At 70.6% G+C, this 110,436-nt stretch carries 109 protein-coding genes, 1 tRNA gene, 1 rRNA gene and 3 pseudogenes (1 of these 114 only partly in view); 59 read left to right on the plus strand and 55 right to left on the minus strand.

Features of this window, described 5'->3' with window-relative positions; translation table 11 throughout:
- The first annotated feature begins 158 nt into the window (after window positions 1-158).
- Window positions 159-275 (plus strand): 5S ribosomal RNA (gene rrf, locus ACZ7L1_RS24705).
- A 102-nt stretch (window positions 276-377) separates the two neighbouring features.
- Window positions 378-950: a GNAT family N-acetyltransferase gene (locus ACZ7L1_RS24710; protein ID WP_471440197.1), complete on the plus strand. Its 573-nt coding sequence runs from the start codon at window positions 378-380 to the stop codon at window positions 948-950.
- 10 nt (window positions 951-960) lie between these two features.
- Here ACZ7L1_RS24710 and ACZ7L1_RS24715 read toward each other — a convergent pair whose 3' ends face one another.
- The 7 genes from ACZ7L1_RS24715 to ACZ7L1_RS24745 all read right to left on the minus strand — a co-directional run bounded on the left by ACZ7L1_RS24715 (window position 961) and on the right by ACZ7L1_RS24745 (window position 10,277).
- Window positions 961-2,625: a type IV secretory system conjugative DNA transfer family protein gene (locus tag ACZ7L1_RS24715; protein WP_471440198.1), complete on the minus strand. Its 1,665-nt coding sequence runs from the start codon at window positions 2,623-2,625 to the stop codon at window positions 961-963.
- Window positions 2,626-2,658: 33 nt separating this feature from the next.
- A complete protein-coding gene (locus ACZ7L1_RS24720) occupies window positions 2,659-4,083 on the minus strand; it encodes an ATP-binding protein (protein ID WP_471440199.1) in 1,425 nt (474 codons plus the stop codon).
- Between the two features lie 7 nt (window positions 4,084-4,090).
- A complete protein-coding gene (locus ACZ7L1_RS24725; RefSeq protein ID WP_471440200.1) occupies window positions 4,091-5,650 on the minus strand; it encodes an SCO6880 family protein in 1,560 nt (519 codons plus the stop codon).
- A complete protein-coding gene (locus ACZ7L1_RS24730; protein ID WP_471440201.1) occupies window positions 5,647-6,972 on the minus strand; it encodes a hypothetical protein in 1,326 nt (441 codons plus the stop codon). The genes ACZ7L1_RS24725 and ACZ7L1_RS24730 overlap by 4 nt, the downstream gene beginning before the upstream one ends.
- Window positions 6,962-7,801, minus strand: coding sequence for a DUF8175 domain-containg protein (locus tag ACZ7L1_RS24735; RefSeq protein ID WP_471440202.1), 840 nt, complete (start codon window positions 7,799-7,801; stop codon window positions 6,962-6,964). The genes ACZ7L1_RS24730 and ACZ7L1_RS24735 overlap by 11 nt, the downstream gene beginning before the upstream one ends.
- A gap of 218 nt (window positions 7,802-8,019) precedes the next feature.
- Entirely contained in the window at window positions 8,020-8,328 is a 309-nt protein-coding gene (locus ACZ7L1_RS24740; protein ID WP_043441655.1) for a hypothetical protein, read from the minus strand.
- Between the two features lie 593 nt (window positions 8,329-8,921).
- The gene (locus tag ACZ7L1_RS24745; RefSeq protein ID WP_471440203.1) at window positions 8,922-10,277 is read right to left on the minus strand and encodes a S53 family peptidase; all 1,356 of its coding nucleotides are present in this window, start codon (window positions 10,275-10,277) and stop codon (window positions 8,922-8,924) included.
- Window positions 10,278-10,742: 465 nt separating this feature from the next.
- Here ACZ7L1_RS24745 and ACZ7L1_RS24750 point away from each other — a divergent pair, with 465 nt between their 5' ends.
- The 3 genes from ACZ7L1_RS24750 to ACZ7L1_RS24760 all read left to right on the plus strand — a co-directional run bounded on the left by ACZ7L1_RS24750 (window position 10,743) and on the right by ACZ7L1_RS24760 (window position 13,768).
- The gene (locus ACZ7L1_RS24750) at window positions 10,743-11,498 is read left to right on the plus strand and encodes a trypsin-like serine peptidase (protein WP_471440204.1); all 756 of its coding nucleotides are present in this window, start codon (window positions 10,743-10,745) and stop codon (window positions 11,496-11,498) included.
- Between the two features lie 279 nt (window positions 11,499-11,777).
- On the plus strand, window positions 11,778-12,785 hold the full coding sequence (locus tag ACZ7L1_RS24755) for a C40 family peptidase (RefSeq protein WP_471440205.1): 1,008 nt from the start codon (window positions 11,778-11,780) through the stop codon (window positions 12,783-12,785).
- 281 nt (window positions 12,786-13,066) lie between these two features.
- Entirely contained in the window at window positions 13,067-13,768 is a 702-nt protein-coding gene (locus ACZ7L1_RS24760) for a phosphatase PAP2 family protein (protein ID WP_471440206.1), read from the plus strand.
- Window positions 13,769-13,790: 22 nt separating this feature from the next.
- On the opposite strand, the gene ACZ7L1_RS24765 is transcribed toward ACZ7L1_RS24760, so the two are convergent.
- Together ACZ7L1_RS24765 and ACZ7L1_RS24770 are read right to left on the minus strand one after the other, a co-directional pair.
- Entirely contained in the window at window positions 13,791-15,323 is a 1,533-nt protein-coding gene (locus ACZ7L1_RS24765) for an FAD-binding oxidoreductase (RefSeq protein WP_471440207.1), read from the minus strand.
- Between the two features lie 150 nt (window positions 15,324-15,473).
- Window positions 15,474-15,635 carry a hypothetical protein gene (locus ACZ7L1_RS24770; RefSeq protein ID WP_471440208.1) on the minus strand — a complete coding sequence of 54 codons (162 nt, stop codon included), beginning with the start codon at window positions 15,633-15,635 and terminating at the stop codon, window positions 15,474-15,476.
- A gap of 120 nt (window positions 15,636-15,755) precedes the next feature.
- Here ACZ7L1_RS24770 and ACZ7L1_RS24775 point away from each other — a divergent pair, with 120 nt between their 5' ends.
- Entirely contained in the window at window positions 15,756-16,598 is an 843-nt protein-coding gene (locus ACZ7L1_RS24775; protein ID WP_471440209.1) for an SCO4651 family lipoprotein, read from the plus strand.
- A 179-nt stretch (window positions 16,599-16,777) separates the two neighbouring features.
- Window positions 16,778-16,954: a hypothetical protein gene (locus ACZ7L1_RS24780; protein WP_200421060.1), complete on the plus strand. Its 177-nt coding sequence runs from the start codon at window positions 16,778-16,780 to the stop codon at window positions 16,952-16,954.
- A gap of 10 nt (window positions 16,955-16,964) precedes the next feature.
- Here the strand turns inward: ACZ7L1_RS24780 and ACZ7L1_RS24785 are convergent, their stop codons facing one another.
- The gene (locus ACZ7L1_RS24785; protein WP_471440210.1) at window positions 16,965-17,321 is read right to left on the minus strand and encodes a metal-sensitive transcriptional regulator; all 357 of its coding nucleotides are present in this window, start codon (window positions 17,319-17,321) and stop codon (window positions 16,965-16,967) included.
- 223 nt (window positions 17,322-17,544) lie between these two features.
- On the opposite strand from ACZ7L1_RS24785, the gene ACZ7L1_RS24790 reads away from it, so the two are divergent.
- From ACZ7L1_RS24790 to ACZ7L1_RS24800, 3 genes are all read left to right on the plus strand, one after another.
- Complete coding sequence (locus ACZ7L1_RS24790; protein ID WP_055490603.1) at window positions 17,545-18,165, plus strand: DUF47 domain-containing protein; 621 nt, start codon at window positions 17,545-17,547, stop codon at window positions 18,163-18,165.
- 7 nt (window positions 18,166-18,172) lie between these two features.
- A complete protein-coding gene (locus tag ACZ7L1_RS24795; protein ID WP_471440211.1) occupies window positions 18,173-19,171 on the plus strand; it encodes an inorganic phosphate transporter in 999 nt (332 codons plus the stop codon).
- Window positions 19,172-19,256: 85 nt separating this feature from the next.
- Complete coding sequence (locus tag ACZ7L1_RS24800; protein ID WP_446791139.1) at window positions 19,257-19,457, plus strand: DUF5988 family protein; 201 nt, start codon at window positions 19,257-19,259, stop codon at window positions 19,455-19,457.
- A gap of 111 nt (window positions 19,458-19,568) precedes the next feature.
- Here the strand turns inward: ACZ7L1_RS24800 and pstB are convergent, their stop codons facing one another.
- From pstB to mshD, 8 genes are all read right to left on the minus strand, one after another.
- The gene (gene pstB / locus ACZ7L1_RS24805) at window positions 19,569-20,345 is read right to left on the minus strand and encodes a phosphate ABC transporter ATP-binding protein PstB (RefSeq protein WP_471440212.1); all 777 of its coding nucleotides are present in this window, start codon (window positions 20,343-20,345) and stop codon (window positions 19,569-19,571) included.
- Window positions 20,346-20,417: 72 nt separating this feature from the next.
- Window positions 20,418-21,479, minus strand: coding sequence for a phosphate ABC transporter permease PstA (gene pstA / locus ACZ7L1_RS24810; RefSeq protein WP_471440213.1), 1,062 nt, complete (start codon window positions 21,477-21,479; stop codon window positions 20,418-20,420).
- Complete coding sequence (gene pstC / locus ACZ7L1_RS24815) at window positions 21,476-22,483, minus strand: phosphate ABC transporter permease subunit PstC (protein ID WP_471440214.1); 1,008 nt, start codon at window positions 22,481-22,483, stop codon at window positions 21,476-21,478. The genes pstA and pstC overlap by 4 nt, the downstream gene beginning before the upstream one ends.
- A gap of 102 nt (window positions 22,484-22,585) precedes the next feature.
- Complete coding sequence (gene pstS / locus ACZ7L1_RS24820) at window positions 22,586-23,728, minus strand: phosphate ABC transporter substrate-binding protein PstS (protein WP_471440215.1); 1,143 nt, start codon at window positions 23,726-23,728, stop codon at window positions 22,586-22,588.
- Window positions 23,729-24,024: 296 nt separating this feature from the next.
- Window positions 24,025-24,456, minus strand: a complete 432-nt coding sequence (locus ACZ7L1_RS24825) for an NUDIX hydrolase (RefSeq protein WP_471440216.1) — start codon at window positions 24,454-24,456, stop codon at window positions 24,025-24,027.
- 68 nt (window positions 24,457-24,524) lie between these two features.
- Entirely contained in the window at window positions 24,525-25,703 is a 1,179-nt protein-coding gene (locus ACZ7L1_RS24830) for a CHAD domain-containing protein (RefSeq protein ID WP_471440217.1), read from the minus strand.
- Complete coding sequence (locus tag ACZ7L1_RS24835) at window positions 25,684-28,089, minus strand: RNA degradosome polyphosphate kinase (protein WP_471440218.1); 2,406 nt, start codon at window positions 28,087-28,089, stop codon at window positions 25,684-25,686. The genes ACZ7L1_RS24830 and ACZ7L1_RS24835 overlap by 20 nt, the downstream gene beginning before the upstream one ends.
- A 292-nt stretch (window positions 28,090-28,381) precedes the next feature.
- A complete protein-coding gene (gene mshD, locus ACZ7L1_RS24840; protein WP_471440219.1) occupies window positions 28,382-29,308 on the minus strand; it encodes a mycothiol synthase in 927 nt (308 codons plus the stop codon).
- Window positions 29,309-29,456: 148 nt separating this feature from the next.
- Here mshD and ACZ7L1_RS24845 point away from each other — a divergent pair, with 148 nt between their 5' ends.
- A complete protein-coding gene (locus ACZ7L1_RS24845; protein ID WP_471440220.1) occupies window positions 29,457-31,247 on the plus strand; it encodes a bifunctional metallophosphatase/5'-nucleotidase in 1,791 nt (596 codons plus the stop codon).
- Between the two features lie 70 nt (window positions 31,248-31,317).
- Here the strand turns inward: ACZ7L1_RS24845 and ACZ7L1_RS24850 are convergent, their stop codons facing one another.
- The 6 genes from ACZ7L1_RS24850 to ACZ7L1_RS24875 form a co-directional block, all read right to left on the minus strand.
- Window positions 31,318-32,823: a sensor histidine kinase gene (locus ACZ7L1_RS24850; RefSeq protein ID WP_471440221.1), complete on the minus strand. Its 1,506-nt coding sequence runs from the start codon at window positions 32,821-32,823 to the stop codon at window positions 31,318-31,320.
- Entirely contained in the window at window positions 32,820-33,554 is a 735-nt protein-coding gene (locus tag ACZ7L1_RS24855) for a response regulator transcription factor (protein ID WP_471440222.1), read from the minus strand. The genes ACZ7L1_RS24850 and ACZ7L1_RS24855 overlap by 4 nt, the downstream gene beginning before the upstream one ends.
- 164 nt (window positions 33,555-33,718) lie before the next feature.
- On the minus strand, window positions 33,719-33,994 hold the full coding sequence (locus ACZ7L1_RS24860; protein WP_471440223.1) for a hypothetical protein: 276 nt from the start codon (window positions 33,992-33,994) through the stop codon (window positions 33,719-33,721).
- Window positions 33,995-34,030: 36 nt separating this feature from the next.
- Window positions 34,031-35,131, minus strand: a complete 1,101-nt coding sequence (locus tag ACZ7L1_RS24865; RefSeq protein WP_471440224.1) for a S1C family serine protease — start codon at window positions 35,129-35,131, stop codon at window positions 34,031-34,033.
- Window positions 35,132-35,286: 155 nt separating this feature from the next.
- Complete coding sequence (locus tag ACZ7L1_RS24870; RefSeq protein WP_471440225.1) at window positions 35,287-36,309, minus strand: LacI family DNA-binding transcriptional regulator; 1,023 nt, start codon at window positions 36,307-36,309, stop codon at window positions 35,287-35,289.
- A 106-nt stretch (window positions 36,310-36,415) separates the two neighbouring features.
- Window positions 36,416-37,195 (minus strand): response regulator transcription factor, encoded by a 780-nt coding sequence (locus ACZ7L1_RS24875; RefSeq protein WP_471440226.1) that lies wholly within the window; start codon window positions 37,193-37,195, stop codon window positions 36,416-36,418.
- A gap of 172 nt (window positions 37,196-37,367) precedes the next feature.
- On the opposite strand from ACZ7L1_RS24875, the gene ACZ7L1_RS24880 reads away from it, so the two are divergent.
- From ACZ7L1_RS24880 to ACZ7L1_RS24915, 8 genes are all read left to right on the plus strand, one after another.
- Window positions 37,368-38,222: an alpha/beta hydrolase gene (locus ACZ7L1_RS24880; protein WP_471440227.1), complete on the plus strand. Its 855-nt coding sequence runs from the start codon at window positions 37,368-37,370 to the stop codon at window positions 38,220-38,222.
- 38 nt (window positions 38,223-38,260) lie between these two features.
- Window positions 38,261-38,515 carry a MoaD/ThiS family protein gene (locus ACZ7L1_RS24885; protein ID WP_200421040.1) on the plus strand — a complete coding sequence of 85 codons (255 nt, stop codon included), beginning with the start codon at window positions 38,261-38,263 and terminating at the stop codon, window positions 38,513-38,515.
- 3 nt (window positions 38,516-38,518) lie between these two features.
- A complete protein-coding gene (locus tag ACZ7L1_RS24890) occupies window positions 38,519-39,634 on the plus strand; it encodes a hypothetical protein (RefSeq protein WP_471440228.1) in 1,116 nt (371 codons plus the stop codon).
- 144 nt (window positions 39,635-39,778) lie between these two features.
- The gene (locus ACZ7L1_RS24895) at window positions 39,779-40,528 is read left to right on the plus strand and encodes an LmeA family phospholipid-binding protein (RefSeq protein WP_471440229.1); all 750 of its coding nucleotides are present in this window, start codon (window positions 39,779-39,781) and stop codon (window positions 40,526-40,528) included.
- Between the two features lie 261 nt (window positions 40,529-40,789).
- Window positions 40,790-40,870, plus strand: a complete 81-nt coding sequence (locus ACZ7L1_RS24900) for a putative leader peptide (protein ID WP_355139345.1) — start codon at window positions 40,790-40,792, stop codon at window positions 40,868-40,870.
- A 141-nt stretch (window positions 40,871-41,011) separates the two neighbouring features.
- Entirely contained in the window at window positions 41,012-41,857 is an 846-nt protein-coding gene (locus tag ACZ7L1_RS24905) for a sulfurtransferase (protein WP_471440230.1), read from the plus strand.
- 31 nt (window positions 41,858-41,888) lie between these two features.
- Window positions 41,889-42,176, plus strand: a complete 288-nt coding sequence (locus ACZ7L1_RS24910; protein ID WP_103844331.1) for a DUF1416 domain-containing protein — start codon at window positions 41,889-41,891, stop codon at window positions 42,174-42,176.
- A gap of 89 nt (window positions 42,177-42,265) precedes the next feature.
- Window positions 42,266-42,523: a DUF3099 domain-containing protein gene (locus ACZ7L1_RS24915; protein ID WP_103844332.1), complete on the plus strand. Its 258-nt coding sequence runs from the start codon at window positions 42,266-42,268 to the stop codon at window positions 42,521-42,523.
- Window positions 42,524-42,536: 13 nt separating this feature from the next.
- On the opposite strand, the gene ACZ7L1_RS24920 is transcribed toward ACZ7L1_RS24915, so the two are convergent.
- The 3 genes and pseudogenes from ACZ7L1_RS24920 to ACZ7L1_RS24930 all read right to left on the minus strand — a co-directional run.
- Window positions 42,537-44,243 (minus strand): SpoIIE family protein phosphatase, encoded by a 1,707-nt coding sequence (locus ACZ7L1_RS24920; RefSeq protein ID WP_471440231.1) that lies wholly within the window; start codon window positions 44,241-44,243, stop codon window positions 42,537-42,539.
- A 66-nt stretch (window positions 44,244-44,309) separates the two neighbouring features.
- Window positions 44,310-44,672 carry a DsrE family protein gene (locus tag ACZ7L1_RS24925; RefSeq protein WP_471440232.1) on the minus strand — a complete coding sequence of 121 codons (363 nt, stop codon included), beginning with the start codon at window positions 44,670-44,672 and terminating at the stop codon, window positions 44,310-44,312.
- A 42-nt stretch (window positions 44,673-44,714) separates the two neighbouring features.
- Window positions 44,715-44,999 (minus strand): annotated as a pseudogene (locus tag ACZ7L1_RS24930) (hypothetical protein); the annotation flags it as partial.
- On the opposite strand from ACZ7L1_RS24930, the gene ACZ7L1_RS24935 reads away from it, so the two are divergent.
- The 4 genes from ACZ7L1_RS24935 to ygfZ all read left to right on the plus strand — a co-directional run bounded on the left by ACZ7L1_RS24935 (window position 44,995) and on the right by ygfZ (window position 47,395).
- A complete protein-coding gene (locus ACZ7L1_RS24935; RefSeq protein ID WP_471440233.1) occupies window positions 44,995-45,162 on the plus strand; it encodes a DUF397 domain-containing protein in 168 nt (55 codons plus the stop codon). The pseudogene ACZ7L1_RS24930 and the gene ACZ7L1_RS24935 sit on opposite strands and share 5 nt — an antisense overlap.
- A 209-nt stretch (window positions 45,163-45,371) precedes the next feature.
- Window positions 45,372-45,947: a heme-binding beta-barrel domain-containing protein gene (locus ACZ7L1_RS24940; protein WP_471440234.1), complete on the plus strand. Its 576-nt coding sequence runs from the start codon at window positions 45,372-45,374 to the stop codon at window positions 45,945-45,947.
- Between the two features lie 34 nt (window positions 45,948-45,981).
- Window positions 45,982-46,419: a Fur family transcriptional regulator gene (locus tag ACZ7L1_RS24945; protein ID WP_471440235.1), complete on the plus strand. Its 438-nt coding sequence runs from the start codon at window positions 45,982-45,984 to the stop codon at window positions 46,417-46,419.
- 10 nt (window positions 46,420-46,429) lie between these two features.
- Window positions 46,430-47,395, plus strand: coding sequence for a CAF17-like 4Fe-4S cluster assembly/insertion protein YgfZ (gene ygfZ, locus ACZ7L1_RS24950; protein ID WP_471440236.1), 966 nt, complete (start codon window positions 46,430-46,432; stop codon window positions 47,393-47,395).
- A 91-nt stretch (window positions 47,396-47,486) separates the two neighbouring features.
- Here the strand turns inward: ygfZ and dtd are convergent, their stop codons facing one another.
- Window positions 47,487-47,912 carry a D-aminoacyl-tRNA deacylase gene (gene dtd / locus ACZ7L1_RS24955; RefSeq protein WP_471440237.1) on the minus strand — a complete coding sequence of 142 codons (426 nt, stop codon included), beginning with the start codon at window positions 47,910-47,912 and terminating at the stop codon, window positions 47,487-47,489.
- Window positions 47,913-48,104: 192 nt separating this feature from the next.
- On the opposite strand from dtd, the gene ACZ7L1_RS24960 reads away from it, so the two are divergent.
- The 4 genes from ACZ7L1_RS24960 to ACZ7L1_RS24975 all read left to right on the plus strand — a co-directional run bounded on the left by ACZ7L1_RS24960 (window position 48,105) and on the right by ACZ7L1_RS24975 (window position 52,381).
- Window positions 48,105-48,728, plus strand: a complete 624-nt coding sequence (locus tag ACZ7L1_RS24960; RefSeq protein ID WP_471440238.1) for an RsiG family protein — start codon at window positions 48,105-48,107, stop codon at window positions 48,726-48,728.
- 107 nt (window positions 48,729-48,835) lie between these two features.
- Entirely contained in the window at window positions 48,836-49,816 is a 981-nt protein-coding gene (locus tag ACZ7L1_RS24965) for an asparaginase (RefSeq protein ID WP_471440239.1), read from the plus strand.
- A gap of 118 nt (window positions 49,817-49,934) precedes the next feature.
- Window positions 49,935-51,191 carry a GNAT family N-acetyltransferase gene (locus ACZ7L1_RS24970; protein ID WP_471440240.1) on the plus strand — a complete coding sequence of 419 codons (1,257 nt, stop codon included), beginning with the start codon at window positions 49,935-49,937 and terminating at the stop codon, window positions 51,189-51,191.
- 287 nt (window positions 51,192-51,478) lie between these two features.
- Window positions 51,479-52,381 carry a winged helix-turn-helix domain-containing protein gene (locus tag ACZ7L1_RS24975; protein WP_471440241.1) on the plus strand — a complete coding sequence of 301 codons (903 nt, stop codon included), beginning with the start codon at window positions 51,479-51,481 and terminating at the stop codon, window positions 52,379-52,381.
- A gap of 5 nt (window positions 52,382-52,386) precedes the next feature.
- Here the strand turns inward: ACZ7L1_RS24975 and ACZ7L1_RS24980 are convergent, their stop codons facing one another.
- Window positions 52,387-52,575 carry a hypothetical protein gene (locus tag ACZ7L1_RS24980; protein WP_471440242.1) on the minus strand — a complete coding sequence of 63 codons (189 nt, stop codon included), beginning with the start codon at window positions 52,573-52,575 and terminating at the stop codon, window positions 52,387-52,389.
- A gap of 226 nt (window positions 52,576-52,801) precedes the next feature.
- On the opposite strand from ACZ7L1_RS24980, the gene ACZ7L1_RS24985 reads away from it, so the two are divergent.
- Both ACZ7L1_RS24985 and ACZ7L1_RS24990 read left to right on the plus strand, forming a co-directional pair.
- The gene (locus ACZ7L1_RS24985) at window positions 52,802-53,683 is read left to right on the plus strand and encodes a GntR family transcriptional regulator (protein WP_471440243.1); all 882 of its coding nucleotides are present in this window, start codon (window positions 52,802-52,804) and stop codon (window positions 53,681-53,683) included.
- Entirely contained in the window at window positions 53,632-54,420 is a 789-nt protein-coding gene (locus tag ACZ7L1_RS24990; RefSeq protein ID WP_471440244.1) for an HAD family hydrolase, read from the plus strand. Before ACZ7L1_RS24985 ends, ACZ7L1_RS24990 begins: the two co-directional genes overlap by 52 nt.
- On the opposite strand, the gene ACZ7L1_RS24995 is transcribed toward ACZ7L1_RS24990, so the two are convergent.
- Window positions 54,411-54,593, minus strand: coding sequence for a hypothetical protein (locus ACZ7L1_RS24995; RefSeq protein WP_471440245.1), 183 nt, complete (start codon window positions 54,591-54,593; stop codon window positions 54,411-54,413). The two genes, ACZ7L1_RS24990 and ACZ7L1_RS24995, sit on opposite strands and share 10 nt — an antisense overlap.
- A gap of 196 nt (window positions 54,594-54,789) precedes the next feature.
- On the opposite strand from ACZ7L1_RS24995, the gene ACZ7L1_RS25000 reads away from it, so the two are divergent.
- On the plus strand, window positions 54,790-55,683 hold the full coding sequence (locus tag ACZ7L1_RS25000) for a GntR family transcriptional regulator (protein ID WP_471440246.1): 894 nt from the start codon (window positions 54,790-54,792) through the stop codon (window positions 55,681-55,683).
- Between the two features lie 306 nt (window positions 55,684-55,989).
- The gene (locus ACZ7L1_RS25005) at window positions 55,990-58,086 is read left to right on the plus strand and encodes a phosphotransferase family protein (protein WP_471440326.1); all 2,097 of its coding nucleotides are present in this window, start codon (window positions 55,990-55,992) and stop codon (window positions 58,084-58,086) included.
- 164 nt (window positions 58,087-58,250) lie between these two features.
- On the opposite strand, the gene ACZ7L1_RS25010 is transcribed toward ACZ7L1_RS25005, so the two are convergent.
- Window positions 58,251-59,090 carry a nitroreductase/quinone reductase family protein gene (locus tag ACZ7L1_RS25010; RefSeq protein WP_471440247.1) on the minus strand — a complete coding sequence of 280 codons (840 nt, stop codon included), beginning with the start codon at window positions 59,088-59,090 and terminating at the stop codon, window positions 58,251-58,253.
- Window positions 59,091-59,521: 431 nt separating this feature from the next.
- On the opposite strand from ACZ7L1_RS25010, the gene ACZ7L1_RS25015 reads away from it, so the two are divergent.
- The 3 genes from ACZ7L1_RS25015 to ACZ7L1_RS25025 all read left to right on the plus strand — a co-directional run bounded on the left by ACZ7L1_RS25015 (window position 59,522) and on the right by ACZ7L1_RS25025 (window position 61,298).
- Complete coding sequence (locus tag ACZ7L1_RS25015) at window positions 59,522-60,046, plus strand: helix-turn-helix domain-containing protein (protein ID WP_471440248.1); 525 nt, start codon at window positions 59,522-59,524, stop codon at window positions 60,044-60,046.
- A gap of 107 nt (window positions 60,047-60,153) precedes the next feature.
- Window positions 60,154-60,807 carry a hypothetical protein gene (locus tag ACZ7L1_RS25020; RefSeq protein WP_471440249.1) on the plus strand — a complete coding sequence of 218 codons (654 nt, stop codon included), beginning with the start codon at window positions 60,154-60,156 and terminating at the stop codon, window positions 60,805-60,807.
- A gap of 149 nt (window positions 60,808-60,956) precedes the next feature.
- Complete coding sequence (locus ACZ7L1_RS25025) at window positions 60,957-61,298, plus strand: DUF2516 family protein (protein WP_200421102.1); 342 nt, start codon at window positions 60,957-60,959, stop codon at window positions 61,296-61,298.
- 194 nt (window positions 61,299-61,492) lie between these two features.
- Here the strand turns inward: ACZ7L1_RS25025 and ACZ7L1_RS25030 are convergent, their stop codons facing one another.
- The 3 genes from ACZ7L1_RS25030 to ACZ7L1_RS25040 all read right to left on the minus strand — a co-directional run bounded on the left by ACZ7L1_RS25030 (window position 61,493) and on the right by ACZ7L1_RS25040 (window position 65,276).
- Complete coding sequence (locus tag ACZ7L1_RS25030) at window positions 61,493-62,836, minus strand: PP2C family protein-serine/threonine phosphatase (protein ID WP_471440250.1); 1,344 nt, start codon at window positions 62,834-62,836, stop codon at window positions 61,493-61,495.
- Window positions 62,837-63,124: 288 nt separating this feature from the next.
- Window positions 63,125-64,228, minus strand: a complete 1,104-nt coding sequence (locus tag ACZ7L1_RS25035; RefSeq protein ID WP_471440251.1) for a C40 family peptidase — start codon at window positions 64,226-64,228, stop codon at window positions 63,125-63,127.
- A gap of 229 nt (window positions 64,229-64,457) precedes the next feature.
- Complete coding sequence (locus tag ACZ7L1_RS25040; RefSeq protein ID WP_471440252.1) at window positions 64,458-65,276, minus strand: class I SAM-dependent methyltransferase; 819 nt, start codon at window positions 65,274-65,276, stop codon at window positions 64,458-64,460.
- 187 nt (window positions 65,277-65,463) lie between these two features.
- Between ACZ7L1_RS25040 and ACZ7L1_RS25045 the strand changes: the two genes are divergently transcribed.
- A complete protein-coding gene (locus tag ACZ7L1_RS25045) occupies window positions 65,464-66,837 on the plus strand; it encodes a S53 family peptidase (protein WP_471440253.1) in 1,374 nt (457 codons plus the stop codon).
- A gap of 285 nt (window positions 66,838-67,122) precedes the next feature.
- Here ACZ7L1_RS25045 and ACZ7L1_RS25050 read toward each other — a convergent pair whose 3' ends face one another.
- The 3 genes from ACZ7L1_RS25050 to ACZ7L1_RS25060 all read right to left on the minus strand — a co-directional run bounded on the left by ACZ7L1_RS25050 (window position 67,123) and on the right by ACZ7L1_RS25060 (window position 69,384).
- Entirely contained in the window at window positions 67,123-67,878 is a 756-nt protein-coding gene (locus ACZ7L1_RS25050) for an ASCH domain-containing protein (protein WP_471440254.1), read from the minus strand.
- A 216-nt stretch (window positions 67,879-68,094) separates the two neighbouring features.
- Entirely contained in the window at window positions 68,095-68,526 is a 432-nt protein-coding gene (locus tag ACZ7L1_RS25055) for an ArsI/CadI family heavy metal resistance metalloenzyme (RefSeq protein WP_471440327.1), read from the minus strand.
- Window positions 68,527-68,622: 96 nt separating this feature from the next.
- Entirely contained in the window at window positions 68,623-69,384 is a 762-nt protein-coding gene (locus ACZ7L1_RS25060; protein ID WP_471440255.1) for a phosphoglyceromutase, read from the minus strand.
- Between the two features lie 194 nt (window positions 69,385-69,578).
- Between ACZ7L1_RS25060 and ACZ7L1_RS25065 the strand changes: the two genes are divergently transcribed.
- Complete coding sequence (locus ACZ7L1_RS25065; protein WP_471440256.1) at window positions 69,579-70,835, plus strand: MDR family MFS transporter; 1,257 nt, start codon at window positions 69,579-69,581, stop codon at window positions 70,833-70,835.
- A 100-nt stretch (window positions 70,836-70,935) separates the two neighbouring features.
- On the opposite strand, the gene ACZ7L1_RS25070 is transcribed toward ACZ7L1_RS25065, so the two are convergent.
- The 6 genes from ACZ7L1_RS25070 to phoU all read right to left on the minus strand — a co-directional run bounded on the left by ACZ7L1_RS25070 (window position 70,936) and on the right by phoU (window position 76,338).
- Entirely contained in the window at window positions 70,936-72,603 is a 1,668-nt protein-coding gene (locus tag ACZ7L1_RS25070; protein ID WP_471440257.1) for a glycosyl hydrolase family 28-related protein, read from the minus strand.
- 153 nt (window positions 72,604-72,756) lie between these two features.
- Window positions 72,757-73,257, minus strand: a complete 501-nt coding sequence (locus ACZ7L1_RS25075) for a type III secretion system chaperone family protein (RefSeq protein WP_471440258.1) — start codon at window positions 73,255-73,257, stop codon at window positions 72,757-72,759.
- A gap of 105 nt (window positions 73,258-73,362) precedes the next feature.
- Window positions 73,363-74,703 (minus strand): D-inositol-3-phosphate glycosyltransferase, encoded by a 1,341-nt coding sequence (gene mshA, locus ACZ7L1_RS25080; RefSeq protein WP_471440259.1) that lies wholly within the window; start codon window positions 74,701-74,703, stop codon window positions 73,363-73,365.
- A gap of 206 nt (window positions 74,704-74,909) precedes the next feature.
- A complete protein-coding gene (locus ACZ7L1_RS25085) occupies window positions 74,910-75,158 on the minus strand; it encodes an SCO4226 family nickel-binding protein (RefSeq protein ID WP_471440260.1) in 249 nt (82 codons plus the stop codon).
- Window positions 75,159-75,363: 205 nt separating this feature from the next.
- Window positions 75,364-75,516, minus strand: coding sequence for a hypothetical protein (locus ACZ7L1_RS25090; RefSeq protein ID WP_389003620.1), 153 nt, complete (start codon window positions 75,514-75,516; stop codon window positions 75,364-75,366).
- A 132-nt stretch (window positions 75,517-75,648) separates the two neighbouring features.
- Window positions 75,649-76,338: a phosphate signaling complex protein PhoU gene (gene phoU, locus ACZ7L1_RS25095; RefSeq protein WP_471440261.1), complete on the minus strand. Its 690-nt coding sequence runs from the start codon at window positions 76,336-76,338 to the stop codon at window positions 75,649-75,651.
- Window positions 76,339-76,583: 245 nt separating this feature from the next.
- On the opposite strand from phoU, the gene phoR reads away from it, so the two are divergent.
- Both phoR and phoP read left to right on the plus strand, forming a co-directional pair.
- On the plus strand, window positions 76,584-77,903 hold the full coding sequence (phoR, locus tag ACZ7L1_RS25100; RefSeq protein ID WP_471440262.1) for a two-component system sensor histidine kinase PhoR: 1,320 nt from the start codon (window positions 76,584-76,586) through the stop codon (window positions 77,901-77,903).
- 5 nt (window positions 77,904-77,908) lie between these two features.
- Window positions 77,909-78,580: a two-component system response regulator PhoP gene (gene phoP / locus ACZ7L1_RS25105; protein ID WP_004000192.1), complete on the plus strand. Its 672-nt coding sequence runs from the start codon at window positions 77,909-77,911 to the stop codon at window positions 78,578-78,580.
- Between the two features lie 193 nt (window positions 78,581-78,773).
- On the opposite strand, the gene ACZ7L1_RS25110 is transcribed toward phoP, so the two are convergent.
- A complete protein-coding gene (locus ACZ7L1_RS25110) occupies window positions 78,774-79,433 on the minus strand; it encodes a copper chaperone PCu(A)C domain-containing protein (RefSeq protein WP_471440263.1) in 660 nt (219 codons plus the stop codon).
- 695 nt (window positions 79,434-80,128) lie between these two features.
- Here ACZ7L1_RS25110 and ACZ7L1_RS25115 point away from each other — a divergent pair.
- The 7 genes from ACZ7L1_RS25115 (at window position 80,129) to ACZ7L1_RS25145 (ending at window position 87,190) form a co-directional block, all read left to right on the plus strand.
- The gene (locus ACZ7L1_RS25115; RefSeq protein WP_003953493.1) at window positions 80,129-80,611 is read left to right on the plus strand and encodes a CarD family transcriptional regulator; all 483 of its coding nucleotides are present in this window, start codon (window positions 80,129-80,131) and stop codon (window positions 80,609-80,611) included.
- A gap of 359 nt (window positions 80,612-80,970) precedes the next feature.
- A complete protein-coding gene (gene ispD, locus ACZ7L1_RS25120) occupies window positions 80,971-81,732 on the plus strand; it encodes a 2-C-methyl-D-erythritol 4-phosphate cytidylyltransferase (protein WP_471440264.1) in 762 nt (253 codons plus the stop codon).
- Complete coding sequence (ispF, locus tag ACZ7L1_RS25125) at window positions 81,722-82,243, plus strand: 2-C-methyl-D-erythritol 2,4-cyclodiphosphate synthase (RefSeq protein WP_471440265.1); 522 nt, start codon at window positions 81,722-81,724, stop codon at window positions 82,241-82,243. The genes ispD and ispF overlap by 11 nt, the downstream gene beginning before the upstream one ends.
- A 148-nt stretch (window positions 82,244-82,391) precedes the next feature.
- A complete protein-coding gene (locus tag ACZ7L1_RS25130; RefSeq protein WP_471440266.1) occupies window positions 82,392-82,799 on the plus strand; it encodes a PPOX class F420-dependent oxidoreductase in 408 nt (135 codons plus the stop codon).
- Window positions 82,800-82,892: 93 nt separating this feature from the next.
- Window positions 82,893-84,293, plus strand: a complete 1,401-nt coding sequence (gene cysS, locus ACZ7L1_RS25135; RefSeq protein WP_471440267.1) for a cysteine--tRNA ligase — start codon at window positions 82,893-82,895, stop codon at window positions 84,291-84,293.
- A 132-nt stretch (window positions 84,294-84,425) separates the two neighbouring features.
- Window positions 84,426-85,364, plus strand: a complete 939-nt coding sequence (gene rlmB, locus ACZ7L1_RS25140) for a 23S rRNA (guanosine(2251)-2'-O)-methyltransferase RlmB (protein WP_471440268.1) — start codon at window positions 84,426-84,428, stop codon at window positions 85,362-85,364.
- A 140-nt stretch (window positions 85,365-85,504) separates the two neighbouring features.
- Window positions 85,505-87,190: a DoxX family protein gene (locus ACZ7L1_RS25145; RefSeq protein WP_471440269.1), complete on the plus strand. Its 1,686-nt coding sequence runs from the start codon at window positions 85,505-85,507 to the stop codon at window positions 87,188-87,190.
- A gap of 79 nt (window positions 87,191-87,269) precedes the next feature.
- Here ACZ7L1_RS25145 and ACZ7L1_RS25150 read toward each other — a convergent pair whose 3' ends face one another.
- From ACZ7L1_RS25150 to ACZ7L1_RS25160, 3 genes are all read right to left on the minus strand, one after another.
- Window positions 87,270-88,001, minus strand: a complete 732-nt coding sequence (locus tag ACZ7L1_RS25150) for a nucleotidyltransferase family protein (RefSeq protein WP_471440270.1) — start codon at window positions 87,999-88,001, stop codon at window positions 87,270-87,272.
- A 42-nt stretch (window positions 88,002-88,043) separates the two neighbouring features.
- Window positions 88,044-88,487, minus strand: a complete 444-nt coding sequence (locus tag ACZ7L1_RS25155) for a hypothetical protein (protein ID WP_471440271.1) — start codon at window positions 88,485-88,487, stop codon at window positions 88,044-88,046.
- 216 nt (window positions 88,488-88,703) lie between these two features.
- A complete protein-coding gene (locus tag ACZ7L1_RS25160) occupies window positions 88,704-89,792 on the minus strand; it encodes an ABC transporter ATP-binding protein (protein ID WP_471440272.1) in 1,089 nt (362 codons plus the stop codon).
- 235 nt (window positions 89,793-90,027) lie between these two features.
- On the opposite strand from ACZ7L1_RS25160, the gene ACZ7L1_RS25165 reads away from it, so the two are divergent.
- A tRNA-Thr gene (locus ACZ7L1_RS25165) sits at window positions 90,028-90,101 on the plus strand.
- 81 nt (window positions 90,102-90,182) lie between these two features.
- Here ACZ7L1_RS25165 and ACZ7L1_RS25170 read toward each other — a convergent pair.
- The 3 genes and pseudogenes from ACZ7L1_RS25170 to ACZ7L1_RS25180 all read right to left on the minus strand — a co-directional run.
- Window positions 90,183-90,266: pseudogene (locus tag ACZ7L1_RS25170) on the minus strand (integrase); the annotation flags it as partial.
- Between the two features lie 351 nt (window positions 90,267-90,617).
- Complete coding sequence (locus tag ACZ7L1_RS25175) at window positions 90,618-91,319, minus strand: class F sortase (protein ID WP_471440273.1); 702 nt, start codon at window positions 91,317-91,319, stop codon at window positions 90,618-90,620.
- 111 nt (window positions 91,320-91,430) lie between these two features.
- Window positions 91,431-92,384, minus strand: a complete 954-nt coding sequence (locus ACZ7L1_RS25180) for a hypothetical protein (RefSeq protein ID WP_471440274.1) — start codon at window positions 92,382-92,384, stop codon at window positions 91,431-91,433.
- A gap of 669 nt (window positions 92,385-93,053) precedes the next feature.
- Here ACZ7L1_RS25180 and ACZ7L1_RS25185 point away from each other — a divergent pair.
- Window positions 93,054-94,340 (plus strand): phage baseplate protein, encoded by a 1,287-nt coding sequence (locus tag ACZ7L1_RS25185; RefSeq protein WP_471440275.1) that lies wholly within the window; start codon window positions 93,054-93,056, stop codon window positions 94,338-94,340.
- A 53-nt stretch (window positions 94,341-94,393) separates the two neighbouring features.
- Window positions 94,394-94,843: a hypothetical protein gene (locus tag ACZ7L1_RS25190; protein ID WP_471440276.1), complete on the plus strand. Its 450-nt coding sequence runs from the start codon at window positions 94,394-94,396 to the stop codon at window positions 94,841-94,843.
- 87 nt (window positions 94,844-94,930) lie between these two features.
- Here the strand turns inward: ACZ7L1_RS25190 and ACZ7L1_RS25195 are convergent, their stop codons facing one another.
- Window positions 94,931-96,586 (minus strand): FAD-dependent oxidoreductase, encoded by a 1,656-nt coding sequence (locus tag ACZ7L1_RS25195; protein WP_471440277.1) that lies wholly within the window; start codon window positions 96,584-96,586, stop codon window positions 94,931-94,933.
- 212 nt (window positions 96,587-96,798) lie between these two features.
- Between ACZ7L1_RS25195 and ACZ7L1_RS25200 the strand changes: the two genes are divergently transcribed.
- The 7 genes from ACZ7L1_RS25200 to ACZ7L1_RS25230 all read left to right on the plus strand — a co-directional run bounded on the left by ACZ7L1_RS25200 (window position 96,799) and on the right by ACZ7L1_RS25230 (window position 102,165).
- Window positions 96,799-97,956 (plus strand): SchA/CurD-like domain-containing protein, encoded by a 1,158-nt coding sequence (locus ACZ7L1_RS25200; protein WP_471440278.1) that lies wholly within the window; start codon window positions 96,799-96,801, stop codon window positions 97,954-97,956.
- 62 nt (window positions 97,957-98,018) lie between these two features.
- Complete coding sequence (locus ACZ7L1_RS25205) at window positions 98,019-98,480, plus strand: cupin domain-containing protein (RefSeq protein WP_471440279.1); 462 nt, start codon at window positions 98,019-98,021, stop codon at window positions 98,478-98,480.
- Window positions 98,477-99,745, plus strand: coding sequence for a beta-ketoacyl-[acyl-carrier-protein] synthase family protein (locus ACZ7L1_RS25210; protein WP_471440280.1), 1,269 nt, complete (start codon window positions 98,477-98,479; stop codon window positions 99,743-99,745). Before ACZ7L1_RS25205 ends, ACZ7L1_RS25210 begins: the two co-directional genes overlap by 4 nt.
- Window positions 99,742-100,986: a ketosynthase chain-length factor gene (locus ACZ7L1_RS25215; RefSeq protein ID WP_471440281.1), complete on the plus strand. Its 1,245-nt coding sequence runs from the start codon at window positions 99,742-99,744 to the stop codon at window positions 100,984-100,986. Before ACZ7L1_RS25210 ends, ACZ7L1_RS25215 begins: the two co-directional genes overlap by 4 nt.
- An 83-nt stretch (window positions 100,987-101,069) precedes the next feature.
- Window positions 101,070-101,327 (plus strand): acyl carrier protein, encoded by a 258-nt coding sequence (locus ACZ7L1_RS25220; RefSeq protein ID WP_471440282.1) that lies wholly within the window; start codon window positions 101,070-101,072, stop codon window positions 101,325-101,327.
- A gap of 1 nt (window position 101,328) precedes the next feature.
- Complete coding sequence (locus tag ACZ7L1_RS25225) at window positions 101,329-101,829, plus strand: SRPBCC family protein (protein ID WP_471440283.1); 501 nt, start codon at window positions 101,329-101,331, stop codon at window positions 101,827-101,829.
- 3 nt (window positions 101,830-101,832) lie between these two features.
- On the plus strand, window positions 101,833-102,165 hold the full coding sequence (locus ACZ7L1_RS25230) for a TcmI family type II polyketide cyclase (RefSeq protein ID WP_468248427.1): 333 nt from the start codon (window positions 101,833-101,835) through the stop codon (window positions 102,163-102,165).
- A gap of 93 nt (window positions 102,166-102,258) precedes the next feature.
- Here ACZ7L1_RS25230 and ACZ7L1_RS25235 read toward each other — a convergent pair whose 3' ends face one another.
- From ACZ7L1_RS25235 to ACZ7L1_RS25245, 3 genes and pseudogenes are all read right to left on the minus strand, one after another.
- Window positions 102,259-103,287 (minus strand): methyltransferase, encoded by a 1,029-nt coding sequence (locus tag ACZ7L1_RS25235; protein WP_471440284.1) that lies wholly within the window; start codon window positions 103,285-103,287, stop codon window positions 102,259-102,261.
- A gap of 46 nt (window positions 103,288-103,333) precedes the next feature.
- Window positions 103,334-104,398, minus strand: a complete 1,065-nt coding sequence (locus tag ACZ7L1_RS25240) for a right-handed parallel beta-helix repeat-containing protein (protein WP_471440285.1) — start codon at window positions 104,396-104,398, stop codon at window positions 103,334-103,336.
- A gap of 155 nt (window positions 104,399-104,553) precedes the next feature.
- Window positions 104,554-104,658, minus strand: a pseudogene (locus ACZ7L1_RS25245) (hydroxyurea phosphotransferase); the annotation flags it as partial.
- A gap of 103 nt (window positions 104,659-104,761) precedes the next feature.
- Here ACZ7L1_RS25245 and ACZ7L1_RS25250 point away from each other — a divergent pair.
- The 4 genes from ACZ7L1_RS25250 to ACZ7L1_RS25265 all read left to right on the plus strand — a co-directional run bounded on the left by ACZ7L1_RS25250 (window position 104,762) and on the right by ACZ7L1_RS25265 (window position 110,210).
- Window positions 104,762-105,427, plus strand: coding sequence for a rhomboid-like protein (locus ACZ7L1_RS25250; RefSeq protein ID WP_471440286.1), 666 nt, complete (start codon window positions 104,762-104,764; stop codon window positions 105,425-105,427).
- A 10-nt stretch (window positions 105,428-105,437) separates the two neighbouring features.
- A complete protein-coding gene (locus ACZ7L1_RS25255; RefSeq protein ID WP_471440287.1) occupies window positions 105,438-106,844 on the plus strand; it encodes an NAD(P)/FAD-dependent oxidoreductase in 1,407 nt (468 codons plus the stop codon).
- 136 nt (window positions 106,845-106,980) lie between these two features.
- The gene (locus ACZ7L1_RS25260; protein ID WP_471440288.1) at window positions 106,981-109,623 is read left to right on the plus strand and encodes a beta propeller repeat protein; all 2,643 of its coding nucleotides are present in this window, start codon (window positions 106,981-106,983) and stop codon (window positions 109,621-109,623) included.
- 65 nt (window positions 109,624-109,688) lie between these two features.
- Window positions 109,689-110,210, plus strand: a complete 522-nt coding sequence (locus ACZ7L1_RS25265; protein ID WP_471440289.1) for a GNAT family N-acetyltransferase — start codon at window positions 109,689-109,691, stop codon at window positions 110,208-110,210.
- Here ACZ7L1_RS25265 and ACZ7L1_RS25270 read toward each other — a convergent pair.
- Window positions 110,207-110,436 carry the end of a PP2C family protein-serine/threonine phosphatase gene (locus tag ACZ7L1_RS25270; RefSeq protein ID WP_471440290.1) on the minus strand. It continues 526 nt past the right edge of the window, so the window shows 230 of its 756 coding nt (coding positions 527-756); the start codon falls outside the window, past its right edge; its stop codon occupies window positions 110,207-110,209. The genes ACZ7L1_RS25265 and ACZ7L1_RS25270 overlap by 4 nt on opposite strands.

The following is a 110,436-nucleotide window of genomic DNA, read 5'->3' on the forward strand; positions in this document are numbered from 1 at the left end:
GGTTGATAGGCCAGGTCTGGAAGCCCGGTAACGGGTGGAGGTGACTGGTACTAATAGGCCGAGGGCTTGTCCTCAGTTGCTCGCGTCCACTGTGTTGGTTCTGAAACCACGAACAACCCGCTGTTGCCACAGCGGTCGGGTTGTCTGTTTCATAGTGTTTCGGTGGTCATAGCGTGAGGGAAACGCCCGGTTACATTCCGAACCCGGAAGCTAAGCCTTACAGCGCCGATGGTACTGCAGGGGGGACCCTGTGGGAGAGTAGGACACCGCCGAACAATTCTTGAGAAAAAGCCCCAATTCCCGGGTACAACCCGGTGAGTTGGGGCTTTTTCGCGTCCCTCGGCAGGGTCGGTGACGGGTGACGTACGGTTGCCCCTATGAGCAGTCCCGAGATCGCTGAGACATACGTCGTTCGTGGCATACGCGCCGAGGAGTGGCCTGCTGTGAAGGCACTGCGGCTCCTCGCCCTCCAGGACCCCGTGGCGCGCCTCGCCTTCCTGGAGACGTACGACGAGGCCTTGGCCAAGCCCGATTCCTTCTGGCAGGAGCGAGCGGCCGGCGCTGCCGCCGAGGGGGCGTCCGGCGTCCACCAGATCGTCGCGCAGGGCCCGGACGGCGAGTGGGTCGGAACCGTCACCGTGCTGCTGGAGGAGGCCGGCACCAAGGACTGGGCGGGGTTTCCGGTCGACCGGCGGCAGGGACATGTCGTCGGTGTGTACGTACGGCCCGAGCACCGCGGGTGCGGGCTGACCGAGGTGCTGTTCGAGGAGGCCCTGGAGTGGGCCTGGAGCCGTGGCGTTGAGCGTGTGCGGCTGATCGTGCACGAGGACAACGGTCGCGCACAGGCGTTCTATCGGAGGGCGGGGTTCGCGCCGACCGGGGTCACCGTGCCGGTGTCCGCGGTCGGTGGCGAGGAGCAGGAACTGGAGATGGCGATCGAGCGGCCGTAGGCGAGGCCGGCTACACGGGTAGTTCGTACTGGGGCCAGCGGCTGCGGGCCTGTTCTCTGGAGCGGAGGAGGGCCAAGGTCGGCAGGCCCTGGCCCGCTCCCGTCGTCAGGAGATCCGGGAACTGGGGCAGCGGGGCGACCGCTGCCACGTCGTCCAGGACCAGGGTGAGTGGTGGGTCGAGGCGACCGGAGGATGACCGTTCGGCCATGCGGCGGCCGCGCTCGACCACGCTGGAGGCGAGGGCCGTCAGCAGCGGCATGGCACCGGGGTGCTGGCGGGGGTCCTCGATGGATTCACCGACCACATAAAGTGTGCCCCCTTCGTTGACGAAGGAATCCAAGGCGAGGCTGTCATTTCGGTTGGGTGTGCATGCTTCGCGGATATTGACCGTGAAGAGCGAGGACAGCGCGCGGGCCGTCAGTTCCTGTGCCATGTCCCTGCGTTCGGGGTGCGAGGTGAGCGCGGCCTCCAGTTCACCTGCCGCGCCGGACGACGCCTTGGGGTTCGTCCGCAGGGCGCGCACGGCCTCCTGCACCTGTGCGCCCTGGGCCCAGCGGTGGATGTGCCGGATGGTGCGGCCCTCTATGGCGGCGGCGTGCAGATAGCTCCGCAGGAGCGTTTCCGCCACATCGGCCACCGCCTGGTCGATACGGGCCGTGGGGCGGACGGGGGCGAGCAGCGCCACAGCGCGTGCGGCGGCGGTCGCCTTGTCCTCGCAGCCGGCGGACGGCGACCAGTGCAGCCGGGCCGGGGTGTCGCACAGGTGGGAGGGGTCGTAGAGGAGGACGGGTCCCAGCTTGGCGCGGGCGTCCTTGGTCTCGGACCACAGGGCGGGGCTGGAGGTGATGACGAGCGCCGGCCCCTCCGCGTCGCGCACGGCCTGGGCGGCGACGGGATGACGGACGTCGGGGGCGCCCAGGACGACGGAGGGCGCCCGGGGAGTGCCAGGGACGGGGGCAGGGGTGCCGGGGGCCGCGAGTGCGGGGACTACGGGCAGGGCCTGTTCGACACCCGCCGTGGAGGGAACAGAGCCGGTGGCCGGCGCCGGCGGTCGCGTGCCGAGGTGCTCGGGGAGGGATGCGGCGGCCGGGGCCGCGGCAGGGTAGGGGGTGAAGTCCGGGGCGGCGGCGGTGAGCGAACCGGCCGCCACGTCGGGCAGCGCCCCCTGCGGTCTCCCGGCCGTCGCTGCGTGCGGTCCCACGGCCAGGTCCCCGCGCGGTGTCCCGGCCGTCTCCACGCGTGGTCCCAGGGCCACGTCCCCGTGCGGCGTACCGGCCGCAGCCTCCGCCTTCCTCCGGGCCCGTACCGCCTTCCACCGTGCCACCGTGCCGATCGCGAAGACCGTCAGCACGAACAGCACCATCAGTTCGCTTATGAACAGGCCCCAGAAGAGCCCGTATCCGGAGAGCTGGTCCGGTGGTGTGTCCGGCCACGCGCCCGTGATGTCGTGGGGTTCGGTGATCAGGCGGCGCATGGCCACCGGCGTGCTGCTGATCCGTACGCCGTGCGGCCACGCGCCCCGGGCGAACCAGCCCGCCAGGCCCGTGGCCGACCACACCAGCAGCGTGACGCCGAGCAGGAAGGCGAGCAGGCCCACCAACAGCCCGTCGGGGATACCGCCCTGGCCGTCCTGCCGCCGCTCCTGCCGCTCCTGCCGCTCCGTGCCTGCTCTCATCGGGACTCCAAGAACCCCATGTCGTCCATGTCTCTACGCCACCGTGGTCTCGGAGGAGCCGTCGAGATCGCTCAGTCGTTGTTCGACGAACGCCGCCGCGCGTTCCTCCGCCTCGAGTTCAGCGGCGCGCAGCGCGTCGTCCGCCAGGCGGTCGCTCGACGACTCCGTCATCGCGCGGTCGGTGAAGACCAGCGGCCGTTCCATCTCCGTGACGAGGTGTTTGACGACCTGTACGTTGCCGTTGACGTCCCACACCGCGATACCGGGGGAGAGCGTCGGGATGATCTCCACCGCCCAGCGCGGCAGACCCAGGACCCGGCCCGTCGCCCGTGCCTCGTCGGCCTTCTGGGCGTAGATGGTCCTGGTCGACGCCATTTTCAGGATCGCAGCCGCCTCCTTGGCGGCCGCTCCGTCCACCACGTCGCTCAGGTGGTGGACCACGGCCACGAAGGACAGGCCGAGGCGCCGGCCGAACTTCAGCAGCCGCTGGAACAGCTGGGCGACGAACGGGCTGTTGATGATGTGCCAGGCCTCCTCGACCAGGAAGATGCGCTTCTTCCGGTCGGGGCGGATCCAGGTGTGCTCCAGCCACACACCGACGATCGCCATCAGGATCGGCATGGCGATGGAGTTGCGGTCGATGTGGGACAGGTCGAACACGATCAGCGGGGCGTCGAGGTCGATGCCGACCGTGGTGGGGCCGTCGAACATGCCGCGGAGGTCACCGTCGACCAGGCGGTCCAGGACGAGGGCGACATCCAGGCCCCAGGCGCGTACGTCGTCCAGGGCGACGTTCATCGCCTCGGCCGAGTCGGGCTCGGGGTGCCGTAGCTGTTCGACGATGTCGCCGAGTACGGGCTGGCGCTCGACGATCGTCTCGTTGACGTAGGCGTGCGCGACCTTCAGGGCGAAGCCGGACCGTTCGTCCAGGCCGTGGCCCATCGCCACCTCGATGATCGTGCGGAGCAGGGCCAGCTGCCCGGTCGTGGTGATCGCGGGGTCGAGCGGGTTGAGCCGGATGCCGTGGTCCAGGGCCGCCATCGGGTCGAGCCGGATGGGTGTTATCCCCAGCTCCTCGGCGATGAGGTTCCACTCGCCGACGCCGTCCTCGCCCTGCGCGTCCAGGACCACGACCTGCCGGTCGCGGAACCTGAGCTGGCGCAGGACGTACGTCTTCTCCAGCGCCGACTTGCCGTTGCCGGACTCGCCGAGGACGAGCCAGTGCGGCGCCGGGAGCTGCTGGCCGTACAGCTGGAAGGGGTCGTAGATGTATCCCTTCCCGGAGTAGACCTCGCGGCCGATGATGACGCCGGAGTCGCCGAGGCCGGGTGCGGCCGTCGGCAGGTAGACGGCCTGGGCCTGGCCCGTGGAGGTGCGGACGGGCAGCCGGGTCGTCTCGACCTTGCCGAAGAGGAAGGACGTGAAGGCGTCGGTCAGGACGGACAGCGGATCCCGCATCAGGGCCTTACCTCCGAATGCCGGTGGCGAAGGGGAGCGTGTTCACGAAGGCCCGGTGGTGCTCGCGGTCGCACCACTCCAGCTTCAGATACGACTTGCCTGCCGAGGCACGGATGGTCCGCTTGTCGCGGGCCAGGGCTTCCGGGGAACGGGAGGAGACGGTGATGTACCCGACCAGGTTGACGCCCGCGGCGCCGCTCGCGAGGTCCTCGCCGCGCTGGTCGAGGCGGGAGTGGGCGGCGATGTCGCGGGGGTCGACGGTGCGGTTCATCTTGGCGGCGCGGCTCGCCTCCGCCTCGTCGTTGGTCTTCTCGGTGAGCATGCGCTCGATGGCGATCTCGGTGGGTTCGAGGTCCATCGTGACGGCGACGGTGCGGATGACGTCCGGGGTGTGGACGAGGAGGGGCGCGAGGAAGTTCACGCCGACCGGGGTCATCGGCCACTCCTTCACCCACGCGGTGGCGTGGCACCAGGGGGCGCGGGTGGAGGACTCGCGGGTTTTGGCCTGGAGGTAGGTGGGCTCCGTGGCGTCGAGCTCGGCGGGCCAGGCGTTGCGCCTGGTCATCGCCTGGATGTGGTCGATGGGGTGGTCCGGGTCGTACATGGAGTGGATGAGGGAGGCGAGCCGTCCCTGCCCCAGTGGCTGCCGGACGCGGATGTCCGCCTCCTGGAGCCGGGAGCAGATGTCGGTCAGCTCGCGGGCCATCACCACCGCGAGCCCGGCGTCCCGGTCGACCTTCCTGCCGCCCTGCGGCCGGGCGGCGCGCGCCATGGCCTGGGCCTCGGCGGCGAGCTCCCGGGTGTAGTGCATGCAGGCGACGAGGTAGGCGCGGTGCTGCTCGCTGCTGGTGGACACCATGGACAGCAACTGGTCGTAGGACTGCCGCAGCCATGTCGGCGAGCGCTCGTCGCCGCGCTGGGCGACGTCCTTGGCGTGCGCGTCCGGGTCGGCGGGCAGCGTGCGGGCCAGCATCTGGAGGCGGGTGACGAAGCCGTCGCCGTTCGCGACGTGCTTCAGCAGCGTGCCGAAGCGGTCGACGAGGGCCTCCTGGTCCTCGCTGTCGCGCAGGCCGACGCCGGGGCCCTCGATCTCGATCGCGGCGGTGACCGTCCTGCGGTCGGCGTGCAGGAGGACGGCGATCTCGTCGGGGCCGAAGGGGGCGGCGAGCCAGCTGATGCGGCCGATGCCCGGGGGCGGCCCGATCTCGACCTCGCGCCCGTCGAGCCGGGTGCCGGCCTCCATGACCCCGGACCGGTAGGCCGCGCCCCGGCGCAGGGCGCGCTTGTAACTGCGGTTGATCTCGAACCACTTGTAGAACGTGCGGTGCTTGTACGGGACGTACACGGCGGCGAGCGCGAGCAGCGGGAAGCCCATCAGCAGCAGGATGCGCAGGGACAGGACGGGGACGAGGAGCCCGCACATCATGCCGAGGAACGCGCCCCCGATGATCAGCGCGATCTCGCCGGTCTCGCGGTTGCGGCCGATGATCGCGTTCGGCCGGGCGCGGCCGATCAGATATGTACGGCGGGGCGTGACCGGATGGGACACGTGGGACTCGGTCGTCAACGCCCTTCACCTCCCGTGCGGTTGGTACTGCTGTTGCGGGTGCTGCCGGCGTGCGGCGACTGGGCCGGGCTGGTCCGTGGCGGGGGCGCGGAGGGGACGGATCCGCCGCCACCGGGGGTACGGGTGCTGTGCGCGGCCACACCGCCGGAGGCTGGGTTGGCGGGGCGGGGCGGCTGGGTGGCGCCCGCGGCCGCGCCGCCGTTGCTGTCGGCGCGGGTGCTGTGGGTCTTGATGCCCTGGGCGACGAGGGTCGCCGGGGAGCTGATGACGGCGGCGGCCTTGCGCTCGGCGCCCTGCATGATGCGGTTGTTGCGGGAGTTGACGATCTCGTCGCCGAAACCGGGCACGAACCGGTAGATCATGGCGCTCGAGAAGATGGCGAGCAGGATGATGGCGAGGCCGGAGACCACGGCGCCGAGGGCGTCGGGGCCGCCGTCGGTGGTCAGGGCGCCGGCGAGGCCGAGCACGATGACGATGACCGGCTTGACCAGGATGACGGCGATCATGATGCCCGCCCAGCGGCGGACGTGGCCCCACAGGTTCTTGTCGACGAGGCCGGAGTAGACGACGACACCGAGCAGGGCGCCGACGTAGAGCAGGACGGCTCGGATGAAGAGTTCCAGGTAGAGGACGCCTGCAGCGAGGATCGAGACCAGTGACACGATGATCAGCATGATCGGGCCGCCGCCGATGTCGGTGCCCTTGTTGAGCGCGCCGGCGAACGCGCCGAAGAACGTGGTCGTCTGGTTGCCGGTGGCTTTGGCCATGACGTCGCTGACGGCGTCGGTCGCGGAGACGACGGTGTACAGGATCAACGGGGTGAAGGCGGAGGCCAGCACCGTGAGCCAGAGGAAGCCGACGGCTTCGCTGATGGCGGTGCCGAGCGGAACACCGCGCACGGCTCGCTTGGCCACGGCCAGCAGCCACAGCACGAGGGTGAGGATGGCGGAGGCCGCGAAGACGATCTCGTACTGCTGCAGGAAGTGTGGGTTCGTGAAGTCGACGTTGGCGGTCTTCTGCACGGCCTCACTGAGTTTGTTGATGGTAGAGACGGCGGCGTCGGCGCAGCCCTTGGCGAGGGAGGAGAGGGGGTCGAGGGGGTTGTCGGGGGTGAGGGAGTTGCCGCCGGTGGAGCTGCCGGAGTTGCCTTTTTCGCAGTAGTCCTTGGCGGGGCCCCGGATGAGGTCGCAGGGGTCGTTGCTCGTCGAGGGCGACGGCGAGGGGCTCGGAGCGGCGAGGGCGCGGGTGGCAAACAGCATCATGGCCGTCTGCACGGCCGTGGCAGCGGCGGCGACCTTGAGCACGCGGCGCTTAGCGGGCATACGTGAACCCTCCGTACTCCTCGACGGCCTTGCTCATGTCGTCAGCGGTGGAGGCCTTCTGGTCGCGGCCGACCGGAACGGGCCCGTCCTTCTGCGTGAAGTCGGTGAGCTTCCAGTCGCTGTTGATCCACTTCAGCTGGTAGGTCGTCGTGTACCAGCTTTCGGACACCGGGTTGGTAGAGCCGTCGCCGGACAGCCCGAAGAGCGACGTGTACCAGAGCTCGACGGTCGCGCTGTCGGAGCCGTACTTCGTGACCTTGGTGCCTACCGGGATGATCCGCGAGACGAACGTCTCGCCGCTGGGTGCCGTGCCGTCCTTGTTCAAGCCGACGTTGGCCAGGAACTTCTCGTTCGAGTACGCCTTGTCGAGAGCCGACTGCCGAGCGGCGGCCACGTCGGGCGCGTAGACGGCGTTGACGATGGTGTGCCGTTGTTTGGTGTCGAACATGCCCGCGGAGCCGAGCGCCACCGCATAGTTGGCCGCAGCCGACTCCGCCCCATGCTGATCATGCGCGAAGCCCGAAGGAATCCCCCCGGTCTTCGACTGGACCGGTCGTGCCCCCGAAGCCGCCGTGGGGGCCGAGCCCGCTCTGGGCTCGCCGCCGTCCGCCGATGAGGAACCCCCGTCCCCGCGGTTCGCGAAGGCGATCGCTGCGATCAGGAGGACGACCACGCCGACCACCGTGACCAGGCTCCGGGACGAGGACCGGCCCCGCCGGGCTCCCCCGTACACGTCACCGCTCCGGCCGCCCGGCAGCCGGGTGCGGGTCTGCCCGACTCCGCCGTACTCCGTGTCGCCCCCGCCGGGGGCACCGTCACCGAGACTCACGCCGCGCACGCCCCTTCAGCTGTTGGCCTACTTGAACCGCGTAGAAGTACGACGGTAGCCGTGCTGGTTGCCGCGCGGACGCGGTGTGGTGACTCGACATCAGGGAAACGCAACCTCAGCCGGTGGGCGCGACGGACGAATGGGTCGGATGGGCTACCGGGCGCGCCCGGCCGGGGACTGACGGTGCGCCGGGTGGGCCCGGCGGTCCGGGGCCGGGCCTAGACGGCCATGCCGTACACGATCGTGAACAGCGTGCCCAGCGAGCCGATGATGAAGACCCCGGTCAGACCCGCGATGATGAGACCCTTGCCCTGCTCGGCGCTGAACGTGTCGCGCAGGGCCGTCGCACCGATGCGCTGTTTGGCCGCGCCCCAGATCGCGATGGCCAGGCAGAGCAGGATGGCGACGGCCATCACCACCTCGACCATCACGCGAGCCTCGTTGCCCAGGCTGCCGAACGGTCCCCAGTCTGGGGCGATACCGCCGATGATCGTGTTGATGTCGCCTTTTGCGGCCGCGAGATGCATGTAAGTCACCGCCCCTGTTGGGTTGTTCCGTACCCCCTGCCACCGTCGCAGAGGTCAGGGCCATTGTCGCCGACAATGCCGCTGTCGTATGTCGACTTGGCGTCATTGATTGGCGGGTTTCGTACGTGTCCCTTGCGTCCGGTCCGCTTGGGACCCTCGCGAGGGGCGTGGACCGGTGTGTGAAGGGGCGTATGGTCACTGTGTGTATCACGGCAGGTCACGCCGGGCAATGAAGTCACAGCGGAACCTGGTGTGTGGTTCCGTCGTTAACTTCTTCTGCGCCGCGAGAGCCGGTCGGCCCCCTGGCGCGAGCTGACCGGCCGGCCCGTGGTGTTCGGGTGTCACCCGTACGAGCGGAAGGCTATCCATGAACAGGGGGCGCGCAGGCGTCGGGTGGCGGCATGTCAGATCTCACGGTTGTGCGTCGAAGCACGGGACGTGCCGGGACGCGGGACGTGCCGGGACGCGGGACGTGCCGGGGGCACGCACGGCGACGGGCCGCGGCTGGTTGCCGCGGCCCGTCTCCCGGAGGGTGCCGTCGGTAAGTCCCCACTTACTCGCTGACGGCGTCCGTCGTGTGCGGGGGAAGGGGATCAGCGGGTGAAGGCGTGGATCCCCTCCGGGGTGCCCCAGCCGGTCGGGCCGTCGTAGCCGGACCGGGCCGTGCAGAAGTAGCTGGTGGAGCAGGAGCCGTTGCTGCCGCCGGTGACGTCGTTGAGGGCGGACGTACCGGCCGCGGCGTAAGGGTACGAGGCCGGGTAGTCGGTGCTGCCCGGGGTGCCGGCCAGGGCGTAGACCCCGGCGATGATGGGCGCCGAGGCGCTGGTGCCGCCGTAGGTCACCCAGCCGGTGCCGTCGCCGTAGGTGTCGTAGACCGAGACGCCGGTGGCGGGGTCGGCGACGGCCGAGACGTCGGCGACCATGCGCTTGGAGCAGCCGGAGTCGGTCTGCCAGGACGGCTTGGCGTCGTACGCGGAGCAGCCCGAGCCGGTGCCCTCGGTGCTGCTGGTGTTCCACACGCTCTCGCTCCAGCCGCGGATGTTGGAGGCGGTGGAGAGCCGGGTGCCGCCGACGGCGGTGACGTACTTGGAGGCGGCCGGGTACTCGGCGCCGTACCCCTCGTCGCCCGCGCTGGCGGTGATCGCGACGCCCGGGTGCTTGAAGTACGAGGAGTCGTACGTCGAGTCGGAGGAGGACTCGGAGCCGCCGTAGCTGTTGGAGACGAACTTGGCGCCGAGCTTGACGGCCTCGTTGACGGCGGTGCCCAGGTTGCTCATCGAGGCGGACTTGGCCTCGACGAGCAGGATGTTGCAGTTCGGGCAGACGGCGGAGGCCATGTCGAGGTCGAGGGATATCTCACCGGCCCAGCCGCTGTCGGCGGAGGGGAGGGAGGTGGTGGAGCCGCTCTGGCTGACCTTCGTGAAGCAGCCGTTGTCGGAGGTGCAGTCCGGGAGGCCGTAGTAGGAGCGGTACTGGGCGAGGTCGGACTCGGCGTTCGGGTCGTCGTACGCGTCGACGATCGCGATGGTCTCGCCGGAGCCGTTGCCGGCGGCGGCGTCGGTCAGGCCGTAGGCCGACTGGAGGTCGCCGGGGCCGTAGCCGGTGGGGGAGTCGGAGGCGGCCTTCGGGGAGACGGCCTGGGGCGTGACGCCCTCCTTCTTGGCCTGCTGCCGCTGGAAGGCGGTGATGCCACCGGTGACGCGCAGGGCGTTGCAGGCCATCTCGCCCTTCTTCTTGGGCAGGGCGCAGGAGCGGGTCCACGTCACCTTGGATGAGGCGGACGTGGCCGAGGAGGATTTCGAGGGCGTGGTTTTCGCCGAGGTGGCCGCGTCCGCGTGGGCCGCGGTGCCGAGGCCGGTGAACACGAGGGCGGCGGTGGCGACGGCGGCCGAGCCCATGCGGCGCCACCGGCCGGGCCGGGCCGGTCTGTTGGGGGGTGTCGTACGCAACGTGCGTTCTCCTGAGTCGCTTTGACAGGGAAAATGCGTGCGGGTGCGTCGCCGGTTCGGTGTCCCCGGCGACGAGGCGGCGGCCCGGGACGACCCTGACTTGTTGAGTACGCGACAAACAAGAGACTCCAGAATTCCTGACCTCCGCATTGCCGAACCGAGGCGTCCGCCTTACTGGTCGATGGCCGGGGGATGGCGGGGGCGTGGCGTCGGCTTGACGGGATTCACAGGGGGGCGCCGAGGGCGTTGAGAGTGCTGCGCGGGGTGGGTCTACGCGCATCCTCCTGCGGGGCGGGTGAGGGCCAGTTTCGAACTGACGTTCATCGCACATGCGTACAGAGATCAGGAGGGAGGGAGTTCCTGTGGGCCGAATGCCCCTGTTGAGCTGTGGGAATGAGACCTCATAGAGGAATTTCAGGGTGCTCAAAGAGTTTTTCTCACCTTTCTGGGCCACAGTAAGAGGTGATGAACCGCATCAGACGCCTCCCTGGCAACCGCCGGCACGCGTTCTTCGGTACCGTCGTGCTGCTGGCCGTCACGTCCTCCTCCGTGGCGGCGGCCGCCGGCGGTCCCGGACCGCTGGGCGTAACCGTGCCGACGCCGGCCACTTCGGCCAGCTCCCGCATCGGCGCGCTGTTCGGCGAGTCGGGCGGGCTGGAGGGGGGTCACTTCTGCACCGCCTCCGTCGTGCACAGCAAGCACCGCAACCTGATCGTGACCGCCGCGCACTGCGCGGGCAGCGGCAGCCTCTGGTTCGCCCCGGGCTACCGGGACGGCAAGGCGCCCTACGGTGTGTGGAAGGTGACCAGGACATTCGTCGGCGACCGCTGGAGCGGTGGGCAGGACGAGGACAGCGACGTGTCGTTCGCCACCGTGGAGTCCATCGGCGGCGTCGAGGTCGAGAGCATCGTGGGGGGCAACAAGTTCGTCACCGGGCACGAGACCGGCGCCACCGCCGTCACCGTCACCGGCTACCCCGACTCCCAGGAATCCCCGATCACCTGCACCAACAGGCCGACCGTCCACAGCCGCACCCAGCAGCGCATCGACTGCCCTAGCTTCACCAGCGGCACGAGCGGCAGCCCCTGGGTGAACGGCTACGGCGAGGTCGTGGGCATCCTCGGCGGACACGAACAGGGCGGTTCCACCCCGGACGTGTCCTACAGCGTCGTTCTCGGACGCGAGGCCGCGGACCTGTACCGGACCGCGTCCGGCGGGTAGGGCGGTCGCCGCGTCCGGCGGGCAGGACCAGCGCCGGTCACGCGGGTAGCACCTCTTCCTTGTCCGAGGCGTAGCACCACCACCGCGCCCTGCAGGCAGGACCACCGCCGCGTCCGGCGGTAGCGCCACCGCCGCCCGTCCGGCGGCCAAACTCCCGGCCCCCTTTCCCGGTGGCCGGTCTTCTGCGGTCCACGTCGTCCGGCCAGGGCTTTTCAGGGTGGTCGAACAGCTCTCGCCCCTACACTGACCCTCGGCGTACTCCCGGGCGGCGAGGGGCGGTTGACGGTGCGTAAGGCGTGGATCTGGGCGACCGTAGCCGTCGGTGCCGCGCTGAGCTTTGTGATGCTGCTCGTCGTCGGGGTCTACACGGTCGCCGGGAACCTCGCGAACGGCATCGGCGGGGGATCCGTCGCCCTCGCCAAGAACGCCGTCCCCGCCGCGTACTCCGCCATCGTGCAGAAGTGGGGCAACCTGTGCAGCGCCATCAACCCCGCGCTGCTGGCCGCCCAGCTCTACCAGGAGAGCGGCTTCAACCCGAACGCCAAGAGCCCCGCCAAGGCCGAAGGCATAGCGCAGTTCATCCCCGGCACCTGGGCCATCCACGGCATCGACGGCAACGGCGACGGCAGGGCCGACGTCTGGGATCCGCGCGACGCGATCCCGTCGGCCGCCTCCTACGACTGCAAGCTCGCCTCCTACGTCAAGGACGAGCCCGGCGACCCGACGGAGAACATGCTCGCCGCGTACAACGCGGGGGCGTACGCGGTCATCCGGTACGGAGGCGTGCCGCCGTACAAGGAGACCCAGAACTACGTCAGGACGATCACCACCCTGGCGAAGAGCTTCGCCGCGCCCGTGCAGCGGCTCGACCCCTCCAAGCAGGCGGCGGGGGCGATCTACTACGCGCAGAAGAAGCTCGGCACCCCCTACCTGTGGGGCGGCGACGGCACGCCCGAGGAGGGCGGACGCTTCGACTGCTCCGGCCTGACCAAGGCCGCCTACGGGAGCGTCGGCATCACGCTGCCGCGCGTCGCCAACGACCAGTACAACGCCGGACCTCACCCCAGCCGCGACGAACTGCTCCCCGGCGATCTGGTGTTCTTCTCGCACGACCCGACCAATTCCCGGGCCATCCACCACGTCGGGATCTACGTCGGCGGCGGCTACATGATCGACGCGCCGAGAACCGGTGCCGTGATCCGTTTCGACCCGATCGACAACTCCGACTACTTCGGGGCGACGCGTGTCACCGAGGATGGCGCGAAAGCGCTGCCCACGACGGTGTGAATCGGGATGTGAACGGCGCATGCGCGGGTGCCCGCTGGCTGGAACCTTCCCTCACGCTCACCCTCGTGAGCTGCGAAGACGTGTCTCTCTTCGATAACGTCTGCGTGATCATTCGGTGGAATGCGGAACGTGGGGAACAGGACTGTGCGTTCCTTCTCCCGTAGAGCGTTGACGTACGGCAGCCGGCTCGACGTGGAGCGGATCTACGACCACGGGGATGGTGCAGCGGCGCGCGCACGGCGTGTCCGCGGACGGGACGGACGACGAAGGGGCCGCGCACGATGGCTGGACTGGCCGAGTCAGGGTCGAACCCCGACGTCGATCTGCTCTACGACATCAATGGCCTGGCCAAGGATGCGCCGCACTGGTTCGACCGGGTCATGGGGTTCGTCGGCGAGTGGGGTCTGCTGCTCGCCATGGTGCTGCTCGTCCTGTGGTGCTGGACGAGCGTGCGGCGCAGGGGCGGCGAGGACGCGGCGTCGTCCGTGGCGGCGATCGTCTGGGCGCCGCTGGCCGCCGGTATCGCGGTGCTGGTGAACGTGCCGATCCGGGGCTTCGTGGAGCGCCCGCGGCCGTTCGTCGACCACCAGGGGCTGGACGTCCTCGTCACCGGCAAGAGCGACTACTCCTTCGTCAGCGACCACGCCACGCTCACCATGGCCATGGCCGTCGGACTCTTCGTGGCGAACCGGAAGTTCGGGTTGCTCGGTCTCGGCCTGGCTCTCCTCGAGGGCTTCTGCCGGGTCTACATGGGCGTGCACTACCCGACGGACGTCATCGGCGGCTTCGCGCTCGGTACCGCCGTCGCCCTGCTGCTCTCCCCGCTCGCCACGGCGATGCTCACCCCGGTCATGAAGGCCGTCGAGCGCTCACCGCGTGCCGGCCGGCTGATCCGGGCCCGCGGGGGACGCGCCGCGGAGACCGTGATCTCCGGGGCGCGGCGCGAGTCGTCCTGCCCTCAGGACAGGGACCTGGCGGCGTAGGGCTGCCCATGTCCGGGCGCGGTCACAGCGACTGAGGGAACGTGAAGAAGCCGTCCGGGTCGTACCGGTGCTTCAGCTGGGCGAGGCGCGTGGCCGCGTCCCCGTAGTACGCCTTCCGCCAGTTCGTCAGGGCTGGGTCCGTGTAGTTCTGGTACGCCGCCCCGGACGCGTAGCCGCGCATCGACGTGTGCGCGGAATTCAGCCAGGACTGCGCGGTTGCGCCGGAGGTGCCGGCCCGCCAGCTCGCGATGTACTGCGCCAGCATCCGCGACCGGCGGTGCACGAACGCCGTCGCCGTCGGAGCCACCCGGTTGACCGCGCCGCCGAGCGCGATGAAGGCGACGCTGCCCGCGCCGCCCCGCACCTGTGCGATCTGCCGCAGGATCGTCTGGATGCCGGCCGCCGGGATCGAGCGGTCGAAGAAGTCGGAGCGGGCCGCGTACGTCTCCCGGCCGAGGGCGCCCTGCGGGCTACGACCCGGTGTCGAGCCCGGCAGGTGGCACTGGGCGGCTGTGGGGAAGGAGGAGCAGCCCGCGTACGCCTCCATCGCGCCCTCGTAGGAGTGCCGCCGGAGCGAGACGCTGCGTGCCGGGGCGCCGACCTCGGCGGCCAGGCGGTCGACGGCGTTCTGGAGCTCGCCGTAGGTGCCGAGCGAGAAGGCGGCGACGGAGACGGTGGGGGTGCCGCCGTTCTCGAGGTGGCAGGAGGACCAGATCTCGTCGGGTTGGCCGGGGCCCCACTCCTGCCAGGCCTTGAGCACGGCGGCGGCCTTGGACCAGGGCCAGGTCAGGTACGCCGACACGGCCTGCGGCGCCGGGTGGGTCCTGAAGCGGAGCTCGGTGACGACGCCGAAGTTGCCGTTGCCCGCGCCGCGCAGGGCCCAGAACAGGTCCTTGTTCTCGGTGGCGTTCGCGACGAGCTGCTTGCCGTCCGCCGTGACCAGGGTCGCCTGGGTCAGGCTGTCGCAGGTCAGTCCGTACGCCCGGGAGACCACTCCGTGGCCGCCGCCGAGGGTGAGGCCGGAGACGCCGACCGTGGGGCAGGAACCGGCGGGTATCGTCACGCCCTTCGCGGTGAGCGCGCGGTAGACGTCGATCAGCTTGGAACCCGCGCCGATGACCGCCTCGCCGCCGCTCGCCCGTATCGTGTTGAGCCTGCCCACGTCGATGATCAGGCGTGCGTCCCCCGAGGACCAACCGGCGTAGGAGTGCCCGCCGTTGCGTATCGCGACCTTGACGCGGTGCACGCGCGCGTACGCCAGCGCGGTGCGGATGTCGTCGGTGTGCGCCACGTACGCCACGGCCGCCGGCTTCAGTGCGTCGAAGCGGGTGTTGTACAGCTGGCGGGCGGTGGGCCAGGCGCGGTCGCCGGGGCGCACCAGGGTGCCGTCCAGGTCCCTGCCGAGGTCCCTCCAGTTGGCGGGGGCCTGCGCGCCGGCACTGTCCGTCCGCAGGGACGTGCCGACACCGACCGAAGTACCTCCGCTGCACGCGGTGGTGGTGACCGTGGCCGCGAGCGCGGCGGTGGCCCCGCCGACGAACGTACGCCGTTGCATGTGCGCCTCCCTTGGGTTCCGCAGAACGAGACGGGGCCTCGCCGCGGAGGGTTGCGCAGGGAAGTGCCACAGAATTGCTACGGGGTGAGGAAGGTGGGCACGCGTAGGTCCGGCGTCGAACGGGAGCTCGGGGACAAGCTCGGGACACTCCTAGCCGGCCTCGTGCACCTCCGCGTCCGACCGCGCCAGGCTGCGGGCTCTGCGAGCCGGTCCCCGCCAGCCGCAACTGCACCGGGCCACACAGAAACGGCCCTGTTCGACCGTTGTCGTGCGGTGCTCCTCGGGACCGGTGGGGATGTCCTGCTGCTCCACTCCCACAAGGTTACCCAGGGCAAGTGAACTGCCGAAGGCGCGCGTGACGGGTCCCCCTACCCGTCGTTAACCGGAACGACAGGAGGGCACCGGGACGGACCGGCTGGGGGTAGGCAGGCGATGGTGGTGCGGCAGCGCGGTCGGGTCGGTGCGGCGGTGGTCGCGACGGTGGGGCTCCTGGTCTGCTCGCCCTCGCTCACCGGCTGTGCCGGCGACGGGGCCGCCGCCGAGGACGCGCGCTCCGGCCCGGGCGCCGTCCAGGCGCTGCACCAGGCGGCGGCTGCCCTGGTGCGCGCGGGCACTTCCAAGGCCCGTACGTCGATGGAGATGGCGACCGGCGGCACCCGGGTCACCATCCGGGGCGAGGGCGTCTACGACTACCGGGACCGGCTCGGGAGACTGACCGTGACGCTCCCTCAGGACCCCGCGGGCGCCGACGAGCACCGTCCCATCACCGAACTGCTCGCGCCGGGCGCCCTCTTCATGAAGAACCGGGGCGCGGGGGTGCCCGCCGACAAGTGGGTGCGGGTCGACACGACCACGCTCTCCGACGGCAACCTGGTCACCGGTGGCGCCACCGACCCGTACACGGCCGCGGAGCTGCTGCGCGGGGTGCGGAAGGCGACGTACGTCGGCAGGACCCGGATCGGCGGGACCCCGGTGCGGCACTACCGCGGGGTCGCCGACATCGGGCTCGCGGCGCGCGACGCGTCCGCCGGGAACAGGAAGGCGCTCCAGGAGGCGGCGAAAGGGTTCGCCACGGCCGAGGTCCCGTTCGACGCCTACCTGGACGACGAGGGGCGCATCCGAGAGGTCCGCCACCGGTTCAGCTTCGTGGGCGGGCGGCAGAAGGCGCCGGTGGCGGTGGCCTCGACGACGGTGCTGTACGACTTCGGGGCCCCGGCCGACGTACGGCTGCCGGCGTCCGGGGACATTTTCGCCGGGAAGATCGCCGAGCAGTGAGGTGTGGGCTCGGGGCCGGTCGCGGCACGGGCGCGGGGCCGGAAGTGGCGCAGGCGAGTGGCCGGAAGTGGCGCGGTTGAGGGGGCCGGAAATGGTCCGTCCGTGCCATGCGCCGCCCAGGGGCCGCTCCCTACCCTAGGAAGTCGGCCCCAGGAAGCCGGTGACGGCAGAAAGAGGTGATGCACGTGGCTCCGGTCGGCGGTACGGCAGTTCAGGACCACGTGGCCCTCGCCGAGATCGAACTGTGCGGTGACCTGATCATTGCGGCCTCGGCCGCGCACGAGGACCGGCTGAGTCTGGAAAGCATCGACGAGGTGCTGAGGGTGGCCGAGGAACGGGACGCCTCCGGCGAGTGAGCCGCCGTCGTCAGGTCCGCAGCAGGCGGCCGATCGCCTTCGTCGCCTCCTCCACCTTCGCGTCGATCTCCGTGCCGCCCTTGAGCGCGGCGTCCGCGACGCAGTGGCGCAGATGCTCCTCGAGCAGCTGGAGCGCGAAGGACTGCAGGGCCTTGGTGGAGGCCGAGACCTGCGTGAGTATGTCGATGCAGTAGACGTCTTCGTCGACCATGCGCTGCAGGCCGCGGATCTGGCCCTCGATGCGGCGCAGGCGCTTGAGGTGCTCGTCCTTCTGCTGGTGGTAGCCGTGGATGCCGCGGTCGTGATCGGTCACCACGGCGTCGGTGCCCCCCGAGGGCGCTGTCGCGCCGGCCTCGGTCGTCGTCATCGCGTCCTCCTCGTGCCCCGATGCGGAGATATACCCCCCGCGGGTATATGATAACGAACTTTGCTGGGTATACGGCTCTTGGTCACTGCCCGGCCACCTCCGCAGTGCCCCCGTGAGGACCACACTGTCCGATGGGTGACACTGGAGGACGGCCCCTTAGCCGTGGCCGGATGATGCCCTTAGCATCAGCCTGACCGAAACCGAAGCATCCTGAGGACCCCACGTGCGCTTTCGTCTGACCCCCAGGGAGACGAGCTTCTACGACATGTTCGCCGCATCCGCGGACAACATCGTGACCGGCTCGAAACTCCTGATGGAACTGCTCGGGGCGGACGCCTCCGCCCGGGCCGAGATCGCAGAGCGTATGCGGGCCGCGGAACACGCCGGTGACGACGCCACGCACGCGATCTTCCACCAGCTGAACTCCTCGTTCATCACGCCGTTCGACCGTGAGGACATCTACTCCCTCGCCTCGTCCCTCGACGACATCATGGACTTCATGGAGGAGGCCGTCGACCTGGTCGTCCTCTACAACGTCGAGGAACTGCCCAAGGGCGTCGAGCAGCAGATCGAGGTGCTGGCGCGGGCGGCGGAGCTGACGGCCGAGGCGATGCCGAACCTCCGCACGATGGAGAACCTCACGGAGTACTGGATCGAGGTCAACCGGCTGGAGAACCAGGCGGACCAGATCCACCGCAAGCTGCTGGCCCACCTCTTCAACGGCAAGTACGACGCGATAGAGGTCCTGAAGCTCAAGCAGATCGTGGACGTGCTGGAGGAGGCCGCGGACGCTTTCGAGCACGTGGCCAACACCGTGGAGACCATCGCGGTCAAGGAGTCCTGAGGCGTCCATGGACACCTTCGCTCTCATCCTGACCATCCTGGTCGCACTCCTCTTCGCGTATACCAACGGCTTCCACGACTCCGCGAACGCCATCGCGACATCCGTGTCGACGCGGGCGCTGACCCCGCGGGCGGCGCTGGCGATGGCGGCGGTGATGAACCTCGCCGGCGCCTTCCTCGGCAGCGGCGTGGCGAAGACGGTCAGTGAGGGACTGATCCAGACGCCCCAGGGCGGCAAGGGGATGGGCATCCTCTTCGCGGCACTGCTCGGAGCCATCGTCTGGAACCTGATCACCTGGTACTACGGCCTGCCGTCGTCCTCGTCGCACGCGCTGTTCGGCGGACTGGTGGGCGCGGCCCTCGCGGGCGGTACGGCGGTGCACTGGTCCGGCGTCGTGGACAAGATCATCACCCCCATGTTCCTGTCGCCGGTGGTGGGCCTCATCGTCGGCTACCTGGTGATGACGGCCATCATGTGGATCTTCCGCCGTTCCAACCCGCACAAGGCGAAGCGCGGTTTCCGGATAGCCCAGACGGTGTCGGCCGCGGGCATGGCGCTCGGCCACGGTCTGCAGGACGCGCAGAAGACGATGGGCGTCGTGGTGATGGCCCTGGTCATCGCGGACGTCGAGAACTACGGGGACCCGATCCCGGTGTGGGTGAAGCTCCTCTCCGCGGCGATGCTGTCGCTGGGCACGTACGCGGGCGGCTGGCGCATCATGCGGACGCTGGGCCGCAAGATCATCGAACTGGACCCACCGCAGGGGTTCGCGGCGGAGACCACGGGGGCGTCGATCATGTTCGCGACGGCGTTCCTGTTCAAGGCGCCGATCTCCACGACGCATGTGATCACCTCGGCGATCATGGGCGTGGGTGCGACCAAGCGGGTGAACGCGGTGCGCTGGGGCGTGGCGAAGAACATCGTCCTGGGCTGGTTCATCACGATGCCGGCGGCGGCGCTGGTCGCGGCCACGGCGTTCGGGCTGATCAACCTGGCGTTCCTGTAGGGACGCGGACGCGTGGACTCCGGTGGCGCCGTGCCGGCCCGTGGCCTCGAGATGCGGGTGTCGGCAGGGTGGCAAAACTGGAGGTATGGGTAGCAAGGCACTTCTTGAAGGCGGACCCGAGGAACTGGCCGGGAAGGTCGTGCCGGTTGTTCCTCCTGGCCAGGAGCTCAAGATTCCGCACCGTGGTGGATACGAGCACTACAAGGTCACCACGCGCCATGAGGATGTCGAGGCGCAGAACGTCACCGTCTACCGGTGGTGGGAGCGCACGGAAGTGGCCGAGTAGCGGCCCGGGACACGAGCGGGCCCGCCCCCGGGAGCCGGGGGCGGGCCCTCTTCGGCCTCGCGGTGGCACCGCCATGCAGCACCGCGAGGGGTCTTCGGACGGACCGCCGGATCAGCCGAAGCGACCCGAGATGTAGTCCTCGGTCGCCTGGACCGACGGGTTGGAGAAGATCCGCTCGGTCTCGTCGATCTCGATCAGCTTGCCCGGCTGCCCCACGGCCGCCAGGTTGAAGAACGCCGTACGGTCCGAGACACGGGCCGCCTGCTGCATGTTGTGCGTCACGATGACGATCGTGAAGCGCTCCTTCAGCTCGCCGATCAGGTCCTCGATGGCGAGGGTGGAGATCGGGTCGAGGGCGGAGCAGGGCTCGTCCATCAGGAGCACCTTCGGCTCCACGGCGATCGCCCGCGCGATGCACAGACGCTGCTGCTGACCACCGGACAGGCCGGAGCCCGGCTTGTTCAGGCGGTCCTTCACCTCGTTCCAGAGGTTGGCGCCCTTGAGCGACTTCTCGACGACGTCCGCCAGCTCGCTCTTCTTGTAGTTGCCGTTCAGCCGCAGACCGGCCGCCACGTTGTCGAAGATCGACATCGTGGGGAAGGGGTTCGGGCGCTGGAAGACCATGCCCACCTCGCGGCGGACGGAGACCGGGTCGATCCCGGCGCCGTACAGGTCCTCGTCGTCGAGCAGCACCTTGCCCTCGACGCGCCCGCCCGGCGTCACCTCGTGCATACGGTTGAGGGTGCGCAGGAACGTCGACTTGCCGCAGCCGGAGGGGCCGATGAACGCCGTTACCGACCGCGGCTCGATCGACATCGAGATGTCCTCGATCGCCTTGTGGGAGCCGTAGTAGGCGGTGAGCCCGCTTACGTCGATTCGCTTGGCCATGACTACTTCACTTCCAGAAAGTCTTGATCGGTCGCTGTGTGGCCCCGCCCGGCGGAGCCGGAAATAGTCGCCTCAGCGACCGGTCTTCGGGGCCTTCCAGCGGGCGATGCCGCGGGCCAGCAGGTTGAGGATCATCACGAAGGCGATCAGCGTCAGCGACGCCGCCCAGGCCCGGTCGTACGCCGCGTTGGCGCCGGCGCTGTTCGCGTACTGCTGGTAGATGTACAGCGGCAGCGACTGCTGGGCACCCTCGAAGGGGTTGGCGTTGATGAAGCGGTTGCCGAACACCAGCAGCAGGACCGGCGCGGTCTCACCGGCGATACGGGCGATCGACAGCATGATGCCGGTCGTGATGCCGCCGATGGAGGTGGGCAGGACCACCTTCAGGATGGTGCGCCACTTCGGGACGCCGAGCGCCAGGGACGCCTCGCGCAGCTCGTTCGGGACGAGCTTGAGCATCTCCTCCGTGGAGCGGACCACGACCGGCATCATCAGGATGGCCAGGGCGAGCGAACCGGCGAAGCCGAAGGGCTCCATCTTGAAGATCAGCATCAGGCTGAGGATGAACAGACCGGCGACGATCGACGGGATACCGGTCATCACGTCGACGAAGAAGGTGACGGCCTGGGCGAGCCTGCCGCGCCCGTACTCCACCAGGTAGATGGCGGTGAGTATGCCGATCGGCGCGCCGATGACGGTGGCGAGGCCGACCTGCTCGAGGCTGCCGAGGATGGCGTGGTAGATGCCACCGCCGGGCTGGGAGTCGGGGACGACGCCCATCGAGTGGGTCAGGAAGTAGATGTCGAGGACCTTCACACCGCGCGAGAGGGTCGTCCACACCAGGGAGACCAGCGGAATCACGGCGAGCAGGAAGGCCACCCACACCAGGGAGGTCGCGATGCGGTCCTTGGCCTGACGGCGGCCCTCGACGCGCGCGGCGATGGCGTAGGTGCCGAGGAGGAAGAGGATCGCGGCGATCAGGCCCCACTGGATGTGGCTCGTGAGACCGGCGGCGGCGCCGACGCCGCACGCGAGGGCGATCGAACCGGCGGCGATGGCCCACGGGGACCACTTGGGCAGGCTCGCCCCGCGCAGAGTGCTGGGGCGCTTGTCGGCTACGGCTGCGGTGCTCATGCGTTGGCCCCCGAGTACTCCTTGCGGCGGGCGATGATCGCGCGGGCCGCGCCGTTGACCAGCAGGGTGATGACGAACAGGACCAGACCGGAGGCGATCAGCGCGTCACGGCCGTACTCCGTCGCCTCGTTGAACTTGCTGGCGATGTTCTGGGCGAAGGTGCCGCCGCCCGGGTTGAGCAGGCTGCCGTGGATGAGGAAGTCCGGGGAGATGACGGTGGCGACGGCCATGGTCTCGCCGAGCGCACGGCCGAGGCCGAGCATCGAGGCGGAGATGACGCCGGAGCGGCCGAAGGGCAGCACCGCCATGCGGATGACCTCCCAGCGCGTGGCGCCGAGGGCGAGAGCCGCCTCCTCGTGCATGCGCGGGACCTGCCGGAAGACCTCACGGCTCACGTTGGTGACGATCGGCAGGATCATGATCGCCAGCAGGATGCCCACGGTGAGCAGCGAGCGCGGCGGGCCGCCGTCCCAGGACAGGATGCCGGTCCAGCCGAAGTAGTCGTTCAGCCAGCTGAAGAGGCCGGTCAGGTGCGGTACGAGGATCAGGGCGCCCCACAGGCCGTAGACGATGGACGGCACGGCGGCGAGCAGGTCGATCACGTACGCGATGGAGCCGGAGAGCCGGCGCGGGGCGTAGTGGGTGAGGAAGAGCGCGATGGCGACCGCGATCGGGACCGCGATGACCATGGCGATGATCGAGGAGACCACCGTGCCGAACGCCAGGACGGCGATGCCGAAGACCGGCGGAATGGCTCCGGTGTTCCACTCGAAGGTGGTCAGGAAGTTGCCGTGGTCCTTGCTGATGGCCAGGTAGGCCCGGTAGGTGAGGAAGGCCGCGATCGCGGCCATGATCACCAGCAGCAGGATGCCCGACCCACGGGACAGACCGAGGAAGATCCGGTCTCCGGGCCGGGTGGCACCGCGGGCCGCGCGCTTCTGTTCGGCCACGGACGGCTGGGGGGCGGGGGGAGGCGCTTGTGTGTTCTTTGTTGATATGTCCATCGGGATCTCCGGTCTGCGGAGCCGCGCTCGTGGGTCGGCTCCAGGCGGCGGTGCACCGGACGGTGCGGCCCGGTCCCACGGGGACCGGGCCGCACGCTCAGGTCAGCTCAGGCCCTCGATGGTGGTGCGGACCTTGGAGATGATCGCGTCGGGGATCGGCGCGTAGCTGTTCTGGGTCAGGATCGACTGGCCGTCCGTGCTGGCGATGTAGCGCAGGAAGGCCTTGGTGGCGGGCAGGGTGTCCGCCTTGTTGCCCTTGTCGCAGACGATCTCGTAGGTGACCAGGACCATCGGGTAGGCGCCGTCGGCCTTGGTGTTGTAGTTGAGCTTCAGCGCCAGGTCCTTGCCGGTGCCGACGACCTTGGCGTCCGCGATGGCCTTGCTGGCGGCGTCGGTGGAGGGCTTGACCGGGGAGGAGGCGCCCGTGTCGATGGCGGCCGTGGTCATGTCCTTGGCGTAGGACAGCTCGAAGTAGCCGATGGCGCCGGCGGTCTGCTTCACCTGCTGGGCCACACCCGCGGACTGCGGGGCGGACTGGCCGCCCGGGGCCTGCCAGGCCTTGCCGCCGGAGTACTTGCCCCAGACGGCGGGGGCCGCGGCCTTCAGGTACTTGGTGAAGTTGTCCGTGGTGCCGGACTCGTCCGAACGGTGGAAGGCCGAGATCTTGGTGGACGGCAGCTTGGCGTTCGGGTTCAGCTTCTTGATCGCCGGGTCGTCCCAGGTCTTGATGTCGCTGTTGAAGATCTTGGCCAGCGTGGTGGCGTCCAGAACCAGGTTGTCCACGCCCGGCAGGTTGTAACCGAGGGCGATCGGGCCGCCGACCATCGGCAGGTCGATGCCCTGACCGCCGCCGGTGCAGACCTTCTTGGAGGCCTCGACATCTGCGGGCTTCAGCGCGGAGTCCGAACCGGCGAAGGCGAGCTGGCCCTGGGTGAACGCGGTGACACCGGCACCGGAGCCGCTGCCCTTGTAGTTGATCTGCACACCCTGGCAGGCCTGGCTGAACGCGGCCGTCCAGGCGTCGATGGCGTTCTTCTGCGCGGAGGAGCCGTCGGCGAGCAGCTGGCCCTTGGCGTTGTCGCACTTGATGGAGCTGGCGTTCGACGCGCCGGCGGAGGCGCTGCTGCCCCCGCTGCTGCTCTTGGAGCCCGTGTCGTCGGAGCCGCACGCCGTGAGGGCCAGGGCGCCGGAGACGGCGAGAGCACCGAGGGTGAGGGCCCGCCGGTTCATGCGCTGAAGCTTCACTTTCGGGAGTTCCTTCCAGGAGCCGCCGTCCTGATCGGCGGCGTGCGAGGGGGTGGGTGAAGTGGGCGCACATGCGAGGGCGCGCCCGCCACCTGGTAAGGCCGAAATTAGGCAGATCAGGTGAAGGCGCCTATGGCCGAAAGTGAACGGAGGGTGAACCCCTGCGGACGGTGTGGTTAGGTCACGGAACGCTTACGTTGAGGACACGGGGCGATCCCGGATTCTCCTCGCGACCTTCGTCACTCTACGCAACGATCCTGATCCGCTCATGTCGGGCGCCCGCGTGCCGGCGCGTGTCATTCCGCGTCGGGTGTCGTCGGCTGCTCCAGCACCCGCAGCAGGGTGTCGACGAGTTCCCTGTCACGCGGCTGGGTCAGACGGTGGCGGGCCGCGACCGGGGGGAGCCACAGGACGCGGTCGACCTCGCGGTTGGGGGCGAAGCAGCCCTCCGTGGCCTCGGCCGCCCAGTAGTGGACCTGCTTGGGGCGGCCGTCCGCCGGATAGTGCGCGGTGGGCAGGGACGCGCCGGGCACGGCGGTGTAGCCCGTCTCCTCCGCCACCTCCCGCAGGGCCCCCGTGAGCGGGTCCTCGCCGCGCTTCAGCTTGCCCTTGGGGTGGGACCAGTCGTCGTACTTCGGCCGGTGGACCAGACAGATCTCCAGGGCGCCGTCGACGGGCGAGCGGCGCCACAGGACACAGCCCGCCGCACGGATGGTCTCCTCGGTCATCGGGTGCTCCGGCTCCTCTCTCACGCATGCGGTGCGCGCCCCCGTGAGCCCTGCCGTCCCTGGGGCGTCTACGGAGTACCCACCGCCTGCTTCTGCCAGATCTGCTGGAAGGCGAAGCGGGCCGCCTCCACCTCGTGGCGCTGGTCGGCGTGCAGCACGCCCAGGGCGTACGCCGTGGCCGGGGCGATGCGCGGGGTGCGGGCCGCCGCTGCCGCCGCGGCCGCCGCCTCCGAAGCGTCCCGGTGCCGGTTCAGGGCCTGCCCGGCCGCCAGCAGCCGCACGTCGACCGCCGCGTTCTCGCCGTACCGCCCGTACAGCACCTCACGCGCGTAGCGGTGCAGCCGCAGCAGCAGCCGGACCTGGTGCCATGGGCCGTCCTGCGGGTGCGGGGCCGGGTCCGGGGACAGTCCGTGGACGAGGGCCTCCGCGTTGTACGGGTGGCCCGCGGTGACCAGCGGCAGCGCGGCCACCGCGTCGGTCAGCCGCTCCTCGGCCGCCGCGGCCGGCGGGCGCAGGTCGGCGGTTGCCGCGGCCGGGGTGAGCGGGACCTCGCTGGCGAGGACGGCGACGCTGTCCGCCACCGCGTGGAAGCGGCTGGAACCGAGCGCCTGCAGGGCCGCCGAGTGGGCGCGGGTGCGGGCCAGGGTGAGCTGACGCTCCAACAGGGCGCCCGCCTTCGCGGCGCCCACGGTCAGGTTGCCGCGCTCCGGAACGCCGGCCCGGTCGCGCGGCCCGGCGCCCTCCGCTGCGCCGGTCGTCTGCGGGGGGAAGGCCGACGAGCCCGACAGCCGGTGCAGGGCGAGCAGCAGGCGGTCGAGCCGGGCCGCGTACGCGTGCTCGCGGGCCAGCGTGCCCGACAGCCAGGCCAGTTCCGGCCGCATAGCCTCCGACCACTCGGCGTCGAGCAGGGCGCGGAACGTGTGCAACGTGCCGCTGATACGACGGGCCGAGCGGCGCAGGGCGAGCGCGGCGTCGCCGGAGTCATCCGTACCGCCCCCCTCCTCCGCTCGCGACTTCGCCCGAGCGGAGGGACCCCCGTCACCGGACTCCCGGTGCTGGCGCAGCGCGCGGAGGAACTCCGTGGCCTGGGCCCGCAGGTACTCCGCGAGGGCGTCCCCGGTGGGGGCGCCTCCCTGCTCATGGAGGTCCCCCCGCTCGAGCGAGGTCGAGAGTGGGGGAGCAGTCGAGACCTTGGGGGCGGGGCCGGCCGTGGGGTCGGTGGGGGGATCAAGGTGTTGCTTTGCCACGCCGGCGCCTCCGGGCGTCTATGAGCATCTCCTGGATGTTCGGCAGGGGCTGGCCGTCGGCGTCGAAGGCGTGCCGGATCCACTCGCCGTCCGGGCCCAGGTGCCAGGACGAGGTGGTGTCGGACATACCGGTCTCCAGGAGCCGGTTGAGGGCAGCCCGGTGCGCCGGGTCGGTGACCCTGACGAGAGCTTCGATACGGCGGTCGAGGTTGCGGTGCATCATGTCGGCGCTGCCGAACCACACCTCCGGCTCGCCGCCGTTGCCGAAGGCGAAGACGCGGGAGTGCTCCAGGAAGCGGCCGAGAACGGACCGTACGCGGATGTTCTCCGACAGGCCGGCCACGCCCGGGCGCAGCGCGCAGATGCCGCGCACCCACACGTCGACCGGGACGCCCGCCTGGGAGGCCCGGTAGAGGGAGTCGATGACCGCCTCGTCCACCATCGAGTTGACCTTGATGCGGACGTAGGCGGGCCGGCCGGCCCGGTGGTGCTGGATCTCCTTGTTGACGCGGGAGACCAGGCCGTCGCGCAGGGACTTGGGGGCGACCAGCAGGCGGCGGTAGATCTCCCGACGGGAGTAGCCCGACAGCCGGTTGAACAGGTCGGACAGGTCCGCGCCGACCTGCGGGTCGGCGGTCAGCAGCCCCAGGTCCTCGTAGAGACGTGCGGTCTTCGGGTGGTAGTTGCCCGTGCCGACGTGGCTGTAGCGGCGGAGCGTTTCACCCTCCTGCCGCACCACGAGCGACAGCTTGCAGTGGGTCTTCAGGCCGACGAGACCGTAGACGACGTGGCAGCCCGCCTCCTCCAGCTTGCGGGCCCACTTGATGTTGGCCTGCTCGTCGAAGCGGGCCTTGATCTCGACCAGCACGAGGACCTGCTTGCCGGATTCGGCCGCGTCGATCAGCGCGTCGACGATCGGAGAGGTCTCCGAGGTGCGGTACAGCGTTTGCTTGATCGCCAGGACGTCGGGGTCGGCGGCGGCCTGCTCCAGGAACGCCTGCACGGACGTGGAGAAGCTGTCGTACGGGTGGTGCAGCAGGACGTCCCGCTCGCGCAGCGCGGCGAAGATGTCCGGCGCGGACGCCGACTCGACCTCCGCGAGGTCGCGGTGGGTGCCGGCGACGAACTTGGGATACTTCAGCTCGGGCCGGTCGAGGTTGGCGATGCCGAAGAGGCCGGTGAGGTCCAGGGGACCGGCCAGCGGGTAGACCTCGGCCTCGGAGATCTTCAGCTCGCGCACCAGCAGGTCGAGGACGTAGCGGTCGATGGACTCCTCGACCTCCAGGCGCACCGGCGGGCCGAAGCGGCGCCGCATGAGCTCCTTCTCCAGGGCCTGGAGCAGGTTCTCGGTGTCGTCCTCCTCGACCTCGAGGTCCTCGTTCCGGGTTATCCGGAAGGTGTGGTGCTCCAGCACCTCCATGCCCGGGAACAGCTCCTCCAGATGCGCGGCGATGACGTCCTCGATGGGGACGTAGCGCTGCGGGGAGGCCTCCAGGAAGCGGGAGAGCAGCGGCGGCACCTTGACACGGGCGAAGTGGCGGTGCCCGGAGACCGGGTTGCGCACGACGACCGCGAGGTTCAGGGACAGGCCCGAGATGTACGGGAAGGGGTGCGCGGGGTCCACGGCGAGCGGGGTCAGCACCGGGAAGATCTGGTGCCGGAACAGCGTGAACAGCCGCGCCTGCTCCTTGTCCGTCAGCTCGCTCCAGCGGACGATGTGGATGCCCTCCTCCGCGAGGGCGGGGGCGACGTCCTCCTGGAAGGTGGCGGCGTGCCGGGCCATCAGCTCGCGGGAGCGGGCCCAGATCATCTCCAGCACCTCGCGGGGCTGGAGGCCCGAGGCGGACCGGGTGGCGACCCCGGTGGCGATACGACGTTTCAGTCCCGCGACCCGGACCATGAAGAACTCGTCCAGGTTGCTGGCGAAGATCGCGAGGAACTTCGCGCGCTCGAGGAGCGGTGTGTTCGGATCCTCGGCGAGTTCGAGGACACGCTCGTTGAACTGGAGCCAGCTGCGCTCGCGGTCCAGGAAGCGGCCCTGGGGCAGCTGGGCGCCCTCGGTCTCCTCATAGACGTCGAGGTCGGCGTCGAGGTCGGGATCGAGTCCGGAGACCGCCGCGGCCACGGTGTGCGGGCGGTGCGCGGCGATGGAACCCACGGAGGGCTGCTGATTCTGCATGTTCGCGCGACCCGAGGGCTCTCCCTCACGGGGGGTGACGGGGGACGGGTGGACCGGCGCCTGGGCGTTCTGCTGGCTCATAAACCCATTCTTCCGCGCCGAACGGGTGACGGGCGCGTCGGAACGACCGGGCGGCAGCGAGCGCGCACGGTCCGCACCGGCCCCGTTCTCCGGGGGCGGCAAGGGCTCTGGCACGGCGGCGTTCATTGACCGAGCGTCGCAAGCCCGTCTGAATCAATGGTTACGGCGACATGACGTGCGGGATAGCGGGGGGAGGCCCGGGGACGTCGCCCCCGCCGCCCCTACCCGTCCCGTCCTCCAGGAGCTCCGCCCCTGCGACCCCCACCAGGGGCTCCGCCCCTGAACCCGGCGGGGACCGCGTCCCCTGCACCGGCCGGCCCCCCAGCCCCCGGCGGGCCGGAAGCGCGGCCTCGGCGGCGCCACAGCCCCCGGTCCCGGTCCCCTCCCCGGCCCCGGTCCCCGGCCGGAGGCCGGCGGCTCAGGTCTCCGCCCGGTACATCAGGTCCGTCTCGTACGTCGTGAACCCCAGGCGTTCGTACACCGACAGGGCCGCCTTGTTGTCCGCGTCGACGTACAGCATCGCCGTCGGCAGGCCCCGAGCCGCCAGGTGGCGCAGGCCGATCGTGGTGAGGGCGCGGCCCAGCCCGGTTCCCTGGGTGCCGGGGCGGACGCCCAGGACGTACACCTCGCCGAGCCGCTCCTGCGCGTGGATCTTGGTCCAGTGGAAGCCGACCAGTTCCCCCTCCCGTTCCGCAAGGAAGAAGCCCTCCGGGTCGAACCACGGCTCGGCCTTGCGGTCGTCGAGGTCCCGCTGGGTCAGGGACCCCTGTTCGGGGTGGTGGGCGAACGCCTCCGCGTTGACGGCGAGCCAGGCCGCGTCGTCCTGCCCGGGCACGAACGTGCGCACCGTGACACCCTCCGGCAACGTCGGCTCCGGCGGGTCGAAGTCCGTCAACGAGCGGCGCAGCTGCCGCAGTTCGCGGAACAGGGTCAGGCCCAGCACCTGTGCCAGGTGCCGCGCCGCGGAGTGGCCGCCGTGTGCCCACACCCGCAGCCGCTTCCCGGAGGCCGCGAGGAGGGCGCAGCCCAGCGCCCGGCCGTGCCCGTGGCCGCGGTGTGCCGGGTGTACGACCAGCTCGGCGGCCGGCGCCTCCACCGGGTCGGTGTCCTCCAGCTGGGCGTATCCGACGAGCGTGCCGTCGACCGTCAGCAGAAGATGGGAGACGCCGTCCCGCTCGCCGCCGCGCAACTGCAGCCGCCCCTGTTCGGACACGGCCTGCTGCCCGTCGACCCGGGCGGCGTAGGCGAGGAGCGCCAGCACGGCGTCGGCCTGTTCGGGCGAGAGCGCGGTGACGGTCTCGAGGGAGCGGGTCGGGGCCGGGCGGGCGGTGTCGTCGCTGGTCATGGGTACGAGGGTACGGGGCTGCGGAAGGAAAGGGGAGGTAAAAGGCAACCCGCTCGTAACCCCGAACCCCCTTTTGCGCTACGCGCGTTGACCCTAAGCTGCGCGAATCACCGTCTTGGCGCGTTCTTTACACACCACAGGGGGGCACATGCCGCCGAACGTCCGGCACAGACGTCTTCACCGCATCCTCGCCGCCGCCGCGGGCCTGGCCACGGCCGGCACCCTTCTCGCCGCGCTCCCGGCCGGCGCCCACGGCAGCAGGCCCGGTCCACAACACCCCGGCCGCTACCAGGACGTACAGCTGCTCTCCTTCAACGACCTGCACGGCAACCTGGAGCCGCCGGCCGGTTCCTCCGGACGGGTCACCGAGCGCCAGGAGGACGGCACCACCAAGACCGTCGACGCGGGCGGTGTCGAGTACCTCGCCACGCACCTGCGCCAGGCCCGTGCCGGCCACCCGTACTCCATCACCGCCGCCGCCGGCGACATGGTCGGCGCCTCGCCGCTGATCTCCGGCCTCTTCCACGACGAGCCGACCATCGACGCGCTCAACAAGCTCGACCTGGACGTCACCGGCGTCGGCAACCACGAGTTCGACGAGGGCGCCCGGGAACTGGCCCGGCTGCAGAACGGCGGCTGCCACCCGACGGACGGCTGCTACGACGACGGCGAGACGTTCCAGGGCGCGAACTTCCCGTATCTCGCCGCGAACGTGACGGACGAGAAGACCGGCAAGCCGATCCTCAAGCCCTACTGGGTGTGGAAGAAGAACGGCGTCAAGGTCGGCTTCATCGGCGTCACCCTCGAGGGCACCCCGAACATCGTCTCCGCGGAGGGTGTGAAGGGGCTGAAGTTCGGCGACGAGGTGGAGACGATCAACAAGTACGCCAAGGTGCTCCAGCGCCAGGGCGTCCAGTCGATCGTCGCCCTGATCCACGAGGGCGGAGTGCCCGCGTCGAGCGCGTACAACTACGACTGCGACAGCCCGGGCGCGGGCGAGGGCATCTCCGGCCCGATCGTCGACATCGCCAAGCACGTCACCCCGGCCGTGGACGCGCTGGTCACGGGTCACACCCACCAGGCGTACGTGTGCACGATCGACGACCCGGCGGGCCGGCCCCGCATGGTGACGTCGGCGGCCTCGTTCGGCCGGCTGTACACCGACACGACGCTGACGTACGACCGCGCGACCGGCGACATCGTCCGTACGGCCGTCACCTCCGCCAACCGCGTGGTCACCCGGACCGTCACCAAGGCGCCCGACATGACCGATCTGATCACCAAGTGGAAGACGCGCTCCGCGCCCGTCGCCTCCCGGCCCATCGGCTACATCGCGGGCGAGATCGGCAACACCGGCACCGAGTCCCCGCTCGGCGACCTGATCGCGGACGCGCAACTCGCCCACGCCAGGTCCCTCGACCCCGAGGCGGACCTCGCGCTGATGAACCCCGGCGGCATTCGCGCCCCGCTCACCTACGCGGCGAGCGGAGGAGAGGGCGACGGCGTGGTGACGTACGGGGAGGCGTACACCGTGCAGCCGTTCGCCAACACCGTGAATCTGGTGAACCTGACCGGGGCACAGTTGATCACCGCGCTGCAGCAGCAGGTCAGCGGCGTGAACGAGGCGTCACCGAAGATCCTTCAGGTGTCGAAGGGGCTCACGTACACGCTGGACCCGACCAAGGCCGGGGCCGCGCGCGTGGTCGTGGACTCCGTCCGGCTGAACGGCGCGGCGATCGACCCCGCCGCCACCTACCGCGTGCCGATGAACTCCTTCCTCGCGGGCGGCGGCGACGGCTTCGCCGAGCTGGGCAAGGGCACGAACGTGCTCGTGGGCGGCGACGACCTGGCGGCCTTCGAGGCGTACCTGACCGCGAACTCGTCGGCCGCGTCGCCGTATCCGGTGCCTGCGGCGGACCGCATCACGGTGGTCAAGTAACCCTCGAACGACGAGGCGGGGCCCCGGACCAGTCTCCGGGACCCCGCCTCGGCCGTCTCCCGGCCACGGGTCAGGCCGACGGGGTCCAGCCGCCGAGCCGGTCCGTGACCTCCTGGTTCGCCGCGGCCGGTTGTTCCTCCGGCGGCGGAGTGGGCGCACCCGGCAGCCGTACCGTCGCCACCGTGCCGCCGCCCTCCGCCGGGGTGAGGGACACCTCGCCGCCCGCCTGCTCCACCGTGCGGGCCACGATCGACAGGCCGAGACCCGAACCGGGCAGGGCGCGGGCGCTCGGGGAGCGCCAGAAACGGTCGAAGACGTGCGGGAGTTCGTCGGCCGCGATCCCCGGGCCGTGGTCGCGTACGGTCAGGACGCCACCGGCGAGCTGGACCTCGATCGTGCCGCTCTCCGGGCTGAACTTCACCGCGTTGTCCAGGATGTTGACCACCGCCCGCTCCAGCGCGGACGGCTCCGAGCGGACGTACCACGGCTGGAGGTCGGCCGTGATCGTCAGCTCCGGGCCGCGCAGCCGGGCGCGGCGCAGCGCCGACTCGACGGCGTCCTGCCACGCCACCACCTGCGCCTTGCCGGCGTGCTGGCCGCTCGTGGGGCGCGACAGTTCCTGGAGGTCACCGATGAGCGAGGCCAACTCCGTCATCTGGGCCTTCACCGAGGCGAGCAGCGCCTTGCGGTCCTCCGGGGGCAGCGGGCGGCCCGTCTCCTCGCTGCGGGTGAGCAGTTCGATGTTGGTGCGCAGCGACGTGAGCGGGGTGCGCAGCTCGTGGCCCGCGTCCGCGATCAGCTGCTGTTGCAGTTCCCGGGAGCTGGCCAGGGCCGACGTCATCGAGTTGAAGGAACGGGACAGGCGGGCGATCTCGTCCTCGCTCTCCTCGTCCACCGGGATGCGGGTGGTGAGGTCCTCGGTGCGGGCGATGTGCTCGACGGCCTCGGTGAGCTCGTCGACGGGGCGCAGGCCCGCCCGGGCCACGGCGAGACCGGTGGCTCCGGCCCCCACGACACCGATGCCGGACACCACGAGGAGGACCAGGGCCAGGTCACCGAGGGTCTTCTGGGTGTCGGCGAGGGGGACCGCCACGAGCAGGGCGCTGTCGGAGAACAACTGCATTCCGCCCGGACCCTCGCTCACCAGGGGTGCCGCGATCACCCGCACCGGGTTGCCCTTGCTGTCGGTGCCGTTGTGGATGATCCTCTTGTCCGGGTCCGGGTTCCTGGCGATCTCGAGATCGGTGCGGGTGACGCGGAGGAGCCCCGCGGACTGCTGGTAGACGCAGATCCTGCCGTCCGTGTTGATCACCTGCATGTAGTAGGTGTCGGGCTGCGGACCGCGGTCGTCCTGGGGATGCGGCGTGGTGGTGCAGTTGCTCAGGGTGTTCGTCAGGCCCACCATCTTGACCGGGCCGCTGGCGGACGTCAGCTGGCTGTCGACCTGCTGGTACAGCTTGCCCTGCACGATGAACCAGCAGGTGACCGACACCGCCGCCACCCCGAACGCCACTGCGGCCGCCACCAGCAGGGCCAGCCGTGAGCGCAGCGGGAGGGATCGGAACCGTTTGATCACTCGGCGCCGCCCTGCCGCAGGACGTAGCCCACGCCGCGCACGGTGTGCACCAGGCGCGGCTCGCCGCCCGCCTCCGTCTTGCGGCGCAGGTACATGACGTACACGTCGAGCGAGTTCGACGACGGCTCGAAGTCGAAGCCCCAGACCGCCTTCAGGATCTGCTCACGGGTCAGCACCTGGCGCGGGTGTGCCATGAACATCTCCAGGAGCGTGAACTCGGTACGGGTCAGCTCCACCGGGCGCCCGCCGCGCGTGACCTCGCGGGTGGCGAGGTCCATGCGCAGGTCGGCGAAGGTGAGGACGTCGTTCTCCTCGGCCGCGCCCGCCACGGCCGCCGCGTAGTGGCTGCGGCGCAGCAGGGCACGGATACGGGCGAACAGCTCGTCCAGCTCGAACGGCTTGACCAGGTAGTCGTCGGCCCCGGCGTCCAGGCCGGTGACACGGTCGCCGACCGTGTCGCGGGCCGTCAGCATCAGGATGGGAGTGGTGTCGCCCGCGCCCCGGATCCGGCGGGCGGCGGTGAGGCCGTCCATGCGCGGCATCTGGATGTCGAGGACCACCAGATCCGGCTTGCAGGCGGTCGCCTTCTCCAGCGCGTCCGCACCGTCCACGGCCACCTCGGTCGCATAGCCCTCGAAGGCGAGGCTGCGCTGGAGTGCTTCACGCACGGCCGGCTCGTCGTCGACGATCAGGATGCGCTGGGGGTCACGGTCGCCTTCGGCGGGGCTCATGGATGTGGAGTTCCTCAAGGTGCGACGGACGGGCTGAACGCAATCAGCCTCGCACGATTCGGGTCGGGGACGGAAAGAGTGGGGACGGCCGGAAGCTGTCCTGTCCCCCCAGGCCGTCAAGGCTCTGGGGGAGGCACGACTGCCCGCAGCCACGCGGCCTGGGGTCAGCCCATCACCGCGGTCAGCCGGTTCAGCGGAACCTTGCGGCGGTGCGGCCGCGCTGCCGTCACCCGCAGCCCCATCAGCTGCGGGACCGCCACCTGCGGGACCGCCACCTCGGGGGCGCGTTCGACCCGCGGCCGGGTCCGGGGCCGGGGCTGGGGCCGGGTGCGCACCCGGCGCCGCATCGGGGCGTGGAGCTCGTTCGCCACGGCCAGGGCCAGCAGGGCTCCGCCGGGCTCGGTGGCACCGGTGACCTCGTGCACAGCCATCGTGATCATGTCGTACTCCTTACCACTCGCCCGGCGGGCGCCCGCTCAGCTCTGGGAGCCGGAGCGCAGCGTCGCCAGGTCGGACTTGACGGTGTTGATCGGTACGGCGAAGCCCAGGCCGACGCTGCCGGCGCTCGACGAGGTCGAGTCCGAACTGGCCGAGTACATCGCCGAGTTGATGCCGATGACGTTGCCGTTCATGTCGATGAGGGCGCCACCGGAGTTGCCCGGGTTGAGGGAGGCGTCCGTCTGGATCGCCTTGTACGTCGTCGTGGACGAGCCCGTTTCGCCGTTGAACTGACGGCCGCCGAACGCGAACGGCCACCGGCCGCTGCCGCCCTGCTGCTGGTTCTCGTCGGTCGGCACGGTGACGTCGCGGTTCAGTGCGGAGATGATGCCGCTGGTGACCGTGTCGCTCAGGCCCTCGGGGGAGCCGATGGCGACGACCTGGTCGCCGACCCGGAGGCCGTCGGAGTTGCCGAGGGTGGCGGCCTTCAGCCCGGAGGCGCCCCGCAGCTTGAGCAGCGCGAGGTCCTTCTTGCTGTCGGTGCCCACGACCTGCGCGGTGTACGACTTGCCGTCGCTCGTCGTCACCTTGATCGAGGAGGCACCGGAGATGACATGGTTGTTGGTGACGATCTGGCCGTCGCCGGTGATGATCACGCCGGAACCGGTCGACTCACCGGCGTTCGAGGTGGCGTTGATCTCCACGATGCTCGGGTTGACCGCGGCGACCACCCCGGCGATCGTGCCCTTCGCACTGGACGGCACCACGTTGGTGCTGGTCGAGCTCGAGGAGACGGCCGTGTCCTTGCCGGTGAGCTCCTGGATCCCGTACGCCGTGCCGCCACCTATCGCCGCGGCGACGATCGCCACGGCGGCGAGGAGCGCGAACGGGCCCTTGGTGCGCCGCTTCGGCCCGGGCTGGGCCGGGACGGCGCCCTGGACGGCCGTGCCGTCGTCGCCGTATCCGTCATGACCGCCGCCGGCTGCGACCGCCGGCTGCGCCGGCTCGTACGCCGGAGGGGGCGGCCACTCCGGGTTCACGGGGGAGGAGGTGTGCTGCTGCTGCTCGGGGTACGCGGACTGGGGTCCGTGACCCTGGGGGTACTCGTACTCGCCGCTGCGGCGGAAGCTCTCGGTCATGCAATAGAGAGTGTCCACCGATCATGAGAGCTGCCTGAGTCCCCGCTGAGAAGCCCGACAGAACCGTGTATGCCCGATATAAAGCCGCCTCGGGACCGTGATGGAGACCCGGCTCTCACGACTCCGAAAGGGTCTCACCGTGGCCGCGAGGGGACCTACTCGCACCCGCAGGAACGGCGCACGACCAACCGTGAGGGGAACAGCTTCAACCGCTCACGCCGCGACCCCGCGACCCGAAGCCCGTCGTCGAGCACCAGATCGACGGCCGCGCGGGCCATGCCCGAACGGTCCGAGGCGACCGTGGTGAGCGGCGGATCCGTCAGCGCCGCCTCCTTCACGTCGTCGAACCCGGCCACCGCCAGCTCCCCGGGCACCTCGATCCGCAGCTCGCGGGCCGCCCGGAGCACGCCGATCGCCTGGTCGTCGGTGGAGCAGAAGATCGCCGGGGGGCGGTGCGGCCCGGACAGCAGCTCCAGGGCGACGTTGTACGCGTCGTACCGGTTGTACGGCGCCTCGAACAGTCGGCCCTCCGTCGGGATGCCGGCCTCCTGCATCGCGCGCCGCCAGCCCTCGACGTGGTCGGAGACGGGGTCGCCCACCGCCGGGGTCTCGGCGGTACCGCCCATACAGGCGACGTACTCGTACCCGTGCTCGAGCAGGTGCCGTACGGCGAGCTGGGCGCCCCCCAGGTCGTCCGTGACGACGGCGACGTCGTCGATCGCCTCGGGCCGCTCGTGCAGCAGGACGACCCGGGCGTCCCAGGCGTCGATCTCCGCGGCGGCGTGGTCGTTGAGCGCGTGGCTGACCAGGATCAGCCCGGAGACGCGCATGCCGAGGAAGGCCCGCAGATAGTGGACCTCGCGCTCGGCCACGTAGTCGGTGTTGCCGACGAGCACCATCTTTCCGCGCTCGGCGGCGGCCTGCTCGACAGCGTGCGTCATCTCCCCGAAGAAGGGCTGGCGCGCGTCCGGCACGATCATGCCTATGAGGTCCGTGCGCCGCGACGCCATGGCCTGGGCGACCCGGTCGGGCCGGTATCCCAGTTCCTTGATCGCGGCGAGGACGCGCTCGCGCGTGGCCGGGGCGACCGGCCGGGGTCCGTTGTTGATGACATAGCTGACGACGGCGGTGGAAGTCCCCGCCAGCCGCGCCACATCGTCCCGAGTCACCTTGGCCACGCGCGGAGTCTACGCGGATGGACCGCCTCTGGGCAGGGCTTTCGGCGTTCTATGCCCCACCTGTGACCTGAGCCGTGACCTGCGTCTCCTCCGCGGTGACGTCGGCCTATGCCTCGGCGGTCACCTCGGCCCCCGACACCGGCGCCGACTCCTCGGCGTCGTCCGCCTTCGGCCGGGCCGCCTTGGCCTTCGCCTCCTCGGCGGCGCGCTCGACCTTCTCCGGGGTGACGAAGCGGTAGCCCACGTTGCGGACGGTGCCGATCAGCGACTCGTGCTCGGGCCCCAGCTTGGCGCGCAGCCGTCGTACGTGGACGTCGACCGTGCGCGTGCCGCCGAAGTAGTCGTAGCCCCAGACCTCCTGCAGCAGCTGGGCGCGGGTGAAGACCCGGCCGGGGTGCTGCGCGAGGTACTTCAGGAGCTCGAACTCCTTGAAGGTCAGGTCGAGGACGCGGCCCTTGAGCTTGGCGGAATAGGTCGCCTCGTCCACGGACAGGTCGCCGTTGCGGATCTCCATCGGGGAGTCGTCGTTGACGATCTGCTGGCGGCCCATGGCCAGGCGGAGGCGGGCTTCCACCTCGGCGGGGCCGGCGGTGTCGAGGAGCACGTCGTCGATGCCCCAGTCGGCGGTGACGGCCGCGAGACCACCCTCGGTGACGACCAGGAGCAGTGGACAGCCGGGCCCGGTGGAGCGCAGCAGCTGGCACAGGCTGCGCACCTGCGGCAGGTCCCGTCGCCCGTCGACGAGGATGACGTCGGCACCCGGGGTGTCGACGAGAGCGGGGCCTTCCGCCGGAGCGACCCGCACGTTGTGCAGGAGCAGGCCGAGAGCGGGAAGCACCTCCGTGGACGGCTGAAGGGCGTTGGTCAGGAGCAGCAGAGAACTCATACGTCTGGTTCCTCCTCGGTCCCTGCGAGGACGTTTGGCGGGGCGGCACTGCTCTGCGCATCCCGGGGGCCCGTACACCTGCGGTTTCCCGCGTCGTATACAACGCTTCCGAAAGCACAAAAGGACTCGGGGGCTACGCTGCCCGAGTCCTCTGCCCAGCAGAATAGCCCACATGAGCACTGGTACGGCAGGTGGAACGGCACTATCCACGGTTCGTCCGCACTCCGAGACGGCTCGGCGCGGGCCTGTGCGGACGTTTCTGCGCACGCTCGACGGGGTGACGATCGACGCCGCATACGATCCGGGATCCGTTGTATACGACACCGGACGTCCACCTTCCGGCCACCTGGACGATCTTGCGATCGTCGTGTCCCACGGCTTCACGGGCGATCTGGAGCGACCCCATGTACGCCGGGTGGCGGGCGTCCTCAGGCAGTACGGCGCGGTGGTGACGTTCTCCTTCCGGGGTCACGGGGCGTCCGGCGGCCGGTCCACGGTCGGCGACCGGGAGGTGCACGATCTGGCGGCCGCCGTGCGGTGGGCGCGGGAGCTGGGCCACACGCGCGTGGCCACCGTCGGCTTCTCCATGGGCGGCTCGGTGGTGCTGCGGCACGCGGCAGCGCACGAGGAGGGCGCGGAAACGGACGCGGTGGTGTCCGTGTCCGCGCCCGCCCGCTGGTACTACCGGGGCACGGCCCCCATGCGGCGGCTGCACTGGCTGGTGACCCGCCCCGAGGGCCGTCTGCTGGGCCGCTACGGCCTGCGCACCCGCATCCACCACCGCGACTGGGACCCGGTGCCGGCCTCGCCCGTGGAATCCGTCCCCCTGATCGCGCCGACCCCGCTGCTGATCGTGCACGGCGACCAGGACGGCTACTTCCCCGTCGACCACCCCCGCATGCTGGCCGAGGCCGCCCCTGACCACGCCGAACTATGGCTGGAGCCCGGCATGGGCCACGCCGAGCACGCCAGCGACGACGCCCTGCTGGCCCGCATCGGGGAGTGGCTGGCGTCCCGGGCGGGCTAGCCTGAGCGGTGTTCACCACGACCGAGTCGAGGAAGCAGATGGCAAAGGGCACGGTGCGCTACTGGGCCGCCGCCAAGGCGGCCGCCGGGGTCGCCGAGGAGCCGTACGACGCGACGACGCTCGCGGAGGCGCTCGACGCGGCGCGCGAGAGGCACCCGGGCGAACTGGTCCGCGTCCTTAAGCGCTGCTCCTTCCTGGTCGACGGTGACCCCGTCGGGACCCGTGAGCACGAGACGGTACGGCTGGCCGAGGGCGGCACGGTCGAGGTGCTCCCGCCGTTCGCAGGAGGATGAGCGATGAGCAACCAGCCGTACGAGGGATACGAGGGGCACCAGGAGTACCCGGCCCCCGGCTACGGGGGCCATGACGCCCACCGGGCCCACCAGGGCCAGGCCCCCCAGCACCCCCACCACGGCCACGACGGGTACCGGCAACAGGGTTGGTACGACCCGAACGGCGCGGCCTATCCGCAGCAGCAGCATCAGCAATGGCAGCAGCAGCCGTACGGGGCCGCGCAGCCGTTGCCGCCGGAGGCGCAGCACGCGCAGGCGTACGAGCCGCACGGTTACGCGGCGCCCGGCGTAGCCGCCGCCACGACGACGACCGCCACCTCCGAGCCCGGGCCGCCCGCCGTCGACCTGTCCACCCTGCCCGCCAACCAGCGGGCCCGGCTCGAAGGCCGTTCGCCGATCATCGAGCCCGGGCTCCAGCCGGCCGTGCTCACCGCGGTGCTGGGGGCGCTGCTCGCCGGGGCCGCGGCCGTGGGGACGTACGCGCTCCTCGTACCGCTCGTGATCCTGCAGGCCGTGACGGCGGCCGGATGGTTCCGGCTGAACGGCATGTGGCCGGCCCGGCAGGGCATCGCACTGGCGTTCCTGGGCGCGGTCACCGCGGACGTGGCGCTGCTGGTGGCGGGCCGGGAGCAGGCGCCGGCGGCGATCCTGGGCACGCTCGGAGTCTGGGTCCTGCTGTCCCTGGTCCTCCAGCTCAGGTCGCACGCCGACCCGGACACACGGATGTCCGGCCTGATGGCGACGGTCGCCTCGGCCGCGCTGTCCATCGTCGCGGCCGGGCACCTGGCGGCCGTACCCGACGCGGTCACGGTGGGCGCGATCGCGGTCGCCGTGGCGGTCCTGGCCCGCGCGCTGCCGCTGCCGACGGCGGCGTCGGTGGTGGTGGCCCTGCTGGCGGCGGCGGGCGCGGGCATCGCGATGGGCGGTGCGACGGGTTTCGGCACGTCGGGTGCCTCGGGTGCGTTCCTAGGCCTGGGTGCGGGCGTCTGCGCGCTGATCGGCCACCGGGTGGCGAGCTACGACTACCCCTCCCGCTTCGTCCACTTCACGGCGGGCGTGGCACTGCCGCTGACGGCGGCGGCACCGGTGATCCACGTACTGGGCCGGGCGCTGGGCTGACCAAGCCGGGCCCTGCCCCCCTCCGTGTCACAGCTGATCAACAATCCGCCGTTACCCCTTCCCTCGGCGGGTACTGTCACGCAGGACGGCCATCCGGTCGTCGGGACCGCCGTGACGACCGCCGACGTGGGGGAACGACCGAGCATGCGCGCACTGCGAATACTGCTGATCCTCGTGGTGATCCTGGGCGGCCTCTTCGTGATCGTGGACCGCGTCGCGGTCCACTTCGCGCAGAACGAGGCGGCCGACAAGCTCAGGACCAGCGAGAACCTGGCCACCACCCCGGACGTGTCCATCAAGGGCTTCCCCTTCCTCACCCAGGTCGTCTCCGGTGAGTTGGACGACGTCGAGGTCGGCATCAAGGACTACGAGGCGACCACCGGCAACGGCTCCGGCTCCCAGAAGATCCGCATCGACGACCTGAACGCGTCGATGAAGGACGTGACGTTCTCCGGCGACTACAGCTCCGCCACCGCGGCCACCGCCACCGGAACCGCGCTCATCACCTACGACGAGCTGCTGAAGACCGCCCAGTCGCAGCCCACCCATGTCGCCCCCGGCGTCACCGCCCGGGTGATCGGCCTGTCCGACGGCGGCAACGGGAAGATCAAGGTCGCGGTGAAGGTCGAGGCGCCCGTCCTCGGCATCAACCTGCCGAATCCCGTCTACGTGCTCAGCTCGGTCACCGCCCAGGGCAACACGGTCAGGGTGCACGCCGACAACCTGCCCAAGCTCGCCGGCATGGAGGTCGCCGGCTCCCGGATCCGCACCATCACCGACTTCCAGCAGCGCATCGACCGGCTCCCCGGCGGCATCCAGCTGGACAAGGTCGAGGCCGCGAAGGACGGTGTGGAGATCGCGGTGAAGGGTTCGGGCGTCCGGCTCGCCGGGTAGGACGACCTCCGGGCCGCGAGGGCAGACCCCGGATGCGAGCCGGGGGCAGGCCGAGCCGGGCTGTGCTCAGGCCGGCGCAGGCCGATTGTCCGATGGGCGAGACGGCCGCGTCCGTACATTAGATGGCGTGACGGGCGGGCGCCTCGGGGAGCCGCACGCCGACCGTCCCGTGCGCCCTCTCATCCCGCATCGCGGACGATCGCATCTCACCATTCGACACGCCGGTGACACGCCCCGCACCCGGTCCCTACGATCGACCCCATGCAGCGACAGGCGGATCTCACGAAGCGGCGGGCAGTAGACCTGTGCCGCGTCGCCGCCATGCTCTGTCGCACTTCCTGAGCGGGAGATTCACTCCCGTATCCCGGCCCTGGCTCCTGACACAGGGTCACTCGTGCGCCGCGTACGCCACCGCCACACCGCGTACCCGCACCCCTTCTGACTCGCAATGCCCCGCCGCAACTGCCCCGGAGGAGAAAGAGCATGAGCCGCAGCGACGTCCTGGTAGACGCCGAGTGGGTCGAGCAGCACCTGGACGACCCCAAGGTCGTCGTCGTCGAGGTCGACGAGGACACCACGGCGTACGAGAAGAACCACATCAAGAACGCTGTCCGCATCGACTGGAAGCAGGACCTCCAGGACCCGGTCCGCCGCGACTTCGTCAACCAGGAGCAGTTCGAGGAGCTCCTGTCGAAGAAGGGCATCGCCAACGACGACACGGTCGTCCTCTACGGCGGCAACAACAACTGGTTCGCGGCCTACGCCTACTGGTACTTCAAGCTCTACGGCCACGAGGACGTCCGTCTCCTCGACGGCGGCCGCAAGAAGTGGGAGCTGGACGCCCGCGAGCTGGTCGACGGCACCGAGGTGCCCGAGCGCGCGAAGACCGAGTACAAGGCCAAGCCGCAGGACGCCTCGATCCGTGCCTTCCGCGACGAGGTCGTCGAGGCGATCGGCACCAAGAACCTGGTCGACGTCCGCTCGCCCGACGAGTTCTCCGGCAAGCTGCTCGCCCCGGCGCACCTGCCGCAGGAGCAGTCGCAGCGCCCGGGCCACGTCCCGAGCGCCAAGAACATCCCCTGGTCGAAGTCGGCCAACGACGACGGCACCTTCAGGTCCGACGAGGAGCTGAAGGAGCTGTACCAGGCCGAGGGCGTGGACCTCGCCAAGGACACCATCGCCTACTGCCGCATCGGTGAGCGCTCCGCGCACACCTGGTTCGTGCTGCACGAGCTGCTCGGCCAGGAGAACGTCAAGAACTACGACGGTTCCTGGACGGAGTACGGCTCCCTGGTGGGCGTGCCGATCGAGCTCGGCGCCGGTAAGTAAGACCGACCTTTCAGAAAAGACGGAGAAGCACATGTGTGGAGCGAAGGCCGGCGGCCCCGACGCCTCGACGATCAAGCCCGGTGAGACCACCATCCAGGGCCAGGTGACCCGCAACGGCGAGCCCGTGACCGGGTACGTGCGCCTCCTGGACTCGACCGGCGAGTTCACCGCCGAGGTCCCCACCTCGGCGACCGGACAGTTCCGCTTCTACGCGGCCGAGGGCACCTGGACCGTGCGTGCCCTGGTGCCGGGTGGCACCGCGGACCGTACCGTCGTCGCCCAGAAGGGCGGCCTCGCGGAGGTCGCGATCGCGGTCTGAGCAGTACCGCGCATGGCTGAAGGGCCGCACCCACGGGTTGGACACCTCGGGTGCGGTCCTTCCGCATGTCCGCGGGGCATAGTGAAGGTATGTACGCACGACGACGCCACGTGTACTTCGCCATGATGGGCACCTGCCTGGCGCTGTTCGTCCTGGCCTGGGGAGTCGTGCGCATCTGGTCGGTTCCGGCGGCGGTGGGCATGTGCGTGGTCGCGATGGTGATCCCGCCCCTGGCCGCGATGGTGGCCAACCGCCGGGGTCCCGAGGACCGCTGGTGGGACGACCCGTCCGGGGACCCGCAGTCCGACGAGTGGTGGGACGAGCTGGACGGCAAGAAACGGCGGTGACAGCGGTCCTGCTTCAGGCCGGACGACTCAGCTGGGGGATGCGCACGGCCAGGAGGGCCACGTCGTCGTCGTTGTGCGGCGGGCGGGCCCGCTCCAACAGGTGGTCGGTGAAGGAGGCCAGGGCGCGGTGGGCCAGGGACGCGGCGGTGCGGCGCAGCCGCTCCAGGCCCTCGTCGATGGAGCGGTCACGGGATTCGATCAGCCCGTCGGTGTACAGAACGAGGGTGGATCCAGGCGGCAGCAGCACGGTCGCGTCTTCGCGCTCCTGCTCTGGCGCGAGGCCCAGGAGGACGCCGTGCCCGTCGGTGAGATAGCGGGCCACGCCTTCGTGGCTGACCAGCAGGGGCGGCGGATGCCCGGCGTTGGTCCAGCACAGTTCGCAGTGCCCGTCGTAGGACACGGTGATGCGGGCGAACACCATGGTGGCCATGGGGACCTCGGCGATGGACAGGGACGCCTGGTCCAGCCACTCGACGATCTTGCTCGGTGGTTTCTCCTCCGACCAGGCGTAGGCGCGGAGCATGTTGCGCAACTGTGCCATGCCCGCCGCGGCGTCCAGGTCGTGTCCGACGACGTCGCCGACGACCACGGCCATGGCGCCGTCCGTCAGGGTGAAGGCGTCGTACCAGTCGCCTCCGACCTGTGAGGCGTCCGGCGCGGGCAGATACCGGGCGGCCATCACGAATCCCTGTACGCGGGGCAGGTGGGGCAGCAGATGGCGCTGCATGGTCTCGGCGACCTTGCGCTGCCGTTGGTAGAGACGCGCGTTCTCCAGGGCCAGCCCGGCACGCCGGGTGATGTCCTCGAGCAGCGCGATGTCCGCCGCGGTGAACCGCTCGGGCCGTTCGGAGCGGCCCAGGGTCAGGGCTCCCAGCACCTCCCGCACGGTGCGCAGGGGAGCGATGGCGGCCGAGTGCATGCCGGTCGCCTCGAACAGGCGGCGCTGCTCGACCGCGATGCCCGAGTCCGGCGGCCCCTGGTAGGTCTCCGGCCCGGCCAGCGCGGACGCCACGCCCCGCAGGGCCCGGGACAGGGGCATCGGGGACTCCTCGGGCACCGGTGGCATCGCTCCCTCGAGGTCTTCCCGGTGCACCAGGACCCCGTTCTCCGTGTGCACGACGGCGAAGCGCCGCACCTCGTCGCGTTCGGTGATCAGGTCGATGACGGCCCAGTCCGCGAGGCGGGGCACGACCAGGTTCACCAGCCGGTCCATCGCCTCGTCGACGTCCAGGGTGGAACTCAGTGTCGTGGTGGTCTCGGCCAGCAGCGCCAGCCGCTCCAGTTCCGAGAGCGACGCGGTGACCCGCTCATCCCGTGCACCGGGCGTCCGCTCCTCGCCGGAGGGATGGAAGAGAACGAGGGTGCCCTTGAGGCGCCGGTCACCGGTGTGGAAGGGCGTCGTCAGCCACGAGATCTGCACCAGGGTGCCGTCGCCGCGTTCCACCCACTCCTCGCCGCCCTGTCCCGGGCGCGCGGCCAGGATGGCCTCCCGCATCCGGCACTGGGCCCTCGGCATGGTCGCGCCGTGACGGGTGCGGTGCAGCGCGTCGTGCGCGTCCTGCCCGAGCAGCTCGGCGGCCGGTCGGCCAAGGAACTGCTCGGCCCGGGTGTTGACGTGGAGGATGCACCCGCGCTCGTCGTTCAGGTACGCGCCGATACCCAGAGCCTCAAGCGTCCTGGCGACCTCGTGGGGTATGCCCGTTTCCTCGGGGTGCGTCATGGTCGGCCTCCACTCCCCCTTCGTCGGGGTTCCCCGTGGGGCGGAGGTGACGCGTCCTGCGGGCGGTCAGTACACGAGCGCCTGGGTGTCCTCCGCCAGTGCCTCCTGTACGAAGACCTGCGCCCCCGCGATGCGTACGCCCTCGATGACGTCCTTCTCCGTGATCTCGCGGCGGGCCGCGCACTGCGTGCACAGGGTGATCCGGCCGGCCGCCAGGATCGACTCGATCAGGTCGGGCAGCGGCGCGGCGTGCGGCAGCTCGAATTCGGCGGCCCGGCCCGGCAACGCGAACCACGACGACTCACCGGTCAGCCAGAGCGAGACGTCCACGCCGCTGGCGACGGCGACCGCCGCCACCGTGAACGCCTGAGAGCAGCGCTCGGGCGCGTCGGCCCCCGCCGTCACCTTGATCACGAGCTTCTTGGCCATGCCCGCAGCCTAGCCCTGCCGGGGTGAAGGTGGTGGGGCTGGTCAGGCGCGGTGCTCCTGGTTGTGGTGGCGGCGCAGCAGAACGTTCGCGTCCGTCTCGGTGCTGCCGTCGTACTCCGCCCGCGCGATCTCCCGCCGCGCGGCCAGCACCTCGCACGTCGCACACCCCCGCACGGGCAGCGGCGGGCGGCTGGTGTCGTCGGCGGCCCGGGCGCGCTCGTTCGCGGTCCGCACCCCGGCGCTGAACCGCTCCCGCTGGGTGGCGGGGCGGAGGGCGGCGGGGTCGGCCTGCCACTCCCGGCCGCCGCCGATGGGGCGCAGCATGGCAGGGAGCAGCTACAGCAACACGGACGGCGGCAACTGCGTCGAGATCGCCCCCGACCTCCCCTCCGTCGTCCCCGTCCGCGACAGCAAGGACCCCGCCCGCGGCACCCTCGTCTTCGAGGCCGCCGCCTGGACCCGTTTGATCGACGAGGTCAAGCGGACCTGACACAGAGGCTCGGGTCCCACCCGACTACAGTGGGACCTGGCCCTGTGTACGTGTACCGCGCTCATCCGAGGAGCACCCCGTGGAGATCTTCTTCGAAACCCTGCTGGTCCTGGTCTGCGTCGGCGTGCTCGCCTTCGCCGGACTGACCGTGAAGAAGCTCTTCGAGGGCCAGCGCTGACCTCTACGCCATCCACGACGAAAAGCTGCTCATGATCGAGATCCCGTCCGACCTCCACAAGGACCTCGTCCCGCTCGCCTTCCTGCTCGGTAACTGGACCGGCGCGGGTGTGCACGACTTCCCCGGCTCCCAGAAGTGCAACTTCGGGCAGGAGGTCTCCTTCACCCACGACGGTCGGGACTTCCTGGAGTACCACTCGCACACCTGGGTGCTGGACGGCGACGGGAACAAGGTCAGGCCGCTGGAGTCGGAGTCCGGCTACTGGCGGATCGACGCGGACCGCAAGGTCGAGGTGACCATGGTCCGCAACGACGGCGTCGTCGAGGTCTGGTACGGCGAGCTGGCGCACCAGAAGCCGCAGATCGACCTGGCGACGGACGCGGTGGCCCGTACGGCGGCCTCGGGCCCGTACACCGGCGGCAAGCGGCTGTACGGCTACGTCAACAGCGACCTGATGTGGGTCGGCGAGAAGCAGACCCCGGAGGTCGAGCTGCGCCCGTACATGTCGGCCCACCTGAAGAAGGTCGTCACCCCGGAGGACGTCGAGCGCTGGGCGAAGGCCCTCCCGGACGACCTCCCGGACGACGGGATCGCGTTCTTCAAGTAGCCGTGCGCAGCCCCGACGCTCCTACACTGGGGCTGTGGTGAGCACCGACTGGAAGAGCGATCTGCGGCAGCGCGGCTACCGGCTGACCCCGCAGCGGCAACTCGTGCTCGAAGCCGTGGACACACTGGAGCACGCGACCCCCGACGACATCCTCAGCGAGGTGAGGAAGACGGCGTCGGGGGTCAACATCTCCACCGTGTACCGGACCCTGGAGCTCCTGGAGGAGCTGGGGCTGGTCAGCCACGCCCACCTCGGGCACGGAGCGCCGACGTACCACCTCGCAGACCGCCACCACCACATCCACCTGGTCTGCCGGGAATGCCAGAACGTGATCGAGGCGGACGTCGCGGTGGCGTCCGAGTTCACGGCCAAGCTGCGCGAGACGTTCGGTTTCGACACGGACATGAAGCACTTCGCGATCTTCGGCCGGTGCAAGGACTGCTCGCTCAAGAGTTCAACTACCCCGTCGTAGGCTTGAGACCATGAAGAGTCCCCTGCTGTCCCTGCCCGGCGCCGTCCCAGCCGAGGGCGTGGACGAAGGCGTCGCCGCCCACTACGGCGACCTGTTCCGCGAGCAGCGTGCCCTTGCCGACGGCTCCGGATTCGTGGACCTCTCGCACCGCGGTGTCGTCACCGTCAGCGGCGAGGACCGGCTGAGCTGGCTGCACCTGCTGCTCACCCAGCACGTCAGCGAGCTGCCCGCGAACCAGGCCACCGAGGCGCTGATCCTCTCCGCGCACGGCCACGTCGAGCACGCGCTGTACCTGGTCGACGACGGCGAGACGGTCTGGGCGCATGTCGAGCCCGGCACCCAGCGCGCGCTGATCGCGTACCTGGAGTCGATGAAGTTCTTCTACCGTGTCGAAGTAGCCGACCGGACCGCTGACTTCGCGGTGGTGCACCTGCCGGCCGGTTCGATCGCCGAGGCGCCCGAGGGGGTGCTGGTCCGCGAGACGCCGTACGGCCGGGACCTGTTCCTGCCGCGCGCGGACCTGGAGTCCTACGCGGAGAAGAACGGCCCCGCGGCCGGCATCCTCGCCTACGAGGCGCTGCGCGTGGAGCAGCACCGTCCGCGCCTGGGCTTCGAGACCGACCACCGCACCATCCCGCACGAGCTGGGCTGGATCGGCACCGCCGTCCACCTCCAGAAGGGCTGCTACCGAGGCCAGGAGACGGTCGCCCGTGTCCAGAACCTGGGCAAGCCGCCGCGCCGCCTGGTCTTCCTCCACCTCGACGGCAGCGAGGTCCACCTGCCCCCGCACGGCGCGGAACTGCGCCTCGCGGACGACGGCCCCGACGGCCGCAAGATCGGCTTCGTGACGACCTCGGTACGCCACCACGAACTGGGCCCGGTCGCCCTGGCCCTGGTCAAACGGAACGTCCCCGTGGACGCCCGCCTGATGGCGGACGAGACGGCAGCGGCCCAGGAGGTCGTGGTCGAGCCGTAGTCGCGGGCCCAGGGCGGCATGGGCGGGCGCTGGGGTACCCCTCTGGCGCCCCGCAAGCGTCAGGCCGCGCGACCCGCCCCCGCCGCCGGGCTCAGATCTCGAGCAGCACCGTGAACGGCCCGTCGTTCGTCAGCGACACCCGCATCGCCGCCCCGAACCGCCCCGTCGCCACCGTCGCCCCCAGCGCCCGCAGCTGCGCGACCACCTCGTCGACCAGCGGCTCGGCGACATCGCCGGGGGCGGCCGCGTTCCAGGTCGGGCGGCGCCCCTTGCGGGCGTCGCCGTACAGCGTGAACTGGCTGATCACCAGCAGCGGCGCGTCGACGTCGGAGCAGGACTTCTCGTCGTGCAGCATGCGGATCGACCACAGTTTGCGGGCGAGCTGGGCCGCCTTCTCCTTGGTGTCGTCGTGCGTCACCCCGACGAGCACGCACAGCCCCTCGCCGCTGATCTCGCCGACCGTCTCACCGTCCACGACGACGCTCGCGCCGTCGACCCTCTGCACCACCGCACGCATGAGGACCATGATGCCGTGCGGCCAGGCGGCGCCTGGATGCGGCCAACTGGTCGTCCCTTCTTGACCATCAACACCCCCATCTGGGCTGTCCATGGTCACTTGGCCACATTACGGCTACTTGCAGTGGCACGATGCGTGTGTTAGCGGCGCATCCGTGGGGGGTGCCGCGCCGGTCGAGGGGACGGTAGGTACATGAACACACCGAGCACCGGGCAGCAGCCCGCCCGTACGGCAACCATGGCGGCGGAAGTCCGGGCGCCCGTGCAGCGCACGGACAGCCCCCCGCTGCCCGCGGATCCTCCCCCGAGCTCTTCGAGCAGGGCGTACTCGCAGGGGCACCGCCTGTCCGGCCTGGGACTGCCGGAGCTGCGCGCGCTGCGCCGGGACGCCCAGCGGGACGAGGCGGACCTCAGTTACGTACGGCGGCTGCTGCAGGGCCGTATCGACATCCTGCGCGCGGAGCTGGCCCGGCGCGGGGGCGACGCGGCGCCCGACGGGGTCATGGAACGGCTTCCGGAGATCCTCAGGGACGCCCCCGCCCGCCAGCGGTCCTCGGCCCGGCATGTGACTCTCGGCACACCGCACGGCGAGGAGTACCGGCGGCTGGCGGCCGAGATGCTCGCCGAGGTGGAGCTGTCGGACCTCCAGGCGCGTACGGACGCGGAGTTGGGCGCGGGGATGGGGCGGCTCGTGCGCTACGAGCAGCAGGTCTCCCGGCGGCGGCAGGCACTGCAGCGCACGGCGGACGACTGCAGTGCCGAGATCGCCCGCAGGTACCGTGAAGGGGAAGCGCAAGTAGACGACCTGCTCACGTGACGCCAGGGCCCCGGTATCCCGGGGCCCCTGAGCGTGCCCGCCGCCCGGGTGGGAACCCGTCCCGGGCCGTGCCGGCCAGGTCCCCGTCCCGAAGGGCAACCCCACCCATGTCGACTTCCGCCCAGCCCGCCATATCCGCACAGTCCTCCGCGCCCCCGGTGCTCGCCGAGGTGGTGCGGTCCGGGTTCGTCGAGGGGCGGCACCGGGGGAGTCTGGTGGTGCTCGCCGAGGACGGTTCCGTGGAGTTCGCGCTCGGCGACGTGACGGCGCCCGTCTTCCCGCGCTCGTCGAACAAGCCGATGCAGGCGGCCGGTGTGCTGCGCGCGGGCCTGGAGCTGACGGGGGAGCGGCTCGCGCTCGCGGCGGCGAGCCACTCGGGCGAGACGTTCCACCTGGACCTGGTGCGGAAGATGCTGGCGGAGCACGGGCTGACCCCCGAGCGGCTGCAGTGCCCGCCGGACCTGCCGCTGGACCCGCAGGAGGCGGAGGCGTACCTGGCCTCGGGCGCCGTACGAGAGCGGGTCACCATGAACTGCTCCGGCAAGCACACGGCGATGCTGGCGGCGTGCGTGCTGCGGGACTGGCCGCTGGAGACCTACCTCGACCCCGAGCACCCTCTTCAGCAGCTGATCCACTCCGTGGTGGAGGAGGCCGCCGGGGAGCCGGTGGCGGCGGTGGGCACGGACGGCTGCGGGGCGCCGCTGATGGCGATCAGCCTGACCGGCCTGGCCCGCGCCTACCGCTCCTTCGTCCTGGCGGCCCCGGGCACGGCGGAACGCCACGTGGCGGACGCGATGCGGGCACACCCGGAGTATGTGGCGGGCACACGTCGGCCCGACACCTGGCTGATGCGCGAGATACCGGGCGCCCTGTCGAAGATGGGCGCGGAGGCGGTCCAGGCGGTGGCCCTCCCGGACGGCCGCGCCCTGGCCTTCAAGATCGACGACGGCGCGACCCGGACCCTGGGCCCGGTCCTGTCCAGGGCACTGACCCTGATGGGAGTGGAGGCCCCGGTGGTCCGGCGGATCGGCAGGGCACCGCTGCTGGGCGGGGGCCGTGAGGTGGGGGAGATACGGGCGGTGTTCTAGGAGACCGCTTCGCGCGCTGCGAGGGCGACGGGGCGGGGTCCGTGGCCGACGAGCGGGGCCCGGGGGCGCAGTCGAAATCCACGCGACACCCACGCCCCCGCCCTCCTACCGTGACTCCATGAGCCGCCATCCTCAGGACCTCGACGTACGTCCCGTCACCGACTCCGAGATCCCCGACTGGATCCGTGCCCTGCACACCGGGTTCCTCCGCTCCCCCCACGTCTCCGACCAGGAACTCGCCGTACGCGGCGGCAACATCGTCCCCGCCCGCACCCTCGCGGCCTTCGACGACGCCCGCTGTGTCGCCACCTTCCGCTCCTTCCCGCAGGAGCTGACCGCCGTCGGCGGCGCACCGGTCCCCGCCGACGCCATCACCAACGTCTCCGTCACCGCCACCCACCGTCGCCGCGGCCTTCTGACGGGCATGATGGCCCTCGACCTCGCCGCCGCGAAGGAACGCGGCGACGTGGTCGCCACCCTCATCGCCGCCGAATACCCCATCTACGGCCGTTACGGCTTCGGCCCGGCCGCCCACACCGCCGAGTGGACCATCGACGTCCCCCGCACCGGCCTCGAGCGCCACCGCCCGGTCTTCGACGACGGCCGTATCGACCTCGTGGACGCGGACGACGTCCGCAAACTCGGCCCCGAGCTGTACGAGCGCTTCCGTCGCGCCACGCCCGGCGCGATCTCCCGAGACGACCGCTGGTGGCAGCTCAACACGGGCGCCCTGCGCCTCGACGACGACTCCTGGACGGAGCCCTTCTACGCCGTCCACCGCTCCGCCTCCGGGGAGATCGACGGTCTCGCCGCGTATGTGTGCGACGACCACTGGGGCGACGACAAGCGGCCCCTGCAGACCGCGACCGTGAAGGGCCTGATCACGACCAGCCCCGGCGCCGAACGCGCCCTGTGGCACTACCTGTGCTCGCTCGACTGGGTCACCACCGTGAAGTCCGGCAACCGCGCCCCGGACGACCTGCTGCCCCACTTCCTCCCCGACCCGCGCGCGGCCCGCCTCACCACGTACGCGGACACGCTGTGGGTACGGATCCTGGACGTCGTAGGCGCCCTGGAGGCACGCACCTACGCGACGCCGGGCACGCTCGTCCTGGAGGTGGTCGACGAGGCCGGACTCGCCGGCGGCCGCTACCGGCTTCAGGCCGGGCCGGACGGCGCCGAGTGCAAGCACACCGACGAGGAGCCCGAGCTGACCATGCCGGTGGGCGAGTTGGCGACCCTGTGGCTGGGGGACGAGTCCGCGGTGCGGCTCGCGGCGCTCGGGCGGGTACGGGAACAGCAAAAGGGCGCCGCCTCCGTCGCCGACGCCCTGCTGCGTACGTCCAGGCGGCCGTGGTGCCCGGACATCTTCTGAGCCCCACGGGCTCTCGGGTGGCGCTCCTTCCGTGCGGGTGGTGACTGCTGTGCTTGTTCATCCGTAGCGATTCAGTTGTGGTTGTGGTCGTGCACGCCGGGCTCCCGGCTCCCCTCCGGAAGGGAGCCCGGTCACTCGTACGACCATGTCGGTCAGGAACACTCAAGCTCGTTCAACTTTTCCGGAGTTGGCGACCAACTCCATCTGACTTATCTCCGCTTGGAGTCGTCTCATAACCACCTTCCTCTTAACTGCCGGAAGATGGCGCGAAGTTGTAGGGTTCAGTCGTGGAGCCGGAACACACTGCCGCCGGCGGGCGGAAGAAGTCACAACGGCCACAGAGATCGCACCACGAGGTGGCCGACGAGCTGCGCAGCCGGATCAGGTCGGGGGTGCTGCGACCGGGTCAGCGCATGCCCACGCAGGCCAAGCTGGCGGACGAGTTCGGCGTGGAGCGGGGAGCCGTGCGCCAGGCGCTGCGCATTCTGCAGTCCGAGCAACTGCTCACCAACGTTTCCAAGGGCAGCCCGGCGACCGTGGCGCAGCACGCGGGGAGGGCGACGGCCGGCCCCCAGGCCCCGCCGCAGCCCACGATGGTGGCGCTGGCCCCGCGGATATCCGCCGCCTTCGCGGCCCCGCACGTGGAGATCGACGCCCTGTGTCTGACGGCGGTGTCGCTGACGCTCGCGATGAGCGAGCCGTTGCGCGAGATTCACGCGGGGCGCATAAAACCGGCCAAGGTCGATGTACGCGTACTGCTGCCCAGCGGCCGTATCGACCTGGCGTTCCCCACACCGGTGGAGGGCACGGACGGCGACCGCCTGCACCGCCGCTGGCTGGCCCAGCGCAACGCCCAGGGCCAGGTCCTCAGGCACAACCTGCTCGCGCTGCGCAGCACTCACGGCATCGACGCGCACGTCTCCTTCCGCGCCCTGCCTTTCACGCCACCGGTGAAGCTGTACCTGCTCAACGGCGCTGAGGCGCTCCTCGCGTACTACACGCTGACCCGGCGCGAGGCGGAGATCGACCAGGAGCACCTGCAGCTGTACGACGCCGAGGGGACCCGGTCGATGCTGTTCCCGTTCGCGCAGGGGGCCGGGCTGCGGGACACGACGTTCGTGGAGCAGTCGCACCTGTGGTTCAACGCCCTGTGGGAGACGATCAGCTCGGAGCTGGATCTCGGCGTCTGACCTGGTCAGAGCGCGGGCTGGGCGACCAGCAGGGCGAGGACGACGGCCCCTGTGGAGCTGCAGGCGGGGCTGTTGGCCTTGATCCCGATCGTGAGCAGCGTCAGTCCGATGATGCCGATCGTCCCGTACTTCCACTGGACGAACTGGTCGAATCCGACGACGAAGAGGGCGGAGAGAAGGGCGAGGGCGGGCATGGCGGGACCTCTTTCCAGGGGCGGACCTCGGGGGACCGGGTGGCGGGACAGAGGGGATTGAGCAGTCTGCATCCGGGCACTACCTGCGGACGATGCGCGAGAGGAGGAACATCCTCCGCCAACTCTTCCGAGTTGGCGACCAACTACAATAAAGTTATCCCCAGTTGGTCGGCATCTATAAACAACTTACAAACAACTCCCGGTAGATGGACGGGGGTTGTAGCGTTTGGTCGTGACCCAGGAGAACGGCGCAGTGAACGGCAGCAGAAGGTTCTCGCCCCAGGAGATCGCCGATGCGTTGCGGACCCGGATCCGCACCGGTGAGCTGAAGTCGGGCGAGCGTCTGCCGACCCAGGCCGAACTCGCCGAGGAGTTCGGCGTGGAGCGGGGCGCCGTCCGCCAGGCCCTGCGCGCCCTCCAGGACGACGGCCTGCTCAGCAGCGTCAGCCGGGGCAGCCCGCCCCGGATCGCCGAGCACTCACCGGCCGCCGACGAGCCGCAGCCGACGATGGTGGCGCTGGCGCCGAGGCTCGCTGAGGCGTTCGCCGCCCCGCAGGTGCGCATCGACGCCGCCTGCCTGACCGCCGAGACCCTGATGCTGGCGCTCGGCGAACCGCTCCGGCTGATCCACGAGGGCCGCGTCCGTCCCCGGTCGATCGACGTGCGGATCCTGCTGCCCTCCCGGAAGATCAACCTGGCCTTCCCGATCTCGGTCGACAACCCGGGTGACGACGAGGACCCGGTCCACCACCGCTGGCTCGAACAGCGCAACGCCCAGGGCCACGTGCTGCGCCACAACCTCCTCGCCCTGCGCTCGTCGCACGGCATCGACGTCCGTGTGACGTTCCGGGCCCTGCCCTTCACCCCGCCGGTGAAGCTCTACCTCCTCAACGGCGCCGAGGCCCTGATGGCGTACTACATGCTCACCAGGCGCGAGGAGGAGGTGAACAGCCAGACCCTCGAGATGTACGACACGCTCGGCGCCGCGTCCCTCCTCTTCTCCTTCGAACGCCGGGCGGGGCGACGGGACGACGCCTTCGTGGAGGAGTCCCAGAAGTGGTTCGACGCCCTCTGGGAAACCATCACCACGGACCTGACACTCTCCTAGTGACTTCTGATGCGAAGCAGACTGACGCGGTGACGGCAGAGACAGCGAAACTGCGTGAACGGATCACAGGCGCGCGCTTTGTGCTCTTCGACTTCGACGGTCCGATCTGCCGGCTCTTCGCCAGGCACGCCGCCGAGCATGTGGCAGGCCAACTCGTGGAGTGGCTCGAGAGCCGGGGGTTGCGGGGCCTGCTGACCGAGGAGGAACGGGTCCACCCGGATCCGCACTACGTCCTGGAGGCCATCCACCGGCGGCACCCGCAGAGCGACCTGGTGACCGAACTGGAGGAGAGGCTCACCCAGCAGGAGCTGAAGGCGGCCGCGTCGGCCATGCCGACCCCGTACGCCGACCCGCTGATCCGCACGTGGACCACCGTGGGCGGCCAACTCGCCATAGCGACCAACAACTCCGCGCGCGTGGCGGCCGACTACCTGGCGACCCGCGGACTGGCCTCCTGCTTCGCCCCTTACGTCTTCGGCCGCACGGCCGACCTCGATCTGCTCAAACCCCACCCGCACTGCCTCAACCAGGCCCTGAACGCGATGGGGGCGGACCGTTCCCTCTCTTTGATGATCGGCGACGCACCCTCGGACTTCTTCGCCGCCCAGGACGCCGGAGTCGCGTTCCTCGGCTATGCGCGCAACGAGGACAAGGAGAAGATCCTGAGGAGCGCGGGTGCCGACATCGTCGTGCATTCGCTCGAACCGCTGCTGTTGATCCTGCGCGGTCAGGCCTGAGCCATCAGGATGGCGAACACCACCGCGGCTCCCAGCGCGAGACGTGGCCGGTCCGCTCGGACACCTACGAAGACGAGCGACACGAGGACGGCTCCCAGCAGTCCGTACTCCGACTGGGCCAGCATCGACAGGACGAACTCGGCGGCGGTGGCGAGCGCTTCCGACTGGATCATTTCCCCCACCCGGCCCTTCCGCTTCCAGCGAAGCTCCGGTTGAACTTCCGTGAACCGATCAACTTGCGGTCCAATTGGACTGGTTGCTCTGAATTGGAAGTTCCCTGCCTGCTTGATCCCTTAACCAGTGGGGCAGTTGGACTGCTGGCCGCCCGGAAAGTGTTTGCCTGTCGGGCAGAGAAGGTACGGTCGGTATGTGGACGCAGAACGGGTCGGCGACGGCGGCGGCACGGAGTTCGACCGTGTCGCGGGAGCCCTGCGCATCCGCATAGCCGACGGGACGTATCCGGTGAACGGCACGCTGCCTCCTCAACGGGCCCTGGCCGAGGAGTTCGGCGTGTCCCGCGACACCGTGCAGCGGGTGATCAGGGAGCTCACCAGCGAAGGCTGGATCGAGTCCCGGCGGGGCAGCGGATCGCGGGTGATCCGGAGCCAGCGCATCGAATCCTCCAAACCCCGGGGAGTGCACCGGGGTGGCGCCGTGACCGTGGGGTCGTTCATCGAGCAGGCGTTCGATCTGCAGGAGGTCGCGCTCGACGTCTACACCCTGACCGCGGAATCGCTCGGGATGCATCTGCAGATGCTGCAGGCCGAATGGGTCCGGGTGCGCAGGGTCGAGTCCCGCCCCACGCCGCCCCGCGTGAGCGTACGGCTTCTGCTGCCGTCGGAGGACCTGGAGCTTCCGTATCCCAGGGCCATGCACCCCGGCGAGGCCGAGACGGTGAGGGAGCGCCACCTCGGGATCGCCCGGGACGCCATGGCCTCGCTGCCGCGCGTGCTGGCGAGCCTCCAGGCGTCGAAACTCGTCGAGTCCTTCGACCTGCAGGTCCGCCGTGTGGCACTGCCGCCGGCCTTCAAGGTCTACCTCTTCAACGAGTCCGAGGCGTTGTTCGGCCCCTATGTGGTGGACGAGCGTCCCATCGTCCTGGACAGCGGTCGGGAGATCGAGGCGCTCGACGTGATCGGGCTCGGTGCCACCCTCACGCACCACATCCGGGACGACGACCCGAACTCGCCCGGTTCCACCTTCGTCGACAGCATGCAGTCCTGGTTCAACTCCGCATGGGATCTGCTCGCCGAGGCCACCTGACACGGATCCGGCATCCGTGGTATCTCCAACGGCGTGCTGCTTCTGAGTGCCGCAAGCGCTCAGATGCGTACCGAATGCTGGAGTCACACGTTCCGCTGCGTTGAGATGCCCTAGCGTGTGCCCACCTTGTTCGCGGCGCATGACCATCGCGCGCGCCGCACAGCCATTCAGGAGTCACCGTTGGGCGGTCCGCCAGTGCCTAGCAACCGCGCTCTGGAGCCTGCGGCGGACGACGCGTACGAGCGGTTCCTGCGCTACGCCAGGGCGCTGGGTTCCTTCGGGCGGGGCCATCACAACCTCAACTACATGGTGCGGCCGCTCACCGAGCAGGACTCCCGGCTGGTGGCCGGTGAGAACGGCGCACCCGTCACGGTGCGGCAGCGGATCCCGTCGGCGCTGTCCGTGGTCATCAGGACGTGGCACGACGAGGCGGAGATCCTCAACACGATCAGCGGTGTCCTCCCGTACGTCCCCCGCTGCCTGGCCAAGTGGGGTGACATCTCCGTCCTGAGTTATGTGGAGGGGGTGCCGCTGTCCAGCATCTGCCCCAAGGGGCAGCCGGTGGACTCGGAACTGATCGCCGACCTCGCGGGCCTCCTGGCGGACATGACACAGGTGGACAGGCAGCACCTTCCCCCGCTCCCGGTGTCCTGGCCCCGTTCGAGCCGGGACAGCGGTGCCTTTCTGCGGGCGCTGGCGTTCGCGGCGGAGGAGCAGATCAGGCGGCCGAACTGGGCCGAGTTCGGCGGGCTGTTCGCGATGCTGGGCATCCCCGAGGACGCGATGGTGCGCTTCGCGGAGCGGGTCCCGGCCCTTGTGCGACGCCCCTTCAGCCTGCTCCACACCGATCTGCACCGGGACAACGTGATCGTGTCCTACCGCGGCCGACCGCCCCTGATCTGCGTCGACTGGGAACTGGCCGGATACGGTGACCCGCTGCACGACCTCGCCACCCATCTGGTGCGGATGCAGTACCCCGACTACCAGTGGCCCGAGGTCGTGGAGGCGTGGCACGAGGCCATGGGCAGGCGGCGCCCCAAGGCCGTCAACGGCCTCGACCGGGATCTGAAGCACTACGTCGCCTTCGAACGGGCCCAGTCCGTCTACCCCGACGTGATGCGTGCGGCGACGTCGCTCGGCGACTCCTTCCACCAGCGTGATCTCGACGCGGCCACGCAGGCGGTGCGCCGGGCGCTGCTGGCGGCCGAGGAACCGTTGCGGCTGGGCCACGTGCCGGACGAGAGCGAGATCGAGCGCATCCTCTTCCGGTGGAGCGAGTCCCACGGGGGCAAGGCCCGGGAGCGGACCGCGATGGAGATCGTCTGGCAGCCGGACGAGCGGGTGCCGCTGCTCCCGGGGTTCCCGGCGGCTGCGGTGAGCAAGGCGTTGTTCGAGGAGGGCGCCGCTTCGGCGGACCGGGTGTTCAAAGGCGCCGCTCACCTCAACACGGCGGTTCGGGTACCGGGAGTGCCCTGTCCCGTCATGGTGCGCCGGAAGGCCGGCGCGGGGAATCCCCGCGAGCGCAGGTTCCTCAACGAGCACGCCGTCCTGAGGGCGATCGAGCGGTCGAAGGCCGGTGTAAGGGCTCCCAAGGTGCTGGCCCTGGGCACCAGCGGGCTGAACGAGCCTTTCACCATTCACTCCTACGAGGGACCCGACGACATCCGTCCGCCGGACCACCCCGTGGACGGGCTCCGGCCGTACGAGGCGGACGACCTGGTGGACCAGCTGAACGCGCTGACCTGCGTCGACTGCACCGACTTCGGTCGCGCCGTGTTCCGGCAGGACTTCTACAAGGGCCTGTGCGACGAACTGGTCCGCCTGGTGGGCGAACTGCCCAAGGAGACGGCCGATCTGGCACGGGAGCTCGGACTGCCCAGCAGCCACCGGCTGGGCGAGATCCTCGACCGGCACACCCTGGTCCCGCGCCGGCCCGTACTCCTGCACGGCGATCTCAACCCGTGGAACCTGGTGCGCCGGCCGACCGGCGGTCTGACGCTCATCGACTGGGAGATGGCGATGATCGGGGACGCCCTGTACGACCTGGTGCGCCACATGCACCTCACGCCCACACGTCCCGAGATCCGGGAGCGGCTGTTCGCCCGCTGGTCCGAGCGGCTGCCGGAGGACTGCACCAAGGGCTGGCAGGACGACTGGCGGGTCTACCGGTGGATGGAGGTCGTCCGCTCGGCGTACGTCGACCTCGACCGTCTCGTGACCGGCGACGGCCTGGACGCCCCCAACGTCCGCCGGGCGGTGGACACGTACGCGATGACCCTGTTCGAGGCCACGGCCGCGCTCGGGCTTCCAGCGAAACTGACGGCGAATCCCCATCTTGCCCGCGCCCTCCCGCATGGAGGCCATGGACGCGGGCGGACGGCCCGGCTCTCCGCGGACGTGTGACCTGCGGCCGGGCGCCGGTGCGAAGTCCGCCACCGGGCGCTCCGGGCACGGGCCGACCGGGCGAGTGGAGGCGGCGCGGGTCTTCCCGGCCGCCCTGGTGAGCCCTCGATGACCCACCAGGGCGTCCCCGGATGTCGCGGCGGGGCGGCTCGCAGGCGTCCTGGTCAGCCGAGCACGGCTGCCAACTGCTCCTCCTCGTACGTCAGGTGCACCTCCAGCTCGTCGGTGAGGCGTTCCACCTCGGGCAGGACACGGGCCGGGTCGGCATCCGCTGCCGACACGACCCGGCGCAGATCGTCGAGGAGGGCGGCGATCCGCTGGTGTTCGCGGCGCAGCCGGTCGAAGGCCGGCGCCAGCTCGGGGTGGCGGCCTTCGAGGGACGGGAACAGGGCGATGTCCTCGCCGGCGTGGTGGTTGCCCAGGCCCTTGCAGAGGGTCAGACAGTTGATCCGGAGCTGGGCGCCCACCGCGGAGCCGCCTCCGGAGGCCGCGAACTCCTTCCTGATCAGGGCCAGCTCGCGGCGGAAGACGTCATGGACCGCCCGGATGGCCTCGCCGGGGGAGGACGCCTCGATGCGCGGCGGGCCCGGCCTCGGGTTCTCCCGGAGGGCGACGACCGGGATGACACGATCCGTCTTCGCCTGGTACTCGGCCCAGCCGGGGTCGGACTCCACGGCGCGGGCGAAGGCCTCCTCGCGTGCCGCGCGGTCCAGGACGACCGCGGTCGCCTCGTAGGTGAACACGCCCGTCTCCACGGTCACCTGGGGGTGCGCGAGGAGGTTGTGGAACCAGTCGGGATGCCGCGGCGCGCCCCCGGCCGAGGCGATCACGAGGACGCGCTCGCCGCCGTCGGGGTAGTAGCCGAGGGGGGTGGTGTGCGGGGTGCCGGTACGGGCGCCGGTGGTGGTGAGGAGCAGTAACCGGGCGCCCTCGAAGGGGCCGCCCACGCGGCCGCGGTGGGCGCGGAACTCGTCGATGATCTGCTGGTTGAAGGGGTTGGGCATGCTCTGCTGTCGCTGCCTTCTTCTGTTCGGCGTGATGGGATGGCGATACGCGTCGGAACAGAAGAAGAGCGGCGGGCCTCTCGCCCGCCCCCGCCTCACTCGGAGGCCGGGTGCCCCAATCGTGAACGGCCCAAGGCCGACCCGGCAGTCATGGACGGCACGTTATCGGGGTACGCGATCTCGCGCCAACGGTTTATGACGTCACCCGTCCGTGCACCGGCGCCTCCCGCGGTTCCGGGCGCGGCGGGTGTGGGATGGACGACGGTGGTACGAGGCCCTGGGCGGTGACGGCGGGGCTCCTCCGTGGCGCGGAGCCCCTTCCGCGTTGTGGTGCCCTTCCCGCGCGGTGCGGCGCCGTTCCCGCGTGGTGTGGCGCACTTTTGCAAGCGGGATGCTTGCAATTGTTAGCGCTTCTGGGGCAAGGTGGAGGCATGGCATCGCTGAACGTCGGCAACCTTGGTGAGTACCTGCGTGAGCAGCGGCGCAACGCGCAGCTGTCGCTCAGGCAGCTCGCCGACGCCGCCGGCGTGTCCAATCCGTATCTGAGCCAGATCGAGCGCGGGCTGCGCAAGCCGAGCGCGGAGGTGCTGCAGCAGGTCGCCAAGGCGCTGCGGATCTCCGCCGAGACGCTGTACGTGCGGGCCGGCATCCTCGACGCCGAGCGGGACCGGGACGAGGTGGAGACGCGCGCCGTCATCCTCGCCGATCCCACGCTGACCGAGCGGCAGAAGCAGGTGCTGCTGCAGATCTACGAGTCGTTCCGCAAGGAGAACGGCTTCGAGATCGCCCGGGCGGGCGCGGCGGACGAGGACGGCCAGGCGGTTCAGGAGGCTCGGACTCGAGAGGCTCAGCAGTCTCAGGAGACGCACGGCACGGACGACGCCCAGGACACCGCCGACGCCGGCCCCCGCACGGCCGACGGCAGCGATGCCGGTCCGCGGCAGGCAGCCGGCTGACCGGGACCACCGGGACCACGGACAGCGACCGGACCACCGGGACGACGGCTCGACGTCCTGCGGACCGCCCAAAACCCTCAACAAAGCCGAAACGGGAGGACCATCCCATGGCCATCACCAACGACCTGCGCAAGACCCTCAGCGACCCCACCCCGCTCTACTTCGCCGCGGGCACCGCCGACCTGGCCCTGAAGCAGGCCAAGAAGGTGCCCGCGCTCGTCGAGCAGCTGCGCGCCGAGGCCCCGGCCCGCCTCGAGGCCGTCCGCAACACCGACCCGAAGGCGGTCCAGGAGAAGGCCGCGGCCCGCGCCAAGGAGGCCGGCGCCCGCGTCAAGGAGACGCAGTCGACCATCCAGGCCAAGGTGGGCGAGTTCTTGGGCAGCCTCGACTCGGACCTCAAGAAGTTCGGCAGCAGCCTGGACGCCGACCTGAAGAAGCTGGGCGAGAGCGCCCAGGACCTCGCGTTGCGGGGTGTGGGCGTCGCCGCCGAGTACGCGGTCAAGGCCCGGGAGACCTACGAGAAGGTGGCCGAGCACGGCGAGCAGGCCGTGAAGACCTGGCGCGGCGAGGCCGCCGAGGAGATCGAGGAGCTGGCCGTCGCGGTCGAGGGCAAGCCCGAGCCGGTCGAGGTCAGGACCGAGCCGAAGCCGGCCGAGGCCCCCAGGACCGAGCCCACCGAGGACAGCAAGCCGGTGGCGAAGAAGACGGCCCCGGCCGCCCGCAAGCCGGTGGCGAAGAAGACCACGCCTCCGGGCAAGTGAGGGACGCGCGGCCCCGGCGGGGGCCGCGTGACGGATGACGGACGACGGGCCGGGCACTTCCGAGGTGCCCGGCCCGTTGTACGGGTACGCGGCGGCCGCAGGCGGGTACGGTTGGCCGTAGAGACGACTCGACTCGGGTGGTGGGCATTGTGCTGATGACGGCATTCGGCGGCCTGATGTGGCTGCTCTTCACCGCCATGCTGGTGCTCGCCGTGGTGGCGCTGGCCATGGCCGTGCTGTACCGGGAGGACGCGTACCGCGCCGCCGACAAGCAGAACAAGGGCTTCTGGCTGATCATTCTCGGCATCGCGGTCGCGGTGAACCTGTTCGTGCCGATGCTCTTCCTGCAGCTCGCCGGCCTCGTCGCCACGATCGTCTTCTTCGTGGACGTCCGCCCCGCCCTCAAGCAGGTCTCGGGCGGCGGCTGGGGCCGTCGCCGCCGGGGAAGCAGCAGCGACGGTCCGTACGGGCCGTACAACGGCGGGCGGTAGACGGCGGCAGCCTGGGCGGGCCGTGCGGCGGACGGTTCCGTTACGGCCGTGCAGCGGCGGGCGGTCCCAGCGAAGCGTGCAGCGGTAGGTGGCGGGCGGCCCGGGTCGGCCGTGCAGCGGCGGGCGGTCCGAGCGAGGCGTGCAGCGGCGGGCGGTAGGCGGCGGTCCGTCGTGGTCCGGCCCGCCGTCGTCGGTTACGGTGCCCGGTCGAGCAGGACCACGGCCACGTCGTCCGCCAGTTCCCCTCCGTTGAGGTCGCGGACCTCGTTGACCGTCGCGCGCAGCAGTTCCTCGCCCGTCAGGCCCTCGGCAAGCCGGCGGCGGACCAGTTCCACCATGCCGTCCTGCCCCAGGCGCTCCCCGTCCTGCCCGACCCGTCCCTCGATCAGTCCGTCGGTGTAGAGCATCAGGCTCCAGACCGGCCCCAGCTCCACCTGCATCCGCGGCCAGCGCGCGCCCGGCAACAGGCCGAGCGCGGGGCCGTTGTTGTCGTACGGCAGCAGCTCGGCGATCGGGGTCCCCCCTGCTCGAGCGGAGCCGAGAGCTTGGGGGAGGTGGGGGCGCGCGATCAGCGGTGCCGGGTGGCCGGCCAGGCACAGCCCGGCGCGGCGGCCGTCCGGCGCGATGTCCACCGTGCACAGCGTGGCGAAGATCTCGTCGTTGTCCCGCTCGTGCTCCAGGACCTGCTGCAGCGTGGACAGCAGCTCGTCCCCGCACAGCCCCGCCAGCGTCAGCGCACGCCAGGCGATGCGCAGCTCCACGCCGAGCGCCGCCTCGTCCGGGCCGTGCCCGCACACGTCACCGATCATCGCGTGCACCGTGCCGTCCGGCGTGCGCACCGTGTCGTAGAAGTCACCGCCGAGCAGGGCACGCGAACGGCCGGGCCGGTAGCGGGCGGCGAACCGCAGCGAGGACCCGTCGAGCAGCGGCGTGGGCAGCAGGCCGCGCTCCAGGCGGGCGTTCTCCTGCGCGCGCAGCTTGGACTCGGTCAGCCGCCGCTCGGCCGTGTCGGACCGCTTGCGCTCTACCGCGTACCGGATCGCACGGCTCAGCAGCCGCCCGTCCAGCTCCTCGCGGAACAGGTAGTCCTGGGCGCCCACGCGCACGGCCTCGGCCCCCCGCTCCGCGTCACCGGACGCGGTGAGCGCGAGCACGGCATGGCGGGGCGCGAGCTGCAGCACGTGCCGGAGCACGGCCAGTTCGTCGTCCTCTTCGGCGGCCCGGCCGGGCGCGGGCAGCGCGAGGTCCAGCAGGATGCAGTGGACGTCGTCGGTGAGCAGCCGCTCGGCCTCGGTGAGGTTGCGGGCGGTGCGCAGCCGTATGGGGCGGCCTGCCGAGTCGAGCATCTCGGGCACGATCGGCGAACCGGTCGGATCGTCCTCGATCACGAGCAGGGTGAGCGTGTCGTTCTGGGCCTTGGCACGGGCGGACGGCCCCTGTGCGGTCTGAGCGGTCTGAGCGCCGGGCAGGGACGCGGCTTGAGCCTGACCACCCTCCACGGCCGGGATCGCTCGGGGCCGCGGCACGGGTACGGGCATCGTCTTGGGTTCCTTCCCTCCCCCCGAGGGCACGACGGGACGAGGGACTCGACCCACCGACGGGGACCATAGCGGTAGCCGAGGCCGCAATGGAATGCCGGACGGGGTGGGGTGGTGCAACCGGCCATCGTCATATGCCGCATCCCCTACCGCAGTTGGACAGGGAACCGTCCCGGTGAGGATGACGAAAGTCACGTCCCGCGCAGGTTTCAACCGGAGGGAGGGTGGGCCGCGTCACGTGGGGCGGGTCACGTCATGACACGGCTCTGTTTCCGGTCGGCGTGCGGTTCAGTCGGCGTCCGGGCGCACCACCCCGAGGATCGGCATGGACCCGGCCCCCGCGATCGTCACCGTCCGCCCCGGGCGCGGGGCGTGGACGATCGCGCCGTCGCCGATGTACATCGCCACATGGCTGGCGTCGGAGAAGTAGATGATCAGGTCTCCGGGGCGCATGTCCTTGATGTCCACGTGCTTGAGCTGCTTCCACTGCTCCTGCGAGGTGCGGGGGATGGGTGCGCCGGCCGCGGCCCAGGCCTGGGACGTCAACCCCGAGCAGTCGTACGATTTCGGCCCTTCTGCCCCCCAGACATACGGTTTGCCGATCTGATCGGTCGCGAACCGTACGGCCTTTTGCCCCTCCTCGGACGCTCTGCCGCGAATCTCCTTCAGTATCCCGGAGTCGAGCCATGCGGTCTGTGCCTGGTGGGCGGCCTGCTCCTCCAGCTTCTGCAGTCGCTCCCGCTCCTGCGTCTTCAGCCGGGACTGCAGCTCCTCGGCGGCGGCGATCTGCTTCTCGATCTCCTTCTTGGCCTCGGCCTTGGCCTTGCGGTTGGCGTCGAGCCTCTTCCACTCGTCGGCGGCGTCGCTCGCGTACTGCTTCAAGTCCTCCTGCGTACGCGTCAACTCGGCGATGAGTCCCGTGGTCGCGTGTTCGCCCTGACGGACCGTGCCCGCGTCGTCCAGGAACTCCTGGGGGTCACGGCTCAGCCAGAGCCGCATCTCGGGCGGCAGGCCACCGCCGCGGTACTGGGCGCGGGCCGCTGCGCCCGCGCGGTCCTTCAACTCGGCCAGCCGCTCCTGGCCCTTGACGATCTCCCGCGCCAACCGGACGATCTGCGCCGACTGCGTCTCGGCCTTCTCCTCGGCCGCGTTGTAGGCGTCGGTGGCGACCGCCGCGTCGTGGTACAGCGCGTCCAGTTTTCTGCGGACCGATTCGAGAATCTCGTCCGACGCCGACGCCGACGCCGTGGCTGCCGCCGAGCCGTCGGACGGGGTGGGTCTCGGGTCAGGCCGCTCCGGGCTCGCGTAAGCCCCGCCCGGTGTGCCCAGCACGGTGACCGTGCAGACCAGAGCGATGGCCGCCGTGACCAGGGTCCGCTTCCCGGATCCCATACCTTCCCCCCAAAGCTGATTTACCGTCAGTAACTTACGAGACGTCTGGGGATCGTGCCACGCTCGGGCGCAAAGCGACAGAGGCGGGACTTAACCGCGCAAAAAACTCCCCCACCTGCCGCACCTCGTACGACGATCTCCCTCCCCTGTCACCGGCCCGCGTACGGCGATCTTCCCGCGAGTGTGACGAAGCAGTCAGGAAGATCGTTCCCCGCAGGTCGGGCAGGGGTCATGTGCGGGGCGCCAAGGCTCCCCAGGCCACGGTGACTTCACCCTGGCGCCAGCGCGCCCGGCCGTCGGTGACCGGCCAGTCCGCCGTCAGTCGGCGGACGGTGCGTATCCAGCGCTGGCGCGCGCCGTACGCGGCGTACGGCGCGGCGGCGGCCCAGGCGCGGTCGAAGTCGCGCAGGAAGGCGTGCACGGGCTCGCCCGGAACGTTGCGGTGGATGAGCGCCTTCGGCAGCCGCTCGGCCAGGTCGGACGGGCGGTCGAGGGAACCGAGCCGAGTGGCGAACGTCACGGTGCGCGGACCCTCGGGGCCGAGGGCGACCCACACATGACGGCGGCCGATCTCGTCGCACGTGCCCTCGACGAGCAGCCCGCCGCGGAAGCCGGACGCCGGGTCGGCGGGGGCGAGCCGGGCGCACAGCCGCTCCCAGGCGGCGGCGACCTCGCCCTCCTCGTACTGTCGCAGGACGTTCGCCGCCCGGATGAGCGAGGGGCGCCCCGGCACGGGCACCTCGAACCCCCCGTGCCGGAAGACCAGCCCCTCACAGGCGTACGGCTGAGCGGCCACGACCCGGGCGGGCTCGATCTCCACCCCCACGACCCGGGTGCGGGGCGCGGCGGCACGCAGCCGTCGCAGCAACTCGACCGCGGTCCAGGGCGCGGCCCCGTACCCGAGGTCGACGGCCACGGGCTCCGTCGCACGACGAAGCTCGGCCCCATGGACCGCTGCGATCCAGCGATCCATCCGGCGCAGCCGATTCGGATTGGTCGTCCCGCGCGTCACCGTACCCACGGGGCGGGACGCGACGCGGGTTGACATGCCTACGAGAGTAAGGGGGCGGGACAGGCCGCCGGACCGGCCTGTGGACAACTCCGACGCCGGGACTGTCCCCCGGGCCGGTAAAGGATTCGGCATCTACGGTTCAACGATCTTGTCCTGTGCATGACTCAGTGGGTGGGATGTGCGGAGACCACTTCGTGCGACTCCGGACCACTCAGGGGGATTCATGCACATAGCCCGTACCGGGCGGGGTGCCGCGGCTTCCACGGCCGCCACCGCCGCCCTCGCCGTCGCCGCGCTGGCGACCGCTCCGCTGGCCGGCGTCACCACCGCCGCGCCCGCCGCCGTACCGCACACCAAGGCGGTTCCGGCCGTCGTCGGGCACACGCTCGTCCATGGTGTGGCCAGCCCGCTCTCCAGCGAGCAGTGCCAGGCCAAGTGGCACATCGCCTGCTACAACCCGCTGCAGTACCGCACCGCGTACAACCTCAACCCGCTGTACCGGAAGGGCATCACGGGCAAGGGGCGCACCATCGTCATCGTCGACTCGTTCGGCTCCCCGACGGTCCAGCACGACCTCGATGTGTACAGCAAGCAGTTCGGTCTGCCCAGCACCAAGATCAAGGTGGTCAAGTGGGGCAAGGTGCCCCCCTTCGACCCGAAGAACTCCGACATGACCGGCTGGGCCGGCGAGACCTCCCTGGACGTCGAGATGGCCCACGCCGTGGCGCCCGACGCCAAGATCGTCCTGGTGGAGACGGCGGTCTCCGAGACCGAAGGCACCACGGGTCTCCCGGAGATGATGAGCGCCGAGAAGTACCTGATCGACCACGGGGTCGGCGACGTCATCAGCCAGAGCTTCGGCGCCACCGAGAACACGTTCCCCGGTTTCGACAAGGGTGACTTCTCCAGCGTCAAGAACCTGCGCTACGCCTTCCAGGACGCCAACCGCAAGCACGTGACGGTCCTCGCCTCCTCCGGTGACGGCGGCGCCACCGACCTCATGGCGGACGGCAAGACCTACTACAAGAAGCCCGTCAACTCCTGGCCGTCCTCGGACCCGCTGGTCACCTCCATCGGCGGCACCCGGCTCCACCTGAACGACAAGGGGCAGCGCGTCAAGCCGGACAGCGTCTACAACGACTACGGCGCGGGCGGCGGCGGCCAGTCCCACGTCTTCACCCGTCCGGCCTTCCAGAACGGCGTGAAGAACGTGGTAGGCACTCGTCGCGGCACCCCGGACGTGTCGATGGCCGCCGCGGTCAACGGCGGCGCCTGGGTCTACTCCAGCTTCGACCCGACCGCCACCGGCTGGGACGTCTCCGGCGGCACCAGCGAGGCCAGCCCGCTCTTCTCCGGCATCATCGCCCTCGCCGACCAGGCGGCCGGCCACCGGGTGGGCAACATCAACGGGGCGCTGTACAGCCTCCTCAAGCAGAAGAACTCCGGCATCGTCGACGTCGACGACGGCACGGACAACAGCTATGAGGGCGTCACCGGCTACAAGGCCGTCAAGGGCTACGACATGGCCACCGGCGTCGGCACGGTGGACGCCCTGCGCTTCGTGCAGGCTCTCGCCCGGGCGAGCCGCCGCGGCTGACGCCTCGGTGCTGCCGCAGGGGTTCGCCGCCTGCGATTCCCTGGGACGGCCCGAGTCGCGTACTCGGGCCGTCCGCCGTCGCAGGCCGGCGTGCCTCAGGAGGAGGCGGAGGCAGCGGCCCTGGCGCAACTCACGCCCGGCTCGGGAAGTTCAGCGCGCGGAGGCCGCTGGCCGAGGCCGCTGGCCGAGGCCGGGTGCGGTCCTGATCGGCGGGTCGACCTCGTCGACGGTCTCGACAACCGTCGTGGTCCCAGCCACCGTTGGGGCACATCCCATACGTACGGGTCAGGCGTCGGCCAAGCGGAAGTGGACGATGGCGATGTCGTCGGCGGACCCGATGTCGGGGTAGTGGTACCGCAGCCTGTCGTGGAGTTCTGCGAGATCGCGGAACCCGTCGGCGACGGCGTCCTGCTCGGTCAGTTCGCCGACCTTCTTCGACGTGATCTGCGTGACGACACCCTCCAGCACCACCTCCTCATCGAGCTCGAAGACCATGTCGACCGGTCCCGGGGCGACCGGGTCCCGGAAGCGTACGGTCGTCGTCTTCCGCCCCGCGCGGACGGCGTCGAGATAGTCCCGATGGAAGGACAAGGACTGCCTGGCCACCGCATGACGGCCCGGTTCGGAGGACACGGACTGCTCCGCCCACACATAGCTGTGCGGCAGGAGGTCGGCCATGGAGACGCTGCGGACTCCTTCGGCCGTCGGAACCAGGACGCGGATGCCTGGATGGTGGTCGAGAAGGACTTGTCGGTCACGACCGCACGGCGCGAGCACACCGCGGCCCCGGTCGCCGACCGCAACGATCGTCGTCAGGTCACGCGCCCCCGCCGCACGGGCATGCCCGAGAGCCACGAGCTCCGCACAGGGGCCGCCGGTGAAGTGGTAGAGGTTGATGCCACCGAACATCCGTCCTTGGGCATCCCGGACAGCGGCGCCAACCGTGTGCACCTCCCCGTCGCCGTTGGCCTCCACGATGCGCCGGGCCAACTCGATCAGTTCCATGTCTTCTTGCGTCGGCAAGTGCGGGGTCCCGTCCATGCACAGCACCCTACGACCGGCGCTCAGAAGCGACGAACACAGGCGGCACAGCGCAATCCCCTACCGGGCCCACAGCACGAAAGTGCCCCTCATCCGCGCCGAACGCGCAGGTGAGGGGCACGATCATGATGGCCGGACCTGTCTGAACGGTGGTGTCCGTCGCTGAATGCGACGGAAACTGAGACCAACGGGCGTGGGCTGACCAGGCCGTCCGGATCACTGCCCGCAGGCGCATCCGTCCGCTGCCGGGGTCTCCTCGGTGGCCTGGCCGGTGCAGCAGCCGTCGCCGGTGGAGTTGGGGTCGGCGTTCTTGCCGAGGGTGTCGGCGTCGGCCTTCACGACATAGACCTCCCGGGGCTCCTTGCCAGGGCCGTGGACCCACACCTTGTCCTGGAGCGCGTAGCAGCAGGACGTGTCGTTCTCCTCGAAGGTGGCCAGGCCGGCGTCCTTGAGGCGGGTAGTGGCGGCGTTGACCCGGTCGGTGGACTCCACCTCGACGCCGAGGTGGTCCAGTCGGGTTTCCTCGCCGGGCTCGCCCTCGATCAGGACGAGCTTGAGCGGGGGCTCGGCGATGGCGAAGTTGGCGTAGCCCTCGCGCCGATGGGCCCGGCCGGCGAATACCGCATCGCCTCGATGGGCGCCGAGCATGCCCACCAAGTCCCGACGATCTACAGAGACAACCCCAGCCCACTGAAAAGCCCCCTGCCCGCGGAGACCGCGGGCAGGGGGCTTGGACGTGCGGGCTTACTTCTTCTTGCCCTGGTTCTTGACCGCCTCGATCGCCGCCGCGGCCGCCTCCGGGTCGAGGTACGTGCCGCCGGGGGTGATCGGCTTGAAGTCGGCGTCCAGTTCGTAGGAGAGCGGGATGCCCGTCGGGATGTTCAGGCCGGCGATGTCGGCGTCCGAGATGCCGTCCAGGTGCTTGACCAGGGCGCGCAGGCTGTTGCCGTGGGCCGCGATCAGGACCGTGCGGCCGGCCAGGAGGTCGGGGACGATCCCGTCGTACCAGTACGGGAGCATGCGGAAGACGACGTCCTTGAGGCACTCCGTCCTCGGGCGCAGCTCCGGCGGGATCGTCGCGTAGCGCGGGTCGTCGGCCTGGGAGAACTCCGAGTCGTCCTGGATCGGGGGCGGCGGCACGTCGTAGGAGCGGCGCCAGAGCATGAACTGCTCCTCGCCGAACTCCTGAAGCGTCTGCGCCTTGTCCTTGCCCTGGAGGGCGCCGTAGTGGCGCTCGTTCAGGCGCCAGGAGCGGTGTACCGGGATCCAGTGGCGGTCGGCGGCCTCCAGTGCCAGCTGCGCGGTGCGGATCGCGCGCTTCTGGAGGGACGTGTGGACCACGTCGGGCAGCAGGCCGGCGTCCTTGAGCAGCTCACCGCCGCGGACCGCCTCCTTCTCGCCCTTCTCGTTCAGGTTGACGTCCACCCAGCCGGTGAACAGGTTCTTCGCGTTCCACTCGCTCTCGCCATGGCGGAGGAGGATCAGCTTGTACGGTGCGTCGGCCATGCCTCAGAGCGTAATCCACGCATTCGCCCCCTCGTACGGCCCGCCCGGCAGGCGGACAGCCGGTCGGCGGGCGGCCCCCGCGCCGTAGGACAGTTGACGGCTTCTGTTAATTGAGTGGCCCCTCCGCGCCGTGCCTTTGTAAGTTGTGATCACCGTTCGAGCCGCTTACATGCGCCTATGCCCGTGGGGGACCCATGTCGATCGCCGCCGTCAGACGTGCCGCCCGCGAGACCGTCTCGGGGCTTCCCCGCGAGTTCTGGTGGCTGTGGACGAGCACGCTCGTCAACCGGCTGGGCGCCTTCGTCGCCACCTTCATGGCGCTGTACCTGACCCTGGACCGCGGGTACTCCGCCTCGTACGCCGGGCTCGTCGCCTCGCTGCACGGGCTCGGCGGTGTCGTCTCCTCGCTCGGCGGTGGGGTGATGGCCGACCGGCTCGGGCGGCGCCCCACCCTGCTGATCGCCCAGACGTCGACCGCCGGGTTCGTGGCGCTGCTCGGGTTCGTGCGGGACCCCGTGGCCATCGCCGGCGTCGCCTTCTTCGTCGGCATGGCGAGCAACGCCTCCCGGCCCGCCGTGCAGGCGATGATGGCCGACATCGTTCGCCCCGAGGACCGGGTGCGCGCCTTCTCCCTCAACTACTGGGCGATCAACCTCGGCTTCGCCGTGTCCTCCATGGCGGCGGGTTTCATCGCCGAGTTCAGCTATCTCGCCGGGTTCCTGATCGAGGCGGGGATGACGTTGGTCTGCGCGGTCGTCGTCTTCGCGAAGCTGCCCGAGTCGCGGCCCGCTCCCACCGCCAAGGAGGCCGCGGGCGTCGTCGGTCTCGGGACCGTCGTGCGGGACGGCCGTTTCATGAGCGTCGTCGGGCTGTCCTTCCTCGTCGCGCTCGTCTTCCAGCAGGGGTCCGTCGGTCTGCCGGTCGCCATGGGGGAGGCCGGGTTCTCGCCCGCGGACTACGGCATGGCGATCGCCGTCAACGGCATACTGATCGTCGCGCTGCAGATCCCGGTCACCCGCTTCATCGAGCACCGCGATCCGCGCCGGCTGTTGGTGGTCTCCTCCGTGCTCGCGGGGTACGGCTTCGGGCTGACGGCCTTCGCGGGCTCGGTCGGTGTCTTCGCGCTGACGGTGTGCGTGTGGACACTGGCGGAGATCGTCAACGCGCCCACCCAGACCGGCCTCGTGGTACGCCTCTCCCCGGTGCACGGGCGCGGCCGCTACCAGGGCATGTACACCCTGTCCTGGTCGGTGGCCTCGCTCATCGCGCCGCTGCTGTCCGGCTTCGTCATCGACCGGCTCGGCGCGCAGTGGCTGTGGGGCCTGTGCGCGGTGGTCGGTACGGCGGCCGGGTTCGGCTACGCCGCGCTGATGCGCCGCCTCCCGGGGGAGGAGCCGGCGCGGGGAGCGGAGAAGGAGACGGCGGGGGCGGCGGAGGTCGGCGCGGCCTGAGGCGGGCAAGCCGGGGACCGGGCTGCGGGAGTACTGCCCCACGGCGGGGCCGACCCCACGGCGGCCCGCCGCGGTCACAGCCCCGCCGACCCCGCCCCGGTCAAAGCCCCCGCTGCGCCTCGTACAGGTTCCGCGGTCGTACGGCGTCCGTCGTGCCGTACAGCTCCAGGCGGGAGTGCAGGTCGCCCGTGAAGTCGGGCACGTCGATCTGGTCGAACTCCGTGACCTCGTTGATGCCGACGGTGGCGGAGTACGGCGCCAGGCCGTCGATCTTCATCAGGCCCGCGCGGCCGTTCGTCACGCGGATGTTCCAGTGGGTGAACCGGGCGCCGAAGAGGGGCCCGGCGATGGCGTCACCGCCGTGACGGCCGTTGTTGTTCACGGTGATGTCCGTACGGACGTTGGCGAACGGCAGCCCCCGGTGCGAGTCGAACGTGCCCATCTGCATCTCGCCGCGCGACCAGACGTTGTACGAGGACAGGCCCTCCACGTTGATGCCGTGGAGCTGCGTGTTCGGCGGGGCCGGGACGGTGCGCTGCTCGATCGTGAAGTCCTCGATCAGGTTGTCGTGGGAGCCCTCGCGGCAGAAGTACGGGTGGTGCGAGCCACGGCCCGCCACGCGCGTGCGGCGGAGCGTGCAGGAGGAGGCGGCGACCAGGCCGAAGCCGTTGTCCACGTGCCGCACGACGACGTCGTCCGCCCAGCAGTCGTACGCGCACTGGAACGCGACCCCGTTGTAGCCCTTGTCCAGCAGGTGCTGGGACTGCGGGGTCTCGATCGCCTGCAGCGTGAGGCCCTCGACGCCCGCACCGGTCAGCTCCCGTACGTGCGTGGTCAGGCGCGGATCCCACTCCGGGCGCACGTCCAGCGGAAGAGGTCGCTCGAACGTGACCTTCCGGCCCGCCACGCGCGCGATGCGCACGGGCCACTCATAGGGGACGTACGACGTCAGCTTCGTCATGTCGTCCCAGGAGTACGCCTGCGGGCCGGGACCGCCGCCCGACATGTGCTCCAGGAGGGTGTGGCCGGCGTCGTCCGCGAGGCGGAGCAGGACGAGCCGGCCCGGCCTCAGCCGACGGGCGTCGGCGACCGTCACCGTCCAGGAGCCCTGCCTGGCCGGGGACACCGTGGTCAGCGTCTCCCACTCGTCGCGCCTGTTGCCGGTCCAGCCCTCGAACGGCCATGCCTGCGCCCGGACGGCCGCGACCAGGGAGTCCCAGCGGGCCTTTGGTGCCAGCCAGATGAGACCGCCCGCCCAGGACCAGGACGACTTGGTGCCGCCGTAGCGGGAGCCGTAGACGCCGATCAGCTCGGTCAGGTTCTTCGTCGCGTACAGCGTCGTACGGTTGCTGCCCGCTCCCCGCAGGACGACGTTGTCGTATCCGATGTGGATCAGGCCGTCGATGCGGAAGGTGCCGGCTGGGATGGTGACCGTGCCACCGCCGGCCCTTCCGGCGGCGGCGATGGCACGGTTGATCGCGGGGGCGCAGTCGGTCGTGCCGTCCGCCACGGCTCCGTAGGCCGTCACGTCGGCCACCACGGGGCGGCGGGGGAAGCGCGCCGTCCCGCACCGGTGGCCGGCCCGGCCCACGTACGGGATCTGCGGATGGGTGAAGGGCGTGCGGACCAATTCGTGCCACAGGACGGGCACCTGGCCTCTGGACGGTGTGGCGGCCGCCGCCGTCGTTCCGGTGGCGGCGGCGGCCGCCACGGCGATGGCGCCTGCGAGCAGGCTCCGTCTGCTGAGGTCCGCGTGCCCGTTGCCCATACCCGAACCGCCTTCCAGGGATTCCCGGGACGAGCCCGGGAGATAAAGTCCATGGATGTGAACGACGTTCAGAATTGAGCTGGCCGTGAGCATGCCACGGGCCCGCATGGCGCGGAAGGGGTCGTGCGGAGGTGAATCACAGGGCCCGCAGGGTCAGTCCTCGGGTCGCCGGGTCAGATGACGGAACGCCTCCAGGTTGCGCGTGGACTCCCCGCGGGACACCCGCCAGGCGTACTCCTTCCGGATCGCGGATGCGAAACCCAGCTCCAGAAGGGTGTTGAAACTGCCGTCCGCCGCCTCCAGGACCGAGCCGAGCAGCCGGTCCACCTCGTCCGGGGTGACCGCGGCCAGCGGCAGCCGGCCGGTGAGGTAGATGTCGCCGAGCGGGTCTACGGCGTAACTCACCCCGTAGAGCTTGAGGTTGCGCTCCAGCAGCCAGCGGTGCACCGCGGGCTCGTTCTCGTCGGGGTGGCGGATCACGAAGGCGTTGAGGGACAGCGAGTGCCGGCCGACGATCAGTGAGACGGTCGTCGACAGCTTGCGCGTGCCGGGGAGCTTCACGACGTACGAGCCCGACTGCGGGCTCTCCCACTCCAGTTCGGCGTCCTTCAGGACCCCTTCGATGACCTGTGCGGCCCGCTGCTCATCGGACATGCAAGGCAGCGTACGCGAGGTGCGGGCCTGTCTTTGGGATCAGGTCGGCTGTGCGGAACGGTCCTTTGCGGCCCCGCTCGGCTGGGCTGATCCGAAAGACAGGCCCTAGCCGTGGTGGGCGCGCGCCCGGCGCCGGTGGGCCTGCATGGCCTCCGTGTAGACCCCGGCGGTCGCGGAGGCCGCCGCGTCCCAGCCGAACGACCGGGCGTGCCGGGCCGCGGCCTCGCCCATCCGGGCGCACAGCTGCGGGTCGTCGGCGAAATCACGGAGCACGCGCGCGTACGCGGCGGGGTCGTGGCCCTCGACCAGGAACCCGGTGTGCCCGCCCCGCACGGCGACGGGCAGTCCCCCGACCGCGGCCGCCAGGACCGGCGTGCCGACGGCCTGTGCCTCGATCGCCACGAGCCCGAAGGACTCGCTGTACGACGGCATCACCAGGACGGACGCGGCGCGGAACCAGTCGGCGAGCTGGTCCTGCCGCACGGGCGGCCTGAAGCGGACGACGTCGGAGATGCCCAGCCGGGCGGCGAGCTTCTGCAGCCCCTCCGGCTTGGCGAGCCCACTGCCACTGGGGCCTCCGACGACGGGCACGACGATGCGGGAGCGCAGCTCGGGGCGCTCGTCGAGGAGGACGGCGACGGCACGCAGCAGCACGTCGGGCGCCTTGAGGGGCTGTATGCGCCCGGCGAAGAGCGGGATGAGCGCGTCCTGCGGCAGCCCGAGCCGAGCCCTGGCGGCGGCCCGGCCGTCGGCGGGCCGGAAGCGTTCCAGGTTCACTCCGGGATGGACGACGGCCACCTTGCCGGGGTCGGCGGCGTAGTGGTGTACGAGCTCGTCGGCCTCTTCGGAGGTGTTGGCGATGAGCCGGTCGGCGGCGGTCACGATCTGCATCTCGCCGATGACCCGGGCGGCGGGCTCGGGGGTGTCGCCCTCGGCGAGGTTGGCGTTCTTGACCTTGGCCATGGTGTGCATGGCGTGCACCAGGGGGACGCCCCAGCGCTGGGCGGCCAGCCAGCCGACGTGGCCGGAGAGCCAGTAGTGGGAGTGCACGAGGTCGTAGTAGCCGGGGCGGTGACCGGCCCAGGCCTGCATCACACCGTGCGTGAAGGCGCACAGCTGGGCCGGGAGGTCCTCCTTGGCCAGCCCCTCGTACGGTCCGGCGTCGACGTGCCGGACGAGCACGCCCGGGGCCAGCTGGACGGTCGGCGGGAGAGCGGCCGTGGTGGCCCGGGTGAAGACCTCGACCTCGATGCCCAGGGCGGCGAGCCGCTGGGCCAGCTCCACGATGTAGACGTTCATGCCGCCGGCGTCACCCGTGCCGGGCTGGTGCAGCGGTGAGGTGTGCACGGAGAGCATGGCCACACGGCGGGGCCTGCGGTGTGGCAGCCGCAGCCGCGAGGTGGTCGCCGGAGAGCGACGCCCGAGCCTGGTGACGTACTGGCTCACGTGGCGTTCCTCCTTGCTGCGGGCATGCCTGAGCGGACGGCGCGGAACACCCTCCAGGAAGTCGAACGCCGCGCGAGTGCGCACCATTTCCCGTGGAGGCGGTTTTACCCAATCATTGCCATGTGTCGGTCAACCGTTCGAGGGGTTGGGTTGCTGAGCCGGTGCCCGGCCGGCGGTGGCCTCAGGTCGGCAGGGGGTCGGCGGCGTCAGGTCGACAGGGGGACCGGGTGAATCTCGTCCGCCTTGTGGCCTGCGCGTTCGTGGATGCGCTGGACCGCCTCGGCCGAAGGAGCCTCGGACAGGCAGTAGACCGTCCCCGAGTCCGGGTCCGCCCACGCGCGCTGGAAGTGCACGCCCTCTTCCTCCTCGATGGCGAGGTCGGCCTGGTGGGCCTCGCTCAGCTGATCCGGCGTGATGCCCTTCATACCGTGGTGGATGTCCATGAACTGGGCCATGACCTGGTACCTCGTTCCTGGTGCGCCCCCGTTCCTTCGTTTCCTTCCTCCTCTTTCCTTCTCCTTCCTTCTCTTTCATGCTGCGCTCGAGGGCTTCCCCACGCATACGAGGGGCCCCGGCAGTGCGCCGGGGCCCCTCGTCGTCGTAGATCCGTGTTCCGTTGTCGAGCGGTCGAGCGGTCGTGCTGTCGAGTGCGATGCGCCGTCAGCCGCACTGGCAGGGCGCGCCCGACTGGCACCCGCATCCGCAGCCGGAGCCGCAGCCGCAGGCGCCGACCAACGGCAGGCTTGTGATCTCGGCGGGCTGGTGGGTCTCGCGCTCCTGCGTGGGGTCGGGCGTGCTCGGGGTCTCGGCCATGGGTCCCTCCTCGAAGGATGTCGAGACTGGTGCCTCAGCCCATTGCATGCCCACTGGGCCGGGCGCATCAACGGCGCACGGGGGCTCGTACACGCCCGGCCGGCCTTCTTCAGGCCCCTTGCGGGCTCCCCGTCACGCGCCCTCGACGCCCGTCACCGGCTGGACACCGGGCTGGAGGTCGTCCGCGTGCTCACCGGTCACCAGGTACACCACCCGCTTGGCCACCGCGACCGCGTGGTCGGCGTAGCGCTCGTAGTAACGGCCCAGCAGGGTCACGTCCACGGCGGTCTCGATGCCGTGCCTCCAGCGCTCGTCGATCAGGTGCTGGAAGAGGGTGCGGTGCAGCAGGTCCATCTCGTCGTCGTCCTGCTCGAGCTGCAGCGCCAGGTCGACGTCCTTGGTGACGATCACCTCGGCCGCCTTGGCCATCAGGCGCTGGGCGAGCTGGCCCATCTCCAGGATGGTGGCGTGCAGGTCCTGCGGCACGGCGCGCTCGGGGAAGCGCAACCGGGCCAGCTTCGCGACGTGCTGGGCGAGGTCGCCCGAGCGCTCGAGGTCCGCGCTCATCCTGAGCGACGTCACCACGATGCGCAGATCCGTCGCCACCGGCTGCTGGCGGGCCAGGAGGGCTATCGCGCGCGCCTCCAGGTCGTGCTGGAGGTCGTCGACCTTCTGGTCGGCCTCGATCACGGCCTCCGCCAGCTTCAGGTCGGCGTCGAGGATGGCCGTCGTGGCACGCCCGATCGCCGACCCGACCAACCGGGCCATCTCGACCAGGCTGTCACCGATCGAGTCAAGTTCCTCGTGGTACGCGTCCCGCATCTGGGTGTCCCTCTCTTACGTCTGCTCCGGGGGGCGGGGGCCGGGGCCCGTCGTCACCATGACGAAAACACGGCGGACACGGCGCCCTGCGCAACCCCACGCTCCCACGTTCCGGCCCGTACGCGACTGTTTCCGCCATCCCAAATGAACCAATACTGGCTCCCAGGTGAACTCTGGGCGACGAGTGTTCGAGGTCGCACTCCGATGGCTGTGGGCAGGTGCGAGGACCTGCCTAGTCTGGACGCATGGACGTGAACGCGGCGGTCGCCGCAGCGGCAGCGATCGCCGGAGTGCTCACCGGTGTCATCGCCATGCTGGCGTTCCGCTGGAGCGAGCGCGACCAGAAGCGCCCCACCCGCACTTCCCTGCACACCGACCCCGTGCTGCCGCCGGGCGTGGACACGGTGCTGTCCGTCCTGCGCTCCTCGGCCGTCGTCCTCGACGAGTCCGACGCCGTCGTCAAGGCCAGCTCGGCAGCCTATGCCCTCGGGCTGGTGCGCGGCGGCAGGCTCGCCGTCGAGCCGATGCTCCACATGGCACGTGACACCCGGCGCGACGGCGAGATACGCCAGGTCGAGCTGGACCTGCCGCGGCGCGGCACCGGACGCGGGGAGGCGCTCGCCGTCTCCGCCCGCGTGGCGCCGCTCGGCTCCCGGCTGGTCCTGCTGCTCGTCGAGGACCTCACCGAGGCCCGCCGGATAGAGGCGGTGCGCCGTGACTTCGTGGCGAACGTCAGCCATGAGCTGAAGACACCGGTGGGTGCCCTGTCGCTGCTCTCCGAGGCGGTGATGGACGCCTCCGACGACCCCGAGGCCGTACAGCGCTTCGCGGGCAGGATGCAGATCGAGGCCACCCGCCTGACCAACCTCGTGCAGGAGCTCATCGACCTCTCCCGGGTGCAGAACGACGACCCGCTGGAGGACGCCGAGCCCGTACGCGTCGACGAACTGGTCGCCGAGGCCATCGACCGGTGCCGGCACGCGGCCACCACCAAGCAGATCACCATGGCCTCGAATGTATGGGCGCCCGAAGGGCCCGACCAGGGTGGTGGTGGGCGACGGGTGGGCACCGCGGAACTGCACGTGTGGGGCAACCGCGGGCAGCTCGCCGCCGCCCTCGGCAACCTCGTGGAGAACGCCGTCAACTACTCGCCCGCCCGCACCCGCGTCGGCATCGCCGCCCGCCGGGTGTCCGCCCACGGCGGCGACCTCATCGAGATCGCCGTCACCGACCAGGGCATCGGCATCTCCGACAAGGACAAGGAGCGCATCTTCGAGCGCTTCTACCGCGTCGACCCGGCCCGTTCCCGTGCCACGGGCGGCACGGGGCTCGGTCTCGCGATCGTCAAGCATGTGGCCGCCTCGCACGGCGGGGAGGTCACGGTGTGGAGCTCCGAGGGTCAGGGCTCCACCTTCACCCTGCGGCTGCCGGAGGCGGGTGCGGCCCGCGACCGTGCGACCGACCATCCGTCCGACCTCGATGACGAGGACGGCCGGCCCTACGGGACGACCCCCACCGTCTCATCCCCGTACGAACCGCTTCCCGCCCCGGAGGTCCTTCCGTGACCCGAGTGCTCGTCGTCGAGGACGAGGAGTCCTTCTCCGACGCCCTGTCGTACATGCTCCGCAAGGAGGGCTTCGAGGTCGCCGTCGCGACCACCGGGCCCGACGGACTCGACGAGTTCGAGCGCAACGGCGCCGACCTCGTCCTCCTCGACCTGATGCTGCCGGGTCTGCCCGGCACGGAGGTGTGCCGCCAGCTGCGCGGCCGCTCCAACGTCCCCGTCATCATGGTGACCGCCAAGGACAGCGAGATCGACAAGGTCGTCGGGCTGGAGATAGGAGCCGACGACTACGTCACCAAGCCGTTCTCCTCGCGGGAACTGGTCGCCCGTATCAGGGCCGTGCTGCGCCGCCGCGGCGAGCCGGAGGAGGTCACGCCGGCCGCGCTGGAGGCCGGTCCGGTGCGGATGGACGTCGACCGGCACGTGGTCACGGTCTCCGGGTCGAAGGTCGACCTGCCGCTGAAGGAGTTCGACCTGCTGGAGATGCTGCTGCGCAACGCGGGTCGCGTACTGACCCGTATGCAGCTCATCGACCGGGTCTGGGGCGCGGACTACGTGGGTGACACCAAGACCCTCGACGTCCACGTCAAGCGCCTGCGCGCCAAGATCGAACCGGACCCGGGCGCCCCGCGCTACCTGGTGACGGTCCGCGGCCTCGGCTACAAGTTCGAGCCGTAAGCCGTAGCGCGGCGGCGGCGTGTCGGCGCACGCATCGCACGACGAAGGGCGGGACTCCTGGCGGAGTGCCGCCTTCGTGCGTGTGGGTGCCTGCCGCACTGCCGGCGGCCGTGCCCCTCCTCCGCGCGGACCGTACGACGAAGGGCGGCACCCCCAGCGGGGTACCGCCCTCGTGTCCGTGCCCGGGAGTCCCTCAGTGGCTCGGGGACGTCGACGCCGAAGCCGACGGCTTTCCCTTGGCGCCAGCGGCCGGGGAGCCCTGCACCGACGTGGACGGCTTGGGGGAGCCCGGCGCCGACGTGGACGGGGACGCGGAGCCGGTGGCCGACGGCGACGGGATGTTGCTCGGGCCCCACTTGGTGAAGTAGCTCTCGGCCGGGACCACGAACGCCCGCAGGCTCACGTCCCCCGCCTCGCTGAAGCTGAACGTGATCTTCTGCGCGTTGCCGTCCTGCACGGCCTCCCGGCTGCTCGGCAGCACCGCGGAGGCGTTGCCCTTGCCGCCGATCACGACGGAGCTGCCGGCGGGGATGGTCAGCTTGCCCTTGCCCGAGGCCGGGCTGAGTTCCGCGGTCTTGCCGGTGCCGTCGACCGTGATGGAGTCCAGCGTCTGGTCCGTACGGCCGGAGTTGAAGACCGTCGCGGAGATCACGGCGGGCCCGGTGGACTTCGGGTCGGGCTGGGTGATGACGAGCGCGTTCTGGATCTTGATGTTTCCGACGCTGGTCGCCGCGTTGTCCGGCTTGACCTGGAGGGTCTGGCTGTCGTTGCCGGCGCCGCAGGCGGCGAGCGAGGCGATCGAGAACGCGATGGCGGCGGCGGCGAGGGCGCCGCGTCGAAGGCTGCTGCTCACGGCGGCGGCAACTCCTTGTACGTGGGCGTAGCAGAGCGACTCCCCTATAAAGCCGCCCTAAGTATCTGTCAGCGGCCTTAGGTTACCGAGCCGCTCCCAAGCCACCGCACCCGACCCTCCCCAAGCCCGGCACTTCGCCTCGCGGGGCCGACCCCGCGCCGCAGCGCGCCCCACCGCTGTCAGGGTGACGGCGCAGGGTTCACGCAGTTCCTGCAGTCCCATCTGCCACTACAGTCACTGCTGTCACTTTGACCACTGCTGACTCAGCATTCACATAAGCGTCTCCTCACCCGCCCCGGGGATTTCCCGTAAGGAATGCGAGACGGGTTGCGAGACGGGTGCCGAAAATCGATCACCGGCACAACAGCCGCGCCTCGCCGGAGCCCTTGATCAATTCCGGATTCGACTCGTACCCGCCTCCGCGCACCGAACGGAGTAGCGGAAGTCGATCACTTGAGGGTGGACAAAACCGAAGATTCCGGGCACGCTCGGAGCCGTGCGACGCGTGTAACGCCCGGGTTCCGCCCCGCCCGCACAGCCGCTCCGACCTGCGAATACCCTCTTCCGCTCCCCCCTCGAAGCACGTTCCGGTCGCGCTTGTCAAGCCCCGAGATATGCCCTGACCTGCGAAAACGCCATTCAGAAGACGCGGTTTCCGTGTTACCCTGGATAGCCACGGAAGGGGTACCTGTCACATGACGTTCAAGGTTGGCGACACCGTGGTCTATCCCCATCACGGGGCCGCGCTGATCGAGGCCATCGAAACTCGCCAGATCAAAGGCGTGGACAAGACCTACTTGGTGCTGAAGGTCGCCCAGGGCGACCTGACGGTGCGTGTGCCAGCGGACAATGCGGAGTTCGTCGGCGTGCGTGATGTGGTCGGTCAGGACGGGCTGGACCGGGTCTTCGAGGTGTTGCGCGCGCCGTACGCCGAGGAGCCCACGAACTGGTCTCGTCGTTACAAGGCAAACCTGGAGAAGCTCGCCTCCGGCGACGTCATCAAGGTCGCGGAAGTCGTGCGTGACCTGTGGCGCCGTGAGCGCGAGCGCGGACTCTCCGCCGGTGAGAAGCGGATGCTCGCCAAGGCGCGGCAGATCCTGGTGAGCGAGCTCGCCCTCGCGGAGAACACGAACGAGGACAAGGCCGAAGCGCTGCTCGACGAGGTCCTCGCGTCCTGACGCCCGTCCGGCCTGCTCGCTCCCGGCCAGGAGCGCGGCGGACCGACCGGCGCACAGCACACACGCGATGCCGCGGTGCCCGATGACACGGTAGATGTCGCCGGGCGCTGCGGCATGTTCGTACCCGCCATTGCCCGACGTACCCATGACGCCGCGGCCCGAACCACAGGTACAACAGCCGGAACGTGAAAGCCGTGCCACCCGGATCCCTGTCCCGACGGGGAAACCCCGATACTTGGCGTGCCGGGCCCGGGCAGTCGGCTCGACCAGAAGTCACGGAAGGGTCCGGTCAAGGCGTCGCGCCCGGCACGGTGTGGCCATACCCATCCCGGCCGAGCACACAAACCTGACAGGAACCGATGTCTGACGATTCGCGCCCTTCGACCACCGAGCCGGCCGCCGTCCGTACCGCCGCGGTGATTCCGGCCGCCGGCCGGGGCGTACGCCTCGGCCCGGGCGCCCCCAAGGCGCTCCGCGCGCTCGGTGGCGTTCCCATGCTCATCCACGCCGTGCGCGCGATGGCGGCGTCCCGTGCGGTCTCGCTCGTCATCGTCGTGGCCCCGCCCGACGGAACCGCCGAGGTCAAGTCGCTGCTCGACGCGCACGCGCTGCCGGAGAGGACGGACTTCCTGGTCGTCCCCGGCGGCGAGACACGCCAGGAGTCCGTGCGGCTCGGCCTCGACGCCCTGCCGCCCGAGTACGGGATCGTCCTGGTCCACGACGCGGCCCGCCCCCTGGTGCCGGTGGACACGGTGGACGCGGTGATCGAGGCGGTACGGGAGGGCGCGCCGGCCGTCGTCCCGGCGCTGCCGCTCGCCGACACGGTGAAGGAGATCCGGCCGGCCGCCGCGCCCGGCGAGCCGGAACCGGTCGTCGCCACACCGGACCGGGCCCGGCTGCGCGCGGTGCAGACCCCGCAGGGCTTCGACCGCGCGACGCTGATCCGGGCCCACGAGACGGTCACGGACAACGTCACGGACGACGCGAGCATGGTGGAGCAGCTCGGGCTGCCGGTCGTCGTGGTCCCCGGCCACGAGGAGGCCTTCAAGGTCACGCGCCCGCTGGACCTGGTGCTCGCGGAGGCGGTCCTGACCCGCAGGAGGCTCACCGATGGGTTCTGAGGCGTCCGATGTCCGGCTGCCGCCGGGTGGGCCGCTGCTGCCCCAGGTGGGCATCGGCACCGACATCCACGCCTTCGAGGAGGGGCGGGAGCTGTGGTGCGCGGGCCTGAAGTGGGAGGGCGAGGGGCCCGGCCTTGCGGGCCACTCCGACGCCGACGTGGTCGCACACGCCGCGTGCAACGCCCTCTTCTCCGCCGCCGGCCTCGGCGACCTGGGGCAGCACTTCGGCACCGGGCGGCCCGAGTGGTCCGGGGCGTCCGGGGTGACGCTGCTCGCGGAGGCGGCACGGATCGTGCGCGAGGCGGGGTTCCGGATCGGGAACATCGCGGTGCAGGTCGTGGGTCCGCGCCCGAAGATCGGCAAACGCCGCGACGAGGCGCAGAAGATCCTCTCGGAGGCGGCGGGCGCACCGGTCTCGGTCTCCGGCGCCACGACGGACGGCCTCGGCTTCCCCGGCCGGGGCGAGGGCCTGATGGCGGTGGCGACGGCGCTCGTGGCGCGGGTGTGCTGACGGCGGCGTTCTTGCTGCGGGTGTGCTGACGGCGGCGCTCGGTATGCGCGTCTGATGACGACGGCGCTCCTGGTGCGGGCGTGCCGAGAGCGTGCGAGGGTACCGGCAGAGTGACCAGCGACACATGACCAAGGTCCCGGAGGCACCCATGCCGACCGCCGTTTTGTCCGACCGCCTCAAGAGCCTGCTCGACGGCCCCGTCTTCATCGTCGTCGGCACGATCCAGCCCGACGGCGGCCCGCAACTGTCCCCCGTGTGGGTCAAGCGGGACGGTGACGACATCCTCTTCTCCACGACGGTCGACCGTCGCAAGAAGCTGAACCTGGACCGCGACCCCCGGGTGAGCGTGGTGGTCCTGAACCCCGACGCGCCGTACGAATACGCGGAGATCCGCGGCACCGCGGAGATGAGCACCGAGGGCGCCCGCGAACTGATCGACGAACTGTCGCTGAAGTACACGGGGAAGAAATACGCGGAGTTCAACCCGGCCTCGGCGCAGGACGCGGACCGGGTGGTGGTGCGGGTGGTGCCGCAGAAGGTGGCGGGGCGGCTCTGAGGCTGCAGGACCCGTCGTATCTGCCGCATGATCGGGTGACGGTCTTGGTGGGCTGGGCGCCGGACAGCGGCCCCGGCCCACTACTCTGGACTCGTGACTATTCGCCTGTACGACACCAGCGCCCGGCAGATCCGTGACTTCACCCCGCTCAAGCCGGGTTGTGTCTCGATCTACCTGTGTGGCGCCACCGTGCAGGCCGCACCGCACATCGGGCACATCCGCTCGGGCCTCAACTTCGACATCATGCGCCGGTGGTTCGAGTACCGCGGGTACCAGGTCACGTTCGTGCGGAACGTCACCGACATCGACGACAAGATCATCGTGAAGTCCGCGGACCAGGGCCGCCCCTGGTGGGCCATCGGGTACGAGAACGAGCGCGCCTTCAACGAGGGATACACCGTGCTCGGCTGCCTCCCGCCGACGTACGAGCCGCGCGCCACCGGTCACATCACCGAGATGGTCGAGATGATGCGCGCTCTCATCGAGCGCGGGCACGCCTACGAGGCGGACGGCAACGTCTACTTCGACGTGCGGTCCTTCCCGGAGTACCTCCAGCTGTCCAACCAGGAGCTGGAGAACCTCCAGCAGCCCTCCGGCGTCGGGGAGACCGGAAAGCGGGACTCGCGCGACTTCGCCATGTGGAAGGCCGCCAAGCCCGGCGAGCCGACCTGGGAGACGCCGTGGGGACGCGGCCGCCCCGGGTGGCACCTGGAGTGCTCCGCCATGGCGCACAAGTACCTGGGCTCCGCCTTCGACATCCACGGCGGCGGCCTCGACCTCATCTTCCCCCACCACGAGAACGAGATCGCCCAGGCCAAGGCCTTCGGCGACGAGTTCGCCCGGTACTGGGTGCACAACGCCTGGGTCACCATGAGCGGCGAGAAGATGTCGAAGTCCCTCGGGAACTCGGTGCTCGTCTCCGAGATGGTCAAGCAGTGGCGGCCCATCGTGCTGCGCTACTACCTCGGCACCCCGCACTACCGCTCGATGATCGAGTACAGCGAGGAGTCCCTGCGCGAGGCGGAGTCCGCGTTCGCGCGCATCGAGGGCTTCGTGCAGCGCGTCGTCGAGAAGGCGGGAGGTGTCGTCGAGCCCGCCGCCGAGGTGCCGCCCGCCTTCGCCGAGGCCATGGACGACGACCTGGGCGTTCCGCAGGCGCTCGCGGTGGTCCACACCACCGTCCGCCAGGGCAACAGCGCACTCGCGGCCGACGACAAGGAGGCCGCCGTGGCCCGGCTCGCCGAGGTGCGCGCCATGCTCGGCGTCCTCGGCCTCGACCCGCTCGATCCGCAGTGGGCCGGCGAGGGCGACCGCGGCGAGGACCTGCACGGGGTCGTGGACTCGTTGGTGAGCATGGTGCTCCAGCAGCGCGAGGCCGCCCGCGCCCGCAAGGACTGGGCCACCGCGGACGCCATCCGTGACCAGCTCAACCAGTCCGGACTCGTCATCGAGGACAGCCCCCAGGGCCCGCGCTGGACGCTCGGCCCCCGCTGAGCCCGACACCGATCCGATGATCGATTGTGCCGCCCGGCCCTGCGGGCGGCACACTGCATAGACGTAAGAGACGTACTGGACGTACGTACGAACGCTTCAACAGACACGAACGCTTCAACAGACAGGTAGGTCATGGCCGCGAACAACCGCCGCATGTCCGGCAAGAAGGGCGCGCAGGTCGGCAGCGGCGGCAAGCGACGCCGGGGCCTGGAGGGCAAGGGCCCGACTCCGCCCGCCGAGATGCGCAAGGGACACGCCAAGCAGCGCGCCGCGCAGGCGAAGGCGCGCCGCGCGCAGGGGCGCACCCCGCGTCGTACGGGTGGCAAGTCCTCTTCCGAACTGGTCGTCGGGCGCAACCCGGTCGTCGAGGCGCTGCGCGAGGGCGTGCCCGCCTCCACGCTCTACGTCCAGCAGTTCATCGACAACGACGAGCGCGTGCGCGAGGCGCTGCAGCTCGCGGCCGAGCGCGGCGGCATCAACCTCATGGAGGCGCCGCGCCCCGAGCTGGACCGGATGACGAACGGGCTCAACCACCAGGGCCTCGTCCTTCAGGTCCCGCCCTACGAGTACGCGCACCCGGAGGACCTCACCGACGCCGCCTACGACGAGGACGAGGACCCGCTGATCGTCGCGCTCGACGGGGTCACCGACCCGCGGAACCTGGGCGCCGTGGTCCGCTCCGTCTCCGCCTTCGGCGGGCACGGGGTGGTCGTGCCCGAGCGGCGCGCGGCCGGGATGACCGCCGGTGCGTGGAAGACGTCCGCCGGTACGGCCGCCCGTACGCCGGTCGCGCGCGCCACCAACCTGACGCGCGCCCTGGAGGCGTACAAGAAGGCCGGGGTCACGGTCGTCGGGCTCGCCGCCGATGGGGACGTCGAACTCGGGGAGCTGGACGCGCTGGAAGGGCCGGTCGTCATCGTCGTCGGCGGCGAGGGCAAGGGGTTGTCGCGGCTGGTCGGCGAGACCTGCGACCTCCGGGTGCGGATCCCGATGCCGGGCGGCGCCGAGTCGCTCAACGCCGGTGTGGCGGCGGGGATCGTGCTGTACGAGGCGGCCCGCCGACGCGCGTGACACCGAGGAGCCGAAGAGTGCGAACAGACGTTCGCACTCTCGCTCGTACGGGGGAATTCGGTCGTACAGGGCAAGCTTGACGGGGTCCGGACAGATCCGCGGAGTCAAAGCAGTGTCCTAACCACACGTCACTCGGTTAGATGAGTGTGGAGACCAGAACACGCCGCACACCCACGGGGGACCGGTCGTCCGGGTTCGACGACGCTCCCGCGCTGAGCATGGTGAAGGTGCCGAGCGACCCGGCGCAGGTCATCGTCAATCATGCGAGTTTCCGCGTGCAGTTGGGTGCGTCGGCGCGCCGCGCCCAGTACCCGCGGGTCGCCCGGCAGGTCGGCGGCGCGCAGGACGTCGCGCGCATGCCCGTCGCCGGCACGGCGGGGCGGGCCGGCCGCCGTCGGCCCGTCGTCTGGACCGGGAGGTCGGCGCCCGACGACACCGGCGCGCACCGGCTGCTGCAGGCCGTACGGACCTCGAGCGTGACGCACGGCGAGGAGGCGGGCGGCGACCCGGGCGCGACCCAGGTCATCCCGCGCGTCGGACTGGACGGCCTCGCGGGCACCGGCGGCTACGACGACCACCTGACCGCACAGACGCCTCAGACGCCGGTCGTCGGTGCCCAGCGCGGGCCGCTGTCAGGAGAGACCCGGCTGCTGCCGCCGATGCGGAACGCGCAGGGCGCATACGACGACGTCGCGTACGACGGGCACGCCTACGACGAACCGCCTTACGGCGACCGCGAGTTCGCGGACGCGGCGCGCACCGAGGAGCTCGGGAACGGGCCGCGGAGCAGGCGGCACGGCGGCGACCACGTACGGCACGCCTACTACCCCGGGCGCCGGATGAACCTCGGCGTGGTGCTGCTGCCGTTGCGCGTCTTCCTCGGCTCCGTGTCCGCCTACGCCGGCATGGGCAAGCTCTGCGACCCCCTCTACTTCGACGGCGGCAAGCGGGGGTCCATGGTCACCTGGCTGAACAGTCTGCACCCCTGGCAAGTCGCCGAGCCGCTGCGGCAGTTCGCGCTCCACCACCCCGTCGGCACCGGCCTGGTCATCGCCTTCCTCCAGGTGATCGTGGGCGTGCTGACCGTCCTCGGGCTGTGGCAGCGGGTCGCGGCCGCGGCCGGGGCGCTGCTGTCGGCGGCACTGATCGTGACGGTGAGCTGGCGGGCCACTCCCGGATACGACGCGCCCGACATCATCTACCTCGCCGCCTGGTCGCCGCTGGTCATCGCGGGGGCGCCGGTGTACTCGGTGGACGGACGCCTGGCGGGGAGCGCGTGGCGCCGGCTCGGGCCGCGGGCGGGCATCTGGGAGCTGCGGCAGTACGTGCTGCGCCGGGGCGCGGTGGTGACGGGGCTGGTGACCGGGGTGACGCTGCTGGTCGGCTCGCTGCTCGGCGGGGCGGTGCGGGACGCGGACCGCGTGGTCGTGCCCGGACCCGGTCAGGCGCCGCGCAACGAACTGCCGGGTTCACCGCTGCCCGAGACACCGGGCGTGCGGCAGCACAAGGCGAGCCCCTCGGCCTCGCATCCGCCGACGACCCAGGGCACGACGTCGTCGCCGTCGAGTACGTCCAGGACGCCGACCACGGCGGGCGCGACCGGCTCGGTCACGGGCGGCCAGCCGAGCCAGACCCAGGGCAGCGTGGGCCGGGCCCCGCGCCACTCGTCCCCGTCCGGGCGCGCCCCCAGCACCAGCGCGGGCCCCTCCTCGTCGGGCGGCACGGGCACAGCGGGCCCGACGGGCGGCTCCTCGGGCGGCTCAGGAGGAGGCGGCGGCAGCAGCTCTGGAGGCTCCGACCACTTGGTGGGCGGGCTGCTGGGGTAGCCCGACGTTCCCACATAAAGAGGCCCGCACACGGTGTGCGGGCCTCTTGTGTGGGCGGGGGTGGATCCCTGTCGCAGTGTCAGCGGCCCTGGGCTGCGAGCTCCTTTGCCGCTTCCGTGAGGTCCTTCGCCGTGTCGATCGCCCGCCAGTACGCGCCCTGCGGGATCGGGAAGCCCGCCAGGCGGCGTTCGCGGGCCAGGCGGGGGAACGTCGTACGCTCGTGGTCGCCCCGCTCCGGGAGCATCTTCGCGAACTCGGCGGAGAAGACGTAGACCCCCGCGTTGATCTCGAACGTGGACGGCGGGGACTCGATGAAGTCCGTGACGTGGCCGAAGCCGTCCGTCTGTACCGCGCCCCACGGGATGCGCGGCCGCGCCAGCGCCAGCGTGGCGACCGAGTCGCGCTCGGTGTGGAAGTCCGCCATGTCGCGCAGGGAGAACCGGGTCCAGATGTCACCGTTCGTCGCGTACCACGGCTCGTCGGGGTGCGGCAGGTGCTCGGCGGCGTAGCGCAGGCCGCCGCCGCGGCCGAGCGGCTCCGACTCCACCACCGTCGTGACGCGCAGCGGCAGGTCGGCGGAGGCCAGCCAGTTCTGCAGGACCTCGGCGAGATGGCCGCAGGAGACGACGACGTCCGTGACGCCCTCCTCGGCGAGCCAGACGAGCTGATGTCCGATGATCGGGGTCCCGGTGCCCGGGATCTCCACCATCGGCTTGGGCCGGTCATCGGTGTACGGACGCAGCCGGGAGCCCTGGCCCCCGGCCAGGACGACGGCTTGGACGGGGCGCGAGGCGGCGTTCGGATCGGTCATGACCGCACTGTACGTCGCCTCGCGCCCCGCACGGCCGGACCCTCAGCCGCGGCCGCCCGCCACGCCCGAGGCGAAGGACGTGTCGCAGACCGGCCGGGCGTAGGCCTGGGCCCGCGACGGCCCGTACACGCGGACCGCGGCGCGGCCCAGCGCCCTGGCGATGGACGCGCAGTGCTTCGCCAGTGACGGGCGGCCGTTGACGGCCTCCTGGAGGTGGGTGAGGGCGACACCCGGGTTCTTCTCCTGCAGTTCCAGCAGGAGCTTGTCGCGCAGCACGTCCTGCGGGGCCCGGGAGGACGCACGTGTGGAGACGTCTTCGGAGGAGGCGGCGAGCACCGAGTTGGTGCCGCCCGACCAGTTGACGCGGGTCACCGCCAGCGTCCCGGACAGCACCAGGACGACGGGCAGAACGAGGGCGAGGGTGCGGCCGATCCGACGGGCGGGGCCCCGGCCGCGCCGTCCCTGTGGAGTAGTGGTGTGCTTCACGCGAGTGAGGGTAGCGTCCCGTAGTGATTTGGCGACATTTAGTCACCGGTTCGGGTGATGGAGAAGCGCTGATCTCTGGGTAACGGGTTGACGCGGCCCATCGAAATGCCCCGTATGCCGGGGTATTTGTCGACAGCGAAGAGGGCCCCGCAGCCTGCTGCGGGGCCCTCTTCGTCAACCTGGGTGAATCAGCCGAGGTCGCGGCGTCGCTCAGCGTCAGTCGGAGAGACGCTCGCCCGTGGAAGTCGAGAAGACGTGGGTCTCGCCCGAACGCGGCACGACGTGCAGCCGGCTGCCCTTCTCCGGCACGTCACGGCCGCTCACGCGGACCACGAGGTCCTTGGACTCCTCGCCGACCTTGGCGGTGCCGTAGACGTACGCGTCGGCGCCCAGCTCCTCGACGACGTTCACGGTGACCGCCAGACCCTGGTCGGAGTCCGGGCCGGCCACGTCGAAGTGCTCCGGGCGCACACCGACGGTGACGGTCTTGTCCGTGGTCGAGGACAGCGCCTCGCGCTGCACCGGCACCACGCTGTTACCGAACTTCACACCGCCGTCGGCGATCGGGACCTCGACGAGGTTCATCGCCGGGGAGCCGATGAAGCCGGCGACGAAGAGGTTCGCGGGCTTGTCGTACATGTTGCGCGGGGTGTCGATCTGCTGGAGCAGACCGTCCTTCAGCACGGCCACGCGGTCGCCCATCGTCATGGCCTCGACCTGGTCGTGGGTGACGTAGACCGTGGTGATGCCGAGGCGGCGCTGGAGCGACGCGATCTGCGTACGGGTCGACACGCGGAGCTTGGCGTCGAGGTTGGACAGCGGCTCGTCCATGAGGAAGACCTGCGGCTCGCGGACGATGGCGCGACCCATGGCGACACGCTGGCGCTGACCGCCGGAGAGCGCCTTCGGCTTGCGGTCCAGGTACTCGGTGAGGTCGAGGATCTTCGCGGCCTCCTCGACCTTCTTGCGGATCTCCGCCTTGTTGACACCGGCGATCTTGAGCGCGAAGCCCATGTTGTCGGCGACCGTCATGTGCGGGTAGAGCGCGTAGTTCTGGAACACCATGGCGATGTCCCGGTCCTTCGGCGGCAGGTGCGTGACGTCACGGTCGCCGATCCGGATGGCGCCGGCGTTGACGTCCTCGAGCCCCGCCAGCATGCGGAGCGAGGTGGACTTGCCGCAGCCGGACGGGCCGACCAGGACGAGGAACTCCCCGTCCTCGATGTGGATGTCGAGCGCGTCCACGGCGGGCTTCTCGGTGCCCGGGTAGATCCGGGTCGCCTTGTCGAACGAGACAGTGGCCATGGTGAATGGGCCCCCTTCTACCGGCAGGAACGTGCCGGACGATCCGTTGTAGGAAGGTGGTGTGCCACTACGGAGTACGGGGCTCCGTTGTGGTGTAGTCCACAAGAGTGAACTGGACCGAGACGGTACCCGGCGTTCGCCCGGCTGTCAGTACCTCGGGGCATGTGAACTTCGCGGAAATTTTCGACGGACCGCCCCCCGGACCTGGGTACACTGCACGAGCACCCAGGTGCACGCCTCCTTAGCTCAGCTGGTCAGAGCGCCGCTCTTGTAAAGCGAAGGTCGTCGGTTCGAATCCGACAGGGGGCTCTCTCGCTGAACAGCACGAACGCCCCGGCCGATGATCGGTCCGGGGCGTTCGACATCTACGGGTGACATCAACGGGGGCGGTCACTCACGGTCGACACGGCGCCTGAGCAGGCGATCCATGTGGCTGATGGCCTCGCGCTGCGTGTCCGAGGTCACATGCGTGTGCCGCCCGGCGTGGACTGAGTGCCGGCGCGCCCCCGACCCTCCCCAGCGAAACCACGAGCGGCCGGGCGCTCTTCACGAGGGTGACGTACCGCAAGGTCTGACCGGGTCGGCAATAGGCCCCCTGGGCCGTCTCTGGGCCGTACGAGGCCGCCCGACGCCGACCGTCAACGACAGAAGCCCACGGCATCTGATCTGGTCGGAGCCGTGGGCTTCGTCAGCCTTGCCAGTGAGCCGGGCGGCTGTTTAGTGCACCGGCTACTGACCGCAGTTGCTGGGGCTTGCCGCGCCCCTTGAGACTCCGCCGCCCTTGGTGTTCGTATCACCAGCGCAGCCCGCTAGCCCCCGCACGGCTCAGCTCGCGGAGGTTCGTACCAGGTCGGCGTAGAGGATGATGTTGTCCGGGCGGTGGCCCGCGCGCAGGTCGCCGCCGCAGGTGATGACGCGCAGTTCGGGGCGGGAGGTATCGCCGTACACCCGCTGGGTGGGGAAGTTTTTCTTGTCCACCTGCTGCAGGGTGCGAACGGCGAAGACGGCGGTGGAGCCGTCGGCGCGGTCGACGGTGATGGTGTCGCCGGGACGCACGCGCGCCACGTTGCGCAGGACGGCCGGCCCGTTGACGGTGTCGAAGTGGCCGATGAGTACGGCCGGGCCCGTCTGGCCGGGGGTGACGCCCTCCCGGTACCAGCCGACGCGGTCGGCCTGGGCGACGGAGGGCACCTGGACGGTTCCGTCGGCGGCGAGGCCGAGTTGGAGTACGGGGGAGGTGTCGACGCCGGCGGCCGGGATGCGGACCCGCACGGGCGCGGATGCGGGCAGCGGAGCCGGTGAGGACGTGGGCGAGGGAGCGGATGCGGGCGACGGCGGTGGGGCGGAGGCGGTGATGTTCGCTGCCGGGCCGTGTGCGGCGGGTGCCGGGGTGTCGGCGTGTACGGCGATGACCGTCATCCAGCCGCCGATGGCCAGTGCTGCCGTCGCCGTGGCCGCGATCCAGCGCAGGCGGCTGCGGGAGGGCGGGGACGGGGGCGGGGTGTCCTGGGCCGGGGGCGCGTTCATCGGGGTTCCTCGGGGCTTCCTGGGTTGCGCTGAGGGAGACGCCTGGGGCAGACGCGGAAGGCGGGCCGCCGGTGAGGACCGGTGGCCCGCCAGTGCGGTGGTGACGGGGGATCAGACACCCGCGCGGCGGCGGCGCACCACGTAACCGAGGCCGATCACACCGCCTGCGGCCAGGGCCGCTCCCCCCGCCAGCAGCACGGTGTTCTGCGAGCTGTCGGTGCCCTCGGCGCCCGCGGCGACGGCGCCGGTGGGGACGACCTTGGTCTGGGTGGCCGTGGTGGTCCGGGTGGTGCCCGTACCGGTGCCGGTGCCCGTGTTCAGGCAGTCCTTGGGGAGCTTCGGGAAGGGCGTCGTGCGCCAGGGGGAGTCGCCGCCCTGGTTGTTGTCGAGGAAGAGCGGGGAGGCGCTGTAGGCCTTCTCGATCTTCAGGCCGTTGGCGGTGTCCTCCGGGCGGTTGCGGTCCACGGTGGACACCGCCTTGCCCTTGCCGTCCCTCAGCACGGCCTTGGGTCCCTTACGGAGGCTGTTGGTCAGGTCGACCGTCCAGCCGCCGAAGCGGGCGGGGATGGTCTGCATCACGGTGCACTTGCCGACGACGGTGACGGTGCCGGTACCGGCGCCCGACCCGGACCCCGTACCCGTGCCGGAACCGCTGCCCGTGCCCGTCCCCACGCAGTCCTTCGGCAGGGCCGGGAACGGCGTCTGGCGCCACGGCGCCGGGTCGCCCTGGGAGCGGTCGAGGAAGAGTGGGGAGGTGGTGTCCGCGTTCTTGATCTTGAGGCCGTTGGCGAGGTCCTCGGGGTGGGCGCGGTCCACGGTGGACACCGTCTTGCCCTTGTCGTCCTTCAGCACGGCCTTGGGGCCCGCCGAGAGGCTGTTGGTCAGGTCGACCGTCCAGCCGCCGAAGGCGGAGGGGATGGTCTGCGTCGCGGTGCAGTGCGTGTCGGTGCCGGACCGGCCGTCGGCGGCGAAGGCGACGGCCGGCGTGAGCAGGGCGCCGGTGAGGGCGGCGGTGGCGACGGCGGCACGGAAGGTGAGGCGGTGGCGCGCGAGCACGGCAGACATGGTGATCCCCCCAGGGATGACAAGAGTGGTGAAGCAAGGAGATCGCCCCGCGGTTTTCCGTCCGGCCCCCCGGTTTCGGCCCTGGCGGTGTGCGATGCAGTTAGTGTGACTGATCACATAACCATGATCGATGCGGGAGCCGTCACCGCTGTGTAACAGCGCGACGGCTCACCTCTCCGGCCGCCAGGCCGCCCCGCCGTTCTCCGGCCGCCCGGCAGGCACCTTGAGCCGGGCTGGACGCCGCGCCCGCCGTCGGTCAACCGGCGAGTGCGCTTGATCAATGACAGCAGGAGGCTTGCCCGCTGCCGGAGCCGTTTCGCTGACATCACCGCTGACATCAACGACCGCGGACGGCGGCGGCAACCAGCAGTCGCGTGCGGCACCGGTGCACGAGGCGTGCCCTGGCCCGGCCGGGTGGAGAACGAACTTGTAAAGCGAAGGTCGTCGGTTCGAATCCGACAGGGGGCTCTGTGCACACCGCGCTGATCTGGGGTTTCTTCCCGGGTAGGCGCTCGGTCGGCCTCGGACTCCTTGTCCGGGGCCGTTTGTGTGTGTGCGGTGCGTGAGCGAAGCGAACCGAGGGGTTCCGTGCTCAACGCGATGATCATGCAACACTTGCGCCGCCCCGAACATGACAGCACAGGAACGTGCGAGAAGGAGCGGCGTCGCGTGACCGTTGCAGGACAGATAGACATCGCGGGACCGGTGGGCAAGCTGCTCCACCGGCGCCCGCTCAAGAACAGCACCGTGATGCAGTCTTTCGGCATCGACCCGGTGTCCGGCGACATCTTCGTGCTCCAGGTGATGGAGGGCGGTCTGACCCTCAGCGGGGAGTCCGGACCGGTCTCCGGCGCTGACCGGCTCGCCCATGGAGACATGTGCGTGACGCGCCTCAACCGGTCGGGCGCGATCGTCGGGTACATGTATCTGCGGGGATTCGGCCACGGTGTCAACCTCGGCGTCGAGAACCGCAGCGGCGTCATCCGCCTGTGGACCGAGACGGCATCCGTGCCCAACAGCAGCAACGAGGGCTTCGGCACCGCCATCACCGACTTCGAGTTCCGGACCGGGACGGTCCTGGACTACGGGTCCTCCCTGCACACCACGCCGTACACGCCCGTGACGGGCGCCCGCGGCGTCACCCCCACCATCGACCGCAGCGCCAATGAGCTCATCGTCCGGTTCAGCACCGGCGGCACGATGTACTACGAGCGGTACGACCTGGCCCAGGCGGCGGCGGGCGTCTTCACGCCGCTCCAGCGCCTGGCCCAGCCCACGGGTCTGGGCGTCTTCCAGGGATACGCGTCCCACAGCGGCGTTCTCTACCTGCTCGACGGGGAGCACTACGACAGCACCGTCACCCCGCCCAGCACTCCGCACAACCCTCCGCCGGGCAACACCTACATCACCGCTGTCGAGTGGGCCACCGGGAACGTCCTGGACCGGCAGCTCATCACCGCCGCGCCGGGCCTCGACTGGCGCGAGCCGGAGGGCATGACCGTGGAAGTGGTGGGCGATGTGCCCTACCTCCACTTCGGTTTCGCCTGCGAGGACCCCGGGCCGCGCACCTGCACCATCGTGTCGCTCTCCGGGGCAGCCGAGGTCGACGGCGTCAAGGTGCTCACCGACTGGCAGACGATTCCCCTCGCCTCCGGTGTCAGCGTCGACCAGAACGCCCCCAAGGGACGGCTCATCAGCGTCAGCGGCGTCACGACGCTCCAGCTCAGCGGCGGGGTCAAGGGCACTTTCAACGCCGACGCGTTCATCGGCACACTGCCCGACACGCTCTCCCCGAGCATGGAGACCCGTTGCAACGTCCCGCGCAACAACAGCGGTGGCTACTGCGTCGCCCGGGCCGAGGCCGGCACCGACCGCCAGCTGCGCCTGTTCGGCGGGACCTCCGCCAACGCCATCACCTGGGCGCAGCTCGACAACTTCAGCGCCGTCTGGCGCTGAAGTCGCCACCCTCAGCCATTCCGCACCCGGCCTCGTCAAGGAGACCAACGACCATGTCCTACAACCGCCGTAGCATCCTCGGTGCCGCTCTCGGCCTGCCCGCCGCCGTCGCCGTCGGCACCGTCGCCACCGCCACCCCCGCGGCTGCCGCCGCCGTCGACGCCACCGCGTGGACCGATCTGGTGCTGGAGCCCGGCATCACCGCGCAGACCGGCGCGACGCCGCAGGTCCGCATCGTCACCATCCTCGGCACCACCTTCCTCCAGGCCCGCGGCGCGATCACCTGCAGCCTCACCGCCGACACCAAGATCGCCACCCTCCCGGCGTCCATGGGGCTGCCCACCTGGTATGTCCGCGCCACGACCCCCCGGAACAACAGCCAGGGCATCAACGCCTGCCGCTTCGAGGTGAACACCGCGGGCTCCGTGACCGTCTACGGCGCCAACAGCGGCAACCCGATCACCTGGGTCCAGTTCGACTCGATCCAGACGATCTGGCGCTAGCTGTTCCGCCGCTGGCTGTTCCGCCGGTGGTTCCGGATGCGGGAAGCCGTCCGGAACCACCGGCACACCCCCGTCGGGTGAGCGGGCTCAGGCCGGCCTGAGCACCGCCGCCAGCACCTCCCGCAGCGCGCCCACCGGGTCCGGTACGGCTCCCGGTGCCCCCCAGGCCACGAACCCGTCCGGTCGCACCAGGACCGCTCCGTCCGTCGTCGTGCCGTACGCCCGTGCCCAGTCGCAGGGCCCGGTTCCCTCCTCCTCGTCGTACGTCAGGTCGGCGTCCGGTCCCGTGCCGATGCGGTACGTCTCGAGGCGTACGCCGTCCGTCACCGCGATGCGGCGGGCCGCGTCGTGCCACCCCGCCGTGGAGCGGGCGTCGCTGAGCAGGACCATGGCGCGTTCGTACAGGTCGAGCGTGGACAGCCGGGCGCTGGAGCGGCGCAGCCAGAGGTGGGGGGCGCGGCTGCCGGGCTCCCCGGTCAGTCGCATCGTTTCGGGGACGACCGCCTGGGCGGGGTCGGCGCCGAGGAGGGCGCCTTCGGGGTAGCGGTAGCCGAGGACGACGTTGAGCATGTCTCTCTTGGGGCCTTGGCCGACCGTTCCGGGCGCGGGGGAGAAGCCCGGGTGGCTGTGTTCCACGGAGCGGGCGGAGGCGCGGGCGCTGGTCGCGATCGCGACCGGGCGCCGTTCGGTGTCGTAGCTCTGCAGGAGGCCGGGTCCGGCCCAGCCGCCGAGGACGGCGGCCAGTTTCCAGGCGAGGTTGTGGGCGTCCTGGATGCCGGTGTTGGAGCCGAATGCGCCGGTGGGGGACATTTCGTGGGCGGAGTCGCCGGCGAGGAAGACCCGGCCGGCCGCGTATCGGTCGGCGACGCGTTCGGCGGCGTGCCAGGACGCCTTTCCGGTGACCTCCACGTCGAGGTCGGGGAATCCGACGGCGCGTCGGATGTGGCGCCGGAGGCGTTCCTCGGTGAACTCCTCGAGGGTTTCGCCGCGCTCGGGGTGCCAGGGTGCGTGGAAGACCCAGCGTTCTTCGTTGTCGACGGGCAGCAGGGCGCCGTCGGCGTCGGGGTCGGTGAGGTAGCAGCAGATGAAGCGCCGGTCGCCGACGACGTCGGCGAGCAGTTTGGAGCGGAAGGTGACGCTGACGTTGGCGAAGAGGGCGCCGGTTCCGGTCTGCCCGATGCCGAGCCGGTGTCTGACGGGGCTGCGCGGGCCGTCCGCTGCGACGAGGTAGTCCGCGCGGACGGTGTAGCGCTCGGCGGTGGCGCGGTCGCGGACGACGGCGGTCACTCCTTCGGGGCCCTGTTCGAAGGATTCCATCTCGTGGAAGTACCTGAGGTCGCCGCCGAGTTCACGGGCGTTGCGCAGCAGGACCGGCTCGAGGTCGTTCTGGCTGCACAGGCACCAGGTGGTGGGGCTGAACCGGGCGAGTCCGCCGCCCGGGTCGATGTGCCGGAACAGCCATTCGCCGGCATCGCCGACGAGTGTCGGGGTCTGCAGGATGCCGTGGTTGTCGGCGAGGAGCGAGGCCGCCGTCTTGATGTCCGGCTCGATGCCGGCCACCCGGAAGAGTTCCATCGTCCGTACGTTGTTGCCGCGTCCACGCGGGTGGATCGAGGTTCCCGCGTGGCGCTCGACGAGGGTGTGTCGTACGCCGTGACGGCCCAGGAACAGGGACATGGACAGGCCCACCAGGGAGCCGCCGACGATGAGGACCGGAACCCGGTGGTCGGCTTCTTGGTGCATCGGTGCCTCCAGGGGCAGGGGTGCGGTTGTGAGGCGCGCTGCAGTTTCCATGCCCTCTGGGAGCGGCTCCGCGTGCGTCCGCGTGGCCAATCACCCGCGTGGTTCATACGAGTCGCGCGTTCGCTGCGGCCGGAACACGATCGAGGAACGCTGACGTCGCGTCACCTGTGGCCGTCGTCGGCTTCTGCCCCGCCGAAGGAGAAGAGCGCAGCATGACCACTACGTCTGAACGTGTTTCAGATCCGCTGACGTCGCAGGTGTCGAAACGGGTCTCCCAGTCCGTGTTCGACGGCTCCCCGCTGCGGGTTCTGTTGCTGGTGGACGTGTACGACGGAGCCCAGCAGCAGTTCCTGGAAGCGTACGAACAGATGTGCAGCGAGATGGCGTCCGTCCCCGGGCATCTCAACGACCAGCTCTGCCAGTCGATCGAGAACCCCTCCCAGTGGCTGATCACCAGCGAGTGGGAGAGCGCCCCGCCCTTCCTCGAGTGGGTGAACAGCGAGGAGCACATGCGGATGGTGCGGCCGCTGCACGGGTGTGTCCGGGACACCAGGTCGCTGCGTTTCCACATCCTGCGGGAGACGGGCATGGGGTCGCCGGCCGCCGGGTCCGCGCCGCGCCGGTTCCGGGTGTCCCCCCGGGTCGGCAACGGTGTGGTCCGTCATGCGCTGACCTTCACGGTCAAGCCGGGCAGTGAGGCGGCCGTCGCCGAGATCCTCGCCAACTACGATCCGCCCGAGGCCCGGGTCAACGACACGACGCGGCTGCGCCGGACCACGCTGTTCATGCACGGCAACCGGGTGGTGCGGACCGTGGAGGTGGAGGGCGATCTGGGGGCGGCCCTGCGGCATGTGGCCCGGCAGCCGGCGGTGCGGGCCGTCGAGGAGGCCATCAACCCGTATCTCGAGCGGGAGCGGGACCTCAACGATCCGGAGTCGGCCCGGGTCTTCTTCACGCTGGCGGCGGTTCCGGCCGTGCACCATGTGACGTCGGATCAGGAGTGTCCGGAGGCCAAGCGGCACGCGTTGTTCTACCCGGCCCGTCAGGGCTGTGGCATGCGGCTGGCCCGGCTGCTGGCGGAGCAGGACGAGGTGCAGGCGGACGACCCGCGCTCTCCGGTCTGCGGCAGCACCATCTTCCAGCGTGAGGACATCGTGGTGCGGCTGATCGACATCCGGGGCGGTCTGGACGCGGACCCTGTTCTGTCCCTGGGCCTTCCCGATTCCGGGCTGGCTGCCGAGCTGACGACCCTTCTCGACGGCCGTGCCGTGGGAGCGGACGGTTCGGCACTCAAGAGCGGCGATCTCGCGCCCTTCCTCCCGTTCGCCCGGATGGACCTCATCACCGACCGCCGGTCGGCGGAGGCCTGACCGTCCCCGTGGCCCGGGGGCCGTGACCCCAGTCGACGCAGCACATCATCGGAGGAAACGACGTGAACAAACCCTGCCCCAGAACTGTCGATCTCAGCGAGATCAAGCCCAACACCAGGCGCGGTGGCGATCTGCGCGCCATGCTCACCCCGGCCACGGTCGGCTCCACCAGCGGCTTCATGGGTGTGGCCATCGTGCAGCCCGGTGACCGCGTCGCCGAGCACTACCACCCGTACTCGGAGGAGTTCGTGTATGTGGTCTGCGGGGAGCTCGAGGTGGACCTGGACGGTGAGCCTCATCCCCTGCGGCCCGAGCAGGGGCTCATGATCCCCGCCTACATGCGGCACCGTTTCCGCAATGTCGGGGATGTGGAGGCCCGCGTCGTCTTCCATCTGGGTCCCCTGGCCCCGCGTCCGGAGCTCGGCCATGTGGACACCGAGGAGACCGACGCCGTGGCGGTCGCGGCGGAGGGAGTCGGGGCGGGCGGTGCCCGGCCGGCCGACCGAGGTCAGGTCCGTTCATGACCCGGCGCGTGGCGGTCACCGGTATAGGCGTTGTGGCACCGGGCGGTATCGGCGTACCGGCGTTCTGGGATTTGCTCGCCAACGGCCGTACCGCGACGCGGGGCATCACCTTCTTCGACCCGACCGGACTCCGGTCGCGGATCGCCGCCGAGTGCGACTTCGACCCGTTGGCCCATGGGCTGGATCCCGAGCAGATCGAACGTGCCGACCGGTACGTCCAGTTCGCCCTGGCCGCGGGCGCGGAAGCCGTACGGGACTCCGGTCTCGACCTCGCCCGGGAGAACCCCTGGCGGGTCGGGGTCTCGCTGGGGACCGCGGTCGGCGCCACCACCCGTCTGGAACACGACTACGTCCTGGTCAGTCATCGCGGGCAGCGCTGGGACGTGGACCACCGTGAGGCGGGTCCGCATCTGCACCGGGCGTTCGCGCCGAGCACGCTGGCCTCGATGGTGGCGGAACGCTTCGGCGTGCATGGGCCGGTGCAGACCGTTTCCACGGGCTGCACCTCGGGGCTCGACGCGGTCGGGTACGCGTTCCACACCGTGGAGGAGGGCCGGGCCGACGTCTGCGTGGCGGGGGCTGCGGACTCGCCGATCTCACCGATCACCATGGCCTGCTTCGACGCGATCAAGGCCACGTCCCCGAACAACGACGACCCCGCACACGCCTCCCGCCCCTTCGACGCCGACCGCGACGGTTTCGTCATGGGCGAGGGTGGCGCGGTGCTGGTCCTGGAGGAGCTGGAGCACGCCCGGGCCCGTGGCGCGCGCGTGTACTGCGAGATCAGCGGCTACGCCACCTTCGGCAACGCCTACCACATGACCGGACTGACCAGCGAGGGCCTGGAGATGGCCAGGGCCATCGAGGTGGCGCTCGACCACGCCCGTCTCGACGGCTCGGCGATCGACTACGTCAACGCGCACGGTTCGGGCACCCGGCAGAACGACCGCCACGAGACCGCGGCCGTGAAGCGGGCCCTGGGCCATCACGCCTACGACACGCCGATGAGTTCCATCAAGTCCATGGTGGGCCACTCCCTCGGGGCGATCGGCGCAATCGAGACCGTGGCCTGTGTGCTGGCCCTGGACCGGCAGGTCGTACCGCCGACCGCGAACTACGAGACCCCCGACCCCGAGTGCGACCTGGACTACGTGCCAGGTGTCGCCCGCGAACGGAGACTGAACAGCGTGCTCTCCGTGGGCAGCGGGTTCGGCGGCTTCCAGTCCGCGGTGATCCTGACCCGGCAAAGGGAGAGGACACGATGAGCGCACCTCACGTCAGGCGCGCCGGCGTCACCGGAATCGGCGTCGTCGCGCCCAACGGAACGAGTACCGACACCTTCTGGAAGTCCACCAAGGAGGGCATCAGCGTTCTGGACCGCATCACCCGCGAGGGGTGCGGGCACATGCCGCTGAAGGTGGCCGGCGAGGTACGTGCCTTCGACCCGTCGGCGGTGGTCGAGGAGCGGTACCTCGTCCAGACCGACCGGTACACGCACTTCGCGATGGCCGCGGCCGACCTCGCCCTGGCGGACGCCCGGATCGGGAGCGCCGAGGAGCGCGGCTCGCCGTTCTCCCTGGGTGTGGTCACCGCGGCCGGATCCGGCGGCGGCGAGTTCGGGCAGCGGGAGACACAGAAGCTGTGGAGCATGGGAAGCCGCTTCGTCGGCCCCTACCAGTCCATCGCCTGGTTCTACGCCGCCAGTACCGGCCAGATCTCCATCCGCCGCGGTTTCAAGGGGCCCTGCTCCGTGGTCGCCGCCGACGAGGCCGGGGGGCTCGACGCCCTGGCGCACGCCGCGCGGGCCGTGGGACGTGGCACCGATGTGATGGTGGCCGGTTCGACCGAGGCTCCGCTGGCCCCCTACTCGATGGTCTGCCAGCTCGGCTACGAGGAGCTGAGCTACGTCGAGGACCCGGCGCGCGCCTACCGGCCGTTCACCGAGGCAGCCTGTGGGTTCGTGCCCGCCGAGGGCGGCGCGATGCTCGTCGTGGAGGAGCAGAGCGCGGCCCGTGAGCGGGGTGTGCCCGTGCGGGCCACCCTGGCGGGGCACGGGGCCACGTTCACCGGTGCCTCCCGCTGGGAGCTGTCCCGGGAGGGACTTGCCCAGGCGATCCGCGGTGCCCTGAACGAGGCGGGGTGCGCCCCGGAGGAGATCGACGTCGTCTTCGCCGACGCGCTCGGCGTACCGGAGGCGGACCGTGCCGAGGCGCTGGCGATCGCCGACGCCCTGGGAACCCATGGCAGGCGGGTGCCCGTCACGGCGCCCAAGACGGGCATAGGCCGCAGCTACTGCGCGGCGCCCGTCCTGGACGTCGCGGCGGCGGTGCTCGCCATGGAGCACGGCCTGATCCCGCCCACCCCCAACGTCGTCGACATCTGCCATGACCTCGACCTGGTGACCGTCCGCGCCCGCGCCGCTGAGCTGCGTACGGCGTTGGTTCTCAGCCGGGGACTCATGGGGTCGAACGCGGCGCTCGTGCTGCGGCACGGCGCGGCCCACTGAGCCGCTGTGAGCCCGCGAAGGCGAATGACCGGCAAAGCGACGCCTCGTAGCGAGGCACCCCTGGAGCAAAGGAGAGCAACCGCATGAGTGACCGCATCACCCTGGAAGAACTGTCCGAACTGATGAAGAAGGCCGCCGGAGTCACCGTCGCCCCGCAGGAGTTGCAGCAGCGGTGCGACTCCGGCTTCGACGCCCTCGGCATCGACTCGCTCGGCCTGCTCGGCATCGTGGGCGAACTGGAGAACCGGCACGGCACCCCCATGCCTCCCGACGCGGAGCGCTGCAAGACCCCGCGGCAGTTCCTCGATCTCGTCAACAGCACCCTCATGGCAGGAGCCTGACATGGCCGGACACACCGAGAACGCCATCACCATCGCCGCTCCGGTGGACCTGGTCTGGGACATGACCAACGACCTGGAGAACTGGCCGAACCTGTTCAGCGAGTACGCCTCCGTGGACGTGCTGTCCCGCGAGGGGAACAGGACCACGTTCCGGCTGACCATGCACCCCGACGAGAACGGCACGGTGTGGAGCTGGGTCTCGGAGCGGGAGACGGATCGCGACACGCTCAGCGTCAAGGCCCGCCGCGTCGAGCCGGGGCCCTTCGCGTACATGAACATCCGCTGGCAGTACGAGGAGGTCCCCGAAGGCACCCGGATGGTGTGGACGCAGGACTTCGCGATGAAGCCTCAGGCGCCGGTCGACGACGCCTGGATGACCGACAACATCAACCGCAACTCGAAGGTGCAGATGGCCCTGATCCGGGACCGCGTCGAGCAGGAAGCCGGCCGCCGGGCACCGATCCGTACCGGCCCGGGCGGACTGAACCGAACGGAGGACTGACCGATGTACCAGGCCCTGATCGTCGCCAAGATGAAGCCGGGATCGGCCCCGGGCATCGCCGAGCTGTTCGCGGAGTCCGACCGGGGAGAGCTGCCGCACCTCGTCGGGGTCACCCGGCGCAGCCTCTTCCAGTTCCATGACGTGTACATGCACCTCGTCGAGACCGACCGGGATCCCGGCCCCGCCATCGCCAAGGTGACCAAACACCCGGAGTTCCGGGACCTCAGCGACCGGCTGCAGGCGTACGTCAGCGCGTACGACCCCGAGACCTGGCGTGCCCCGAAGGACGCGATGGCGCAGCGCTTCTACCTCTGGGAGCGGGACGCCGGCGCCTGACCCTCCCCACGGCCTGCGGCCGCCGGGCCCGCGACGAACGCGGACCCGGCGGCCCGGGCGGGACCGGTCAGGAAGGGGCCCTCGGCCCTGCGGTCATCCCTGGACCGTGCAGTCGAACGCGTGCAGGTAGGGGTTGACCGGGCTGATCGAGTCGATGACGAGCCCCGCGGCGGTGATCCGTTCCGCCATGCTCTTCGTGGTGTGCTTGGCCCCGCCCACATTGAGGAGCAGCAGCAGGTCCATGGCGGTGGAGAACCGCATCGAGGGCGTGTCGTCGACGAGGTTCTCGATGACCACGACGCGCGCCCCGGGCCCGCCCGCCGTGGCGACGTTGCGCAGCGTTCGCGCGGTGCTGTCGTCGTCCCACTCCAGGATGTTCTTGATGATGTACACATCCGCCCGGACCGGAACGGCCTCGCGGCAGTCGCCGGCCACGATGCGCACCCGGGCGGCGAGCGCGCCGCCCTCGCGCAGCCGGGGGTCGGCGTTGTCCACCACGCGTGGCAGGTCTAGCAGGGTGCCGTGCATGGACGGGTACTTCTCCAGCAGGCTCGCCACCACATGCCCCTGGCCGCCCCCGATGTCCGCGACGGAGGCACTGCCCGACAGGTCGAGCAGGTGTGCGACCTCCCGCGCGGACTGCTCGCTGGAGGTCGTCATGGCGCGGTTGAAGACCTCGGCGGACTCCGGGGCGTCCTCGTGCAGATAGGTGAAGAACTCCTTGCCGTACAGGGACTGGACGACGTCGCGGCCGGTGCGCACGGCCTCGTCCAGCCGCGGCCAGGCGTCCCAGGTCCAGGGCTCGGTGCACCACAGGGTGATGGCGCGCAGGCTGCCGGGGTCGTTCTCGCGCAGCAGCCGGGAGGTGTCGGTGTGCGCGAAGGTGCCGTCCCCGTGCTCGGCGAAGACGCCGTAGCAGGTCAGGGTGCGCAGCAGCCGCCGCAGGGGTCGGGGTTCGGTCTTCACCGCGGCCGCGAGGTCCTCCACGGCCATGGGGCGCTCTCCGAGTGCGTCGGCGACCCCGAGGCGGGCCGCCGCGCGGAGTGCGGCGGCGCACGCCGCCCCGAACACGAGTTCCCTCAGCTGCATGGAGGGCGTCGGGGCAGGGCTTACGGTCGTCATGTGCTGCCTTTCCTCTCTGGGTCCGTACGGCGGCGGGGCCGGTCCGTCAGCACAGTCCCGCGGGCTTGGAGGCCCCGCAGGTGTTGGCGTGGAAGGTGTTGCCCTTGCCGACGTCCCCGTTGACGAGGTCCGCCGGGGTGTTGCGCCGCACCGTGTTGCCGGTGATCTGGTTGCGGTCGTTCGTGGCGCCGACCATGCTCTTGAAGAGCACGATGCCGCCCGACAGCGGGGACTTGCCTGCGTGGTCCGTGATGGTGTTCCGGGTCACCAGGGTGTCCTCGGCGCCGGTCAGGACGATGCCGGAGCCCTGCAGCAAGGGCAGCCGTGCCGTCTTCGGGCAGTACTTGTTGTTCTGGTGGATGAGGTTGTCGCTCACGGTCAGGGCGCCGGCCCGCGGGGTGTTCTCGTCCCCGACGAGGAAGAGCGCCGCGCAGTTGGCGGTGAGGTCGTTGCCCGTGACGGTGAGGTGTCTGAGGCGGCGGACGGTGACGCCGACCCGGTTGCCCTGCAGATGGTTGCGGGCGATCACCGCGCCCTTGGCGTCCGTGGCCCCGCCCTCCGCGGCGACCGTGTTGGCGAGGAACAGGCCCGCCTCGCCGTTGTTCAGGGCGGTGTTGTCCAGGAACACGCCGCGGGTGGAATGGTCCTGGGCGATGCCCCACGCCTTGTTCTTCTCGGAGGTCACCCGTTGGACGGTCAGCCGGTCCGTCCAGGTCGACCACAGGCCGCTCTTGGGGAAGCCGGACAGGGCGAGGGAGCTGACGGTGACGTCCGTGACGGGGTTGGCCCGTGTCCCCTCCACGCAGATGCCGTTGCCAGCCTTCGCGCAGGCGTTCGAGGTCACTCCGTCGGCCGGTTGGAGCACGGTGCTGCGGCCCATGCCGCGCAGGGTCAGCCCGGAGGTGCTCACCCGGACGCTCTCGTGGTAGGTGCCGGCGGAGAGGAGGATGGTGTCCCCCGGCTTGGCGGCGTCCACCGCCCTCTGGATCGAGTCGCCCGGACGCACGGTGCGGGTGCTGGGAGTTGCGGGGAGGGGGTCGGCGAGGGCGCCGCACCCCGACGCGACGAGCGCTGCGACACACGCGAGGTAGGCGAGATGGCGTTTCGTCATATTGGGTACGCTATGACCGGATAAGTCGCCGAATGTCGGATCGGCCATACGGGGGCGTGTCTCGAGGCCGGACGCCCTGGTGTGCCGCCGCTGCCGGCGTACGCCCGAAGCTTCGGTCACCGCGCCGGCGTGCACCGGCTGCCCGGGGCCGTCGGTCAGCCGCGCAGTGCGCGCCCGATCTCCAGCCGGACCGGCGCCAGCGGCCGGCCGTCCTCGATGTCCCACAGGCAGTTCTGCAGCACCCGGCCCAGCGTCCAGGCCAGCTCCGCGACGAACGCGCGCCCCGCCTCCCGGTTGAATTTCTCCTGAGAAGCGACCAGCTCGCCAGGCACCTCGATCACCTTCCCGACCATACTGGCCTGTGTGGACGGGGTCAGGCGGTTTCGGCGCGGCCTCGGGGCGGCGGCGGCCTACATACGCAGCGCCCCGGGGACGTACGTGTGGCTGCTGGTCCTGTTCCTCACCACCATCGCGCTGCACCACATGTCGCCGCACTTCGAGGAGCGCTTCCTGCGGCATCGGTCCACCAACATCCACCAGCTGTCCCAGGACCCGCTGCGCGTGTTCATCACCTCCGCGATGTGGATCGACGGCGGGCACTGGCTGCCGTACGCCGCGCTCTACACGGTCTTCCACGCGCAGGCGGAGCGCTGGCTTGGCACCGTTCGCTGGCTGACCGTGTGCGCCGCCGCGCACGTGCTCGCCACGCTCGTCAGCGAGGGCGCGCTGCTGCAGGCGATAAAGGACGGGATGGCCCCGCACTCGGCGGTCAACACGCTCGACTTCGGGGTCAGTTACGCGCTGGCAGGGGTGGTCGGCGTGCTCACCTACCGGCTCGCGGTGCCCTGGAGCTACGCGTATCTGACCGTCGTCCTCCTGGTGTACGCCCTCCCCCTGACCGCGACCCCCACCTTCACGGATTTCGGGCATTTCATCTCGGTGCTGATCGGTCTGGCCTGTTATCCGCTGACCCGCGGCTGCGGAGAACCATGGAATCCGAAGGAGACACTGGTCGCTCTCAGGAGTTAACGTCCCGCGCATGAACAGTGCGGTGAATGGCGTCGTCAACGGCGGCGTCTCCTTCTGGTACGCCGACGACGGCCTCCCCGAGCCCCGGGAACCCCTCGCCGGGGACGCGACCGCCGATGTCGTGATCGTCGGCGGTGGCTACACCGGCCTGTGGGCCGCCTACTACCTGAAGAAGGCGGCGCCCTTCCTGCGGATCATGGTCCTGGAGCAGAGGTTCTGCGGCTACGGCGCCTCCGGCCGCAACGGCGGCTGGCTCTACAACGGCATCGCGGGCCGGGACCGGTACGCGAAGCTGCACGGCCACGAGGCCGCCGTCCGCCTGCAGAGGGCGATGAACGACACGGTCGCCGAGGTCGTCCGCGTCACCGAGGAGGAGGGCATCGACGCGGACGTGCACGCCGGCGGCGTCCTGGAGGTGGCGTACACGCCCGCGCAGCTGGCCCGGCTCAAGGCGTTCCACGAGCAGGAGCTGTCGTACGGCGAGAAGGACCGCGAGCTGTACGGCGCCCGGCAGACCGCCGAGCGGATCCGGATCGCGGACGCGGTCGGCTCCACCTGGACCCCGCACGGGGCGAGGCTGCACCCGGTGAAGCTGGTCAAGGGCCTCGCGGCGGCCGTCGAGGCGCTCGGCGTGACGATCCACGAGCACACCCCGGTCACCGAGATCCGCCCGAAGCACGCCGTGACGCCCTACGGCACGGTCCGCGCACCGTACGTCCTGCGCTGCACGGAGGGCTTCACCGCCTCCCTGAAGGGGCAGCGGCGCACCTGGCTCCCGATGAACTCCTCCATGATCGCCACCGAGCCGCTCACCGAAGCGCAGTGGGAGCGGATCGGCTGGGAGGGGCGCGAGACGCTGGGCGACATGGCGCACGCGTACATGTACGCCCAGCGCACCGCCGACGGCCGGATCGCGCTCGGCGGCCGCGGTGTCCCGTACCGCTTCGGCTCCCGCACGGACAACGACGGCCGCACCCGGCCCGCCACCGTCGAGGCGCTGTACGACATCCTGGTCCGTTTCTTCCCTTCGCTGGCCGGGATCGGGGTGACCCACGCCTGGTCGGGGGTGCTGGGTGTGCCGCGCGACTGGTGCGCCACGGTCACACTGGACCGCTCGACAGGCCTCGGCTGGGCGGGCGGCTACGTCGGCTCGGGCGTCGCCACCACCAACCTCGCCGCCCGCACGCTCCGCGACCTGGTCCAGCAGGACTCGGGTCAGGCGGGCCCGACGGAGCTGACGGCGCTGCCGTGGGTGAACCACCGGGTGCGCAAGTGGGAGCCGGAACCGCTGCGTTGGCTGGGCGTGCACGGCCTGTACGCCACGTACCGCACGGCGGACCGGCGTGAACGGACGGCGCCCGGCATCGAGTCCTCACGGCTGGCGCAACTGGCCGACCGGGTCGCCGGACGCCACTGACGCACCTGCGGCGTCTTTCAGCCACAAGTTTTTACTCGCTGATTGCCCGTAAGCGCTTCTCCCGCAGCTCCCGTCTCCCCAAAGCTGTGGGCTTGTGTCATGTACGCCACTGCTCTTAGGGGAGGGCACGTATTTCATGGCGGGCGACGGGTTGCGCAGAAGACGGGCATGGGCGGCGGTGTTCGCCGTGTCCGCCGCGCTGGGTCTGACGGTCACACAGGCCCAGGCGGCATCAGGCACTCATACGGACCCCTTCGGGGTTCGGGCGCTTCGGAAACAGGCCCTTGTGCATCAGCACAAGGGCCTGTCGCCGTTCGCGAAGACGGAGGACCCCGGGGGCGACGAGGACGAGGCCGGGAACATCGCCGAGCAGGCGGACCAGTACGCGGAGGCCCGCACCTCGCCGGGCATCGTGGCGCCGGGCGCCTACGGGGCCGCGTACGACGCACTCAGCGGTCTGCGGCACACGCACAGCAAGTGGAGCGAGCTGACGCGGCTGCCCTACGACTCCGACGACCCGCGCTACCGTGACATCAACTCCAACTCCAGCGGCGGCGCCGGGCGGGTCACGGGGCGCGTGACCGGGCTCGCGGCCGACAACCACGGGTATGTGTACGCCGGTTCGGCCAACGGCGGCGTCTTCCGCTCCCGCACCGGCGGCGGGCACTGGCAGAACATCTCCGACGGCCTGCCCGCCCTGTCCACGGGCGACCTCCAGCTCGACGGTCACGGACGGCTGTGGTACGCGACCGGTGAGGCCAACACCAGCGCGACCTCGTTCCTCGGCACGGGTGTCTACGTGCTCGACGACCCGCGCGACGGGAAGTTCAGCACCCGCGACCGGGTCGGCGGGGACGAACTGGAGTCCACCTCGATCAACGCGCTGCGGTTCGGCGGGGACAAGGTGTGGGCGGCGACCACGCGCGGCGTGTGGAGCCACTCCACGAAGACCCTGAAGGGCCCCTGGAAGCTGGAGTTCGCCCCCAACCCCGACTATCTGCCCGGCGGTTCTGAGGCGAGCGACCCGGACGCGGCGTACAAGAACATCACCAGTGACATCGCCATCGACCCCAAGGACCCGAACAAGGTCGTCCTCGCGGTCGGCTGGCGCGGCGGCGACACCTACAACGGCTTCTACGCCAAGGGCCCCGGCGGCTGGCAGCGGCTGACCGGGCTCGGGGACCTGCCGAGCGACAGCGCCGACGTCGGCAACGTGACCTTCGCGCGCAGCGCCGACGGCTCCCGCTACTACGCCATCGACCAGTCGCCGGCGATGACCAGCTCCAACCCGGACAGCGGGCTCGCCGGCATCTTCGTCTCCAAGTCCGGCTCGCCGACCGGTCCGTGGACGAAGATCGCCGACTACACGCGGCTGCGCGACTCCGGTTCGGCGCTCACCGGCGCCGGGTACCAGCCGGGCATCCAGGCCTGGTACGACCAGTTCCTCACCGTCGACCCGAAGAACCCCGACCACGTCTACGCCGGTCTGGAGGAGGTCTTCGAGACCAAGGACGGCGGCAAGAGCTGGACCGTGCCCGGGCCGTACTGGAACTTCGGCTTCCCCTGCTGGTCCATCGACCCCGCCATGCAGAGCGGTGACTGCCCCGCCACCGTGCACGCCGACCAGCACGCGGTGGCGATCGGCAGCAACGGCGGCGCCCCGTACCTGGTGGTCGGTGACGACGGCGGTGCCTACCGCAGACCGCTGAACGGCTCCGCGAACGCCTCGGGCCACGCCACCGACTGGACGTCCCTGAACGACGGCACGATGGACGCGTTGCAGTACTACTCGGTCGGCGTGGGCATCGACCAGGCCGCGCGCGGGCTCGACGTCAGCGGCGGTCTGCAGGACAACGGCCAGTCGATCCTGCGCCCCGGCGACCGCGTGATGGGCTCCGACTTCGGCGGCGACGGCGGCGACACGATCGTCGACCCGGCCAACGGGTGCAACGTCGCGTCCGAGTACGTGTACCTGGCGGTCGCGGTCACGCAGAACTGTGCCGCGAACGACGGCGGTTGGGTCACCGACCCGTCGAAGGCGACCACCTACTCCGTGGCCCCGCCGGACAACGCCACCGGCGAGGCCCGCTTCATCGCCCCGCTGAACTCCGACATCAAGGACGCGAAGACCTGGGTCGCGGGCGGCCGCCACGTGTGGATCAACACCAAGGGCTGGGCGATCCACAGCGGCAGCGAGTGGCTGAACGCGTTCGACCTCGGCGAGGGCCACACCGCCACCGCCGTCGCGTCCTCCGGGGGCAAGGTGTACGCCGCCTGGTGCGGCCCCTGCAACAACGAGGGCTTCACCCGGGGCATCGCGGTCGGCAACGCGGACGGCACCGGCTGGCACCAGCTGAACCTGCCGGTCGACGGGACGGTCCCCAACCGTTACCTCGCGGGCCTCGCGATCGACCCGGCGGACTCCAGCCACGTCCTCCTGGCGGTCAACGGCTTCTCCCGGAAGTGGACCGAGGGGCCGGGCGCCGGTGTCGGGCATCTGTTCGAGACCCGGGACGGCGGCACGACCTGGAAGGACATCTCCGGGAACCTGCCGGACGTGCCCGCCAACACGGTGGTGCTGCTGAAGAACGGGACCGTGGCGATCGGCACCGACCTCGGCGTCCTGGTCCGCCCGGCGGGTGCGTCCAGCTGGAAGGTGGCGGGCACCAACCTGCCCACGACGGCGGTCCTCCAGCTCCGCACGGGCCCCGACGGACGGCTCTACGCGGCCACCCACGGGCGCGGCATCTGGGCGATCGACGTACGGTGCCTGACCTGAGCCGTCGGTGACGGCGGGGGGCCGGGCCTTGGTGGGCCCGGCCCCCCTTGTGTTTGACTGCCCGCATGATCCGCACCGCGACTCCCGACGACATCCCCGTCATCCACACCCTGATCCGTGAACTGGCCGCCTACGAGAAGGCGGCCGAGGAGGCGCGGGCCACGCCGGAGCAGCTGAGCGAGGCGCTGTTCGGCGCCCGCCCGGCGGCCTTCGCGCATGTCGCGGAGGACGACGGGGGAGAGGTCGTCGGGTTCGCGCTGTGGTTCCTGAACTTCTCCACCTGGCGGGGCGTGCACGGCATCTACCTGGAGGACCTGTACGTCCGCCCGGAGGCCCGTGGCGCCGGCCACGGCAAGGCGCTGCTGACGGAACTGGCCCGCATCTGCGTCGAGCGCGGCTACGAGCGTCTGGAGTGGTCGGTGCTGAACTGGAACCGCCCGTCGATCGACTTCTACGAGGCCCTGGGCGCCCGACCGCAGGACGAGTGGACGGTGTACCGGCTGACCGACGGGGCGCTGGTGGAACTGGGGCGGTCCGCGACGCGCCGGGGGTGGGGAGCCCGGCATGATCCAAACGAGAGGTCCTAGTCGTCGGCGACGCGGACGACCGCGAGGGTGATGTTGTCGGGACCGCCCGCGCTGATGGCGGCCTGCCACAGCTCGAAGGCGGCCCGTGCGTCGTCGTGCTCCCGCAGCACCGCGTCGATCGTGTCCTCCGGCACCGGATCCGTGAGGCCGTCGGTGCAGACGAGATAGCGGTCGCCCGGCGACAGCGGCGCCGCCGTCACATGCGCCACGACGGCACGGTAGTGCG

The sequence above is a fragment of the Streptomyces sp. NPDC107546 genome, from assembly GCF_055639175.1.

Bases quoted from the DNA above. Each gene is read 5' to 3' on its own strand.
- ACZ7L1_RS25175 (WP_471440273.1), bottom strand. From the start codon at position 91,319: ATGAACGCGCCCCCGGCCCAGGACACCCCGCCCCCGTCCCCGCCCTCC.
- ACZ7L1_RS25260 (WP_471440288.1), top strand. From the start codon at position 106,981: ATGGCGGGCGACGGGTTGCGCAGAAGACGGGCATGGGCGGCGGTGTTC.
- ACZ7L1_RS25235 (WP_471440284.1), bottom strand. From the start codon at position 103,287: ATGACGACCGTAAGCCCTGCCCCGACGCCCTCCATGCAGCTGAGGGAA.
- ACZ7L1_RS25045 (WP_471440253.1), top strand. From the start codon at position 65,464: ATGCACATAGCCCGTACCGGGCGGGGTGCCGCGGCTTCCACGGCCGCC.
- ACZ7L1_RS24900 (WP_355139345.1), top strand. From the start codon at position 40,790: ATGCAGCGACAGGCGGATCTCACGAAGCGGCGGGCAGTAGACCTGTGC.
- ACZ7L1_RS25215 (WP_471440281.1), top strand. From the start codon at position 99,742: ATGAGCGCACCTCACGTCAGGCGCGCCGGCGTCACCGGAATCGGCGTC.
- ACZ7L1_RS25070 (WP_471440257.1), bottom strand. From the start codon at position 72,603: ATGGGCAACGGGCACGCGGACCTCAGCAGACGGAGCCTGCTCGCAGGC.
- phoU (WP_471440261.1), bottom strand. From the start codon at position 76,338: ATGCGGGACGCGTACCACGAGGAACTTGACTCGATCGGTGACAGCCTG.
- ACZ7L1_RS25060 (WP_471440255.1), bottom strand. From the start codon at position 69,384: ATGGCCGACGCACCGTACAAGCTGATCCTCCTCCGCCATGGCGAGAGC.
- ACZ7L1_RS25075 (WP_471440258.1), bottom strand. From the start codon at position 73,257: ATGTCCGATGAGCAGCGGGCCGCACAGGTCATCGAAGGGGTCCTGAAG.
- ACZ7L1_RS24780 (WP_200421060.1), top strand. From the start codon at position 16,778: ATGCACGTGGCTCCGGTCGGCGGTACGGCAGTTCAGGACCACGTGGCC.
- ACZ7L1_RS25040 (WP_471440252.1), bottom strand. From the start codon at position 65,276: ATGTCAACCCGCGTCGCGTCCCGCCCCGTGGGTACGGTGACGCGCGGG.
- ACZ7L1_RS25180 (WP_471440274.1), bottom strand. From the start codon at position 92,384: ATGTCTGCCGTGCTCGCGCGCCACCGCCTCACCTTCCGTGCCGCCGTC.
- ACZ7L1_RS25035 (WP_471440251.1), bottom strand. From the start codon at position 64,228: ATGGGATCCGGGAAGCGGACCCTGGTCACGGCGGCCATCGCTCTGGTC.
- ACZ7L1_RS25030 (WP_471440250.1), bottom strand. From the start codon at position 62,836: ATGCCCGTACCCGTGCCGCGGCCCCGAGCGATCCCGGCCGTGGAGGGT.
- ACZ7L1_RS25115 (WP_003953493.1), top strand. From the start codon at position 80,129: ATGACGTTCAAGGTTGGCGACACCGTGGTCTATCCCCATCACGGGGCC.
- ACZ7L1_RS24860 (WP_471440223.1), bottom strand. From the start codon at position 33,994: ATGATCACGATGGCTGTGCACGAGGTCACCGGTGCCACCGAGCCCGGC.
- ACZ7L1_RS25195 (WP_471440277.1), bottom strand. From the start codon at position 96,586: ATGCACCAAGAAGCCGACCACCGGGTTCCGGTCCTCATCGTCGGCGGC.
- ACZ7L1_RS24920 (WP_471440231.1), bottom strand. From the start codon at position 44,243: ATGACGCACCCCGAGGAAACGGGCATACCCCACGAGGTCGCCAGGACG.
- ACZ7L1_RS25150 (WP_471440270.1), bottom strand. From the start codon at position 88,001: ATGACCGATCCGAACGCCGCCTCGCGCCCCGTCCAAGCCGTCGTCCTG.
- ACZ7L1_RS24995 (WP_471440245.1), bottom strand. From the start codon at position 54,593: ATGATCCAGTCGGAAGCGCTCGCCACCGCCGCCGAGTTCGTCCTGTCG.
- pstA (WP_471440213.1), bottom strand. From the start codon at position 21,479: ATGAGCACCGCAGCCGTAGCCGACAAGCGCCCCAGCACTCTGCGCGGG.
- ACZ7L1_RS24720 (WP_471440199.1), bottom strand. From the start codon at position 4,083: ATGCGGGATCCGCTGTCCGTCCTGACCGACGCCTTCACGTCCTTCCTC.
- ACZ7L1_RS25230 (WP_468248427.1), top strand. From the start codon at position 101,833: ATGTACCAGGCCCTGATCGTCGCCAAGATGAAGCCGGGATCGGCCCCG.
- ACZ7L1_RS24855 (WP_471440222.1), bottom strand. From the start codon at position 33,554: ATGAGCCCCGCCGAAGGCGACCGTGACCCCCAGCGCATCCTGATCGTC.
- ACZ7L1_RS24845 (WP_471440220.1), top strand. From the start codon at position 29,457: ATGCCGCCGAACGTCCGGCACAGACGTCTTCACCGCATCCTCGCCGCC.
- ispF (WP_471440265.1), top strand. From the start codon at position 81,722: ATGGGTTCTGAGGCGTCCGATGTCCGGCTGCCGCCGGGTGGGCCGCTG.
- ACZ7L1_RS24795 (WP_471440211.1), top strand. From the start codon at position 18,173: ATGGACACCTTCGCTCTCATCCTGACCATCCTGGTCGCACTCCTCTTC.
- ACZ7L1_RS24960 (WP_471440238.1), top strand. From the start codon at position 48,105: ATGAACACACCGAGCACCGGGCAGCAGCCCGCCCGTACGGCAACCATG.
- ACZ7L1_RS25020 (WP_471440249.1), top strand. From the start codon at position 60,154: ATGGCCATCACCAACGACCTGCGCAAGACCCTCAGCGACCCCACCCCG.
- ACZ7L1_RS24885 (WP_200421040.1), top strand. From the start codon at position 38,261: ATGGCAAAGGGCACGGTGCGCTACTGGGCCGCCGCCAAGGCGGCCGCC.
- ACZ7L1_RS25190 (WP_471440276.1), top strand. From the start codon at position 94,394: ATGTCCTACAACCGCCGTAGCATCCTCGGTGCCGCTCTCGGCCTGCCC.
- pstB (WP_471440212.1), bottom strand. From the start codon at position 20,345: ATGGCCAAGCGAATCGACGTAAGCGGGCTCACCGCCTACTACGGCTCC.
- ACZ7L1_RS25265 (WP_471440289.1), top strand. From the start codon at position 109,689: ATGATCCGCACCGCGACTCCCGACGACATCCCCGTCATCCACACCCTG.
- ACZ7L1_RS25145 (WP_471440269.1), top strand. From the start codon at position 85,505: ATGAGTGTGGAGACCAGAACACGCCGCACACCCACGGGGGACCGGTCG.
- phoR (WP_471440262.1), top strand. From the start codon at position 76,584: ATGGACGTGAACGCGGCGGTCGCCGCAGCGGCAGCGATCGCCGGAGTG.
- ACZ7L1_RS25010 (WP_471440247.1), bottom strand. From the start codon at position 59,090: ATGCCCAACCCCTTCAACCAGCAGATCATCGACGAGTTCCGCGCCCAC.
- ACZ7L1_RS24910 (WP_103844331.1), top strand. From the start codon at position 41,889: ATGTGTGGAGCGAAGGCCGGCGGCCCCGACGCCTCGACGATCAAGCCC.
- ACZ7L1_RS25225 (WP_471440283.1), top strand. From the start codon at position 101,329: ATGGCCGGACACACCGAGAACGCCATCACCATCGCCGCTCCGGTGGAC.
- rlmB (WP_471440268.1), top strand. From the start codon at position 84,426: ATGGCCGCGAACAACCGCCGCATGTCCGGCAAGAAGGGCGCGCAGGTC.
- ACZ7L1_RS25130 (WP_471440266.1), top strand. From the start codon at position 82,392: ATGCCGACCGCCGTTTTGTCCGACCGCCTCAAGAGCCTGCTCGACGGC.
- ACZ7L1_RS24760 (WP_471440206.1), top strand. From the start codon at position 13,067: ATGGCTGGACTGGCCGAGTCAGGGTCGAACCCCGACGTCGATCTGCTC.
- ACZ7L1_RS25240 (WP_471440285.1), bottom strand. From the start codon at position 104,398: ATGACGAAACGCCATCTCGCCTACCTCGCGTGTGTCGCAGCGCTCGTC.
- ACZ7L1_RS25220 (WP_471440282.1), top strand. From the start codon at position 101,070: ATGAGTGACCGCATCACCCTGGAAGAACTGTCCGAACTGATGAAGAAG.
- ACZ7L1_RS24715 (WP_471440198.1), bottom strand. From the start codon at position 2,625: ATGAGAGCAGGCACGGAGCGGCAGGAGCGGCAGGAGCGGCGGCAGGAC.
- ACZ7L1_RS24940 (WP_471440234.1), top strand. From the start codon at position 45,372: ATGATCGAGATCCCGTCCGACCTCCACAAGGACCTCGTCCCGCTCGCC.
- ygfZ (WP_471440236.1), top strand. From the start codon at position 46,430: ATGAAGAGTCCCCTGCTGTCCCTGCCCGGCGCCGTCCCAGCCGAGGGC.
- ACZ7L1_RS24935 (WP_471440233.1), top strand. From the start codon at position 44,995: ATGGCAGGGAGCAGCTACAGCAACACGGACGGCGGCAACTGCGTCGAG.
- mshD (WP_471440219.1), bottom strand. From the start codon at position 29,308: ATGACCAGCGACGACACCGCCCGCCCGGCCCCGACCCGCTCCCTCGAG.
- ACZ7L1_RS25065 (WP_471440256.1), top strand. From the start codon at position 69,579: ATGTCGATCGCCGCCGTCAGACGTGCCGCCCGCGAGACCGTCTCGGGG.
- ACZ7L1_RS24785 (WP_471440210.1), bottom strand. From the start codon at position 17,321: ATGACGACGACCGAGGCCGGCGCGACAGCGCCCTCGGGGGGCACCGAC.
- ACZ7L1_RS24980 (WP_471440242.1), bottom strand. From the start codon at position 52,575: ATGCCCGCCCTCGCCCTTCTCTCCGCCCTCTTCGTCGTCGGATTCGAC.
- ACZ7L1_RS24890 (WP_471440228.1), top strand. From the start codon at position 38,519: ATGAGCAACCAGCCGTACGAGGGATACGAGGGGCACCAGGAGTACCCG.
- ACZ7L1_RS25005 (WP_471440326.1), top strand. From the start codon at position 55,990: ATGGTGCGGCCGCTCACCGAGCAGGACTCCCGGCTGGTGGCCGGTGAG.
- ACZ7L1_RS24740 (WP_043441655.1), bottom strand. From the start codon at position 8,328: ATGCATCTCGCGGCCGCAAAAGGCGACATCAACACGATCATCGGCGGT.
- ACZ7L1_RS24905 (WP_471440230.1), top strand. From the start codon at position 41,012: ATGAGCCGCAGCGACGTCCTGGTAGACGCCGAGTGGGTCGAGCAGCAC.
- ACZ7L1_RS24915 (WP_103844332.1), top strand. From the start codon at position 42,266: ATGTACGCACGACGACGCCACGTGTACTTCGCCATGATGGGCACCTGC.
- ACZ7L1_RS25210 (WP_471440280.1), top strand. From the start codon at position 98,477: ATGACCCGGCGCGTGGCGGTCACCGGTATAGGCGTTGTGGCACCGGGC.
- ACZ7L1_RS24765 (WP_471440207.1), bottom strand. From the start codon at position 15,323: ATGCAACGGCGTACGTTCGTCGGCGGGGCCACCGCCGCGCTCGCGGCC.
- pstC (WP_471440214.1), bottom strand. From the start codon at position 22,483: ATGGACATATCAACAAAGAACACACAAGCGCCTCCCCCCGCCCCCCAG.
- ACZ7L1_RS25200 (WP_471440278.1), top strand. From the start codon at position 96,799: ATGACCACTACGTCTGAACGTGTTTCAGATCCGCTGACGTCGCAGGTG.
- ACZ7L1_RS24835 (WP_471440218.1), bottom strand. From the start codon at position 28,089: ATGAACGCCGCCGTGCCAGAGCCCTTGCCGCCCCCGGAGAACGGGGCC.
- ACZ7L1_RS24880 (WP_471440227.1), top strand. From the start codon at position 37,368: ATGAGCACTGGTACGGCAGGTGGAACGGCACTATCCACGGTTCGTCCG.
- ACZ7L1_RS24865 (WP_471440224.1), bottom strand. From the start codon at position 35,131: ATGACCGAGAGCTTCCGCCGCAGCGGCGAGTACGAGTACCCCCAGGGT.
- ACZ7L1_RS25055 (WP_471440327.1), bottom strand. From the start codon at position 68,526: ATGCTCGGCGCCCATCGAGGCGATGCGGTATTCGCCGGCCGGGCCCAT.
- ACZ7L1_RS25255 (WP_471440287.1), top strand. From the start codon at position 105,438: ATGAACAGTGCGGTGAATGGCGTCGTCAACGGCGGCGTCTCCTTCTGG.
- ACZ7L1_RS24775 (WP_471440209.1), top strand. From the start codon at position 15,756: ATGGTGGTGCGGCAGCGCGGTCGGGTCGGTGCGGCGGTGGTCGCGACG.
- ACZ7L1_RS24825 (WP_471440216.1), bottom strand. From the start codon at position 24,456: ATGACCGAGGAGACCATCCGTGCGGCGGGCTGTGTCCTGTGGCGCCGC.
- ACZ7L1_RS25160 (WP_471440272.1), bottom strand. From the start codon at position 89,792: ATGGCCACTGTCTCGTTCGACAAGGCGACCCGGATCTACCCGGGCACC.
- ACZ7L1_RS25050 (WP_471440254.1), bottom strand. From the start codon at position 67,878: ATGGACGGGACCCCGCACTTGCCGACGCAAGAAGACATGGAACTGATC.
- ispD (WP_471440264.1), top strand. From the start codon at position 80,971: ATGTCTGACGATTCGCGCCCTTCGACCACCGAGCCGGCCGCCGTCCGT.
- ACZ7L1_RS24965 (WP_471440239.1), top strand. From the start codon at position 48,836: ATGTCGACTTCCGCCCAGCCCGCCATATCCGCACAGTCCTCCGCGCCC.
- ACZ7L1_RS24800 (WP_446791139.1), top strand. From the start codon at position 19,257: ATGGGTAGCAAGGCACTTCTTGAAGGCGGACCCGAGGAACTGGCCGGG.
- ACZ7L1_RS24750 (WP_471440204.1), top strand. From the start codon at position 10,743: ATGAACCGCATCAGACGCCTCCCTGGCAACCGCCGGCACGCGTTCTTC.
- ACZ7L1_RS24895 (WP_471440229.1), top strand. From the start codon at position 39,779: ATGCGCGCACTGCGAATACTGCTGATCCTCGTGGTGATCCTGGGCGGC.
- ACZ7L1_RS24970 (WP_471440240.1), top strand. From the start codon at position 49,935: ATGAGCCGCCATCCTCAGGACCTCGACGTACGTCCCGTCACCGACTCC.
- ACZ7L1_RS25085 (WP_471440260.1), bottom strand. From the start codon at position 75,158: ATGGCCCAGTTCATGGACATCCACCACGGTATGAAGGGCATCACGCCG.
- ACZ7L1_RS25015 (WP_471440248.1), top strand. From the start codon at position 59,522: ATGGCATCGCTGAACGTCGGCAACCTTGGTGAGTACCTGCGTGAGCAG.
- ACZ7L1_RS24710 (WP_471440197.1), top strand. From the start codon at position 378: ATGAGCAGTCCCGAGATCGCTGAGACATACGTCGTTCGTGGCATACGC.
- ACZ7L1_RS24925 (WP_471440232.1), bottom strand. From the start codon at position 44,672: ATGGCCAAGAAGCTCGTGATCAAGGTGACGGCGGGGGCCGACGCGCCC.
- ACZ7L1_RS24730 (WP_471440201.1), bottom strand. From the start codon at position 6,972: ATGCCCGCTAAGCGCCGCGTGCTCAAGGTCGCCGCCGCTGCCACGGCC.
- ACZ7L1_RS25090 (WP_389003620.1), bottom strand. From the start codon at position 75,516: ATGGCCGAGACCCCGAGCACGCCCGACCCCACGCAGGAGCGCGAGACC.
- ACZ7L1_RS24875 (WP_471440226.1), bottom strand. From the start codon at position 37,195: ATGAGTTCTCTGCTGCTCCTGACCAACGCCCTTCAGCCGTCCACGGAG.
- dtd (WP_471440237.1), bottom strand. From the start codon at position 47,912: ATGCGTGCGGTGGTGCAGAGGGTCGACGGCGCGAGCGTCGTCGTGGAC.